The 82,240-nt window shown below is 71.5% G+C and carries 75 protein-coding genes and 1 riboswitch; of the genes, 49 read left to right on the top strand and 26 right to left on the bottom strand.

Annotated elements, in window-relative coordinates; genetic code table 11:
- The 6 genes from ABD205_RS14175 to rimI all read left to right on the top strand — a co-directional run.
- The coding region (locus tag ABD205_RS14175; protein WP_344045708.1) for a bifunctional ADP-dependent NAD(P)H-hydrate dehydratase/NAD(P)H-hydrate epimerase at positions 1-1,036 on the top strand (1,036 nt) is incomplete at its 5' end.
- Positions 1,033-2,187, top strand: a complete 1,155-nt coding sequence (gene alr / locus ABD205_RS14170) for an alanine racemase (protein WP_344045706.1) — start codon at positions 1,033-1,035, stop codon at positions 2,185-2,187. The genes ABD205_RS14175 and alr, both read left to right, overlap by 4 nt.
- Positions 2,188-2,190: 3 nt before the next feature.
- Positions 2,191-3,240 carry an alpha/beta fold hydrolase gene (locus ABD205_RS14165; protein ID WP_344045705.1) on the top strand — a complete coding sequence of 350 codons (1,050 nt, stop codon included), beginning with the start codon at positions 2,191-2,193 and terminating at the stop codon, positions 3,238-3,240.
- Complete coding sequence (gene tsaE / locus ABD205_RS14160; protein ID WP_344045703.1) at positions 3,237-4,232, top strand: tRNA (adenosine(37)-N6)-threonylcarbamoyltransferase complex ATPase subunit type 1 TsaE; 996 nt, start codon at positions 3,237-3,239, stop codon at positions 4,230-4,232. Before ABD205_RS14165 ends, tsaE begins: the two co-directional genes overlap by 4 nt.
- Complete coding sequence (gene tsaB / locus ABD205_RS14155; protein ID WP_344045701.1) at positions 4,232-4,858, top strand: tRNA (adenosine(37)-N6)-threonylcarbamoyltransferase complex dimerization subunit type 1 TsaB; 627 nt, start codon at positions 4,232-4,234, stop codon at positions 4,856-4,858. Before tsaE ends, tsaB begins: the two co-directional genes overlap by 1 nt.
- Positions 4,855-5,307, top strand: a complete 453-nt coding sequence (gene rimI / locus ABD205_RS14150; protein ID WP_344045700.1) for a ribosomal protein S18-alanine N-acetyltransferase — start codon at positions 4,855-4,857, stop codon at positions 5,305-5,307. The genes tsaB and rimI overlap by 4 nt, the downstream gene beginning before the upstream one ends.
- On the opposite strand, the gene ABD205_RS14145 is transcribed toward rimI, so the two are convergent.
- Complete coding sequence (locus ABD205_RS14145; RefSeq protein WP_344045699.1) at positions 5,295-7,223, bottom strand: HAD family acid phosphatase; 1,929 nt, start codon at positions 7,221-7,223, stop codon at positions 5,295-5,297. The genes rimI and ABD205_RS14145 overlap by 13 nt on opposite strands.
- 129 nt (positions 7,224-7,352) lie before the next feature.
- Between ABD205_RS14145 and tsaD the strand changes: the two genes are divergently transcribed.
- Positions 7,353-8,402, top strand: coding sequence for a tRNA (adenosine(37)-N6)-threonylcarbamoyltransferase complex transferase subunit TsaD (gene tsaD, locus ABD205_RS14140; RefSeq protein WP_344045697.1), 1,050 nt, complete (start codon positions 7,353-7,355; stop codon positions 8,400-8,402).
- 138 nt (positions 8,403-8,540) lie between these two features.
- On the opposite strand, the gene ABD205_RS14135 is transcribed toward tsaD, so the two are convergent.
- The 5 genes from ABD205_RS14135 to ABD205_RS14115 all read right to left on the bottom strand — a co-directional run bounded on the left by ABD205_RS14135 (position 8,541) and on the right by ABD205_RS14115 (position 14,820).
- On the bottom strand, positions 8,541-10,853 hold the full coding sequence (locus tag ABD205_RS14135; protein WP_344045695.1) for an MMPL family transporter: 2,313 nt from the start codon (positions 10,851-10,853) through the stop codon (positions 8,541-8,543).
- Between the two features lie 101 nt (positions 10,854-10,954).
- Entirely contained in the window at positions 10,955-12,145 is a 1,191-nt protein-coding gene (locus ABD205_RS14130; RefSeq protein ID WP_344045693.1) for a hypothetical protein, read from the bottom strand.
- A complete protein-coding gene (locus tag ABD205_RS14125) occupies positions 12,142-12,654 on the bottom strand; it encodes a SigE family RNA polymerase sigma factor (protein WP_344045692.1) in 513 nt (170 codons plus the stop codon). The genes ABD205_RS14130 and ABD205_RS14125 overlap by 4 nt, the downstream gene beginning before the upstream one ends.
- A gap of 95 nt (positions 12,655-12,749) precedes the next feature.
- Positions 12,750-13,631, bottom strand: a complete 882-nt coding sequence (locus ABD205_RS14120; protein WP_344045691.1) for a hypothetical protein — start codon at positions 13,629-13,631, stop codon at positions 12,750-12,752.
- 13 nt (positions 13,632-13,644) lie between these two features.
- Positions 13,645-14,820: a class I SAM-dependent methyltransferase gene (locus ABD205_RS14115; protein WP_344045690.1), complete on the bottom strand. Its 1,176-nt coding sequence runs from the start codon at positions 14,818-14,820 to the stop codon at positions 13,645-13,647.
- A 238-nt stretch (positions 14,821-15,058) separates the two neighbouring features.
- Here ABD205_RS14115 and groES point away from each other — a divergent pair, with 238 nt between their 5' ends.
- From groES to ABD205_RS14085, 6 genes are all read left to right on the top strand, one after another.
- A complete protein-coding gene (groES, locus tag ABD205_RS14110; protein ID WP_344045688.1) occupies positions 15,059-15,355 on the top strand; it encodes a co-chaperone GroES in 297 nt (98 codons plus the stop codon).
- 115 nt (positions 15,356-15,470) lie between these two features.
- The gene (gene groL / locus ABD205_RS14105) at positions 15,471-17,093 is read left to right on the top strand and encodes a chaperonin GroEL (RefSeq protein WP_344045686.1); all 1,623 of its coding nucleotides are present in this window, start codon (positions 15,471-15,473) and stop codon (positions 17,091-17,093) included.
- A gap of 191 nt (positions 17,094-17,284) precedes the next feature.
- Positions 17,285-18,190: a GNAT family N-acetyltransferase gene (locus ABD205_RS14100; protein ID WP_344045684.1), complete on the top strand. Its 906-nt coding sequence runs from the start codon at positions 17,285-17,287 to the stop codon at positions 18,188-18,190.
- A gap of 47 nt (positions 18,191-18,237) precedes the next feature.
- Complete coding sequence (gene guaB / locus ABD205_RS14095) at positions 18,238-19,737, top strand: IMP dehydrogenase (RefSeq protein ID WP_344045682.1); 1,500 nt, start codon at positions 18,238-18,240, stop codon at positions 19,735-19,737.
- The gene (locus ABD205_RS14090) at positions 19,737-20,105 is read left to right on the top strand and encodes an RNA-binding S4 domain-containing protein (RefSeq protein WP_344045680.1); all 369 of its coding nucleotides are present in this window, start codon (positions 19,737-19,739) and stop codon (positions 20,103-20,105) included. The genes guaB and ABD205_RS14090 overlap by 1 nt, the downstream gene beginning before the upstream one ends.
- 47 nt (positions 20,106-20,152) lie before the next feature.
- Entirely contained in the window at positions 20,153-21,259 is a 1,107-nt protein-coding gene (locus tag ABD205_RS14085) for a GuaB3 family IMP dehydrogenase-related protein (protein WP_344045678.1), read from the top strand.
- Positions 21,260-21,323: 64 nt separating this feature from the next.
- Here ABD205_RS14085 and ABD205_RS14080 read toward each other — a convergent pair whose 3' ends face one another.
- Positions 21,324-21,938, bottom strand: coding sequence for a TetR-type transcription factor C-terminal domain-containing protein (locus ABD205_RS14080; RefSeq protein ID WP_344045676.1), 615 nt, complete (start codon positions 21,936-21,938; stop codon positions 21,324-21,326).
- Between the two features lie 104 nt (positions 21,939-22,042).
- Between ABD205_RS14080 and ABD205_RS14075 the strand changes: the two genes are divergently transcribed.
- The 15 genes from ABD205_RS14075 (at position 22,043) to ABD205_RS14005 (ending at position 39,136) form a co-directional block, all read left to right on the top strand.
- The gene (locus tag ABD205_RS14075; protein ID WP_344045674.1) at positions 22,043-22,801 is read left to right on the top strand and encodes an SDR family oxidoreductase; all 759 of its coding nucleotides are present in this window, start codon (positions 22,043-22,045) and stop codon (positions 22,799-22,801) included.
- Positions 22,802-22,805: 4 nt separating this feature from the next.
- Positions 22,806-23,594, top strand: a complete 789-nt coding sequence (locus ABD205_RS14070) for an SDR family NAD(P)-dependent oxidoreductase (protein ID WP_344045672.1) — start codon at positions 22,806-22,808, stop codon at positions 23,592-23,594.
- On the top strand, positions 23,591-24,598 hold the full coding sequence (locus ABD205_RS14065; RefSeq protein WP_344045670.1) for an NADPH:quinone oxidoreductase family protein: 1,008 nt from the start codon (positions 23,591-23,593) through the stop codon (positions 24,596-24,598). The genes ABD205_RS14070 and ABD205_RS14065 overlap by 4 nt, the downstream gene beginning before the upstream one ends.
- Positions 24,595-25,254 (top strand): HAD family hydrolase, encoded by a 660-nt coding sequence (locus tag ABD205_RS14060; RefSeq protein ID WP_344045668.1) that lies wholly within the window; start codon positions 24,595-24,597, stop codon positions 25,252-25,254. Before ABD205_RS14065 ends, ABD205_RS14060 begins: the two co-directional genes overlap by 4 nt.
- Positions 25,247-26,272, top strand: coding sequence for a phosphotransferase family protein (locus ABD205_RS14055; RefSeq protein ID WP_344045666.1), 1,026 nt, complete (start codon positions 25,247-25,249; stop codon positions 26,270-26,272). Before ABD205_RS14060 ends, ABD205_RS14055 begins: the two co-directional genes overlap by 8 nt.
- A gap of 1 nt (position 26,273) precedes the next feature.
- Complete coding sequence (locus ABD205_RS14050) at positions 26,274-27,527, top strand: acyl-CoA dehydrogenase family protein (protein WP_344045664.1); 1,254 nt, start codon at positions 26,274-26,276, stop codon at positions 27,525-27,527.
- 106 nt (positions 27,528-27,633) lie between these two features.
- Positions 27,634-29,385: a glycerol-3-phosphate dehydrogenase/oxidase gene (locus ABD205_RS14045; RefSeq protein ID WP_344045662.1), complete on the top strand. Its 1,752-nt coding sequence runs from the start codon at positions 27,634-27,636 to the stop codon at positions 29,383-29,385.
- A gap of 257 nt (positions 29,386-29,642) precedes the next feature.
- Positions 29,643-31,259, top strand: coding sequence for a succinic semialdehyde dehydrogenase (locus ABD205_RS14040; RefSeq protein WP_344045660.1), 1,617 nt, complete (start codon positions 29,643-29,645; stop codon positions 31,257-31,259).
- Entirely contained in the window at positions 31,256-33,037 is a 1,782-nt protein-coding gene (locus tag ABD205_RS14035; RefSeq protein WP_344045658.1) for a GMC oxidoreductase, read from the top strand. Before ABD205_RS14040 ends, ABD205_RS14035 begins: the two co-directional genes overlap by 4 nt.
- Positions 33,038-33,279: 242 nt before the next feature.
- Positions 33,280-34,323: a S66 family peptidase gene (locus ABD205_RS14030; RefSeq protein ID WP_344045656.1), complete on the top strand. Its 1,044-nt coding sequence runs from the start codon at positions 33,280-33,282 to the stop codon at positions 34,321-34,323.
- 192 nt (positions 34,324-34,515) lie between these two features.
- Positions 34,516-35,316: a hypothetical protein gene (locus tag ABD205_RS14025; protein WP_344045655.1), complete on the top strand. Its 801-nt coding sequence runs from the start codon at positions 34,516-34,518 to the stop codon at positions 35,314-35,316.
- A gap of 130 nt (positions 35,317-35,446) precedes the next feature.
- On the top strand, positions 35,447-37,051 hold the full coding sequence (locus tag ABD205_RS14020; RefSeq protein WP_344045653.1) for an APC family permease: 1,605 nt from the start codon (positions 35,447-35,449) through the stop codon (positions 37,049-37,051).
- Between the two features lie 216 nt (positions 37,052-37,267).
- Positions 37,268-37,756 carry a zinc metalloprotease gene (locus tag ABD205_RS14015; protein WP_344045651.1) on the top strand — a complete coding sequence of 163 codons (489 nt, stop codon included), beginning with the start codon at positions 37,268-37,270 and terminating at the stop codon, positions 37,754-37,756.
- 59 nt (positions 37,757-37,815) lie between these two features.
- Positions 37,816-38,280: a phage tail protein gene (locus ABD205_RS14010; protein ID WP_344045897.1), complete on the top strand. Its 465-nt coding sequence runs from the start codon at positions 37,816-37,818 to the stop codon at positions 38,278-38,280.
- Between the two features lie 13 nt (positions 38,281-38,293).
- The gene (locus ABD205_RS14005) at positions 38,294-39,136 is read left to right on the top strand and encodes a hypothetical protein (protein ID WP_344045649.1); all 843 of its coding nucleotides are present in this window, start codon (positions 38,294-38,296) and stop codon (positions 39,134-39,136) included.
- 25 nt (positions 39,137-39,161) lie between these two features.
- Here the strand turns inward: ABD205_RS14005 and ABD205_RS14000 are convergent, their stop codons facing one another.
- Entirely contained in the window at positions 39,162-39,902 is a 741-nt protein-coding gene (locus ABD205_RS14000; protein WP_344045647.1) for a DUF5995 family protein, read from the bottom strand.
- A gap of 65 nt (positions 39,903-39,967) precedes the next feature.
- Here ABD205_RS14000 and ABD205_RS13995 point away from each other — a divergent pair, with 65 nt between their 5' ends.
- The 3 genes from ABD205_RS13995 to ABD205_RS13985 all read left to right on the top strand — a co-directional run bounded on the left by ABD205_RS13995 (position 39,968) and on the right by ABD205_RS13985 (position 44,164).
- On the top strand, positions 39,968-41,416 hold the full coding sequence (locus tag ABD205_RS13995) for a pyridoxal phosphate-dependent decarboxylase family protein (protein WP_344045645.1): 1,449 nt from the start codon (positions 39,968-39,970) through the stop codon (positions 41,414-41,416).
- 57 nt (positions 41,417-41,473) lie between these two features.
- Positions 41,474-43,060 (top strand): glutamine-hydrolyzing GMP synthase, encoded by a 1,587-nt coding sequence (gene guaA / locus ABD205_RS13990; RefSeq protein WP_344045643.1) that lies wholly within the window; start codon positions 41,474-41,476, stop codon positions 43,058-43,060.
- Positions 43,061-43,180: 120 nt separating this feature from the next.
- Entirely contained in the window at positions 43,181-44,164 is a 984-nt protein-coding gene (locus tag ABD205_RS13985; RefSeq protein WP_344045641.1) for a TauD/TfdA dioxygenase family protein, read from the top strand.
- 2 nt (positions 44,165-44,166) lie between these two features.
- Here the strand turns inward: ABD205_RS13985 and ABD205_RS13980 are convergent, their stop codons facing one another.
- The 3 genes from ABD205_RS13980 to ABD205_RS13970 form a co-directional block, all read right to left on the bottom strand.
- Positions 44,167-44,793: an FMN-binding negative transcriptional regulator gene (locus ABD205_RS13980; RefSeq protein WP_344045639.1), complete on the bottom strand. Its 627-nt coding sequence runs from the start codon at positions 44,791-44,793 to the stop codon at positions 44,167-44,169.
- Positions 44,794-44,862: 69 nt separating this feature from the next.
- Positions 44,863-45,006: a GPGG-motif small membrane protein gene (locus ABD205_RS13975; RefSeq protein ID WP_344045637.1), complete on the bottom strand. Its 144-nt coding sequence runs from the start codon at positions 45,004-45,006 to the stop codon at positions 44,863-44,865.
- A 93-nt stretch (positions 45,007-45,099) separates the two neighbouring features.
- A complete protein-coding gene (locus ABD205_RS13970) occupies positions 45,100-45,549 on the bottom strand; it encodes a DUF5709 domain-containing protein (protein WP_344045635.1) in 450 nt (149 codons plus the stop codon).
- Positions 45,550-45,680: 131 nt separating this feature from the next.
- Here ABD205_RS13970 and xylB point away from each other — a divergent pair, with 131 nt between their 5' ends.
- The 3 genes from xylB to ABD205_RS13955 are packed head-to-tail and all read left to right on the top strand — an operon-like array spanning position 45,681 to position 49,475.
- Positions 45,681-47,045 (top strand): xylulokinase, encoded by a 1,365-nt coding sequence (gene xylB / locus ABD205_RS13965; protein ID WP_344045633.1) that lies wholly within the window; start codon positions 45,681-45,683, stop codon positions 47,043-47,045.
- A 48-nt stretch (positions 47,046-47,093) separates the two neighbouring features.
- Positions 47,094-48,260 (top strand): xylose isomerase, encoded by a 1,167-nt coding sequence (gene xylA / locus ABD205_RS13960; RefSeq protein ID WP_344045631.1) that lies wholly within the window; start codon positions 47,094-47,096, stop codon positions 48,258-48,260.
- 30 nt (positions 48,261-48,290) lie between these two features.
- Complete coding sequence (locus ABD205_RS13955; RefSeq protein ID WP_344045629.1) at positions 48,291-49,475, top strand: ROK family protein; 1,185 nt, start codon at positions 48,291-48,293, stop codon at positions 49,473-49,475.
- A gap of 316 nt (positions 49,476-49,791) precedes the next feature.
- On the opposite strand, the gene ABD205_RS13950 is transcribed toward ABD205_RS13955, so the two are convergent.
- From ABD205_RS13950 to ABD205_RS13920, 7 genes are all read right to left on the bottom strand, one after another.
- The gene (locus ABD205_RS13950) at positions 49,792-51,018 is read right to left on the bottom strand and encodes an ROK family protein (protein ID WP_344045627.1); all 1,227 of its coding nucleotides are present in this window, start codon (positions 51,016-51,018) and stop codon (positions 49,792-49,794) included.
- 40 nt (positions 51,019-51,058) lie between these two features.
- A complete protein-coding gene (locus ABD205_RS13945) occupies positions 51,059-52,345 on the bottom strand; it encodes a sugar ABC transporter permease (RefSeq protein WP_344045625.1) in 1,287 nt (428 codons plus the stop codon).
- A 38-nt stretch (positions 52,346-52,383) separates the two neighbouring features.
- The gene (locus ABD205_RS13940; RefSeq protein WP_344045623.1) at positions 52,384-53,154 is read right to left on the bottom strand and encodes an ATP-binding cassette domain-containing protein; all 771 of its coding nucleotides are present in this window, start codon (positions 53,152-53,154) and stop codon (positions 52,384-52,386) included.
- Positions 53,155-53,280: 126 nt separating this feature from the next.
- Positions 53,281-54,369 (bottom strand): sugar ABC transporter substrate-binding protein, encoded by a 1,089-nt coding sequence (locus tag ABD205_RS13935; RefSeq protein WP_344045896.1) that lies wholly within the window; start codon positions 54,367-54,369, stop codon positions 53,281-53,283.
- Positions 54,370-54,638: 269 nt separating this feature from the next.
- Positions 54,639-56,783 carry an MMPL family transporter gene (locus ABD205_RS13930; RefSeq protein WP_344045621.1) on the bottom strand — a complete coding sequence of 715 codons (2,145 nt, stop codon included), beginning with the start codon at positions 56,781-56,783 and terminating at the stop codon, positions 54,639-54,641.
- Positions 56,784-56,879: 96 nt separating this feature from the next.
- Complete coding sequence (locus tag ABD205_RS13925; protein WP_344045619.1) at positions 56,880-57,911, bottom strand: LLM class F420-dependent oxidoreductase; 1,032 nt, start codon at positions 57,909-57,911, stop codon at positions 56,880-56,882.
- 61 nt (positions 57,912-57,972) lie between these two features.
- The gene (locus ABD205_RS13920; RefSeq protein ID WP_344045617.1) at positions 57,973-58,464 is read right to left on the bottom strand and encodes a DUF6328 family protein; all 492 of its coding nucleotides are present in this window, start codon (positions 58,462-58,464) and stop codon (positions 57,973-57,975) included.
- 40 nt (positions 58,465-58,504) lie between these two features.
- Between ABD205_RS13920 and ABD205_RS13915 the strand changes: the two genes are divergently transcribed.
- Positions 58,505-59,242, top strand: a complete 738-nt coding sequence (locus tag ABD205_RS13915; RefSeq protein ID WP_344045615.1) for an acyltransferase — start codon at positions 58,505-58,507, stop codon at positions 59,240-59,242.
- Here the strand turns inward: ABD205_RS13915 and ABD205_RS13910 are convergent.
- Entirely contained in the window at positions 59,239-59,781 is a 543-nt protein-coding gene (locus ABD205_RS13910) for a YbaK/EbsC family protein (RefSeq protein WP_425573015.1), read from the bottom strand. The two genes, ABD205_RS13915 and ABD205_RS13910, sit on opposite strands and share 4 nt — an antisense overlap.
- 102 nt (positions 59,782-59,883) lie before the next feature.
- On the opposite strand from ABD205_RS13910, the gene ABD205_RS13905 reads away from it, so the two are divergent.
- Complete coding sequence (locus ABD205_RS13905) at positions 59,884-60,720, top strand: glycerophosphodiester phosphodiesterase family protein (protein ID WP_344045611.1); 837 nt, start codon at positions 59,884-59,886, stop codon at positions 60,718-60,720.
- On the opposite strand, the gene ABD205_RS13900 is transcribed toward ABD205_RS13905, so the two are convergent.
- Positions 60,717-60,974 (bottom strand): hypothetical protein, encoded by a 258-nt coding sequence (locus tag ABD205_RS13900; protein WP_344045610.1) that lies wholly within the window; start codon positions 60,972-60,974, stop codon positions 60,717-60,719. The genes ABD205_RS13905 and ABD205_RS13900 overlap by 4 nt on opposite strands.
- Positions 60,974-62,209: a PspC domain-containing protein gene (locus ABD205_RS13895; RefSeq protein ID WP_344045609.1), complete on the bottom strand. Its 1,236-nt coding sequence runs from the start codon at positions 62,207-62,209 to the stop codon at positions 60,974-60,976. Before ABD205_RS13895 ends, ABD205_RS13900 begins: the two co-directional genes overlap by 1 nt.
- Before the next feature lie 145 nt (positions 62,210-62,354).
- On the opposite strand from ABD205_RS13895, the gene ABD205_RS13890 reads away from it, so the two are divergent.
- The 4 genes from ABD205_RS13890 (at position 62,355) to ABD205_RS13875 (ending at position 65,380) form a co-directional block, all read left to right on the top strand.
- Positions 62,355-63,629 (top strand): ATP-binding protein, encoded by a 1,275-nt coding sequence (locus ABD205_RS13890; protein WP_344045608.1) that lies wholly within the window; start codon positions 62,355-62,357, stop codon positions 63,627-63,629.
- Positions 63,622-64,260: a LuxR C-terminal-related transcriptional regulator gene (locus ABD205_RS13885; RefSeq protein ID WP_344045606.1), complete on the top strand. Its 639-nt coding sequence runs from the start codon at positions 63,622-63,624 to the stop codon at positions 64,258-64,260. The genes ABD205_RS13890 and ABD205_RS13885 overlap by 8 nt, the downstream gene beginning before the upstream one ends.
- A gap of 136 nt (positions 64,261-64,396) precedes the next feature.
- A complete protein-coding gene (locus ABD205_RS13880; protein WP_344045605.1) occupies positions 64,397-64,987 on the top strand; it encodes a LysE/ArgO family amino acid transporter in 591 nt (196 codons plus the stop codon).
- A 24-nt stretch (positions 64,988-65,011) separates the two neighbouring features.
- Positions 65,012-65,380 (top strand): hypothetical protein, encoded by a 369-nt coding sequence (locus tag ABD205_RS13875; RefSeq protein WP_344045604.1) that lies wholly within the window; start codon positions 65,012-65,014, stop codon positions 65,378-65,380.
- Between the two features lie 57 nt (positions 65,381-65,437).
- Here the strand turns inward: ABD205_RS13875 and ABD205_RS13870 are convergent, their stop codons facing one another.
- Positions 65,438-66,073 (bottom strand): NAD(P)-dependent oxidoreductase, encoded by a 636-nt coding sequence (locus ABD205_RS13870; protein WP_344045603.1) that lies wholly within the window; start codon positions 66,071-66,073, stop codon positions 65,438-65,440.
- A gap of 35 nt (positions 66,074-66,108) precedes the next feature.
- On the bottom strand, positions 66,109-67,128 hold the full coding sequence (locus tag ABD205_RS13865) for an LLM class flavin-dependent oxidoreductase (RefSeq protein WP_344045601.1): 1,020 nt from the start codon (positions 67,126-67,128) through the stop codon (positions 66,109-66,111).
- A gap of 115 nt (positions 67,129-67,243) precedes the next feature.
- Between ABD205_RS13865 and pcrA the strand changes: the two genes are divergently transcribed.
- Positions 67,244-69,634 carry a DNA helicase PcrA gene (pcrA, locus tag ABD205_RS13860; protein ID WP_344045600.1) on the top strand — a complete coding sequence of 797 codons (2,391 nt, stop codon included), beginning with the start codon at positions 67,244-67,246 and terminating at the stop codon, positions 69,632-69,634.
- 160 nt (positions 69,635-69,794) lie between these two features.
- Here the strand turns inward: pcrA and ABD205_RS13855 are convergent, their stop codons facing one another.
- Positions 69,795-71,063, bottom strand: a complete 1,269-nt coding sequence (locus ABD205_RS13855) for a M23 family metallopeptidase (RefSeq protein WP_344045598.1) — start codon at positions 71,061-71,063, stop codon at positions 69,795-69,797.
- 332 nt (positions 71,064-71,395) lie between these two features.
- Here ABD205_RS13855 and sucC point away from each other — a divergent pair, with 332 nt between their 5' ends.
- Both sucC and sucD read left to right on the top strand, forming a co-directional pair.
- Positions 71,396-72,562 carry an ADP-forming succinate--CoA ligase subunit beta gene (gene sucC, locus ABD205_RS13850; RefSeq protein ID WP_344045596.1) on the top strand — a complete coding sequence of 389 codons (1,167 nt, stop codon included), beginning with the start codon at positions 71,396-71,398 and terminating at the stop codon, positions 72,560-72,562.
- A gap of 19 nt (positions 72,563-72,581) precedes the next feature.
- Positions 72,582-73,478 carry a succinate--CoA ligase subunit alpha gene (sucD, locus tag ABD205_RS13845; protein ID WP_344045594.1) on the top strand — a complete coding sequence of 299 codons (897 nt, stop codon included), beginning with the start codon at positions 72,582-72,584 and terminating at the stop codon, positions 73,476-73,478.
- 98 nt (positions 73,479-73,576) lie between these two features.
- Here sucD and ABD205_RS13840 read toward each other — a convergent pair whose 3' ends face one another.
- Positions 73,577-75,388, bottom strand: coding sequence for an RNA polymerase sigma factor (locus ABD205_RS13840; RefSeq protein ID WP_344045592.1), 1,812 nt, complete (start codon positions 75,386-75,388; stop codon positions 73,577-73,579).
- Positions 75,389-75,499: 111 nt separating this feature from the next.
- Here ABD205_RS13840 and ABD205_RS13835 point away from each other — a divergent pair, with 111 nt between their 5' ends.
- From ABD205_RS13835 to ABD205_RS13815, 5 genes are all read left to right on the top strand, one after another.
- Entirely contained in the window at positions 75,500-76,744 is a 1,245-nt protein-coding gene (locus ABD205_RS13835; protein WP_344045590.1) for a cell division protein PerM, read from the top strand.
- An 11-nt stretch (positions 76,745-76,755) separates the two neighbouring features.
- On the top strand, positions 76,756-77,361 hold the full coding sequence (purN, locus tag ABD205_RS13830; protein ID WP_344045588.1) for a phosphoribosylglycinamide formyltransferase: 606 nt from the start codon (positions 76,756-76,758) through the stop codon (positions 77,359-77,361).
- Between the two features lie 9 nt (positions 77,362-77,370).
- A riboswitch (ZMP/ZTP riboswitch) is annotated at positions 77,371-77,447 on the top strand.
- 33 nt (positions 77,448-77,480) lie between these two features.
- Positions 77,481-79,079, top strand: coding sequence for a bifunctional phosphoribosylaminoimidazolecarboxamide formyltransferase/IMP cyclohydrolase (gene purH / locus ABD205_RS13825; RefSeq protein WP_344045586.1), 1,599 nt, complete (start codon positions 77,481-77,483; stop codon positions 79,077-79,079).
- 135 nt (positions 79,080-79,214) lie between these two features.
- The gene (locus ABD205_RS13820) at positions 79,215-80,087 is read left to right on the top strand and encodes a bifunctional methylenetetrahydrofolate dehydrogenase/methenyltetrahydrofolate cyclohydrolase (RefSeq protein WP_344045584.1); all 873 of its coding nucleotides are present in this window, start codon (positions 79,215-79,217) and stop codon (positions 80,085-80,087) included.
- Positions 80,084-80,485, top strand: coding sequence for a DUF3017 domain-containing protein (locus ABD205_RS13815; protein ID WP_344045582.1), 402 nt, complete (start codon positions 80,084-80,086; stop codon positions 80,483-80,485). Before ABD205_RS13820 ends, ABD205_RS13815 begins: the two co-directional genes overlap by 4 nt.
- 21 nt (positions 80,486-80,506) lie before the next feature.
- On the opposite strand, the gene ABD205_RS13810 is transcribed toward ABD205_RS13815, so the two are convergent.
- Positions 80,507-81,487 carry a malate dehydrogenase gene (locus ABD205_RS13810; RefSeq protein ID WP_344045580.1) on the bottom strand — a complete coding sequence of 327 codons (981 nt, stop codon included), beginning with the start codon at positions 81,485-81,487 and terminating at the stop codon, positions 80,507-80,509.
- Between the two features lie 79 nt (positions 81,488-81,566).
- On the opposite strand from ABD205_RS13810, the gene ABD205_RS13805 reads away from it, so the two are divergent.
- Complete coding sequence (locus ABD205_RS13805) at positions 81,567-82,229, top strand: hypothetical protein (protein ID WP_344045578.1); 663 nt, start codon at positions 81,567-81,569, stop codon at positions 82,227-82,229.
- Positions 82,230-82,240: the final 11 nt, after the last annotated feature.

The raw sequence follows: 82,240 nt of genomic DNA, 5'->3' as shown, positions 1-82,240 counted from the left end.
CGTCGTGGGTATCGGTGGCCGGCCGGGTCTGTCGGCCGCGGTGGCGGAGGCGGTGATCCCGATCAACCAGGCGATCCCGTTGGTCGCCGTGGACGTCCCCAGCGGTCTCGGCGTCGACACCGGGGAGTGCACGGGGATGCACCTGCGCGCCGACCTCACCGTCACCTTCGGCACCCACAAGATCGCTCATCTGGCCGACCCGGCCGCGGCGGCCTGCGGCGCCGTCGAGCTCGTCGACATCGGGCTGGACCTGCCGGACGCTCCCGTCGAGGCGCTGGGCGAGGAGGACGTCGCCCGGCTCGTCCCGCGCCCGAGGCCGGACGCTCAGAAGTACACCCGCGGGGTCGTCGGCGTCCGCGCGGGCAGCACGACCTATCCCGGCGCCGCGTTGCTCGCGGTCGCCGGCGCCAACGCCGGCCTCGCGGGGATGGTCCGCTACGTGGGCAGCGCCGCCGACACGGTCAAGCAGCACCATCCGGAGGTGGTCGGCGCCGGACGGGTGCAGGCCTGGGTGGTCGGCCCCGGCGGGGGTGATGAAGCGGCACGGCACCTGGCCGAGGCGCTCGAGGACGACGTACCTCTCGTCGTCGACGCGGATGCGCTGCAGCACGTGTCCGGCCCGCTGCCACAGGCGGTGCTGACGCCACACGCGGGCGAGCTGGCCGCGATGCTCGGGCTCGAGCGCGCGGAGGTCGAGGCCGCGCCGTTGCGGCACGCGACGGCCGCCGCCGAGCGGTTCGGCTGCGTCGTGCTCCTCAAGGGGCGCCACACGGTGATCGCGGGCCCGCGCGTGCGTGTCACGACCGCCGGCACCGCCTGGCTGGCCACGGCCGGCGCGGGCGACGTCCTCTCCGGTCTCATCGGCTCGCTGCTGGCAACGGGGCTGTCGCCGTACGACGCCGCGAGCGTCGGCTCCTGGCTGCACGGAGCGGCCGCCACCCTCGCGTCCGGCGGCGGTCCGATCACCGCGACGGGCGTGGCGCGCGCGATCCCCGCGGTCGTCAGGAACCTCGCGGTGAGACACTGGGAGACATGAGCCGCGCGGAGATCGTCGTCGACGTCGCCGCGATCAGGCACAACGTCCGTCGCCTCGCGCAGGTCACGGGAACGCCGGTGATGGTGGTCGTCAAGGCCGACGGATACGGCCACGGGATGCTGCCCTCGGCCCGTGCCGCCCGGCAGGCGGGCGCCTCCTGGCTGGGGGTCGCCACGCTCGACGAGGCGCTCGCGTTGCGCGACGACGGCGACGCCGGGCACCTGCTGTGCTGGCTGACCGTCCCTGGCGACGACCTCATGCCCGCGGTGGCGCGCGGGATCGACGTCACCGCCTACACGGTCGCCGAGCTCGACGCCCTGGCCGAGGCGGCCGTGCGGGCGGGCCGCAAGGCACGGGTGCAGCTCAAGATCGACACCGGCCTGTCACGTGGCGGGTCGACGCCTGCCGACTGGCCCGACCTCGTCGCCAGGGCCCGCGCCGGCGAGGAGGCCGGCAGCTGGGTCGTGACCGGCGTCTGGTCGCACTTCGCGAGCAGCGAGGTGCCCGACGACCCCGCCAACGAGGCGCAGGAGAAGCTCTTCCGCGAGGCCCTCGACCTGGCCCACGAGGCGGGTCTGCGCCCGGAGGTCCGCCACCTCGCGAACAGCGCGGCGGCGCTGCTGCGGCCGAGCGCCCGGTTCGACCTCGTCAGGTGCGGCATCGCGGCGTACGGCCTCGACCCCGCGCCGGGGCTCACCCCCGCCGACCTCGGCCTGCGCCCGGCGATGACCGTGCGCGCCGACCTCGCGCTCGTGAAGCATGTCGAGGCGGGGGCGGCGGTGTCCTACAACGGCCGCTGGGTGGCCCCCGCGGCGACGACGCTGGGCCTGGTCCCCGTCGGGTACGCCGACGGCATCCTGCGCAGCGCCGGCAACCGTGCCGAGGTGCTGGTCGCCGGCCGGCGCCGGCCGGTCCGCGGCAGCGTGTGCATGGACCAGGTCGTCGTCGACCTGTCGGGCGACGAGCCCTCGCCGGGCGAGCCGGTGGTCCTCTTCGGGCCCGGCACCTCCGGGGAGCCGACGGCCCAGGACTGGGCCGAGGCGGCCGGGACGATCTCGTACGAGATCGTCACCCGGGTCGGTGGGCGCCTCACCCGACGGGTCATCGACAGCGGAAGCGACAACGAGCCCGACGACGGCAGGGAGAACTAAGGCATGGGCCTCACCGCACGCATCGCCGGCACCGTCGCCGGCGCGGCAGGCATCGCCGCGGCCGGCACGGCGCTGCGAGTGGCGCAGCGGCGCCGGGTCATCGGCCGGCGCGACGGCGACTCGACGCAGTTCGGCTCGCTGCACTCGCCGGCGCACACCGTGATCGCCGACGACGGCGTGCCGCTGCACGTCGAGATCGACGAGCCCGAGACATCCGGGTCGGCGCTGACGGTCGTGTTCGTGCACGGCTACGCGCTCAACCTGGACTGCTGGCACTTCCAGCGCGCGGCGTACCGCGGCCTCGTCCGCACCGTCTTCTACGACCAGCGCTCGCACGGCCGGTCCGGCCGCGGCAGCATCAGCGAGGGGACGATCGACCAGCTCGGCCGCGACCTGAAGAGCGTCATCGACGCGGTCGTCCCGGACGGGCCCGTGGTCCTCGTGGGCCACTCGATGGGCGGCATGACGGTCGTCGCGTTCGCCGAGCTCTACCCGGAGCTGTTCGGCGAGAAGGTCGCCGGCGTCGCGCTCATCTCGACGACGGCCGGAGGCCTCGACCCGTCGCGGCTGCTCTTCCCGATGGTGCCGAGCCGGTTCGGCGCAGGCCTCACCGGCGGGACGGTCCGCACCCTCGCCCGCGGGCACCGCGCGGTGGACGGCGTACGCCGGCTCGGCCGCTCGATCGCCACCGTGGTCACCGACGCCTACGCGTTCGGAGACGCGGTGCCGGCGGGCTATGTCGAGTTCGTCGACGACATGCTCTCCGCCACGCCGTTCCAGGTGGTCGCGGAGTTCTTCCCCGGCCTCAGGGAGTTCGACAAGTTCGAGCACGTCGGCGTGCTCGGCACGGTGCCGACGACGATCATCTGCGGGACCGCCGACAAGCTCACCTCGGTCGGGCACAGCCGCAAGCTGCACAGCCGAATCCCCGGCTCGACGCTCGTCGAGTGCGAGGGTGCCGGCCACATGGTCGTCCTCGAGCGTCACGGGCAGGTCAATGCCGCCCTCGACCAGCTGGTCGCAGCCGCCTCGGCCGCGGCGGGGGCCCGGTGAACGCCGTCGGCCTCGGGACCGACCTGGGGAACGTCACCGTCAGGCGGGTCGGTCCGGAGGAGGCCGCGACCGTCCTCGGGATCGTGCGCGAGGCCTTCGGGGCACGGCCCGCCCTGGACCCGCCGGCGGATGCCCTGCAGGAGACCGAGGAGACGATGGCCGCCCTCCTGGCGCCGTACGGCGGCCTGGTGGCGAGCGTCGCGGGACGCCCGGTCGGGGCCCTGGTCATGGACCCGGTCGGTCGCACCGTCTACCTGCGGCGTTTCGCGGTCCGCCCGGAGGTGCAGCAGCACGGGGTCGCCCACGCGATGGTCGCGGCAGCCGTCGAGCAGGCCGACGGGTTCGAGGACCTCACCGTCATCGCGCGTGAGGAGCTGCCGCGCAACGTCCGGTTCTGGGAGAAGCAGGGCTTCCACGAGATCGTCCGCCGCTCGCCGAACATCGAGCTGCGCCGCCCGCTGCGCACCCACGTCGTCGAGGTGCCCGAGCCCGAGGACATGCGCGGTCTCGGCACGCGTCTCGCCGGACAGCTGCGGGCCGGTGACCTGCTCGTGCTGACCGGTGAGCTGGGCGCCGGCAAGACGACCTTCACCCAGGGCCTCGGTGCCGGGCTGGGGGTGCGCGGCGCGATCACGTCGCCGACGTTCGTCATCGCCCGCGTGCACCCCTCGGAGGTCGGCGGGCCCGAGCTCGTGCACGTCGACGCCTATCGGCTGGGCGGCGGCGCCGACCCGCGTGCCGAGCTCGACGACCTCGACCTCGACGCCGACCTCGACCGCGCTGTCACGGTCGTCGAGTGGGGCGAGGGGCTCGCCGAGGGGCTCGCCGAGTCGCGCCTGGAGGTGCGGATCCTGCGCGCGCTGACCGTCGAGGAGCTCGCCGGCGACCTCGACCCCCGCCGGGTGGAGATCACCCCGGTCGGCCCGCGCTGGCACGACGTCGACTGGGCGGCCGTCGACGCCGGCCTGCACCACGAGGGAGCCACTCACTGATGCTGCTTGCCTTCGACACGGCCACCCCCCAGGTGAGCGTCGCCCTGTACGACGACACCGACGTCGTCGCCGAGCTCGTCTCCGAGCGCGCCATGAACCACGGCGAGCAGCTCGCGCCGCTCATCGACCGGGTGCTGCGGACGGTCTCCGCCGAGCGTCACGACCTCACGGCCGTGGCCGTCGGCGCCGGCCCGGGACCGTTCACCGGACTGCGGGTCGGCCTCGTCACCGCCCGCACCCTGGGCTACGCGCTCGAGATCCCGGTCTACGCCGTCTGCACCCTCGACGTGCTGGCCGTCGAGGCCGTCGAGACCGGCGCGGTGACGGGCCCGTTCACGGTCGCCACCGACGCGCGTCGCAAGGAGGTCTACCTCGCGACCTACTCGGACTCAGGCGAGCGGCTGACCGGGCCGGTCGTCGACAAGCCCGCGACGCTCGCCACCGACGGTCCGGTGGTCGGTGAGGGCGCCCTGCTCTACCCCGACGCGTTCCCCACCGCGGTCGGCCCGGGCCGGCCGAGCGCCGGCTGGCTCGCTCGGACCGTGGCCGAGGAGCGTGCGGAGCTGCTCGACGCCGAGCCGCTCTACCTGCGCCGGCCGGACGCGGTCGCCCGGCCTGCGCGGTGAGGGTCCGCCGGGCGCGCCCCGACGAGGTCGCGGCCGTCACGCAGCTCGAGCTGGACAGCTTCCCGGACGACGCGTGGACGGCCGACTACCTGGACATCGCCGCCGCGGGGGACATGCCGACGGTGCGCCTCCTGGTCGCCGAGGTCGACGGCGAGCTCGTCGGGCATGCGATCGTGAGCGTCGTCTTCGAGGTCGCCGAGCTGCAGCGGATCGCGATCGGGCCGGCGTACCGCCGCCGGGGGCATGCGCGCGAGCTGCTCGCAGAGGTCGTCGCCGCGGCCACGGCCGAGGGTGCCGAGCGGCTGCTGCTCGAGGTCCGGGAGACGAACGAGCCCGCGCTCGCCTTCTACGCGAGCGCGGGCTTCGTCGAGATCGACCGGCGGCCCCGCTACTACCGTGACGGGACCGCCGGCGTCGTGCTGGAGCTACCCCTGGATCAGGGCAGGTAGTACGTCGGGTTCGGCAGCTTGTACGTCTTGTCCGCGTACCCGCCGTGCAGGTCGGAGAACTGGTCGCCGAGGTTGGCCACGATGTCGAGGCCCTTCGTCGTCTCCAGGTACTCACGCGTGCCGGACTTGTACTCGATGGTCGAGCAGACCTTGTCGTCGCCGCAGTCGATGTACGCCGGCGGAGTCGCCCCGCTCACCCACTTCGTGTAGTAGTTCGCGGACGTGAACAGCGGCGTGCCCGCCGCGTCGACGTACCCCACCTTGGTCAGGTTGTCGATGGTCGCGTCCTGCTGGGCCGTGTTCCGGCCGGTGAGGCCGACGATCGTGCAGCCGGCCGCCTTGACGGCCCTGGCCAGCGCAGGCATGCCCGGCGTGGCCGCGAACCACTCGTTCTGGACCCAGGTGTTCTGCAGCGTGGGGTTGAAGTTGAACTGCATGCCCGCGTGCGCCGCAGCGGGAGAGCCGTCCTCCATGTCGTAGGTCCACAACGTCGTGTCGTCGGCGTCGAGGACCACCGCGGGGCTCTTCGGGATGGTGATCCCGGCGAGCGTCCGCTGGTCCTGGGCGAGCATGAGTCGAGCCTGGGCGAGCACTCGCTCCACCGCCCGGAGCCTCCTCTGGGCGACACGCTTCGCCTTGCCGTGGGAGCGCTTGACCACCTTCTGCGCGTGGCGCACGACCCTGGAGAGCGCGCTCACGATCTGGGTGTCCTCGGCCACGGCGGCACGGACGTTGGAGAGGGCCGTGCGGGCCGCAGCCACCTTCGCCGCGCCGTTCTGGCAGGCGGTCGCGATCTGCGGGGTCCAGCTGTTCTCCAGAGACGTCAGCTGGCTGATGTAGGGAGAGTCGGTCTTGTTGGCCACACCGCCCGTGGCGCCGTAGTACGCCCGGATCAGGGCGACGACGTTGCCCTCGTTCGGGATCTTGTCGCCGTCCGTGGTGGTGGCGCCGGTCGAGCCGTCAGGAGCCATCGTGTAGGTGCTCGGCGGCACCATGGCCGGCTCGCTCACGCCCGGCAGGTCCGGAGATCCGAGGAAGTACGTCGGGTTCGGGACCTTGGTGTATGCGTCGGCGAAGCCACCCTCCAGGTCGCTCCACTGATCGCCGACGTTCATGACGATATCGGCGCCGCCGTCCTCGAGGCTCTTGCGCGTCTGGGCCTTGTACTGCACCGTCGTGCACTTCGGCAGGGTCGCGGTGGCGACGATCGCGCAGCCGGTGATGTAGCTCGGCTGCGAGGCGTTGTCCGCCGGCTTGGTGAACAGGTTGGCATTGTCGAACAGGGGGCCGCCGGCGCCGGTGAACCCGACGTTGGTCAGGTTGGCGATCGTGGCGTCCTCCTGACCCGCCGGGCGGCCCGTGATCCCGTAGATCGCGTAGCCCTCCGCGGCCAGGGTCTTGACCGCGTTCACCATGCCGGGCACGGCCGGCATGAGCCCGTTGTTGACCCAGTTGGCGTTCAACGCGGGGGAGTAGTTGTAGTTCATCTCCTCCTCGTTGGCGTAGTCGGAGAGCAGGGTGGAGTCGATGTCGAAGACGACCGCCTTGCCGGTGCCGTCGGCCGGGAGTCCGCTCGTGATGTTCGCTGCGACGGCCATCGTGTTCTTGGCATAGGCCGAGTTCGTCAGGTTCGGCAGGTAGATCGTGGCTGCCGTCGTCGGGTCGACCGCGTGAGCGGGGTTGTCACCCTTGACCGCCCCGTAGTAGGCGCGGATCGTCGACTTCACCGAGTCGATGTTCGGGATCGCACTGCCGTCGGTCGGCGCCACCACGGTGCCGTCCTGGTTGACCGTGTAGGCGAAGCTGGACGCCGGGTTGAGCTGGCCGGCGGCGTGGGCTGCCGGCGCGAGGCCTGTGGCCAGCAAGGCTGCCGAGGCGGCGACGGTGGTCGCGCCCCAGCGGGAGATGTGTCTCATGCTTTCTCCGAAGGTAAAAGGGGTGGTGGTCGGAAACTAGTCGACGGATCCCCTGTTGGGGAGGGTGAAAAGGTCATTCGGGACCCATGGCCCGATCGGCGCGGGTGCGAGCACGGCACAATGGGGACCATGACGGCCGACGCACCCCTCGTCCTCGGCATCGAGACCTCGTGCGACGAGACGGGCGTCGGCATCGTCCGCGGCCACACGTTGCTGGCGGACGCGGTGGCCAGCAGCGTCGACGAGCACGCACGGTTCGGCGGTGTCGTGCCCGAGGTCGCCTCTCGCGCGCATCTCGAGGCGATGGTCCCGACCATCGAGCGCGCGTGCGCGACGGCGGGCATCCGGCCGTACGACGTCGACGCGATCGCGGTCACCAGCGGCCCCGGCCTCGCCGGCGCCCTCCTGGTCGGCGTCGCGGCGGCCAAGGCGCTCGCGTTCGCGCTGGGCAAGCCGATCTACGGCGTGAACCACCTGGCGGCGCACGTGGCGGTCGACCAGCTCGAGCACGGTCCTCTGCCGGAGCCGGCGATCGCCATGCTCGTCAGCGGCGGCCACTCGTCGCTGCTGCGCATCACCGACGTGACCACCGGCGTGGAGCCGATGGGCGCGACGATCGACGACGCGGCGGGGGAGGCGTTCGACAAGGTCGCCCGGCTGCTCGGCCTCGGCTTCCCGGGAGGCCCCGTCATCGACCGCGAGGCGCGGTCGGGCTCCTCGGTCGCGATCGACTTCCCGCGCGGTCTGACCGCACGCCACGATCTCGAGCGGCACCGCTTCGACTTCTCGTTCTCCGGCCTCAAGACGGCTGTCGCGCGCTGGGTCGAGGCGCGCGAGCGGTCGGGGGAGCCGGTGCCCGTCGCGGATGTCGCCGCGTCGTTCCAGGAGGCTGTCTGCGACGTCCTCGTGCGCAAGGCGCTCGACGCCGCCTCATCGGAGGGCATCGAGGACATCGTCATCGGGGGAGGCGTCGCGGCCAACTCGCGGCTGCGGGTGCTCGCCGAGGACCGCGCCGCGTCCCTCGGCATCCGGGTCCGGGTGCCGCGGCCCGGACTGTGCACAGACAACGGCGCGATGGTCGCCGCCCTCGGCTCCGAGATGGTCGCGCGCGGCCGCACCCCGTCGGCCCTCGACCTGCCGGCCGACTCGTCGCAGCCGATCACCAGCGTCCTCGTCTGACGGCTCCCCGGACGTCATACGAGCTGGTCGCTCTGGCAACCACCCCGTATGACGTCCTGGTCCGCGGGCTCTCCGGACGTCATACGGGGTGGTTGCTCTGGCGACCACCCCGTATGACGTCCGGCGAACGGGGTCCGCTCAGACGCCGGTCAGCTGGTGCGGCGCCTCCGGCTCGCGGGTCTTCTCGTCCCCGTGGCCGGGCCACCAGGCGGCGTGGCCGATGAGCGCGGTCAGGGAGGGCGTGAACACCATCGCCATCACGAACGCCGCGATGCAGATGCCGAACGCGACCGAGAAGCCCATGGTGAGCATGAAGCTGTTGCCCGCCAGCATCAGCGAGGCGAACGTGCCGGCGAGGATCACGCCCGCGGCGGCGACGGTGGGGCCGGCGTGCCGGATCGCCCACGCAGCGGCCTCTCGCGGGTCCCGTCCCTCGCGGGCCTCCTCGCGCAACCGGGTCACCATCAAGATGTTGTAGTCGGTGCCGAGCGCGACGACGAACAGGTAGATGAGGATCGGCAGCATGAACAGCAGCCCCTCGTCGCCCTTGATGTTCTGGAAGAGCAGCGTCGTCGCGCCGAGCGTGGCGGTGAAGCCCAGGCCGACGGAGATCATCAGGTACCACGGCGCGACCAGTGATCGGAGCACCAGCATCAGGATGACGAGGGTGATCAGGGCGGCGACGGGGAAGACGACGGTGTAGTCGCGGTTCATCGCCGCCTTGAAGTCGACGAACACCGACGTCAGGCCGCCGACGTACGCCTCCGTGCCCTCGGGGGCCGCGGCGTGCACGGCAGGCCGGATCTGGTCCTTGACCGCGGCGATCGCCGCGTCGGAGGACGGGTCCTTGTCGAGCAGCAGCTGCGCGATCGCCGTGCTCGGGTCGCCGGGCGAAGGTACGACGGCCGGAACGGACGGGTCGCTCGAGGCGAGCGTCGCGCCGCGGATCGAGCCGAGCTTCGCGCCGAAGGTGGCGAGCTGGTCCTGGGTGAGCGGGCCGGAGTCGGAGTGCAGCAGCACCAGGGTCGGCTGGGTCGCGCCGGCGCTGAAGCCCTTGTCCTCCATCCGCTGCTGCGTCTCGACCGACTCGACCTTCTGCGACGAGCTGGACTGGTCGATGTTGAAGAGCGGCTGGAAGTTGAGCGCGAAGATCGAGAACAGCACCAGGACCGCGCCGGAGACGGCCGCGTAGCGGGCCGGCCTCGCGGCCACCGCGTCGGCGAGGCGACCGAGTCCGGCCCCCTGACGCTTGACGGGCGCCGTGCCGCGGTTGCGGCGGGCCCGACCGGGCCATCCGAACAGCCAGATGACGGCGCCGATGACGAGGCTGAGCACGACGTACGGCACGAAGAGCACGACGAAGACGACGTTGGACACGACGCGCTTGCGGCCGCCGGCCGAGTGCGGGACGTCGCGCCAGCCGAGCGCCGGCCAGAAGACCTGCGGGCCGATGAGCGCGACGAACGCCGGCACCAGCGTGAGCGAGCCGACGAGGGTCACCGCGACGCCGATCGCCAGGGTCGGGCCGATCGAGCGGAACATGCCGAGCGAGGACAACACCAGCGTCATGAACGCCACGAAGACGGCGCCACCGGCCGAGGCGATGGCCTCACCGGCGCGCTCGACGGCGTACGCCACGGCCTCGCGGTGCTCGACCCCCTCCCGCACCCGCTCGCGGTAGCGGAAGAGGAAGAACAGGATGTAGTCGGTGCCGATGCCGAAGAGCACCACGATCATGATGACGCTGGTGCTGTCGTCGGACTGGAGGCCGAACCACTTGGTCGCGAAGTCGACCAGCCCGGTCGCCACCTGGGAGAAGAACAGGCCGATCACGAAGATCGGCAGGGCCGTGATCGGCCCGCTGCGGAAGATCAGCGACAGCAGGACGACGATCAGCAGCACCGTCGAGAGCCCGACGATCGCCTCGGCCGCGCTGCCGGACTGGGACTGGTCGTAGCTCTGGGCGAGGGAGCCGGTGACACCGGTACGCAGGCCGGTGCCCTGGGCCGCGGAGGTGATCTGGTCGCGTAGGCCCTTGACCTGGTCGAGGTCGGACTGCTTCTGGCCCGTGACGCCGTCGGCGAGGTCGATGTTGACGATCGCCGCCTCGTTGCCCTTGCCGACGATCGGGTCCTCGATCGTGCTGAACGCCGAGCCGACCGTGAGGCCCTTCGCGATCTCGCGGATCTTGGCGACGTCGGCCGCCGAGAGGGCGGAGCCGTCCTCGTGGTCGAACACGACCGTGGCGCCGACCTCCTGCTTCGACGGGAAGGCGTGTGACGTGAGCGTCGCTGCCTTGATCGACTCGTAGTGGGAGGGCAGGAAGTCTGCCTGGTCGGTCACCGACTTGACCTTGGGGTGGAAGGCGACGACGAGGACCGTCAACACGATCCAGGCGGCGATGACGTACCACGGACGACGAGAGGCCAGGCGGCCCAGCGCAGCGAACATGGGCACGAACGTATCGGCCGCGCGGGGTCGCTCAGGACGCTCTCGGCGAGGTCCGGACGAACATCACGCCGCACCCCTGACGGATGTCACGGACGCGGGGGTCAGTGGGCCCCGAAGACGTACGCCGGCGCCTCACCGCCACCCGGCTGAGCCGTGGCGCGCCCGACCGTGAAGCCGTCGGGCGACAGCCGCACCAAGCTCCACTGACCCTTCAGGAACACCGTCGCGAGCAGGTCGTCACCGTCCCACGTCCAGCTCCAGAAGTAGCCGCCGTCGGGTGCGACGAAGGCAGCGACCGGCAGCAGGTCGGCGGCGGTCCTGACCCAGATCGTGCTCGTGGCGTGCTCGGAGTCCCAGTCGGCGCTGCCCGCGATCCGGTGCTGCGGGTCGCCGACCAGGGCGACGTAGCGGCCGTCGGGGCTGAAGGAGTTCACCCCGGCCCAGTCGAGGCCCCACTGCGTCGTGCCGTCCTCGCGCTGTGCGACCCACGTGCCGTCCTCGCGCCCGATCGCGGTCAGGGGGTAGGCGGACGACGGGACGGCTGTGGCCGCCCCCGGGAGGTCGGTGACGATCCCGTTGTAGGCGTCCGCCAGGCGGGCGGCGCCGTCGATGTCGAGCACGACCTCGCGCTTGGGTGTGAAGCCCTTGATGGCCGCCCACTCGATCGTCCGGCCGAGGGACACCTGGTCCTGGCCGACGGTCAGCGTCCAGTGGCCCTGCGCCTGGGTGAGCGTGGTGAGCTGCCCGTCGGGGCCGACGGCCAGGCCGTGCTCGAAGGTCGGGACCGGCTTGCCGATGAGGGCGCCCTTCGCGTCGATCCGGACCATCTCCGCGTGGGCCTCACCCACGCGGACCACGACCCAGCCGCCCGAGACCGGGTCCTTGGCGAACGTGAACGGCCGGTCCGGGAGCGGTGTGGCGGTGCCGTCGGTGTCGATGATCTGCCCCTGCGACCAGTAGGGCACCTGCGGGTCGCTGCCGAAGGTCTGCTCGGCCGGCACGTCGAGCTTGACGTGGTGGACCGGCCCGACCGCGTTCGCGTCGCCGGCCGTGGTGGGCGACGGCGACACGCTCTGGGTCGCGGGGGGCACGGCGCCGCGGTGCGAGCTCGAGGGCATCACGGCAACGCCGAGACCGGCGATGACGGCCACCGTGGCGGCGGAGCCGATGATCGCGGTCGCCGTACGACGGCGGCGGATCTGGCGGGCGCGGCCCTGCACGTGCTCGAGGGAGAGCCGGTCGGGCGCGGAACCGTCGGCGATCCTGGTCAGTGCGTCCTTGATGTCGTTCATCGCTCCTCCAGCCCTGAGGCGAGGGTCGGGTGGTTCGTGCGGAGGGTGGCCAGCGCCCGGCTGGCCTGGGACTTGACCGTCCCGGGCGAGATGCCGAGCACGTCGGCGATCTCCGCCTCGCTCAGCTCCTCGTAGTAGCGCAGCACCACGACGGCGCGTTGCCGCGGCGGCAGCGACGAGACCGCCTCCCAGACGGCGGCGGCCCGCCCGTCGTCGTACGCGTCCTCGCGGCCGTGCTCGGGCAGCACCTCGGCGGCGATCTCGCGCCGGCGCCAGGGGCGCCGCCACAGCGACGTCGTCTCGTTGGCGATGATCCGCCGGACGTAGCCGTCGATCGACTCGCGGTCACGGACCTTGTCCCACGCGAGGTAGAGCTTCGCGAGCGCGGTCGCCACGACGTCCTCGGCCGTGTGCACGTTGCCCGTCAGCAGGAAGGCGGTGCGGAGCAGGGCGCGCTGCCGTGCATGCATGTACGCCGCGAACTCGGCGTCCCTGGTGTCGGCGGTCACGCCCCTCCCACCTCCTCGGTCGACCCCGTGGACGAGTGCTGTGCGGTACATCCTGTCCTCCTCGTGCTGTTGAGAGGAGGACGCGATCGGGCGCGTCAGGGTTGCATGGCCGTCGCCGGCAGCACCAGCACCGGTCGGGTGCGGTCGTTCGCGCCGCGGACCGGGGCGATCAGGTCCTCGGTGTCGCCGATCACCCCGACCCGCATCAGACGGGCCTCGTCGGCCGCGACGACCACGACGAGCAGGTGCCCGTCGTCCTCCCAGACCGCGTCGAGGACGACGCCCAGGAAGGCCGTGGAGACGCCGGCCGTGATGTCGGCACGCGGCGCCAGCGTCACCGACACGGAGCCGACCGAGGCGAAGTAGGTCCCGTCTGGGCTGAGCAGGCCACCGTCGCGGTCACAGGTCTGCCAGCCGGGCTCCGGCCGCCCGTCGATGCGGATCCCTCGACAGGCCGGCGAGAGCTGCCGGCCGCCGGGCACGACGACCGGCTCGGCGCTGCCGGTGTCGAGCCGGCGCACGCGGCCGTCGGTCCCCGTCCAGGCGACGGCTGCTCCGTCGGGGCGACTCGTGATGGCGCCGTCGAGACCGTAGCTGCGGCGCTGTCGACCGACCACGGTGAGGCTCTTCTGCTGCACCAGCACCAGCCGGCCGTCGGCGAGCTCGGTGAAGTCGGTCCAGGAGCCGTCGGGGATGCCCACGGCCCGTCCGTCGGGACTGATCAGCGTGCCGGAGCGGAGGTAGGGGACCGCCGGCGGATCGTGGGCGATGAAGCCCGTCTCCGTGCTGCCCGGGACGGGGGGAGTCGCCGGGTGCCGCGGCGTCGCGCCGGGCTTGTCCGCCACGCCGTGCCACACCGCCCAACCGACGAGTCCGGCCAGCGCGGCCGCGACCGCGATCCTCGGGCCGCGCCCGGCCCAGCGCCCTCGCCGTGGCGGTCGCGGGGGGCGACCCAGGACGAGGAACTCCTCAGTCATCTCGGTCCGGTCATCAGAACGGCTTCACCAGAAGGCAGGTCCCCTCGCCGGCGACCCGCGTCATCACGATTGTGGCCTCGTTCGGCCCGTGGAGCGAGAGCGCGCGTCGCAGCTGCTCCGGAACGACCGAGACTCCGCGCTTCTTGATGGTCAGCCGCCCCACGCCGCGCTCGCGCAGCGCGGCTCGCAGAGCGCGCTCCCGGTAGGGGAGCTCCTCGAGCACCTGGTAGCCCGTCGCGAAGGGCGTGTGGAACGACTCGTCGGAGGTCACGTAGGCGATGTGCTCGTCGACCAGCCCGCCGTCGACGCCTGCGGCGACCGTCGTGACGAGGCCGGCGCGGATCACGGCCCCGTCCGGCTCGTAGAGGAACGAGCCGACCGGCCGGGTCGCGGCAGGGCCCGATCCCGGCGGCGGGACGTCCTCGTCGGTCAGCGTCGCGAGGCCGCCGTCGCCGATCACGGTCGCCCGTCGGCGTACCGTCGCGAGGCCGCCGGCCCACAGCGCCGCCTCCTTGACCTCGCCGTGGTCACTGACCCACTCGGCCTCGACGTCGGACGGGACCAGCTCGTGCGGGATGCCCGGCGCGGCCTTCACGCAGGCGTCGCGGGTCAGCAGCGACTCGACGAACGACCAGGGCGGCGTCCATCCCTCGGCGCTGAACACCCGGCCGCGGGCGCCGCGCCGGGCCGGGTCGGCGAAGGCCACCTCGAACGCCGCGTGGTCGACGTCCGTCGCGTCGGCGACCTGGACGGCGCCGGGGAGCTCGAGCGCGTCCAGGTTGGCCTGCGCGACGGCGACCCGCTCGGGGTCGAGGTCGACGCCGGCCACGATCAGGCCGGCCCGCGAGGCCGCGATCAGGTCGCCGCCGATGCCGCAGCCGAGGTCGACGACGGTGCGTGCGCCGTACGCCGCCAGCCGCGCCGCGCGGTGCTCGGCGACCCGGAGCCGGGTCGCCTGCTCGAGGCCGTCCGGGGTGAAGTACATCCGCTCCGCGAGCGCCCCGAACTTCGCGACCGCCTTCGCCCGGAGCTCGGCCTGGCTGAGTGCCACGGCGACGTAGGACGCCTCGGCGTCCTTCCTCAGCAGGGTGTGTGCGCGCAAGGGGTCCTCGCCGCGCAGCTCGCACGCTCGCGCAAGCAGCCGCTGGCCCGGCTCGGTCAACAGCCAGGAGAACGCGTCGAGCTCCATCCGGCGATTCTTTCAGGTGCTCTCCGCTGACAGCGAACGCCACCGCCCTGGCACTCATTCGGGGCGAGTGCTAACGTCTCGGTTGGCACTCTCGACCCGAGTGTGCCAACTGCCTGCAGGCCACGGCGACCCCCGCGACGGCGCTGGAGCCACGCAGGCGAAGACGTCAATTACAGATCGCCCATCGACGAGTGCTCTGTCGATTTGGCTCTGCTGATTTGGAAGGGGAGGTCGACACGTGTCGATCAACATCAAGCCTCTCGAGGACCGCATCGTCATCAAGCAGGTCGAGGCTGAGCAGACCACCGCCTCCGGCCTGGTGATCCCGGACACGGCCAAGGAGAAGCCCCAGGAGGGCGAGGTCCTGTCCGTCGGCCCCGGTCGCATCGACGACAACGGCAACCGCGTTCCGCTCGACGTCAAGGTCGGCGACAAGGTCATCTACAGCAAGTACGGCGGCACCGAGGTCAAGTACGGCGGCGAGGAGTTCCTGATCCTCTCCGCCCGCGACATCCTCGCAGTTGTGGAGTCCTGATCCACCGACGCCACTGAGCTGACGCGGGACGTCATACGCCTCGGTCGCCCTAGGGCGCATCGCGTATGACGTCCCGCGCTGCCTGTCCGTCCCAACCTGATCTCAAAGGAGAGTCATGCCGAAGATCCTGGAGTTCGACGAGGGTGCTCGCCGCGCGCTCGAGCGTGGCGTCGACGCCCTCGCCAACGCCGTCAAGGTGACCCTCGGCCCCAAGGGCCGCTACGTCGTCCTCGACAAGAAGTGGGGCGCCCCGACCATCACCAACGACGGTGTGACCGTCGCTCGTGAGATCGAGCTGGACGACCCGTTCGAGAACCTGGGCGCCCAGCTGACGAAGGAGGTCGCCACCAAGACCAACGACGTCGCCGGTGACGGCACCACCACCGCGACCGTGCTCGCCCAGGCGATGGTCCACGAGGGCCTCCGCGCGGTTGCCGCCGGCGCCAACCCGATGGGCCTCAAGCGCGGCATGGACGCCGCCGCGAGCGCCGTCAGCGACGCGCTGCACGCCGCCGCTCGCGACGTGGACAGCAAGGAGGACATGGCCGCGGTCGCGACCATCTCCAGCCGCGACAGCCACATCGGCGAGCTCCTCGCCGACGCGTTCGACAAGGTCGGCAAGGACGGTGTCATCACCGTCGAGGAGTCCAACACCACGGGCACCGAGCTCGAGTTCACCGAGGGCATGCAGTTCGACAAGGGCTACATCTCGGCGTACTTCGTGACGGACCCGGAGCGCATGGAGGCCGTCCTCGACGACCCGTACATCCTGCTGCACCAGGGCAAGATCTCCGCGGTCCAGGACCTGCTCCCGCTGCTCGAGAAGGTCATCCAGTCCGGCAAGCCGCTCTTCATCCTCGCTGAGGACGTCGACGGTGAGGCGCTCTCGACCCTGGTCGTCAACAAGATCCGCGGCACGTTCAACGCCGTCGCGGTGAAGAGCCCGGCCTTCGGCGACCGCCGCAAGGCGATGATGCAGGACATCGCGACCCTGACCGGCGGTCAGGTCATCGCCCCCGAGGTCGGTCTCAAGCTCGACCAGGTCGGCCTCGAGGTGCTCGGCCAGGCGCGTCGCGTCGTCATCACCAAGGACAACACGACCATCGTCGACGGCGCGGGCGACCCCGCCGAGGTCGAGGGCCGCGTCAACCAGGTCAAGGCCGAGATCGAGAACACCGACTCCGACTGGGACCGCGAGAAGCTCCAGGAGCGCCTCGCCAAGCTCGCCGGCGGGGTCTGCGTCATCAAGGTCGGCGCCCACACCGAGGTGGAGCTCAAGGAGAAGAAGCACCGCATCGAGGACGCTGTCTCCGCGACCCGCGCGGCCATCGAGGAGGGCATCGTCCCCGGTGGTGGCTCCGCGCTCATCCACGCCGTCTCGGTGCTGGAGAAGGACCTCGGTCTGACCGGCGACGAGGCGGCGGGCGTGCGCATCGTGCGCAAGGCCGCCGACGAGCCGCTGCGCTGGATCGCCGAGAACGGTGGCGACAACGGCTACGTCATCACCACCAAGGTGCGCGAGCTCGGTGTCGGCAAGGGCTACAACGCCGCCACGGGTGAGTACGGCGACCTGGTCGCCCAGGGCGTCATCGACCCGGTCAAGGTCACCCGCTCGGCGCTCGTCAACGCCACCTCGATCGCGGGCATGCTGCTCACGACCGAGACGCTGGTTGTCGAGAAGCCCGCGGAGGAGGACCCCGCTCCCGCGGCCGGTCACGGCCACGGACACGGTCACTGACAGCCCGAGTCGGCGCGTCCTGACGCGCTGAGAGGCTCGAGTCGGCGCATCTTCGCAGTCAACGCTGCGAGGATGCGCCGACTCGGCGTTTCAACGCTGCGAGGATGCGCCGACTCGGCGTTTCTGGGGTGCGAGGATGCGCCGACTCGGCGGAAACACGGGCGCAACGTGGATTCCGGCAGACTGTGGCCATGCTGTGGAGAGTGCGCGCGACCCTGCCCGACAAGCCCGGCACCCTGGCCATGCTCGCGCAGCGGTGCGGCGAGGCGGGGGTCAACATCCTCGGTCTCCAGATCTTCCCGGGGCTCGACGATGTCACCGACGAGATGGTGCTGAGCACCGACGACGCCTGGACGGCCGAGCAGGTCACCGCGCTCGTCGCGGACGCCGGCGGCACCGACGTCGTCACGCAGGCGAGCACCGAGGCAGCCCTCGACGACCAGCCCACGCGCTACGTCACGGCCGCGCGCGCCATCCTCGAACGGCCGATGTCGTTCCCGGAGGTCGTCGCCCGGCTGTTCGACGCCGAGGCCGAGCCGACCGACCCCGACGTCGTCCACGACACCATGGAGATGGAGGTCGGCGACGTCCAGGTGCAAGTGCACCGCACGGCGCCGTTCACCGAGACCGAGCGCGCCCGCGGCACCGCGATGGCGGCGCTCGTCAACGACGTGCTCAGCCGCACGCAGGCCGCGCCGCCCGCGACGACGGGCGGTGGCAGGCGGCTCGGGACGGGCGCGACACCGGAGTACGTCGTGGAGCCCGACGCCGTCTCGGCGTACGTCGACGGCGTGGTCGTCGGCACCGCGACCGTCGGGGAGGCCGTGACCCATGACGACGGCGCTACGCTGCGCCCGGTCGACCTCGCCGTCGACCCGGCCTGGCAGCGGCGCGGCATCGGGACCCGACTGCTCCTGGACGCGGCCCGGATCGCCCAGTCGCTCGACGCCGACGAGATCCTGCTGACCACCGGCTCCGACAACCAGGCCGTGCTGCCCATGGTGCTCGGCGCGGGGCTGCGCGGCCGGATCCGGATGGCCGCCGACGAGCTCACCGTGCGTGTGCCGGTGGGCGGGCTCAGGCCGCTGGCGCGCTGAGATCCGCCGATTCGGGGAGTCGGGCGCAACGGCCGTAACATTTCGTCATGGAGATCCCCGAGAAGTTCGCGACCCTGGGCCTCACCTACGACGACGTCCTGCTGTTGCCGGGCTACTCCGATCTCGCGCCCACCGACATCGACACCACGAGTCGGCTGACCCGCGAGCTCTCCCTCAAGACCCCGCTGATCTCGGCGGCGATGGACACGGTCACCGAGGCGCGCATGGCGATCGCGATGGCGCGCCAAGGTGGCATCGGTGTGCTCCACCGCAACCTCTCGATCGGGGACCAGGCCTACCAGGTCGACCTCGTCAAGCGCACCCAGACCGGGATCATCTCCAACCCGGTCACGATCGGCCCCGACGCGACGCTCGAGCAGCTCGACCGGCTCGCCGGTGAGTACCGCATCTCCGGCTTCCCGGTCGTCGACCTCGACAACCGCCTCATCGGCATGATCACCAACCGCGACCTGAGGTTCACCCCCGTCGCGGAGTGGGCGACCACCAAGGTCGACGAGGTGATGACGCCGATGCCGCTGATCACCGGCCCCTCCGACATCTCCCGCGAGGACGCCACCTCGCTCCTGCGCCGCCACAAGCGCGAGCGTCTTCCGCTGGTCGACGCCGACGGCAGGCTCACCGGACTCATCACGGTCAAGGACTTCGTCAAGGGGGAGCAGTTCCCCGACGCGTCGTACGACGCCCAGGGCCGTCTCCTCGTCGGTGCGGCGATCGGCTACTTCGGCGACGCGTGGGAGCGCGCCACGACCCTCATCGACGCCGGTGTCGACGTCCTCGTCGCCGACACCGCGCACGGCAACGTGCGGATGCTCATCGACATGGTCAAGCGGCTCAAGACCGACCCGGCGACCAGGCACGTCCAGGTGATCGGCGGCAACGTCGCGACCCGCGACGGCGCGCAGAGCTTCGTCGACGCCGGCGCGGACGCGGTCAAGGTCGGCGTGGGTCCGGGCTCGATCTGCACGACGCGGGTCGTCACCGGCGTCGGCGTGCCGCAGGTGTCGGCGGTCTACGAGGCCAGCCTCGCGTGCAAGCCGGCCGGCGTGCCGGTCATCGCCGACGGCGGACTGCGCTACTCCGGCGAGATCGGCAAGGCGATCGTCGCCGGTGCCGACACCGTGATGCTCGGCTCGATGCTGGCCGGCACCGAGGAGACGCCGGGCGACCTCATCCTGCTCAACGGCAAGCAGTACAAGGCCTACCGCGGCATGGGCTCGATGGGCGCCATGTCGAGCCGCGGCAAGAAGTCCTACTCCAAGGACCGCTACTTCCAGGCCGAGGTCACCAGCGACGACATGATCGTGCCGGAGGGCATCGAGGGCCAGGTGCCCTACAAGGGCTCGCTCGCGACCGTCGCCCACCAGCTCGTCGGCGGCCTGCACCAGACCATGTTCTACGTCGGCGCGCGCACCATCCCCGAGCTCCAGGAGAAGGGCCGCTTCATGCGGATCACCTCCGCGAGCCTCAAGGAGAGCCACCCGCACGACGTGCAGATGACCGCGGAAGCGCCCAACTACCGCAGCTGATGGACGCCGTCCGGGTCGACGTCTGGGTGTGGTCGGTCCGGCTCTACAAGAGCCGGTCCCAGGCCACCAACGGCGCGAAGGCGGGGCACGTCCGCATCAACGGGGTGCGCGCGAAGCCGTCGCAACCGGTCAAGGTCGGCGACGAGGTCCGCGTGTTCACCGACCGCGAGCACGTCGTGGTCGTCCGGCAGCTGCTCGCGAAGCGGGTGGGCGCCCCGGTGGCCCAGACGGCGTACGACGACCTCACGCCCGCCCTGCCTCCCAAGGAGGAGCGCGCCGCGCCGGTGTTCGCACGTGAGCGCGGGGCGGGTCGGCCGACCAAGCGCGACCGGCGCGTGCTCGACCGGCTGCGCGAGCTCGGCCGCTGACGCGGGCAGATTCCCCGCCCGCCCGCAGGCAATGACAGAATCGCCGGGTGACTGACATCGAGATCGGCCGGGCCAAGCGGGCGCGTCGCGCCTACGCGTTCGACGACGTCGCGATCGTCCCGAGCCGGAGGACGCGCGACCCCGAGGAGGTCAGCGTCGACTGGCAGATCGACGCCTACCGCTTCGAGCTGCCGGTGCTCGCCGCGCCGATGGACTCGGTGATGTCGCCTGCCACCGCCATCAAGCTCGGCAAGCTCGGCGGCCTCGGCGTGCTCAACCTCGAGGGCATCTGGACGCGGTACGCCGACCCGGAGCCGCTCCTCGACGAGGTCGCCGGCCTTCGCGGCGCCGACGCGACCCGCCGCCTGCAGGAGATCTACACCGAGCCGGTCAAGGCCGAGCTGATCACCGAGCGTCTGCGCGAGATCCGCGACGCGGGCGTCACGGTCGCCGGCGCGCTCAGCCCGCAGCGCACCAAGGAGTTCGCCAAGACCGTCACCGACGCGGGGGTCGACCTGTTCGTCATCCGCGGCACGACCGTCTCGGCCGAGCACGTGAGCAGCCAGGCCGAGCCGCTCAACCTCAAGGAGTTCATCTACGAGCTCGACGTCCCGGTCATCGTCGGCGGCTGCGCGACCCACCAGGCCGCGCTCCACCTGATGCGCACCGGCGCGGCCGGCGTGCTCGTGGGCTTCGGCGGCGGTGCCGCCCACACGACCCGCACGGTCCTCGGCGTGGCCGTCCCGATGGCCAGCGCCGTCGCTGACGTCGCGGCCGCTCGCCGCGACTACCTCGACGAGTCCGGCGGCCGCTACGTCCACGTCATCGCCGACGGGTCGATCGGCAAGTCCGGCGACATCTCCAAGGCCATCGCCTGCGGGGCCGACGCGGTCATGGTCGGCAGCCCGTTCGCTCGGGCCACGGACGCGCCCGGCCGCGGCTTCCACTGGGGCGCCGAGGCGCACCACGAGGTGCTGCCGCGCGGCCAGCGGGTCCAGTTCGAGGCGGTCGGCTCGTTCGAGGAGATCCTGATGGGTCCCAGTCACGTCGCCGACGGCACGATGAACCTCATCGGCGCTCTCAAGCGCAGCATGGCGACGACGGGCTACACCGACGTCAAGGAGTTCCAGCGGGTCGAGGTCGTCGTCGGCTGACGTCGACCGCTTCCGGGTGGCCTCGGCCGATCCGGTCGTTCCGGGTGGACGTCCACATCGGTCGTCACTGCCCGGAGGTCGGCCGCGCGCCCACGATGCGCAGGGCCAGGTCGGCCATGTGGTCGCCGACGTCGGCGGGGCTCCAGCGGCCGTCCTCGCGATACCAGCGGGCGATGTCGATGCCCAGCGACAGGACGGCCGTCGTCGCCATGCCGGGGTCGGGCACGTCGAACTCGCCTGAGGCGATGCCCGCCTCGATAGTCCCGCGGACGGCCTGCTCGATCCCGATCCGCAGGCCCCGGATCTCCTCCAGGTGGTCGGGGGAGAGGGCCGTCAGCTCGTAGTTCACGATCCGCGCCCAGGTGTGTCCTTCCGCGTGGTAGCGCCCGAACGAGCGGGCGACGGCGGCCAGCCGCTCCGACGGCGTGCCCGGAGCCGACGCGGCCGCCTCGACCAGCTCCAGGGTGCGCTGGTGGCCGTCACGGGAGACGGTGTAGAGGAGCTCCTCCTTGGAGCGGTGGTGCACGTAGACCGCCGCCGGGCTCATCCCGGCCGCAGCGGCGATGTCGCGGGTCGTCGTGCCGTGGAAGCCCTTGGCGCCGAACGCCTCCACCGCGGCCTCGAGCAGACGCGCACGGGCAAGGTCGCCTCGGGCGGCGCCCTCCGGGATGACGCTCATGAGCTCCTCCTCCTGCGGCCGCGGGCGGGTTGACCCGGCGTACGGCGTACGGCATCGTGACCATCCTAAGCAAGCGCTTGGTCAGGTGACTACCGAAGGAGGCCGTGTTGGCCGGACGGTTCGAGGGCAGGACGGCGATCGTGACGGGGGCGAGCCGCGGCATCGGCCTCGCGATCGCGCGGCGGCTCGTGGAGGACGGTGCGCGCGTCGTCATCACCGCCCGCAAGCCCGACGCGCTCGAGGAGGCGGCCGCCTCGCTCGGCGGCCCCGAGCACGCCGCCTTCGTAGCCGGGCACGCGGACGACGTCGACCACCAGGCGCAGACCGTCGCGACGGCCGTCGAGACCTTCGGCAGCCTCGACCTGCTGGTCAACAACACCGGCATCAACCCGACGTACGGACCGCTCATGGGGCTGGACCTGACGACCGCCAGGAAGATGGTCGACGTCAACTGCCTCTCGCCGATCTCCTGGATCCAGCACGCCCACCGGGCCTGGATGGGCGAGCACGGCGGTGCGATCGTCAACGTCGCGTCGGTCGCCGGGCTGCGTCCGGCGCCCGGCATCGCGATGTACGGCGGGACGAAGGCGATGCTCGTCCACCTCACCGAGGAGCTCGCCGTCGAGCTCGGCCCCGGCATCCGCGTCAACGCGGTCGCGCCGGCCGTCGTGAAGACCCAGTTCGCCACCGCGCTCTACGAGGGGCGTGAGGAGCAGGTCGCGGCGACGTACCCGTTGAAGCGGCTCGGCGTCCCCGACGACATCGGCTCGGTGGTGGCCTTCCTGCTGTCCGACGACGCCGGGTGGATGACGGGGCAGGCGATCGTGGTCGACGGCGGCCTGTTGCTGGCGGGGGGCGTCTGAGCCGATGCCGGACCAGCACGGGAAGGGCGTCGTCGTCACCGGGGCGGGCAACGGCATCGGCCGGGCGCTGGCGCACCGGATGGCCGCCGCGGGGGCTCGGGTCGTCGTCAACGACCTCGACGCCGAGGCCGCGCGGGCCGTGGCCGCCGAGATCGGTGCGCACGCCGTCGCCGGCGACGCCGCCTCGCCCGACGGTGTCGCACACCTGGTCGAGCGGGCGCGCGTGGAGCTGGAGGCGATCGACGTGTGGTTCGGCAACGCCGGGATCGAGCGTGGGCACGGACTGGACGCGCCCGAGGAGGACTGGGCCGCCGCACTCGACGTCAACGTGATGGCTCACGTCCGGGCCGCCCGGCTGCTCGTGCCTGGCTGGGTCGCGCGCGGCGCCGGCCGGTTCGTCGTGACGGCCTCGGCGGCGGGGCTACTCACCATGCTGGGCAGCCCGACGTACTCGGTCTCCAAGCACGGAGCCGTCGCCTTCGCCGAGTGGCTCTCCGCCACCTACCGCCACCGAGGCGTCGTCGTGCAGGCGATCTGCCCGCAGGGTGTGCGCACCAGGATGTACGAGGAGGCCGGCGCGCTCAAGGAGGTGCTGGCCCACGATGCGGTGCTGACGCCTGAGCAGGTGGCTGAGGCCGCGTGGCAGGCTCTCGACGGGGACCGGTTCCTGGTGCTCCCGCACCCCGAGGTCGGCGCCTACTACGCCGCTCGTGCCAGCGACACCGACCGCTGGCTGGGCGGGATGAATCGGGTGCAGCAGCACCTCGACGGACAGGCAGGGGGCATGCGATGAGGGCATGGCGGGTCGGCGAGCTCGGAGAGCCGGCGGCGGTGATGCGGCTCGGGGACGTCGACGAGCCCCGACCCGGGCCGCGACAGCTCGTGGTGAAGGTGCTCGCCGCTCCGGCGAACTTCCCCGACGCGCTGATGTGCCGCGGGCTCTACCAGGTGCGGCCCGAGCTGCCGTTCACTCCCGGCGTCGAGCTGTGCGGCGAGGTCGTCGAGCTGGGCGCCGAGCTGGCCGACGGGGCGGGTAGGTTCGCCGTCGGCGATCGTGTCCTGGGCGCTGCGGTGCTGCCGTACGGCGGCTTCGCGGAGCTGGCCCTCATGGACGTCGCGACGACCTTCCCCGCGCCGGCCTCCCTCGACGACGCCGAGGCCGCCGCGCTCTACATCGGCTACCAGACGGGCTGGTTCGGGCTCCACCGCCGGGCCGCGCTGCGCAGCGGCGAGACCCTGCTCGTCCACGCCGCCGCGGGAGGCGTCGGAAGTGCCGCCGTCCAGCTCGGCAAGGCCGCCGGCGCCACCGTGATCGGGGTCGTCGGCGGGCCGCAGAAGGCCGAGGTCGCCCGGGCGCTGGGCGCCGACGTGGTCGTCGACCGACACGCGGTGGGGGCTGCGGGGGACTGGGTGGCGGTCGTCAAGGAGCACACCGGCGGCCGGGGGGCCGACGTGATCTACGACCCCGTCGGCGGCGAGACCTACCAGCGCTCGACGAAGTGCGTGGCGTTCGAGGGCCGGATCCTCGTGGTCGGCTTCGCGGGCGGGGAGATCCAGTCGGCGGCCCTCAACCATGCGCTGGTCAAGAACTACTCGATCCTCGGCCTGCACTGGGGTCTCTACAACGCGATGGACCCCGCCGCCGTCGCCGAGTGCCACCGCGCGCTGACCGAGGCGGCCGACCAGGGCCTGGTGCGACCGCTGGTGAGCGAGCGCCTCCCGCTCGAGGAGGCGGCGGACGCCGTGCAACGGCTCGCGGACGGCGCCACCGTCGGCCGAGTGGTGGTCACGCCGTGACCGGGGCCGGTGTCGAGGCGGTCGTCTTCGACTACGGGGGTGTGCTGACGACGCCGGTCGCGGACTCGATCGCGGGCTGGCTGGAGTCCGACGGTATCGACCCGGACTCGTTCAGCCGCACGCTCAAAGCGTGGCTGTCCTCGGACGCTCCGCCCGGCACGCCGGTCCACCGTCTCGAGACCGGGGAGCTCGCCCCGGAGGAGTTCGGTGCGCTGCTCGCCGCCGAGCTCGTACGCCACGACGGCGACCCCGTGGTGGCGGACGGCATCGTCGGCCGCCTCTTCGCCGGCATGCGCGTCGAGCCGGCGATGTTCGACCTTGTCGACGACCTGCACGCGCTGCGGGTGCGCACCGGGCTGCTCTCGAACAGCTGGGGCAACACCTACCCGCGAGCGCGGATCGCCGAGGCCTTCGACGGGATCGTCATCTCCGGAGAGGTGGGCCTGCGCAAGCCGCAGCCGGAGATCTACCGCCTGGCCCTCCAGCGCCTGGGCGTCGCCCCGGAGCAGGCCGTCTTCGTCGACGACGCCGAGCCGAACCTGGTCGGCGCCCGAGCGGTCGGGCTGCGGACCGTGCTGCACACCGACCCCGCCGGCACGCGGGCGGCGCTCGCCCCGCTCGTCCCCGGCCTCGCCGAGGAGACCATCGATGGGTGACGTCCCCGGCCTCGACCTGCCCCGGCTGAGCGACTGGTTCGCCGACCACGTCCCGGGCGTCGCGCCCGGCGAGATCGCACTGAGCGCTCGGCGCATCAGCGGCGGCAAGTCCAACCTGACCTACGAGGTCTCGGACGGCTCGAGCGTGTGGATCGTACGCCGACCGCCGCTCGGCCATGTCCTGGCGACCGCACACGACATGGTCCGCGAGCACCGTGTCATGACCGCCCTGCGCGACACCGTCGTGCCCGTCCCGACGACGTACGCACTGTGCGAGGACACCGCGGTCGTCGGTGCGCCGTTCTACGTGATGGAGAAGGTCGACGGTGTGCCGTACCGCGGTCGTGCCGAGCTGGAGGCGCTCGGGCGCGAGCGCACCCGCGCTGTCTCCGAGCGGCTGGTGGACACGCTCGTCGCACTCCACGCCGTCGACCCGGCGGCTGTCGGGTTGGGCGACTTCGGCCGGCCGGAGGGCTTCCTCGCGCGCCAGGTCGCCCGCTGGAAGAAGCAGATGGACGCGTCCCACCACCGCGACCTCCCGGCGGCCGACGAGCTGCACGAGCGGCTCGCGGCCTCGATCCCGCCTGAGGGTGCCGCTGGGATCGTGCACGGCGACTTCCGGCTCGACAACGCCCTGGTCGACACCGGGACCGATCGCATCAACGCGGTGGTCGACTGGGAGATGGCGACGCTCGGCGACCCGCTCACCGACCTTGCCTTGACGCTCGTCTACCAGCGGCTGGCCGGATTCGACGGCGGCACGGTGAGCGACGTCAGCAACGCGCCCGGCTACCTGACCGAGTCGGAGATCCTCGCCCGCTACGACGCGGCCAGCCACCGCGACCTGAGCCGGTTCGGCTTCTACCTCGGGCTGGCCGCGTTCAAGCTCGCCGCGATCCTCGAGGGCATCCACTACCGCTACCTGGCCGGCCAGACGGTCGGGGAGGGGTTCGACACCATCGGCGACGCGATCAACCCCCTGCTCGACGCGGGCCTGTCCGCACTGAAGGAAGATTGAGATGGACTTCTCGTTCGACGCACGCACCGAGGAGCTGCGGGCCACGCTGCTCGACTTCATGCACGCTCACGTCGAGCCTGCCGAGCCGGTCTTCCACGACCAGCTGGAGTCCTCCGGCGATCCGTGGGCGTGGGACGCCGCGCCCGTGCTGGGCGAGCTCCGGACCGAGGCGCGCCGCCGCGGGCTGTGGAACCTCTTCCTCCCCGGCGACGGAGGCGCGGGTCTGACGAACCTGCAGTACGCACCGCTCGCCGAGATCAGCGGTCGGAGCTTCCTGGCTCCGGCGACGATGAACTGCGCCGCGCCCGACACCGGGAACATGGAGGTGCTGCACTCCTTCGGCACCGACGCGCAGAAGGACGAGTGGCTCGCACCGCTGCTCTCCGGTGAGATCCGGTCGGCGTTCGCGATGACCGAGCCCGACGTGGCCTCCTCCGACGCCACCAACATCGAGCTGAGCATCGTCCGCGACGGCGACCACTACGTCCTCAACGGCCGCAAGTGGTGGATCACGGGCGCGATGAACCCCAACTGCCGGATCTTCATCGTGATGGGGAAGACCGACCCCTCTGCCGACCGGCACCGCCAGCAGTCGATGATCCTCGCCCCGCGCGACGCTCCCGGCCTCGAGGTGAAGCGCGCGATGCACGTCTTCGGCTACGACGACCACGACCACGGCGGCCACGCCGAGCTGTCCTTCACCGACGTCCGGGTGCCGGTCGGCAACCTGATCGGCGAGGAGGGTGCCGGCTTCGCGATCGCGCAGGCGCGGCTCGGGCCCGGCCGCATCCACCACTGCATGCGGTCGATCGGCGTGGCCGAGCGGGCCATCGAGCTGATGTGCGCCCGGGCGTCCGGCCGTGTCGCGTTCGGGCGGCCGATCGCCGACCAGGGCGTCGTACGTGACTGGATCGCGGAGTCCCGCGTCCGCATCGAGCAGCTCCGGCTGCTGGTGCTCAAGACGGCCTGGCTGATGGACACCGTCGGCAACCGCGGGGCTCACACCGAGATCCAGGCGATCAAGATCGCCACCCCCGCGACGGTGCAGTGGATCCTCGACAAGGCCATCCAGGTGCACGGCGCGGGCGGTCTGTCCCAGGACTTCCCGTTGGCGGCGGCGTACGCCGGCATCCGCACGCTCCGCTTCGCCGACGGCCCCGACGAGGTGCACAAGAACGCGCTCGCCAAGTCCGAGCTGGCCCGCCGAGCCGCGGACGTCATACGCCCTGGTCGCTCGGGCAGCCACCCCGTATGACGTCCCGACGGTTCAGAGCCGCGGACGTCATGCGCCCTGGTCGTCGGGACAGCCACCCCGTACGACGTCAGCCGGCGCGACTCCGAGCGCCTGACACACTGGCGGCATGAGCCAACCCTCGCTGCCGCCCGGTGCCCTGGGACCGCTCGCTCGGGATGCCGCGATCGCGGCGATGACCGGCGCCGCCGGGGAGGCCGAGCTCGACGTGCTCGTCGTCGGCGGTGGCGTGGTCGGCACCGGCGTCGCCCTCGACGCCGTCACCCGTGGCCTCTCCACCGGTCTGCTCGAGCAGCGCGACCTCGCGTCCGGCACCAGCAGCCGCAGCAGCAAGCTGATCCACGGCGGTCTGCGCTACCTCGAGATGCTGGACTTCGCGCTGGTCCGCGAGGCGCTCACCGAGCGCGGCCTACTCCTCAACCGGCTCGCGCCGCACCTGGTCAAGCCGGTGCCGTTCCTCTACCCGCTGACCCACAAGGGCTGGGAGCGGCCGTACGTCGCCGCCGGCCTGACCCTGTACGACGGCATGGCCGCCCTCGGCGGCCTCGCCCAGGGCGGCGGGATGGGTCTGCCCCGTCACCGCCACCTGACCCGTCGCGGCGTCGCGCGGATCGCCCCGGACTTCAGGGCCGAGACGGTGACCGGTGCGATCAAGTACTACGACTGCCAGGTCGACGACGCCCGCCTCGTCACCACGATCGCCCGCACGGCCGCCCGCCACGGGGCCCAGGTCGCCACCCGGGTGCGCGTCACCGGCTTCCTGCGCGAGGGCGAGCGCGTCGTCGGCGTCACCGCCCGCGACCTCGAGCACGGCCAGGACCTCGAGGTCCGCGCGCGTGTCGTGGTCAACGCCGCCGGGGTGTGGACCGACGAGATCCAGGAGATGGTCGGCGGCCGTGGTGCGCTGCACGTGCAGGCGTCGAAGGGCGTCCACCTCGTCGTGCCGCGCGACCGGATCCGCAGCGAGTCCGGCTTCATCGTGCGGACCGAGACCTCGGTGCTGTTCGTCATCCCGTGGGGGCGGCACTGGATCATCGGCACCACCGACACCGACTGGAACCTCGACAAGGCCCACCCGGCCGCGTCCAAGGCCGACATCGACTACATCCTCACCCACGTCAACGCCATCCTGCGCGAGCCGCTGGACCACGACGACGTCGAGGGCGTGTACGCCGGCCTGCGCCCCCTGCTCGCCGGGGAGTCGGAGCCGACCAGCAAGATCAGCCGCGAGCACACCGTGGTCACCCCGGTGCCGGGCCTCGTCATGATCGCGGGCGGGAAGCTGACGACGTACCGCGTGATGGCGAAGGACGCCGTCGACGCGGCCGGACACAGCCTGCGCGCGACCACGAACGTCGGTCTGCGCGAGTCGATCACCGACAAGGTGCGGCTGCTCGGGGCGGACGGCTACGAGACCCGCGCAAACCAGCGGGTGCTGCTCGCCCGGCGCTCCGGGCTGCACGTCGCGCGGATCGACCACCTGCTCGGGCGGTACGGCGGCCTCATCGACGAGGTCCTCGACCTGGTCGCCTCGCGGCGGGTGCTGGGGGCTCCGCTCGAGGGAGCCGAGGACTACCTGGCCGCCGAGGTCGTGTACGCCGTCACGCACGAGGCCGCGCGCCACCTCGACGACGTGCTCACCCGCCGGACCCGGATCTCGATCGAGACCTTCGACCGTGGCGTCTCGGCTGCGCCCGCGGTGGCCAGGCTGATGGCGGACGAGCTGGGCTGGTCGGCCGAGACCCAGCGCGAGGAGGTCGAGCACTACCTGCGTCGCGTCGAGGCGGAGCGGCAGTCCCAGCTGAAGACGACCGACCAGGAGGCGGACGAGGCGCGGGTGCAGGTCACCGACATCGTCTGACCGAGTCGGCGCATCCTCGCGCTCCTGACGTGCCGAGTCGGCGCATCTTCGCGCTGGTGAGGTGCCGAGTCGGCGCATCTTCGCAACTGGCGTGCGAGGTTGCGCCGACTCGTGCCTTCTGGCGTGCGAGGTTGCGCCGACTCGTGCCTTCTGATGTGCGAGGTTGCGCCGACTCGGCGAATGTCTGCGACACGTGTGACAGAAAAGTTCCTACCAACGGGTAGCAACCTGAGACGCCGGTCACCTACGCTCGTGACATGTCCGATTCGAACCCCGGCAACCGCCCGCTCGTCGAGGGTCCGCGAGACCCCGAGCACGATGCGGGGGCGTCGTACGCCCTCGAGCCCAGCTACGTCTCCGCGCTGACCGACCGGCTGGCCGCGAGCTCGGGCGAGACCCACGAGGTCTGCTCGCCGATCGACGGGGCGCCGCTCGCGCACGTGCCGCAGTCGAGCGAGGAGGACGTCGTCGAGGCGTTCGCCCGGGCACGCCGGGCTCAGGAGCGTTGGGCGCGGACGCCGTACGCGCACCGCCAGCGGCTGCTGCTGCGCCTGCACGACCTCGTCCTCGACCGCCAGGACGAGATCATGGACCTGATCGTGCTGGAGTCGGGGAAGGCGCGGAAGCACGCGTTCGACGAGCCGCTGCACATCGCGCTGACCGCGCGCTACTACGGCCGGACCCTGTCCGACCACCTCTCCACCGAGCGCAAGCCGGGCGTGTTCCCAGCGCTCACCCGCATCGACATCAACCACGTCCCCAAGGGAGTCGTGGGCGTCATCTCGCCGTGGAACTACCCCTTCACGATGGCGCTGTGCGACGGCCTCGCCGCCATCGCCGCCGGCAACGCCGTGGTCTCCAAGCCCGACGCGCAGACGATGCTCAGCGCGCTGCTCGCCGCGCGGCTGCTGGACGAGGCCGGCTTCCCGTCGGACCTCTGGCAGGTCGTCGCGGGGCCCGGCCCCGAGGTCGGCCGCAGCCTGATCGAGAAGGCCGACTACATCTGCTTCACGGGCTCCACCGCGACCGGGAAGCTCGTCGCCCAGGGCTGCGCCGAGCGGCTCATCGGCTGCTCGCTCGAGCTCGGCGGCAAGAACCCGATGCTCATCCTGGCCGACGCCGACATCGAGCGCGCCGCCGAGGGCGCGGTGCGTGCGGTCTACTCCAACGGCGGCCAGCTGTGCGTCTCGATCGAGCGGATGTACGTCGCCGACGCGATCTACGACCGGTTCGTGGACCGCTTCGTCTCGCGCGTCCAGGCGCTGTCCCTCGGCGCGGGTCTGTCGTGGGACATCGACATGGGGCCGCTCATCAGCCAGGCCCAGGTCGACACCACCGAGGCGCACGTCGCGGACGCGGTCGCCAAGGGTGCCCGTGTGCTCACCGGCGGGAGGGCCAGGCCGGACCTGGCGCCGTACTTCTTCGAGCCGACGATCCTCGAGGGCGTGACGCCGGAGATGACCTGTTTCGGCAACGAGACCTTCGGCCCCGTGGTCAGCCTCTACCGCTTCCACGACGAGGCCGACGCGATCTCGCGCGCCAACGAGGGGGAGTACGGCCTCAACGCCTCGATCTACAGCCAGGACGGTCCGCGGGCCCGTGCGGTCGCGCGCCAGGTCAAGGCCGGCACCGTGAACATCAACGAGGCGTTCGGGGCGACGTTCGCCAGCCTCGCGGCGCCGATGGGTGGCATGCGCTCCTCCGGCACGGGGCGGCGCCAGGGCCGCGAGGGCATCCTGCGCTACACCGAGACCCAGTCCGTAGCGACCCAGCGGCTGGCCCGTATCGCCCCCATGTTCGGCATGTCCGACGAGGCCTACGCCAAGATGATGACCCGCACCCTGCGGGGTCTGAAGAAGCTCGGTCGAGCATGACGCACTACGACGTCCTCGTCATCGGCTCGGGCTTCGGGGGGTCGGTCAGCGCGCTGCGGCTCACCGAGAAGGGCTACCGGGTCGGCGTGCTCGAGGCGGGCGCGCGGATGGAGGACAGCGACTTCGCCGCGACCTCGTGGGACCTCAAGAGGTTCCTCTTCAACCCGGCGCTCGGCTGCTACGGCATCCAGCGGATCGACATGGTGAAGGACTGCATCATCATGGCGGGCGCCGGCGTCGGCGGGGGCTCGCTGGTCTACGCCAACACCCTCTACGAGCCGCTCGACCCGTTCTACGACGACCCGTCCTGGGGGCACATCACGGACTGGAAGGCCGAGCTCGCGCCCTACTACGACCAGGCGAAGCGGATGCTCGGCGTGGTCGAGAACCCTCACGTCACGCCCGCCGACAGACTGATGAAGCAGGTCGCCGAGGACCTGGGCGTCGCCGACACCTACCACCAGGCGCCGGTCGGCGTCTTCTTCGGCGCCGACGGCGTCGCGCCGGGCACGGAGGTGGCGGACCCGTACTTCGGTGGCGCAGGTCCCGCCCGCAACACCTGCCTCCAGTGCGGGGAGTGCATGGTCGGCTGCCGCCACAACGCGAAGAACACCCTCGTCAAGAACTACCTCCACCTCGCCGAGCAGAACGGCGCCGAGGTGCACCCGCTCACCACGGTGACGCGGGTCGTGCCGCGCCCCGACGGCGGCTACGAGGTGCACGCCCGCTGGACGAAGGCCAAGCTGAGCCGGCTCACCGGCCGGCCCGGCAGCCGGCACAGCGCGACCAAGGTCTTCACGGCCGACCAGGTCGTCTTCAGCGCGGCCGCCATCGGCACCCAGAAGCTGCTCCACAGGCTCAAGGCGACCGGTGACCTGCCGCGTATCTCCGATCGGCTCGGCGAGCGCACCCGCACCAACTCCGAGGCGATCCTCGGCGCGCTCGCGCCCGACCTCAGCGTCGACTACACCGAGGGTGTCGCGATCACCTCGTCGATCCACCCGGACGAGACGACCCACTTCGAGCCGGTCCGCTACGGCAAGGGCTCGAACTTCATGTCGCTCCTGCAGACCGTGCTGACCGATGGCGGCCCGAACCGCAAGCGGCGCTGGCTGAAGGAGATGTGGACGCAGCGGTCCAACATCGGTCGGCTCTACGACTTCAAGCACTGGTCGGAGCGGATGATCGTGCTGCTCGTGATGCAGGCGCTCGACAACTCGATCACGGTCTTCCCGAAGAGGACGCCGTTCGGATTCCGCCTGTCGTCGAAGCAGGGCCACGGCCAGCCGAACCCGACGTGGATCCCGGCGGCGAACGACGGCGCTCGGCTGATGGCCAAGGCGATGTCGAACGACGCGGGAGAGGGCTACGCCGGCGGCACGATCGGCGAGCCGTTCAACGTGCCGATGACGGCGCACTTCATCGGCGGCTGCGCGATCGGGGAGTCGTCCGAGACAGGCGTCGTCGACCCCTTCCAGCGCCTCTACGGGTACGACGGCCTGCACGTCGTCGACGGGTCGGCGATCTCGGCCAACCTGGGCGTCAACCCGTCGCTCACGATCACCGCGCAGGCCGAGCGGGCGATGGCGTTCTGGCCCAACAAGGGCGAGCCCGACCCGCGGCCGCGGCTGGGGTCGGCGTACGTCCCGGTGACCGCGGTCCGGCCGCGCCGCCCGGCGGTTCCGGAGGCCGCTCCCGGCGCGCTCAGGCTGCCCGTCGTCGACGTCTCCCGGAGCGCTCCGAGCGACGCCGGAAAAACTTCCGAGATTTCTTCGTAGCCGGCGTAACCGGGCCTGTTCGCCCTCGTTGAGGTGAGCAGACCCGGGACTTGCTCCCTCCCTTAGATGTCCGGGTCTCTCGGTCCGCACATATGCGGCCGATCAGGGCCCGGCCACCCTCCCTCCCCGGCCGGGCCCTGGTGCATTTCCCGGCTGTGCTTCCGGGGTGCACCGGCTGGGTGCATCGCCCGAGCGCGCATCCTCGGACGTCCCCGCCGGACACGCGTCGTAGCGTGAGACCCATGGAGCTCCTCCACCCTCGCAAGGCGCGGCCCGGCGAGAAGATCGCGGTGCTGTCCCCGTCCTTCGCCGCCCCGGCGGCCGGACCCCGGGTCCACGACCAGGCGATGGTGCGACTCCGGGAGGTGACCGGCCTCGAACCCGTCGAGTACCCCACCACTCGCAAGCTCGGCGCGTCGCCCCGGGAGCGGGCCGACGACCTCAACGCGGCCTTCGCCGACCCCGAGATCAGGGCCGTGATCGCGACGATCGGTGGCGACGACCAGATCACCGTCGTGCCGCTCCTCGACGCGGAAGCCGTCCGTGCCGACCCCAAGCCGTTCCTGGGCACGAGCGACAACACGAACCTCCTGAACTGGCTGTGGTGCAACGGCGTGGCGGGCTTCTACGGCGGTTCGACGCAGGTCCATCTGGGACCGGGCCCGGCCGTCGACGAGGTCCATGCCGCGTCCTTGCGCGCCGCGCTGGTCGACGGTGGACGGCTGGAGATCACCGAGCCCGGGGTCTCGGAGGACATCGGCCACGAGTGGAGCGATCCGCGTGCCCTCACCGAGTACGGCGCCCGCGAGCCGACCGAGCCGTGGACATGGGCGGGCCCGGCGACCGCGGTGAGCGGGCGGACGTGGGGTGGCTGCATCGACGTCCTGCAGTGGATCCTGACGGCGGGACGGTTCCCCTCCGACCCCACCGTGCTGCACGGAGGGGTGCTGATGCTGGAGACCTCCGAGGACCTGATCCCCGCCCGCGAGTTCGGCTGGATCCTGCGCTCGCTCGGAGAGCGCGGTCTGCTCTCCGAGGTGGCCGCCGTGGTCGTGGCACGGCCTCCGACGATGAGCTTCGAGTGCCAGCCGTCGCCCTCGGAGCGACGGGAACGGCGCCATGCCCAGCGCGACACGGCGGTCGAGATCGTGCAGCGCTACAACCCGGAGGCCGTCATCGTCGTCGGGCCGCCCTTCGGCCACACGCGACCGCAGTGGATCCTGCCCTACGGAGCAGCCCTGGAGCTGGACCCGTCGCGCCGCACGATCCACGCGGACTTCGACTGACGCTCGCCGCCCGGTCCAGCGCCTCCGGACCAGCGGGCCGATCCAGCGCCTCCGATCTTGCGCCCCAATCTTGCGCCCCCAATCTTGGGGAGGGCCGTCGCACTCCGCCGTAACCCCCGGGTCGACGACCTCGTTGCCCTGTCACGCTGCGGAGGTTCCGCAGTGGGTGTGCATCCGTGGAGGGAGCTCGCCATGGCTCGAGCATCAGCTGGGGTCTTCAAGGCACTGGCGGTCGGCGGGGTGTTCGCGGTGCTGTCGGTCCTCTGGGGGGCGACCGGGCCGGCGCAGGCGGACGGCGGAGGGGTCGTCGGGGCGGTGACCGGCGCCGGGAGCGACGCGGTCGGTGGAGTGGTCGGCCCCATCACCGACCCCGTCACCCACGTCACCGACCCGGTCACTCATGCCGTCACCCACGCCGTGCCCGGCCCGGTCGCCAGCGCGGTGCCCAGCCCCGTCGCCAGCGCGGTGGCCGACCCCGTCCCGACCGTCAAGAAGGCGGCCGGGTCGGCTGCGGGCCAGCCCCGCCAACCGGGCGCGGGGCCGCAGCACACGGCGCCGCTCGTCGGTGGCGCGCAACCGGGGGAGAAGGCGAGGACGGGGAGCGCCACGCGCGCTGCCGGCACCTCGACGACCGCGAGGCCGTCGCGGCACAAGGCCGGCAGCAGGCGAGCCGTTCGGGAGCGGCCGCCGAGCGCGCGGCCCCTGCTCCTCGCCGCGGTGCGCCGAGACGCTGAGCTCCTCACGACGGGCCCGACACTCGGCCGACGACAGGTCGTCGACGCGTCCGAGACCAGTGCTGAGCAGGCCTGCCGGACGTCGAGCCTCGCCGCCAGCGATCTCCTGCGCTGTGCGCGCGTCGACGTGCTCCTTCCCAACCTCGGCGGGCCGGGGATGGTCCTGCTGCCGATCAGCCTCGCGTTGATCGGCGCCGGCCTCGTCATGGCCGTGCACGGCCGGCGGCGGCGCGGTCCGGCCGTCGGTCGAGCCAGCTGACGCGTCCGTCCTCGTCAGCGACACGCGACAGCGAAAGCCGTCGTTGCTGGCGGACCGGGTCTGCATGGTGCAGCCTGTGACCATCTCGGGCCGGACATGGCTGACCAGCCGCGAGATAGGAGAGCAGGCCATGAGCGAACAAGGTGCGCACGCGGGCATCGGGGACGACACAGACGATGCCCGCCTGGCGAGCCTGGGTTACCAGCCGCAGCTGCGACGGGTCCTCGGACTCTTCGCCAACTTCTCGGTCGCCTTCACCTACCTCTCCCCGATGGTGGGCATCTACTCGCTGTTCGTGCTCGGCCTCGGCACCGGCGGGCCGGCGTACATCTGGCTGAACTTCATCCCGATCATCGGGATGCTGCTGGTCGCGCTGGTCTTCGGCGAGCTCGCCAGCCACTACCCGGTCGCGGGCGCGCTGTACCAGTACTCGAAGTTCTCCGTCGGCCCCGGTTACGGCTGGTTCGTCGGCTGGTTCTACGGCCTCGCGCTCCTGATCACTGTCGCCGCGGTCGACACCGGCGTGGTCGCCTACTTCGCCGCCCTGACCCACAACTGGTTCGGTTGGAGCCTCGACCCCGCCGACCACTTCACCATCCTCTGGATCACCGTGGGTCTGCTGCTGATCCAGACCGTCCTGAACATCACCGGCGCCCAGGTGATGGGCCGCGTCGCGCAGTTCGGGGTGTACGTCGAGATCGTCGGCACCTTCGGCATCGCGATCATCCTGGGGATCCACGGCTTCCACCACGGCCTCGGCTACCTGTTCTCGACGCAGGGCCAGACGCACGCCGCGACGAACGCGCTCGGCCTCGACTTCCACGGCAGCTGGCTGGCAGCGGGCCTGATCGCCGTGCTCGCGCCGGTCTACATCTACTACGGCTTCGAGTCCGCGGGCGACATCTCCGAGGAGACGAAGGACGCCGGTCGCCAGGTGCCGCGCGCCATGCGGCTGGCCGTGATCTGGGGTGGCATCGGGTCGATCGTCCTCACCGCCGCGCTGCTGTTGGCCATCCCCGGCGACGGCGCCAAGGGCGTCGGCGACGCGGTCTCGGGCGGCGTACCGTCCATCCTCGCCCAGCTGCCGTCCGGGGTGCAGGACTTCCTGCTGCTCATGATCATCTTCGCGTTCTTCTCGTGCGGCACCTCGATCCAGGGCGCGGGCAGCCGCCTCGCGTTCTCCTACGCCCGCGACGACGCGCTGCCCGGCTCCGCGTGGATCCGGCACGTGCACCCGCGCTTCCGTACGCCGATCAACGCCCTGATCGCCGGCGCGGTGGTCAGCGCACTGTTCGTGCTGCTCGTGTTCGCCTCGCCCGCCCACGACAAGCACATCTGGTTCATCACCTACCCCGGCGGCGTCAACGCGCTGGTGGCTCTGGTCTCCTTCGGCGTCAGCGGCATCTACCTGTCGTTCCTGCTGACGGTGGTCGCGGCCGCCGTCGCCCGCTCCCGCGGGTGGGTGCCGGAGGGACGGTTCACGCTCGGTCGCTGGGGCACGCTCGTGACCTGGGCGGCGCTGATCTACCTCGGTCTGATGCTGGTCAACGTGGTCCTCCCCACCGGACTGACGTCGCCACGGGCCTACTTCAACCTCGACTGGATCACCTTGCTGGTGATGTTCGTGATCACCGTCGTCGGGGCGATCTACTTCTTCCTGGCCCGCCCCGATCGCGGCCTGCGCCGCCACATCCACGACGAGGCCGAGCCCAGCGGCGCCGAACGACACCACTGACGGCCGCGTCGGATCGACCTCGGCGACCCAGCCGCCGAGGTCGATCCGGCACCCGCACGGATCACACCGTGACGATGGATACCCAAAACGGGCGGGTTGCCATCTCCCGATCCGGGGCACATTTCTTCTATGGGTCGTGGTGCTGATCGACGCTCAGCCAATCTCGGGGCCACGGTGCAGCTCGGGCGATTCCAGATAGAGATCCGGTGGTCGTGGATGACGCTGCTCGCGGCGTACGCCGTCGCGGGCACCGTCGCGGCCGTCGCGGGCGGCCATGTCGACCTCGGCGGCATCGCCGTGAACGCCGCTGCCTTCACCGCGCTCGCGCTCGCGGCCGCGCTGTTCCACGAGCTCGGACACGCCCTCGCAGGCCTGGCGTTCCACCGCCGCCCGCTCCGCCTCGTGCTCAAGGCCGGCGCAGCGATGCAGATCGAGGGGGCCCGCCCGGGGTCGCTGGGTGACAAGGCGGCCGCCGAGAGCCTGGTCGCGTTGAGCGGCCCGATCGCCAGCGGACTGATCGGGCTGGCCTACTTCAACGTGAGCACGTCCTTCGGCACGCCGTTCGCCTGGGCCGGCCTGCTCGCTGTCGTCGACGCCCTGGTCAACCTCGTCCCCGGCGTCGCGCGCAGCGATGGCGACCGCGTCCTGCACGCGTTCACCGATCCGCCCTCGCCGGCGCAGCCGACCGGCCCCGCAGGGGGCTGACGCCGGCGGTGGGCGGGCCGCTACGGTGGCGTCGTCAGACCGTGACCCGGGAGGTAGCTGTGTCGTACGCCGTCGACTTCGAGGACGTGTCCACGATCGGGCTGGAGTCCTCGCCCGTCGCGGACGCCCTGGCCGGGCTGCGGGCCAACGAGGCTCGCTACTTCAAGAACAAGTACGACCACGTCTTCACGGTCGAGCCCGCCGCCGAGGCGACGGAGGTCGTCGACCGGGTGCATCGCATCCTCGCCGAGGAGCGCGACCTCGTGATCGAGTCGAAGCCGCTCGAGGCGACGGCGTTCGAGGTCGACGGGATCCGGATGGCGTACGTCTTCTACGAGTCGGGCCTGTCGATCAACGTGATGTACACCATCGCGGACGGCGGCAAGCGTGCGGTCGGGTTCAAGCTCTCCGACGGGATGGACGTCCCCGAGGAGCTCGCGACGCGCTTCAAGTTCGCGCGGCAGAAGTCGAAGCTGGCCGGCACGATCCGCGGCTCGTTCTTCGTGATCAAGGGCGAGTACTGAGCCGAGGGCTGTGATGGATGCGCGCCGTACGTTCCCTCGGGACGACCGCGTGCTGCCGTTCACGCGTGGCCTGGCGCTGTTCATCACGCCCTTCCTGCTCGTCGCGTTCGTGATCCTCTACCTGTTCCCGACCCACACCGGGCGGCTCTGGGCCTGGCAGATCCCCGCGACGATGACGTCGATGGTGCTGGCGTCGGCCTACGTCGGCGGCGCCTACTTCTTCCTGCTCGTCGCCGGCGAGCGTCAGTGGCACCGTGTCGGCGCGGGATTCCTCGCCGTCACCACCTTCGCCGGGTTGCTCGGTGTCGCGACCGTGCTGCACTGGGACCGGTTCCTGCATCACCACGTCTCCTTCTGGCTGTGGGCCGGGCTCTACTTCACCGCACCGTTCGCCGTGATCGGGGCGTGGCTCGCCAACCGGCGGTACGCCGCCCCGGCGGCCCCCGGCGACGTCATGCTGAGCCCTGCCGAGCGGACCGCTGTGGGCCTCGTCGGCCTGCTCGCCCTGGTGCAGGGCGTGCTCATGTTCCTGGTGCCGTCGGCGGTGATCGGCCACTGGCCGTGGCCGTTGACCCCGTTGACGTGCCGGGTGGTCGGCGCCGTCTTCTGCCTCGGTTGCGCCGGGCTCGGTGCGTGGCGGGACGCGCGCTGGACCTCGATCAGGGTGATGCTCCAGGTCGAGGTGCTGATGCTCGTGCTGATGCTGCTCGCAGCCTTCCGGGCGCGCGACGAGATGATCGCGGGGCGCGCGTTCACGTGGCCTCTGCTCGTCGGCGTCCCGCTGACGTTGGCGGGCTCCGGCTATCTCTGGATGAGCCACGAGCGTCGGGGACGCGTCAGGGCGCCCGCGCTCTGAGCCATCCGCCGCGTCACGCTTCTCGTCATCGGGCCGGTGGCAGGGTGACCCCGAAGCCAGCGACCGCCAGCCGGAGCAGGACCTGGCCCGGGGCGAGCAGGTCGGCGACGCGCGCGGCGCTGAGGACCTCGAGCTCGCCCAGCCGCTCGTCGTACGCCGTGGGGCCGGCGGCCCGAGCACGCTGGAGCTCCTCGGTGTTGTGCCACACCTTGAGCCGGGCCTCGCGCAGGAAGCGCCGCGAAGCGACCCGGTTGAGCGGCTGGAGCACGCGGTCGAGCAGCGAGCGGGCCGACCGCGCGGCCAGCTCGTCGTCCTCGGCGGCCACCCGGTTCGCGAGCACGCCGTCGATCCGCTCGTGGTCGCGGCGGCGCCGTGCCATCAGCGCCGGATCGCCGAAGTCGTGGTCGGAGATGACCGCGAGGAGCGCCTGGGGCAGGTCGTAGTTGACGTGTGCGTTGATCCCGAGCAGCACCCGCCGGAGTGCGGGCAGGGCTGCCGGCGCGTCGAACGCGAGACGCCAGGGTCGTGACGGCGTACCCCCCGACAGGTGCGCGTCCAACGCGTCGACGTAGAGCTCGGCGAACGCCACGTCCCAGCGCGCCACCCACTCCGCGTCCTCGAAGAGCCCGCCGTCGACCGCCTTCCCGACCGCCAGCGTCGTGCGCAGGTAGGTCCCGAGGAAGTCGCCGAGCTGCTCCTGGTCGGCGGGCAGCGCGTCGAGGCGCCTCTGCATCTCGGCGACGACCGCGACGACTGCATCGGCCATGTGGTCAGTGTGCTCCCACGTGACGTTCCCCACCAACCGCCTTCGCCGGCTGCGAGGATGCCGAGGTGACCCAGACCCCGTCCCCGGCCCCGTCCCCGGCCCCTTCCCCGGCCCGGCCCCCGCTCGACATCGCCACCGACGAGTTCGCCGCGCTGCTCCGCGTCGTCGGCGCCGAGGCCGTCCGTCACCTCGAGCGGCTGGACTCGGCGCCGATCCGCCCCGCCACGACGGGGGAGGAGAGCCTGCGCCGGTTCGCCGGCCCCGCTCCCGAGCAGGGGCTCGGGGCCTCCGCGCTGGACGGGCTGAGGCAGGTGGCCGAGCACAGCCGGGTCGGCAACGGCCGCTTCTTCGGCTACGTGATGGGCTCAGGGGAGCCGGTGGCCGCCCTGGGCGACTTCTTCGCGTCGGTCCTCAACCAGAACGCGACCGCGTGGCGCTCGGGACCGGCCACCGCGGTGATCGAGCGCACCGTGATCGGCTGGCTGGCCGAGGCACTCGGCTGCTCGGGCTTCTCGGGGACCTTGACCAGCGGCGGCTCACTGGCGAACCTCATGGGGCTGGCCATGGCCCGTGAGGCGAAGGCGCCGGCCAACGAGTCCGGATCGGCGGGCGGAGTCGTCTACGCCTCGACCGAGACCCACATGTCGATGGGGAAGGCGGTCGCGCTGCTGGGTCTGGGCCGGCACAACCTGCGCCTCATCCCGGCCGACGCCGACCTGCGCCTCGACCCGGCGGCCCTGCGGGCCGCCATCGCCGCCGACCGAGCAGCGGGGCGTACGCCGATCGCGGTCGTCGCCAACGGCGGCACCATCGTCTCCGGGGCGGTGGACCCGATCGCGGCGATCGTCGAGGTCGCCCGGGCCGAGGACCTGTGGGTCCACGTCGACGGTGCGTACGGCGTCGCCGCAGCCCTCGTCGAGCCCGAGCTGTTCGAGGGGCTGGCGGACGTGGACTCGCTGTCCTTGGACGCTCACAAGTGGCTCTACCAGCCGCTGGACTGCAGCGTGCTGCTCTACCGCGACCCGGCCGCGGCGCGGCGGGCGTTCTCGCTCACGGACGACTACGCCGCGTCGCTCAGCGCCGACCCGGTGGAGGGGCAGGTGTTCTTCGAGGAGACGATCGAGCTCTCCCGGCGGGTGCGGGCCCTCAAGCTGTGGCTCTCGCTGCGCTACCACGGCTTCGCGGCCTTCCGGGAGTCCATCGCCGGCAACATCGGGCACGCCCGCCTGCTGGCCCGGCTGGTCGAGGCGGAGCCGACCCTCGAGCGGGTCGCACCCGGTCCGCTGTCCGCGGTCTGCTTCCGCTGGGTCGGAGGCGACCCGTCCGAGGCGGACGAGGTGAACGCCGCGATCCTGGAACGGGTCAACGCGCGGGGCCGGGTCTACCTGTCCAACGCGACAGTGCACGGGCGGTTCGTGCTGCGCGCCTGCGTCACCAACCACCGCACCACCGACGCCGACGTACGCGCCGTGGTCGAGGAGGTCCTGGCCGCGGCCCCGCAGGCATCGGCCTGAGCCGATCCGGGCTGTGCCGGATCCGGGGGGAAGGCGCAGCGCCGATAGACTTCCGCCATGACTGACGCCGCCCCAGCAACGGCAGAGCATGACCTCGTCCTCGTCGTCGACTTCGGGGCGCAGTATGCGCAGCTGATCGCGCGCCGCGTGCGTGAGGCGCGCGTCTACTCCGAGATCGTGCCGCACTCGATGCCGGTCGAGGAGATGCTGGAGAAGCAGCCGAAGGCGATCATCCTGTCCGGCGGGCCGTCCTCGGTCTACGAGCCCGGTGCGCCGACCATCGACGCCGCGATCTTCCGAGCCGGGACGCCTGTCTTCGGCATGTGCTACGGCTTCCAGCTGATGGCGCAGGGCCTCGGCGGCACCGTCGCCGCGACCGGCGCGCGCGAGTACGGTCGCACGCCGGTCACCGTCGGCCACGCGGGCACGCTGCTCGGCGGCATCCCGAGCCAGCACAACGTGTGGATGTCGCACGGCGACTCCGTCACCGCCGCCCCGGAGGGCTTCGAGGTCCTGGCGACCACCGAGTCGACCCCGGTCGCGGCCTTCGAGAACGTCCCCGCCGGGATGGCGGGCGTCCAGTGGCACCCCGAGGTGCTGCACTCCGAGCACGGTCAGCGCGTCCTGGAGCACTTCCTCTGGGACATCGCCGGGTGCCGTCAGACCTGGACGATCGGCAACATCGCCGAGGAGCAGATCGACCGCATCCGCGAGCAGATCGGCACCGACGGGCGAGCGATCTGCGGCCTCTCGGGCGGCGTCGACTCCGCGGTCGCCGCGGCGATCGTGCAGAAGGCGATCGGCGACCGGCTCACCTGCGTGTACGTCGACCACGGGCTCATGCGCAAGGACGAGACCGAGCAGATCGAGCGCGACTTCGTGGCTGCGACGGGGACGCGCCTGGTCGTGGTCGACGCCGAGAAGCAGTTCCTCGACGCGCTCGCCGGCGTCACCGACCCGGAGACGAAGCGCAAGATCATCGGCCGCGAGTTCATCCGGACCTTCGAGGCCGCCGAGGCCGACATCATGAAGTCCGCCCCCGCGGGCACCACGGTGAAGTTCCTCGTCCAGGGGACGCTCTACCCCGACGTGGTCGAGTCCGGCGGCGGAGCGGGCACCTCCAACATCAAGTCGCACCACAACGTCGGTGGCCTCCCCGAGGACCTCGAGTTCGAGCTGGTCGAGCCGCTGCGCACGCTGTTCAAGGACGAGGTGCGGCTGGTCGGAGAGCAGCTCGGCCTGCCGCCCGAGATCGTCTGGCGGCACCCGTTCCCCGGTCCCGGCCTCGGCATCCGGATCATCGGCGAGGTCACCCGCGAGCGGCTCGACATCCTCCGCGAGGCCGACGCGATCGCCCGCGAGGAGCTCACGCGGGCCGGTCTCGACCGCGACATCTGGCAGTTCCCGGTCGTCCTGCTGGCCGACGTACGGTCCGTGGGCGTGCAGGGCGACGGACGGACGTACGGCCACCCGGTCGTGCTGCGGCCGGTCACGTCCGAGGACGCGATGACCGCCGACTGGGCCCGCCTTCCGTACGACGTGCTCGAGCGGATGTCCACGCGGATCACCAACGAGGTGCGCGAGGTCAACCGCGTCACGGTCGACATCACCAGCAAGCCGCCGGGCACCATCGAGTGGGAGTGACCCGCGCGTCATACGGGGTGGTTGCGACAGCGACCACCCCGTATGACGTCGCTGAGCACGACCATGTAGTTGTAAAACCACTGAAATACTAGACATTAACGATCCTTTCAGGTCTGATGGGTGGGCAGTCGTCGCCCTCTCCCTCCCCGAAAGGATCCCCATGACCATCACCGAGACCCGGCCCGCGACCACGCAGGACGGTCGGATCGTCGTCGCGAAGGCCGGCGAAAGGATCGGCGCCCGGATCGACGGCGTCCGCCTGGGCGGAGAGCTCGCGCCAGACGTCGTCTCCGCGATCCGCCGAGCGCTGCTGGAGCACAAGGTCGTCTTCTTCTCCGGTCAGGACACCTCGACGACGGCGGGCAGCACGCCTTCGCGCGCCTGCTCGGCACGCCGACGGCGCCGCATCCGACGGTGCGGGGTGACGAGCACGCGGTCCTGCCGATCGACTCCGACCACGGCAAGGCCAACAGCTGGCACTCCGACGTGACCTTCGTCGACCGCATCCCGGCCATCAGCGTCCTGCGGGCGGTCACGCTGCCGCCGTACGGCGGAACGACGGTGTGGGCCAACACGGCCGCGGCGTACGCCGACCTGCACCCTGCTCTGCAGGCCCTGGTCGAGCGACTCTGGGCGGTGCACAGCAACGTCTACGACTACGTCGCCGAGCGCGACGAGCAGCGCATCGGCGGGATCGACGTGAAGGAGCAGGGCTACCGCGACGAGTTCCGCTCGCAGCTCTTCGAGACCGAGCATCCCGTCGTGCGGGTGCATCCGGAGACGGGGGAGCGCGTGCTCGTGCTCGGCCACTTCGTGAAGCGACTGGTCGGCCTGAGCAGCCGGGAGTCGGACGCGCTCTTCCAGCTGCTGCAGCACCACGTCACCAAGCTCGAGAACACGGTCCGCTGGAACTGGTCGCCCGGCGACGTCGCGATCTGGGACAACCGCGCCACCCAGCACTACGGCGTCGCGGACTACGGCGACCACAAGCGGCTGCTGCACCGCATCACCGTGGCCGGCGACGTGCCGGTGAGCATCGACGGCGTGCCCTCGACCCCCCGAACGGGCGACGCGACGGCGTACTCGACGACCTCGGCGGCGTGAGGTCAGTCGCCGGGCAGGCGCTCCATCGCCTCGGCGACGTCCGCGTCGCGACGCAGGCCGGTGGCGCGCAGGCCGGCGACGACGCCGGCACGGTCCTCCTCGGAGCGGTTCTGGCTGAGCTTGACCTTGCCCTCCACCCGTTCGACGGCCAGCTCGAGGCCGACGATCGCCTTCAGCTGCTGGTCGACGTACGCCGCGGGGGCGTCGTCGACCGACCAGGGGTGCGGTCTCCCGGACTCCATGGTGTCGGTCAGGTGCCCGACCTGCGCCCGCAGCCAGTCGTGGTCGGTCCGCACCGTCAGCCGGCCGGTGAGGTGGACCGCGCTGTAGTTCCAGGTCGGCACCACGCGGCCGTGCTCGGCCTTCGAGGTGTAGTAGCCGGGCGAGACGTAGGCCTCCGGGCCCGTCACGACCAGGAGCGCCGGTGTCGACGCGGCGACCGAGCGCCAGTGCGGGTTGGCCCAGGCCATGTGCAGCAGCACGCGGTCGCCGTCCCACACCAGGGGGAGTCGGGTGGCCAGCGGGTAGCCGTCCGGGCCGGCGGTGATCAGCTCACCGGCGCCGACGGTGGCCACCAGGCGGCGTACCTCGACCTCGTCGGTGAGGGAGTTGAAGCGGGGGACGTACACGCCCCGATCCTGCCATGACGCGACGAGGGGCCCCGCCCGAAGGCGGAGCCCCTCGACGGGGAACGGGTGCTACTTGAAGATGCTGTAGCCACCCGGCCCAACGGCCAGGCCGACGATGATCAGCACGATGCCCCACAGGATCGACCCGCGAACCAGGCTGACGATGCCCGCGATGACCAGGATGACCGCGAGGATCCACAAAAGAAACGCCATCGTTCCCTCCACTCTCTCGCCCCGGCAGGACGCGGGGCTTCGTAGCGCCTCGGTAACCGAGCGCTACCGCGGATATGCGCGGTCGGGACCTACTTACTGGTCCCAGTCGTCGTCCGGCACGACGTGCATCGCGGCCTCCTCGGCCGACGCCGCGCCTCCGTCGATGCCGACGTCCTCGCCGACCAGGTCCTTCTCGATGTCCTCGCCGAAGCCCTGGTCGGGGTCGACCAGGCGGCCGGCGCGTCGGTCGCCGACCTCGCCGTCGTCGAGGTACTCGTCGTCCTCGGTGGCATCGCCGGCTCCGGGCGCCGACTCGGCGTACGGGTCGGGCTCCGGGACCTCCTGCCGCATCCGCTGGTCGATCGACTCGCGGTGCTCCTCCTCCCACGGCGTGTTGCCGTAGTCGGTGGAGTAGCGCTCCGGAGGTGAGTAGCCGCGGTCGAGCTCGTCCTCGACGTCCCCAGGCACACCGTCGTCCTCGGCGCCGGGCTGGTCCTCGTCGTCGACGCTGTAGTCGCCGTACGTCTCACGTTCCTCGGTCATGACGTGTCCTCTCGCGCTCGGGTACGTCGGACTCTTCTGCGGTCTCCATCATGGCGCGCGGCATGCGCGTTGTCGCCATGTGGGGCCTGGACCGGTTGACTTTCGTTCGAGACTCGTACTTAATAGTCGATGTGACGTACGTCCTGGGCGTGGACTCCTCCACGCAGTCCACCAAGGCCCTGCTCGTCGACGCCGCGGACGGCACCGTCGTCGAGCAGCGGACCGCTCCCCATCCGGCCGGCACCGAGGTCGACCCGCGCGCGTGGCTGGCCGCCTTCGACGAGGCCGCCGGGCCGCTCCTCGCGCGTGCCGAGGCGGTCTCCGTGGGCGGTCAGCAGCACGGCATGGTCGCCCTCGACACGGCCGGCGAGCCGGTGCGCGACGCCCTGCTGTGGAACGACACCCGCTCCGCGCAGGAGGCCCGCGACCTGATCGAGGAGCTCGGCGGACCGCAGGCCTGCGCCGACGTCATCGGCAGCGTCATGGTCGCGTCGTTCACCGCGAGCAAGCTGCGCTGGGTCCGCGACCACGAGCCCGAGCACGCCGCGCGCGTCTCCGAGGTGCTCCTGCCGCACGACTACGTCTTGCGCCACGTCGCCGCGCCGGGGACGGCCGCCTTCACCGACCGCGGCGACGCGTCGGGCACCGGCTACTTCGCCACGTCGAAGGGGGAGTGGCGCCCCGACCTGGCGGCCGCCGCCATCGGTCACGAGGTCGCGCTCCCGCGCCTCGTCGAGCCGGGCGCCTTCGGCGGCGAGACCTCCGCGGGCGTGCCGATCGCCGGCGGCACGGGCGACAACGCCGCCGCCGCCCTGGGCATGGGCCTCGAGCCCGGCGACGTGCTCGTCTCGATCGGCACCTCCGGCGTCGCCTCGACGGTCAGCGCCGTGCCCGTCGCCGACGGCAGCGGTGCGGTCACCGGCTTCGCGGACGCCGCCGGCGGCTACCTGCCGATGGCGACCACCATCAACGCCGCCCAGATCCTCGATCTCCAAGGGAGGTGGCTCGGCGTCGACCACGACGAGCTCGCTCGGCTCGCCCTGGCCGCACCCGCCGGCGCCAACGGCGTCACCTTCCTTCCCTACTACGGCGGCGAGCGGACCCCGAACCGCCCGGACGCCACCGGCACCTGGACCGGCCTCACCCCGCGCACGACGCGTGAGGACCTGGCCCGGGCCGCCTTCGAGGCGCTGCTCTGCTCGCTCGCGGACGCGGTCGACCTCGTGGTCGGCTCGACCGGACAGGAGCCGCGACGCATCCTCATGGTCGGCGGTGCGACCAGGTCGGCCGCCGTACGCGCCCTGGCTCCGGCCATCCTCGGCCGACCGGTCGTGCTCCCGCCGTCGGGCGAGTACGTCGCCCGCGGGGCCGCCCGCCAGGCGGCGTGGGCGCTCTCCGGGGCACTGCCGCAGTGGCCGCTGACGGGCGCCGAGACGCTCGAGGCCGAGCCGACCCCCGGCGTACGCGAGGCCTATGCGGCCGTGCGTGACGCCTGACCATTCCGACGAACTGAGCACGACCCACCACGAGAGAGGCACCCAACGATGAGCATCGAGATCCCCGCCCCCAAGCCCGAGGACAAGTTCTCCTTCGGTCTGTGGACCGTCGGCTGGCAGGGTGTCGACCCGTTCGGCACCGCGACCCGCCCGCCGATGGACACCGTCCACGCGCTGGAGAAGCTGGCCGAGATCGGCGCGTACGGCGTGAACTTCCACGACGACGACGTCATCCCGTTCGGCAGCGACGACGCGACGCGCGACAAGATCATCGAGCGTTTCAAGAAGGGCCTGGCCGACACCGGCCTGGTGGTCACCACCGCGACCACCAACCTCTTCTCGCAGCCGATCTTCAAGGCGGGCGCCTTCAGCAACAACAACCGCGACATCCGTCGCTACGCGCTGCGCAAGGTCATGCGCAACGTCGACCTGGCCGCCGAGCTCGGCGCCAAGATCTACGTGGCGTGGGGCGGTCGCGAGGGTGCCGAGTTCGGCGCGTCGCAGGACACCCGCGTCGCGCTCGACCGGATGAAGGAGGCCTTCGACATCCTGGGCCAGTACGTGGTCGACCAGGGCTACGACATCCGGTTCGCCATCGAGCCCAAGCCCAACGAGCCCCGCGGCGACATCCTCCTGCCCACCATCGGTCACGCGCTGGCGTTCATCAACGAGCTGGAGCGTCCCGAGCTGGTCGGCGTGAACCCGGAGATCGGCCACGAGGAGATGGCCGGGCTCAACGCCGCGGCCGGCTACGCCCAGGCGCTGTGGTCGGGCAAGCTCTACCACATCGACCTCAACGGCCAGAACGGCCCGAAGTACGACCAGGACCTGCGCTTCGGCGCCGGCAACGTCCGCGGCGCGTTCTGGGTGGTCGACACCCTCCTCGCCGGTGGCTACGACGGCCCGGTCCACTTCGACTACAAGCCCTCGCGCATCGAGGACGAGGACGGCGTCTGGGCCACGGCCGAGGCGAACATCCGCAACTACCTCATCCTGCGCGAGAAGGTGAAGGCGTTCCGCGCCGACCCGGAGGTGAAGGCCGCACTCGAGGTCGCGAAGCTGCCCGAGCTCGCCCGGCCGACGCTCGGGGAGGGCGAGGGCTGGCAGCAGCTGCTCGAGTGGCAGCTGCCCGACCCGGAGGTCCTGGGCGCCCAGGGTGCAGCGGTCGAGAAGCTCGACCAGCTCGCGCTCGAGCACCTGTACGGCGTCCGCTGACCTGCCCGACCAGGACTAGTCTCCACGCCCATGACGACGACCGCTGACCGGCCGGCCTCCACCGAGGGGCTCCGGCGGCGGAACACGTCGATCGTGCTGCGCAGCCTGCGCCAGCTCGGCCCGGCCACCCGGGCCGAGCTGGCCAAGCGCACCGGCCTCGCCAAGGCCACCGTCGGGGTGATCGTGGCCGGTCTCGACGCGGCGGGCGCCGTCACCGAGACCGAGCGCGCGGGGCCGGTCGTCACCGGCCGCGGCCGCCCCGGCACCCCCGTCGCCCTCTCGGGCCGCCGGTTCCTCGGGCTGGGACTCGAGCTCAACGTCGACTACGTCGCCGTCGCGGTGCTCGACCTGGCCGGCGACGTACGACTCAGCGCGACCCGGCCGGTGACGTCGGCGGGTGACGTCGACGCCCTGCTCGCGCTCGCCGCCTGGGCCCGCGACGAGGTCACCGGCGGCGGCGAGACGCTCGTCTCCGGCACCGTCGCGGTGCCGGCGCTGGTGCGCGGGGACAACCGCACCATCGACTGGGCGCCCAACATGGACCTGTCCGGCGACGACCTCGCCGCGCACGTCGAGCGGGTGCTCGGCTGCCCGGTGCGCATCCTCAACGACGCCAACTGCGCGGCGTACGCCGAGGCGCACCACGGCGCCGCCACCGACACCGAGCACGCGCTCTATCTCACCGGCACCGTCGGCATCGGTGCCGGGATCGTGGACCGCGGCGAGCTGATGCGCGGTGCCGTGGGCTTCGCGGGCGAGGTCGGCCACATGCCCATCGGCGACTCGACCGCCCTGTGCGGCTGCGGCCGCCGCGGCTGCTGGGAGGCGTCGATCGGCCTCCATGCCGTGCTCGCCAAGGTCGGTCTGCCCGAGCTCGAGACGCCGCTGTCGACGGCGGCCGCGGTCGCGGCTGCCGCAGTCACGGACGCGCAGGTCGCCGCCGCGCTCGAGGCCGTCGGTCGCGATGTCGGCCTCGGCCTGGCGATGCTCACCTCCGTGCTCGATCCGGCCGTGATCGTGCTCGGCGGCTACTTCGTGCCGCTCGGCGAGCTCGTCCTCGCGCCGGCCCGCGCCGCGCTCGACGCGCGTCTGGCGTCGTCCGCGCAGCACCGCCCCGAGCTGCGGCTGTCCACGCTCGGCATCGAGGCTGCCGCGATCGGCGCGGCCGAGCAGTCGTTCACCGACGTGTTCGCGGGGGAGCTGGAACTCGCCTGACGCCGAGACGTCAATCCCCACGGTCCGAAACGTCAATCCCCGCGGTCCGAAACGTCGATCCCCACGGTCCGAAACGTCGATCCCCACGGTCCGAGACGTCAATCCCCACGGTCCGAGACGTCAATCCCCAACGGTCCGAGACGTCAATCCCCACGGTCCGAGAGGTCGATCCGCTGAGAACCGAGAGGTCGATCCGCTGAGGACCGAGAGTCGGATTGGCGTCTCGAGCCGTAGGGATTGACTTCTCGAGCCTCAGGGATTGACGTCTCGGCCCCTACGGATTGACGTCTCGAGCCGTGGGGATTGACGTCTCGGGTCAGCCGGCGAGCCGCGCAGGTACGTCGAGCAGAGCCGCCCCGATGGACCCGACCGGGTCGACGAGGAGGGGTTCGAGCGCGGCCTCGGCCGCGCCGAGAAGAACGGCGTCGTCGCCCAGCGCGGGGACCGAGAGCGTGACCGAGTCGACCGCGGCGCTCAGAGCGGCGCCGGAGAGCCCGCTCAGGATCTCGTCGCGCACGAGCGGGTAGAGCGACCCGAAGTAGCCGCCGAGCACGACCAGCTGCGGGTTGAACGCGTTGACGATCGAGGCGAGCCCGCGGCCGATGTCGCTGCCGATCCCGCGCAGCTCGCGCGACGCGGACGTGAGCGACTCGAGATGCTCGGGCAGCTGGGAGACCTTCTCGGGCGACCAGCCGATGGCGCTCGCGATCGCGTGGCCGCCGACCGCCGTCTCCCAGCAGCCCACGCTGCCGCAGTGGCAGGGGAGGCCGTTCGGGTCGAAGCGGAGGTGGCCGACCTCGCCGGCGTACCCCCCGACGCCCTCGAGCGGGTGTCCGCCGGCGATGATGCCCGCGCCGACGCCGACCTGCCCGGAGATGTAGACGAGGTCGTCGATCCCGACGCCGGCACCCCGCTCGTGCTCGGCGAGAGCGCCGAGGTCGGCGTCGTTGGCGACCACGATCGGGATCTCGACGCCGAGGGCGGCGAGCACGACCGAGCTGAACGACACGTCGTGCCACTCGAGGTTGGGCGCGAGCCGGATGAGCCCGTCGCCGCGGCGTACGAGGCCGGGCACCGCGATCCCGATCCCGACGAGCGGGGCCGACGGTGGGGCGTCCGCGACGACCCGGCGGATGAGCGTGGCGACGGCCGCACCCACCTGCCACGCCTCGCCGAGCCCAGTCGTGGCGGCGTGCGCTCGCTGCTGGATGCGTCCGCCCAGCCCGACGCGCGCCACGGTGGCGCGGTCGACGGTGAGGTCGACCGCGATGACGTACGGCCCCGAGGCCGCGAGCCGCACGCCGGTCGAGGGCCGTCCGGCCCCCTGGCGCTCCTCCGACGGGCCCGAGTGCTCGGTGATGCCGAGCGTCTCGAGCTCGCTGGCGAGCGCCGCGATGGTGGATCGGTTGAGGCCCATCCGGCGGGTCAGCTCGGCTCGTGAGAGCTGACCCGCCCGGTGCACGTGCCGCAGCACAGTCCCGAGGTTGTGACGGCGGACGGCCTCCTGATTGGTGCCGGTCCCGACCCGCCGCGGCGCGCGCATGATGGCCTTCCTGTCGTCTTCCTGTGCCTTCTCCGGTGCCTCAGACGCCGGCGGCGGAACGCCGGCGGCGGGAGATCGCGTCGACGCTCGCGGCCAGCAGCAAGACGGCTCCGGTCACGACGAAGTTGATCCAGGACGCCTGGTTGAGCAGGCCGAGGCCGTTCGGGATCGTCGCGATCACGACGCCACCGAGAACGCCGTCCAGGGCACGGCCACGGCCGCCGAAGAGGCTGGTGCCGCCGATGACGGCGGCCGCGACGCCGTACAGCAGGGTGTTGCCCGCGCCGGAGCCGGGGGAGACCTTGCCGGCGTAGGACGCCGCGAGGATGCCGCTGACGCCGGCCATCGTGGAGCAGATGATGAACGCGGAGACCCGGAGGCCGCGCACGTTGATGCCCGCTCGTCGTGCGGCCTCGGCGTTGCCGCCGACCGCGTAGAGGTGGCGGCCGTAGCCGGTCTTGCTGAGGACGAAGGTCCACAGGAGCAGGAAGAACGCGACGACCGGGAGGGCCCACGGGATGCCCTTGATCGGGAAGACCGGGTTGGCGCTGTGGTTGGAGTTCAGCAGCGCCGTGACGCCCAGGATGATGACGGCGAAGCCGACGATGCGGATCACGACGAGGGCGAACGGCGGGTGCGCCAGGTTCTTGGCGACCTGGGTGCGGTACGTCATCAGGCTGATGGCGGCGAAGGCGATCACGAACACGATCGCGGCGGTCCAACCGAGCCAGACCGGCACGTTGTGGATGCTCAGCCCGCGGATCACGTTGTCGTCGATGCGGATGGAGCCGCCGTCGCCGATCAGCTTGAGTTGGACGCCTTGCAGGCCGAGGAAGAAGGCGAGCGTCACGACGAACGACGGGATGCCGAGCCAGGCGACCAGCAGGCCGATGACGAAGCCGATGACGGCGCCGACCGCGAGGCCGACGATGACGGCGATCCACCAGCTCTGGCCGTGGTCGACCATCAGCAAGCCGGTGCAGCCCGCGGACACGCCGCCGGCGACACCGGCCGACAGGTCGATCTCGCCGAGCAGCAGGACGAAGATGAGGCCCATCGCGAGGACGCAGATCGACGCGGACTGCGTCATCAGGTTCGCGAGGTTGTTGGTGGTCAGGAACTTGTCGTTCGCGAGAGTGAAGATGACGAACAGGACGAGGAGGCCGAGGATGGCGGGCAGGGAGCCCATGTCGCCGCCCCGGACGCGGTTGACGTAGTCGCGGAAGGCGTCGCCGAGGGTGGCCGCCGAGCGGTTGTCCCCTGCGAAGTCGCTGTCGGCCACCTGCGGCGAGCCGCCGGAGGGAGCCTGCTCAGATCCGATGCTCATGGGAGTAAGTCCTTCTTGTTGTGACGGCTCGGCCGAGGTCAGGCGGTCGCGGTGCTCTCGGCGATGCCGAGGCTCCCGGACCGACCGGCCGTGATGAGCTCGACGACCTGCTGGTGGTTCACGTCCTTGGCCGGGACGTCGGCGGCGACACGGCCGAGGTAGAGCGGCACGATGCGGTCGGCCACCTCGAACACGTCGGTCATGTTGTGCGAGATGAAGACGACGCCGAGGCCGCGGTCGGCGAGCCGGCGGACGAGGTCGAGGACCTGGCGCGTCTGGGCGACGCCGAGCGCGGCGGTCGGCTCGTCGAGGAGGACGACCTTCGAGTTCCAGAGGACGGCCTTGGCGATGGCGACGGTCTGGCGCTGGCCGCCGGAGAGGCTGGCGACGCTCTGGCGCACCGACTTCACGGTGCGCACCGACAGGGAGGCGAGCGTCTCGCGGGCGCGGGACTCCATGTCCACCTCGTCCAGCGCGATGCCCTTCTTCTCCTCGCGGCCGAGGAACATGTTCTGGACGATGTCGAGGTTGTCGCACAGCGCGAGGTCCTGGTAGACGACCTCGACACCGAGTGCGGCGACGTCACGAGGGCTGTGCACGTTGACGGGCTGGCCGTCGAACAGGAACTCGCCAGAGTCGCGGCCGTAGATGCCGGCGATGATCTTGACGAGGGTGGACTTGCCGGCGCCGTTGTCGCCGACCAATGCGGTGACCTGACCGGGATACACGGCGAAGTCGACGTCATGAAGGACGTGGACCACACCGAAGCTCTTGTTGACACCGCGGAGCTCGAGCAGCGGCTGCGTCATGGGAGACCTCTTCGGGTAGTGATGTGAAACGTTTAGTTGTTCGGAACAACGAATGCTGCGGGGTGCCACCCGGGCCGCCGTCGCCGACGGCCCGGGTGTCAGTCCCTGATGAAGCTGGTTGCTGGATCAGGAGATGCCAGCGGCGGTGCACATCTGGGCGTACTTGCCCGCGCAGACGTCGGCCTTCGTCTGGCCACCGTCGGCGATGACGTCGTTGACGTTCGCCTTGGTGATGGCCTTCGGGGTGAGCAGGATCGACGGGACGTCGCGGTTGCCCGTGGAGTCCTTGGTCGTGCCCGTGGTCTGGGCCTTCTCGCCCTTGCTCAGTGCGATCGCGGCGTCGGCCAGCGCGCCGGCCTCTTCCTTGGCGGACTTGTAGACCGTCATGCACTGCGTGCCGGCGAGGATGTTCTGCAGACCCTCGACGGTGGCGTCCTGGCCGGTGACCGGGACCTTGCCCGCGACGTGGTTCTTCTCGAGGATCGAGATGGCCGAGCCACCCAGACCGTCGTTGGCGGCGAGGACGCCGTCGACCTTGCCGCCTGCGGCGGTGTAGAGCTGCTCGAAGATCGTGACGGCCTTGTCGTTGTCCCAGTCCGGGACGGCCTGCTCGCCGACGACCTTGTAGTTGCTCATCTTGTCGAGGACGCTGTGCGCGCCCGCGGCGAAGAGGGTGGCGTTGTTGTCGGTCGGCGAACCGTTGAGGTAGATGATGTTCGCCGGCTTGCTACCCAGGCAGGTGGCCAGGCCCTGGCCCTGCAGCTCGCCGACCTTGGTGTTGTCGAACGAGACGTAGTAGTCGGCCGAGCCGCCCAGCGTGAGGCGGTCGTAGTCGATGGTCTTGACGCCCTGCGACTTCGCCTTCTGCTCGATGGCAGCGCCCGAGTCCGAGTCGAGGTTGACGATCGCGAGGACCGTGACGCCCGACGTCATCATGCTGTCGGCGATCTGGGTCATCTTGTCCGCGTCGCCCTCGGCGTTCTGGATGTCATAGCTGACACCCGCGGCCTTGAACGCGGCTTCGAGAGCCGGCCGGTCAGCCGTCTCCCAGCGGACCGACGACTTCGTGTCGGGCAGGATGACGCCGATCTTGCCGGCCTTCGACGACGACGAGCTGCCGCCGCCGCTGGCCGAGTTGCCGCCGCTGTCGCTGGAGCCACAGGCGCTCAGCGAAAGAGCGGCGCCAATGGCGCCGACGAGTACCAAGCTGTGCATTCGCTTCACGCGAACCGCCTCCTTGCGGGTGGGGCCCAGCCGTGTCGGCTCAGTCAGCCCGCCTTGCTGGTGGGCTGAAGACACGGTGGGGTCCGTTTGTTGTCCGCGGCAACATATCGAGTGACAGCGGTCACGTCCAGTACCCCTCGGGGGTGGTTTCCGAATTGTTAACAAGGAGCAACGCAAGGGCCCGGGATCCGTGGATCCCGGGCCCTTGGGTGCGCGGCCTCGTCGCAGGTCGTCCGCCGGTGGTGGCGGCGGACGTGTCGCTACACGCTCTCGCGCTCGGCCTCCGGGGTCTCCGCGACCACGGGCGCCCGGTCGAGCCGGCTCGGCCACCAGATCGTCCCGCCCAGGTCGAGGTTGATCGCGGTGACCAGCACCGATCGGACGATCATCGTGTCGATGATGACGCCCAGCGCGACGGCCGTGGCGAGCTCGGCCAGGAACACCACGGGCAACGTGCCGAGCACGGCGAACGTCGCCGCCAGCACCAGGCCCGCAGAGGTGATCACGCCACCCGTCGATGCGAGGGCGACCAGCGAGCCACGGCGGGTGCCCTTCGTCGCAGTCTCCTCACGGACACGGGTCATCAGGAAGATGTTGTAGTCGATGCCCAGCGCGACCAGGAACACGAACACGAACAGCGGGAACGACGAGTCCGCCATGTCGAAGCCGTAGATGTACTTGAAGATCAGCGCCGAGATCCCCAGGGCCGCTCCGTAGGAGAGCACGACGGTGGCGATCAGGATCACCGGCGACAGCACGGCCCGCAGCAACAGCAGCAGGATGAGCAGCACGACCAACAGGATCAGCGGGACGATGACGACGTTGTCCCGGTGGGACGCAGTGGCGGTGTCGAGGAAGATCGCGGCCGTCCCTCCGACCAGGGCGTTGGCGCTCGGGACCGGGTGCACGGCCGCGCGGACCGCCTTGACCTGGGCCGCTGCCTGGTCGCTGGCGGGCTCGACGCCCTGCGTGATCTCGATGTACTTCACCCCGTTGACCGACGGGATGTCGGAGTTGACGTCGCCGATCCCCGGAACGGTCTTGATCGCCGCCACGACGGCGTCGGTGGAGGAGTCGTTCGTGACCACCTGGATCGGTGTCGCGCTGTTCGTCAGACCGTGGTCCTCGAGCAGCTGCTGGCCGACCGTCGAGTCGGTGGTCTTGGTGAACTGGTCGGAGGTGGGGATGTTGCCGGTGTCCAGCGCGAACAGGCCGAGGCACGCCACGGCGAGGACGACCGCGGTGATCGTCCAGACCTTGCGGGGCCGGGGTGCGATCCGGTTGCCGATCTTGGCCCAGAAGCCCGTGGAGGTCGGCTCCGCCGAGCCGTACGACGGGCGAGCCGGCCAGAAGACCCAGCGCCCGACGATCACCAGCAGGGCGGGCAGGAGCGTCAGCATGACGATCAGCGTGACGACGACGCCGATCGCCGCGACTGGTCCGAGGCCGGCCGTCGAGTTCATCTCGGCGACCAGCAGCACGAGCATGCCGATGGCGACGGTCGACGCGCTCGCGATGATCGCCGGCGCGGCACGGTGCAGAGCGAACGCCATCGCTTCGTGGCGATCCTTGTGCCGTCTGAGCTCCTCGCGATAACGGGCGACGAGCAGCAGGGCGTAGTCCGTGCCCGCACCGATGACGAGCACGCTGAGGATGGCCTGGCTCTGGGCGTTCACCGTGAGGCCCGCATTCTTGGCCAGCACGTAGATGATCGCCTCGGCGATCCCCAGTGCCATCACGGCCGAGATGATGGGCAGCAGCCACAGGATCGGGCTGCGGTAGGTGAACAGCAGGATGACGATCACGATGCCGAGCGCGGCGAAGAGCAGCGTCCCGTCGATGCCGGCGAACGCCTCGGCCGAGTCTGCGGCCTGGCCTCCGGGCCCGGCGAGGTGGACGTCGACGCCGCTGATCGCGGCGATCTCACGGATCTTGTCGGCCACCGGCGGGAGCTTGTTCCAGCCGTCCGAGCCGAGGTTGAAGGTGACCACGGACATGGCGACGGTGCCGTCGGAGGAGACGAGGCCCTGTTGCTGACCGGACGCCGGGTCGGTGGGGAAGGCGACCGTGGGCGCGCCGTTCTTGCCCGGGACGACGCCGTCGATGGAGGCGATCTCGGTCGCCTGGTCGGAGATCGCCGAGAAGTCCGCGGCGGTCAGGCCGCCGTCACGGTGGTAGACGACGATGGTGGGGATGTCGTTCTGGCTTTGGAAGGGCGCGAGCTTGTTGAGCGCCTTCGTCGACTCGGCAGTGTTCGGGAGCCACGACGAGGCCTCGTTGTTCTGGACGTCTGACAGCTTGGACGCGAACAGGATCCAGGCGCCGAGACCGATGATGATCACGGCGGCGGCGACGAACCACTTGGTGACGGGTCCGGTGAGCTTTCCGGCAACGGCGAGATGCATGTCTCCACTCCAGCACTTTTTACGTTGATAAGGCATCGGGGTTTTCCCCGATCTCCTTATCGACACCGCCGGAGAGTGGTTTGTGACAGAACCTGCTCAGGAGATCCATTCCTTGACCTGCTCGACGATCGCCGCCGGGTTCTCGCCGACCGGAATGATCTGCAGCGAGGTGACGCCGGCCTCCTTGAACGCCTGGATCCGCTCCTTGACGTACGACGCGGGTCCCACGAGGTTGCCCTTGTCGAGCCACTCCAGCGGCACCTTCGTCTCGGCGTCGCGCTTGTTGCCGCCGAGGTAGAGATCCTGGATCTCCTCGGCCTCGGCCTCGAAGCCGTAGTCGCGGGCGAGCTGGTTGTAGAAGTTCTTCCCGCGGGCGCCCATGCCCCCGACGTAGAGGGCGTACATCGGGCGGGCGAAGTCCAGCAGCCCCTTGACGTCCTCCCCGATGGCGACCATGCCGCCGGCGCTGATCTGCAGGGGTCCCAGGTCGGCGCTCCGCTTCGCCGCGCCGCGGGCCAGCGCGGAGCCCCAGACGTCCTGTGCCTTCTCGGGCAGGAAGAGGAACGGCAGCCACCCGTCGGCGATCTCGGCGGTCATCGCGACGTTGTTGTCGCCGAGCGCCGCGACGTAGAGCGGCAGGTCGGCGCGCTCCGGCTTGTTGAGCAGCTTCAGCGGCTTGCCGAGTCCGAGCCCCTGGTCGGCCGGCAGCGGCAGGGTGAAGATCTTGCCGTCGTAGGACAGCGTCTCGCGGCGCAGGCCCTTCCGGAGGATCTCGATCAGCTCGCGGGTGCGCGCGAGCGGCTTGTCGTACGGCATGCCGTGGAACCCCTCGATGACCTGCGGCCCGCTCGCGCCCAGACCGAGGATCGCGCGGCCCCCGGAGACGTTGTCGAGCCCCGCGGCCGTCTGCAGCATGGCACCCGGCGTGCGGCTGTAGATGTTGAGGATGCCCGCGCCGATCTCGACGGTCTCGGTCTTGGCGGCGAGGTAGCCCATCAGGCTGACGGCGTCGAAGCCGTACGGCTCGGCGACCCAGACCTGGTCGAGCCCAGCCTTCTCGAGGGCGGCGACCTGGTCGGCGGTCTCGCGCGGGTTGCCGGCGTACTGCAGGGGCATCGAGAGCAACATGTGCCGAACCTACCGACTCGTGGGCCGGCTCCGCTTCGGCACGGCCGGTCTGCCGTGGTGTCTAGCGCACCCGCCTGAGGAGCTCCGGGACGACCAGGAGCAGCGTCGCCAGCACGACCGCCGCGACGCCCCCGGCGACGAGGGCGGCGGTCCGGTTCACGACGACGTCGAAGACGAACACCGAGATGCCGACGAGGATCAGCGCGAGCATGACGACCACGGCGCGCACCACGCCGCGGCCGACCGCGACCACGCGGTCCTTCACGTGCTCGCCGGTGAGGCGCTGGTGGGTCGCCACGGCGGTCATCACGAGCGCGGTGGTGATGACCGCGAGCGAGACCATGCCCAGGTAGAGCGCCGTGCCGAAGTCGTCGAGCTCGCTGAACGAGCTCTGGAACGGCAGCGTCAGCAGGAAGCCGGCGAAGAGCTGCGCGCCGGTCTGCATCACCCGCAGCTCCTGCAGGATGTCGTCCCAGAGGCGGTCCATCCTCTCCGCTGCCGTCTCGTCGCGGCCGTCGCCGTGGCCCGAGCTCGGTGCCTCATCAGGCGTCATGCCCGGATCTGTATCCAGCCCGGACTGGTAGAAACTCCCCATGTCCGCGCAGCCCTGGTCCCTCGGTGCACCGCTCGCCGAGGAGCACCGCGTCCGGCTGCGTTCGCTCGGCGTCCCGGCCGAGATCCTCGACCGTCACGACCTACGCCTGGTCGGCGGTGGCCCGCTGCCGGCGTGGTGGGACCTGAACGGCAACGCCCTCTACGCCCGACCCGGCTTCCCGATCCCTGAGAAGCTCTTCGAGACGATGGTGTTCTACCCGTTCTCCGGGGCCCTCATCGTCCTGGGCACCGACATCACCTCGGCCGCCTCGCTCCTGGTCGGGGGCGACGACGCGACGGTCTTCATCGGCCCGGACACCTTCATGTCGTGCGCGGAGCTCTACTGCGGCGGCGGCTCCTCGATCGTCCTCGTCGGCAAGGTCGTGGCCACCTCGCGTGCGGTCGTGGACGCGCGCAACGGCGGCTCGGTGTTCGCCGAGTGGGACCAGCTCTGGGCGGCCGGCGTCTACATCGCGACCGACGACATGCACCGCCTCGAGGACCGGGAGACGGGGGAGCGGCTCAACCCCTTCGGCGCCCACATCCGCCTCGGCGAGCACGTCTGGCTCTGCCGCGAGGCGGTGGTGTCCGGGCACGCGGAGATCGGCGACGGCTGCGTCGTCGGGCTCCGGTCGGTGGTCCGTGGCCAGAAGGTCCCCGCGCACACGGCGGTCGCCGGCACCCCGGCCAGGGTCATCCGTGAGGGCGTCACCTGGCGGGGCGAGGACACCCCCTAGGTCGCGAGCCCGGCGACCACCTCGGCCCCCGGCAGCTCGGCGAGCAGGCGGCCGGGGAGCAGCAGCTTCGAGCGGCGTACGCCGGACCCGATGACCGCGACCTCGATGTCGACCACTCGCTCGTCGATCAGCAGGCGCCACTCGGCGGGCAGGCCGACAGGCGTGATGCCGCCGTACTCCATCTCGGACTCGGCCGTCGCCCGGTCCATCGCGAGGAAGGACGCCTTGCGCACGTCGAGCCGTCGCTTCACGGCGTTGTTCACGTCGAGCCTCGTGTCGGCGCGCACCATGCAGGCGGCGATCCGCTCGATGCCGTCGCGGCGGCCGGCGACCACGATGCAGTTGGCGCCGGTCTCCAGCGAGAGTCCGTAGGCCTCGCTCATCGCTGCCGTGTCGGCGATCGCCGGATCGATCTCCACCACGGCGACCTCGTCGGCGTGCGGCCAGGCCGCCAGCACCGCGGCCACCGAGGGCGCCAGCAGGTCGGGGCGCTCGGCCGGTGCGAGTGACGAGAGGGCGGGGAGGGACGGGAGGGTCACGCTGCGCATTCTCGCCGATCCGTGCCCAAGGCTCGCCCAAGCGTCACCCGGGGTTCAGGTCGCGGCGGCCGGCTGGTCATCCCGGGTGCGGACCGTGTGAGCATGAGCCCCCTCGTCATCGGACACCGCGGCGCCCCCGGCCATCTGCCCGAGAACACGCTCGCGTCCTACCGCCTGGCGGTCCGGCTCGGTGCCGACGCGCTCGAGGCAGACCTCGTCATGAGTCGTGACGGTGTGCTCGTCGTGAGCCACGACCCGGAGCTGAGCCGGACGACCGACGTGCCCTTTCGGCCCGAGTTCGCCCGCAGACGCACGCGCAAGGTGATCGACGGGCGGCTGATGGAGGGCTGGTTCGTCGACGACTTCACGCTCGCCGAGCTGCGGACGCTGAACGCGCCGATGCCGAGCGACCGGATCCCGACCTTCGACGAGCTGCTCCTCCTCGTCGCGGACGAGTCGGCGCGGGCCGGCCGCCGGATCGGCCTGCACGTCGAGGTCAAGCACCCGTCGTACTTCGCCTCGGTCGGGCTCCCCATGGCCGGCGCCGTGCTCGCGACCCTGCGCGACCACGGGCTCGACCGGCCCGGCCACCGGCTCTGGCTGCAGTCGTTCGACGACACGTTCCTGCGGGCGGTCTCGGCGATGACACAGCTGCCGCTGGTGCAGCTCGTGGACGTCGGGCAGCGGTTCAGCCTCCACGGCGTCGCGGCGTACGCCGACGCGATCGGCCCGGCCCGCCGGCTGGTGCTGGACGGCGAGACGACCGAGACCGGCCTGGTCGCCGAGGCGCACCGGGCCGGTCTGCGGGTCTTCGTCTGGACGTTGCGCGGAGGCGTCGAGCAGGCCCGCGCGTTCCTCGACGCCGGCGTCGACGGCATCTTCACCGACGACGCCTCCGTCGCGGTCGAGGCGCGGGCGATGCTCGCGACGATCGCCTAGGGGCGATCGCGACGTACGCCGTGGCGACGGGCGCCGGAGATCGCCACCGCTCCCAGGCCGACCGCGCCGGCGACCAGCCACGGGATCGGCAGCAGCCACCGGATGTCGTCGCCGGTGACGACGTCGGTCTGCACCAGCGCCCAGGCGCCCACGAAGCCCAGGAACGCCAGTCCCATCACCAGGTGCCCGATGCTGACCGGGTGCCAGCCGGACTCGATCCTCTGCTCGAGGGTCTGCTCGGTCTGCTCGCTCATCAGTTCCTCCACGGCTGGTAGTCGGTCTCGTCGAGGACCTCGACGGCGCCTATGCCCACGTGGGCGTTGACCTCGATGTCCGGCGCTCCTGCGCTGCCCGTGTGGTGGGCCGAGTAGTCGATGCCGAAGCCGCCGTTCTCCCCGGTGTCCAGCACCTTCACGTTGCCGACGCCGGCGCGAGCGGTCACGCCGACGCCCCAGTCATCGGGCACGACGAGCGTCACCTTGCCCACGCCACCCTTCAGGACGATGGTGCGGCCGTCCATGGCGGCCGGGTCGCTCACCTCGGTCAGGTCGACGACGAGCTCCCCGGCGTCGAGGTGGTAGCTGTCCTGGACGTCGGCAGCGGTGTGGGGCGTGGCATGGATGCGGTGGTCGTTGCCGTCGTACTCCTGCGCCGCCACGCTGCCTGCCAGTGCCGTCGTCGCGATCAGGCCGATGAGGATCAGCCCGCCGGCGCGGCCCCAGAAGGCGCCCAGGACGAGCATCGCGCCCGTGATCCCGACCGCCAGTGCCGGATAGGCCGGGTCGGCCACCGACGCGCCGGCGGCGTCGATGATGGCGAGCGTGCCCTCGGCCAGGACGATCAGCGCCAGGGTGAACCAGAACAGGATCGGGCCGCGCCGGCGCGGGTTGGGCACGGGGACGTACGCCGGAACGGTGGCCGGCGGTGGCCCGACCGGAGCGGTCGCGGCGTCGTACGGGAGCGGGCCGATCGGCGCGTCGTACGTGACGGTGCCGTCGGCACCGACCGGAGGCTGGGCCGGCCCCTGCTCAGGCGGACGCTGGGCGAGCCGGAACCGGTCCCGCTTGCTCAGCACCACCAGGACGATCAGCGCGATGATGGCTACCGGCCACGGGAAGTCGAAGCGGCCGATGGTGTCGCCGAGCAGCGCCAGCGCGGCGAGGGCGGCCGCGACGTAGAGCGCGAGGGACCGGTTGCGGTCGTCGAGCTGCACCGTGGCGTGGTCCGACCCCTCCTCGGGGACGAACAGCCAGCCGGCGCCGTACAGCAGCAGACCGGCGCCGCCGAAGAAGACGAGCACCACGAGCGCGACACGCACGATGACAGGGTCGACGTCGAAGTGGCGGGCCAGGCCGCCGCCGACTCCGGCGATGTGGCGGCCCTCCGGGCTGGCCTTGGTGGTGCGGCGCAGGCGGCCGAGATCGCGGGCCTCGTCGCCGGAGATGCGCGGGCCGCTGTCGGTCGGCGGCGGGGTGTCGGTGGTGCTCATGGCGCCAACTCTGCTGGTGCGCTGGCTCCACCACCATCGGGGACAGCCCTGATCTCTCGCCCGAGCCCCGGGGTGTCGGTCAGGGTCGGGCCGGGGTCGAACCTCATGGTCGGCGCGTCCCGCGCGTGTGACGATTGACCCTGTCATGACAAGCATCGCTCCTCAGCCGTCGCCCCGGATCCGCAAAGCGGTCCGAGACACCGAGAACCCGGTCCTCGGTGGGGTTGCCGCCGGCATCGCCCGCCACCTCGGGTGGCCAGTGCTGTGGGTCCGCGCGGGATTCGTGCTCGCCGCCTGCCTGCACGGCCTCGGCGTCTTCCTGTACGCCGCCCTGTGGCTCGTCCTGCCCGCCGACTCGGCCTTCGAGACCTCCACGCCCGGTGGCGAGAGTGCCACGCGCGGCGGCCGTCGCCCGCGCCGGATCAGGCGCCTGGCCGACGCCGGGCCGGCCATCGCCCTGGCCGCGCTGGGCTTCGGGGCGCTGCTGGTCGTCGAGGCCATCTTCGGGCAGGGTCTCGTGCTCGTCCCGATCGCGCTCGGGGTCGCCGGTGTGACCCTGCTGTGGCGGCAGGCGGACGAGGCGCAGCGCGAGCGCTGGCTGGACACGACCGGACGGATCGACCCGCGTCGGGTCGTCTTCGGCAGCGGCGGCTGGGCGTCGTACGCCCGCGTGGCCGCCGGTGTCGTGCTGGTGGTCGTCTCCTTCGGCTTCTTCGCCCTGCGGGGCGGGTCGCTCAGCATGGCGCGCGACCTCACGCTCGCAGGCCTGCTCGGCGTGGTCGGCCTCGTCGTCGTCATCGGCCCGTGGATCCACCGGCTCGGGTCCGACCTGTCCGCCGAGCGCGCCGAGCGGGTGCGGACCCAGGAGCGCGCCGACGTCGCCGCTCACCTGCACGACTCGGTGCTTCAGACCCTCGCGCTGATCCAGAAGAACTCCTCCGACGGGCCGGCGGTCGCGCGCCTGGCACGTGCCCAGGAGCGCGACCTGCGCGCATGGCTCTACGCGGGGGAGTCGACGACCGCCGACACCGTCGCGGCCGCCCTCCGCGGCGCTGCCGCCGAGGTGGAGGACAGCCACGGGGTCGCGGTCGACGTCGTGGTCGTCGGTGACCGTCCCTTCTCGGAGGCGGCGCGGCCGGTCGTGGCGGCGGCACGGGAGGCGATCGTCAACGCCGCCAAGCACGCGGGCGTCGACCGGGTCGACGTGTACGCCGAGATCACGCCGCCGCTCGTCGAGGTGTTCGTCCGCGACCGCGGTGTCGGTTTCGACCCGGGCGCGGTCCCGGAGGACCGGCACGGACTCGCCGACTCGATCGTCGACCGCATGACGCGACACGGCGGCTCGGCCGACGTACGCTCCACCCCCGGCGAGGGCACCGAGGTGCACCTCTCCCTTCCCCTGGAGGAGTCCCATGACTGACGTCGTCAAGGTGCTGGTCGTCGACGACCACGCCATGTTCCGCCGCGGCGTGCGTGCCGAGCTCGACGCGGACCCCACCGTCAGCGTGGTCGCGGAGGCGGAGGACGTGGAGACCGCTGTCGCCGCGATCTCGTCGCAGCGACCCGACGTGGTGCTGCTCGACGTGCACCTGCCCGGCGGCGGGGGCGTCGAGGTCATGCGTCGCGCGCCGGGGCCGCTCTTCCTCGCGCTGTCGGTCTCCGACGCCGCCGAGGACGTCATCGGGACGATCCGCGGCGGCGCGCGCGGCTACGTCACCAAGACGATCACCGGGCCCGAGCTCGTCGCCGCGATCCACCGGGTGGCGACGGGGGACGCGGTCTTCAGCCCGCGGCTGGCCGGGTTCGTGCTGGACGCGTTCGCCGGGGCCATCGACGTGGCCAGCGTCGACGAGGACCTCGACCGGCTGACCGAGCGGGAGCGGGAGGTCATGCGGCTGATCGCACGCGGCTACTCCTACAAGGAGGTCGCGCGCGAGCTGTTCATCTCGATCAAGACCGTCGAGACCCACATGTCAAGCGTGCTGCGCAAGCTGCAGCTCTCCTCGCGCCACGAGCTGACGCGCTGGGCGAACGACCGCCGGCTGCTCTGATCCTCCCCCCGGACGTCAGACGCGTCGGTTGCTCGGGCGACCACCTCGTACGACGTCCGGCTTCATGTGCCACGGAAGCGACCTCGAGGCCACCCGCAGGTCGACGACGCCGCCACGACGTCTACCGTCGGGCGGCGTGAGTGCCGTCGTACCCGGCCTGCTGACCGGGCTCTCCCTGATCGTCGCGATCGGAGCGCAGAACGCGTTCGTGCTGCGTCAGGGGCTGCGACGCGACAGGGTGGGCACCGTCGTCCTGGTCTGCGCGCTGTCCGACGTCGTCCTCATCGTGGCCGGCGTCGCGGGGATCGGCGTGATCGTCGACCGCGCCGGCTTCGTCCTCGACGTGGTGCGCTGGGTCGGCGTCGCCTTCCTGGTCTGGTACGGCGTCAGCTCTCTGCGCCGCGCTGCGCACCCCGGTGGCCTGGCGGCCGACGAGCGTGCCTCGGGGCGGGTCCTCCTCACGGCGTTGCTGCTCACGTGGCTCAACCCGCACGTCTACCTCGACACGGTCCTGCTGCTGGGCTCGATCGCCAACACCCACGGGCCGGACGGCCGCTGGTGGTTCGCCCTCGGCGCCGCGACGGCCAGCGTCCTGTGGTTCTCAGGCCTCGGCTACGGCGCCCGACTCGCCGCGCCGCTCCTCGGCCGGCCCGCCGCCTGGCGGGTGCTCGACGTGCTCATCGGCCTGACGATGCTCGCGATCGCCGCCCGGCTCGCGCTCGGCTGAACCCGCCCCACTAGGGTGCGGCTCATGGAGATCGTCCGCCTCGTCCTGCTGCTGCTCCACCTGCTCGGCTTCGCCGCGCTCTTCGGCGGCCTGGTCATCCAGGCCCGCGAGCCCGTCAAGCGGGTCAACTCGCTGATGCGCGACGGCGCGGGCACCGCCGTGGTCGCCGGCCTGCTGCTGGTCGGCGTCATCGAGGGTCAGACCGACCCGGACGCCAGCTGGCACTGGAAGGTCGCCGTCAAGCTCGTCGTCGGCCTGGTGATCCTCGCGCTGGTCATGATGAACATGCGCAAGGAGCGCATCTCCCAGGCACTGTGGGCGACGCTGCTGGGCCTGACGGTGCTGAACGTCGCCGTCGCCATCTTCTGGCACCCGGTCCACGGCTCCTACTGACGGACCAGGACGTCATACGGGGTGGTTGCCTGGGCGACCACCTCGTATGACGTCCGCTCAGTACGCGACCGAGATGTGCGCCCGGTGGTGCTCTGCGCGGTCGATCTCGTTGACGATCGCGTCGGCGAGGTCGGGGCCGGAGATCTCTGACTTGCCCTCGTCGTCGAAGAGCGCGATCTCGCCGCCGACGCGATAGACGCCGGTCTTCTCGCCGGGTGCCCAGGCCCCGTACGCGCCGGCGGGGCTCACGAACACCCAGTCCAGCTCCGCGGGGGCCGACGTGGCGAGCCACTGCCGGGTCGCGTCGCCCTCGAGCGCCTCCTCGCGGAACTGCTCCGGGATCTCGCCCTCGGCGAATCGCGGCTCGCCGGGCGCGGGCCGCAGCGAGGAGAAGCCGCCGACCATGATCAGTCGGGCCCCGGCCTCGGCGGCAGCGGCGGCGTACGTCGGGTAGAGCTCGATCAGGCGGCCGGCCGTCTCGCCGCGCGGCGACAGCGTCAGCACGACGACGTCGGCACCCGGGATGATGGCGACGGCGTCGGCCGCGTCGCCCGTCTCGTAACGCACCCCGTCGACCGGCGTGGCCGGGACGGAGCGGCTCCACGAGATGACCTCGTGGCCGCGCGAGACGGCTTCGCGGGCGATGTTCGTGCCGGTGTAGCCGGTGCCTCCGATGACAGCGATGGTGGACACGCGTGGCTCCTTCTGCTGGGGGGGGTGGGGGACCGTCAGCGCCAGCCGAGGCCGGGCGCGACGTGCTTGACGATGTTCTCGAGCAGCTGGGCGTTGTAGTCGACGCCGAGCTGGTTGGGGACGGTGAGCAGCACCGTGTCGGCGGCCGCGATGGCCTCGTCGTCACGCAGCTGCTCGACGAGCTTGTCGGGCTCGGCGGCGTACGTCCGTCCGAAGATCGCGCGGAAGTCGTCGATGACGCCGACCTGGTCGTGGGACTCGCCCTCGCCGCCGAAGTACATCGCGTCGAGGTCGGTGACGATCGGCATGATCGACCGGCTCACCGAGACCCGCGGCTCGCGCTCGTGGCCGGCCTCCTTCCACGCATCGCGGAAGACGTCGATCTGCTTGCGCTGCTGGACGTGGAACGGCTCGCCCGACTCGTCCTCCTTGAGGGTGGAGCTCATCAGGTTCATCCCGAGCTCCGCGGCCCAGCGGGCGGTGGAGTCCGAGCCGGCGCCCCACCAGATCCGCTCGCGCAGCCCCTCGGAGTGCGGCTCGAGCCGCAGCAGGCCGGGCGGGTTGGCGAACATCGGCCGCGGGTTCGGCCGTGCGAAGCCCTCGCCCTTGAGCACCTCGAGCAGCACCTCGGTGTGGCGACGGCCCATGTCGGCGTCGCTCTCGCCCTCGGCGGGGGAGTAGCCGAAGTAGCGCCAGCCCTCGATGACCTGCTCCGGGCTGCCCCGGCTCACGCCGAGCTGCAGCCTGCCGTCGGCGATGAGGTCGGCGGCGCCGGCGTCCTCGGCCATGTACATCGGGTTCTCGTAGCGCATGTCGATAACGCCCGTCCCGATCTCGATGCGCGACGTGCGCGCGCCGACGGCCGCGAGCAGCGGGAAGGGGCTGGCGAGCTGGCGGGCGTAGTGGTGCACCCGGAAGTACGCGCCGTCCGCGCCCACCTCCTCGGCGGCGACAGCGAGGTCGATCGACTGGTGGAGCACGTCGGCCGCCGACCGCGTCTGCGACTGCGGCGACGGCGTCCAGTGACCGAAGGACAGGAACCCGATCTTCTTCACGGCTGTTGAACCTTCAATCTCTCGCGGTCATTCCCCGAGCCGACTCCGGACGCCTCGCCCGGACCGGTCGCCGAGGCCGGCGATGTCCGTCCCGGCAACTAGGCTGGAGCCCAGCATGAGCATCATTCCCGGCCTCGAGTCCTTCGCCGTCCAGCGCCCGGAGCGGCCTGCCCGCACGGGCCCCTCGCCCGAGGAGCTGCTCGAGGGCCTCAACGAGCCTCAGCGAGCAGCGGTCGTCCACGAGGGCGCGCCGCTGCTCGTCGTCGCCGGTGCAGGCTCCGGCAAGACGCGGGTCCTCACCCGCCGCATCGCCTGGCTGATCAGCCAGCGCAAGGCTCATCCCGGCAGCATCCTCGCGATCACCTTCACCAACAAGGCCGCCGCGGAGATGAAGGAGCGCGTGGAGCACCTGGTCGGCGGTCGTGCGCGGATCATGTGGGTCTCCACGTTCCACTCCGCCTGCGTGCGCATCCTCCGCAAGGAGGTGGAGCGGATCGGTTACAAGTCGAGCTTCACGATCTACGACGCGGCCGACTCCAAGCGCCTCATGACGCTGGTGTGCAACGACCTCGACCTCGACGCGAAGCGCTACCAGCCGGCCCAGCTGCTGAACTGGGTCTCGGACCAGAAGAACGAGCTGCGCGACCCCGACGACGCGGCGAAGGACGCACGCAACGGCCTCGAGGAGACCTACGCGGCGGCGTACAAGCTGTATCAGCGTCGGCTGCGCGAGGCGAACGCCTTCGACTTCGATGACCTGATCATGACGACGGTGCACCTGATGCGGGAGTTCCCGGAGGTGCGCGAGACCTACCGGCGGCGGTTCCGCCACGTGCTGGTCGACGAGTACCAGGACACCAACCACGCGCAGTACGCGCTGGTCCACGAGCTGTGCGCCGACAACCCCGAGGAGCTGGACGGGGAGAGGGTCGAGCCCGCCGAGCTGATGGTCGTCGGCGACGCCGACCAGTCCATCTACGCCTTCCGCGGTGCCAACATCCGCAACATCCTCGACTTCGAGCAGGACTTCCCCAACGCGACGACGATCCTGCTGGAGCAGAACTACCGCTCCACCCAGACCATCCTCACCGCCGCCAACGCCGTGATCGACCACAACAAGGGCCGGCCGCCGAAGCGGCTGTGGAGCGACGCGGGGCAGGGCGACCGCGTCGTGGGCTACGTCGCCGACGACGAGCACGACGAGGCGCGGTTCGTCTCCGACGAGATCGACAAGCTCGTCGACGGCGGCCGGGTCGCGTCCGACGTCGCGGTCTTCTACCGGACCAACGCGCAGTCGCGCGTCTTCGAGGAGGTGTTCATCCGGACCGGCCAGCCCTACAAGGTGGTCGGTGGGGTGCGCTTCTACGAGCGGCGCGAGGTCCGCGACGCGCTCGCCTACCTCCGAACGCTGGCGAACCCGGCCGACCAGGTCTCACTGCGCCGCATCGTCAACACGCCCAAGCGCGGCATCGGCGACCGCGCCGTGGCCTGCGTCAACGCGCTCGCCGAGCGCGACGGCCTGACCTTCTGGGAGGCGCTGCGTCGCGCCGACGACGCCCCCGGCCTGGCGACCCGCTCGCTCACCAACATCCGCGCGTTCGTCGCGGTGATGGAGGAGCTCATGTCGATGGTCGACGCCGGCGAGCGGGCCGACGTGGTGCTCGAGTCGGTGCTCGCGCGCTCGGGCTACCTCGACGAGCTCGAGGCCTCCGACGACCCGCAGGACGCCACCCGCGTGGAGAACCTCGCCGAGCTCGTCGCGGTGGCCCGCGAGTTCTCCGACGACCCGGTCGCGGGCCCGTCCGCCGACCCCGCCGACGTCGATGCGGGCATCGTCGCGCCGGGTCTCGTCGACTTCCTGGAGCGGGTCGCGCTCGTGGCGGACTCCGACCAGATCCCCGAGGACGGCGAAGGCGTCGTCACCCTGATGACGCTGCACACGGCGAAGGGGCTCGAGTTCCCCGTCGTCTTCCTCACCGGCCTGGAGGACGGTGTCTTCCCGCACTCGCGCGCACTGGGGGACGGGACGGAGCTCGAGGAGGAGCGCCGCCTGGCGTACGTCGGCATCACCCGCGCCCGTGAGCGGCTCTTCCTCTCGCACGCGCTCGTCCGATCCGCGTGGGGCGCCCCGATGCACAACCCGCCCAGCCGCTTCCTCAACGAGCTCCCCGTCGACCTCGTCGACTGGAAGCGGACGGTGGCCGACCAGACGCGCTGGTCGCGGCAGGAGTCGACCTCCTGGTCGTCCGGCATCGGCACCCCGACGGACCGCGGCCGCCGCAACTTCTCCTCGGCCGCTCTTCGCGCCGACGCGGCGAGCAAGTCGAAGCCGGCGCGGGACGTGCCGTCGCTGGAGCCCGGTGACAGGGTCACCCACAACTCGTTCGGCCTCGGCACCGTCGTCTCGGTCGAGGGCGCGGCCGACAAGGCGGTCGCCTCGATCGACTTCGGCTCCTCGGGCGTCAAGCGGCTGCTGCTCCGCTACGCCCCGGTCGAGAAACTCTGACGCCGAGACGTCAATCCGTAGGGTCCGAAACGTCAATCGCTCACGCGGTTGAGCCGCTCTCGCCAGCCTCGCGTTGAGCGATTGACGTTTCGGACCCTACGGATTGACGTCTCGGCGCGGTCGTCGAGCGCCGGCAACACAGCCAGCGCCCGACAGAACGTCAGGGCTGGAGGCCGTGCGCGACGAGGGCGGGGTAGGGGTCCACCGGGTCGCCGCCGCCGGGGCGGACCTCGATGTGGACGTGGGGGCCGGTGACGTGACCGGTCGATCCGACGAACCCGATGACGTCGCCGGCGTGGACCTTCTGGCCGGGGGTCACGCCGAACTGGACCTGGTGGCAGTACCAGAGCTCGGTGCCGTCCTCGAGCGTCTCGACGGTCTTGTTGCCGTACGCGCCGTCGAACTGAGCCGAGGAGATGACGCCGTTGGAGATCGCGTGGATCGGGGTGCCGGTCGGCGCCGCGAAGTCGAGCCCGGTGTGGAGGTGGGCCCAGAGGCCGTAGTCGCCGAAGCCGGCGGTGAGGTGGTAGGCGCCCGGCGTGATCGGCAGCTGCCACTGGTTCTTCTTGAGCACGACCGCCCAGCCGGAGGCCTTCTTGTTGATGGCCTCGAGAGCGCTCTCGTGGGCCCGTGCGGCCGAGTTGGCGTCGGTGCGGCCGGCGCCGCGGCTCACCGCGACGGCGCGGTCGCCGACGGTGGCGACGGCGCTGGTGCCGGTCAGGGCGCCCGCCTGGCGCAGCGGCCCGGCCTCGGCACGGACCAGGTCCGTCTTGCCGGCGGTGAGCGCACCGAAGCCTGCGACAGCCAGGGCGGCGACGCCGACGAGGGCGGGCAGCGACGGGAGGAGCCGCAGGTGCGAGCGGCGTGAGGCGGCCCGGACCCGCTTGCCGGCCTTGACGGCAGGCATCGAGGTGGTCGTGTCGAAGCTGAAGTCGGTGCCGGGCAGGGCGTCGATCCGCGGCAGCGTGCCGGTGAACGCCTCGGTCAGCGCGAACGGCAGCTGGCCGGTGTCCTCGGGGGACTCGGTGGCGAACAGGTTCCAGTCGGCCGCGCGGGCCGCCGGCACCTCCAGGAGCGCGACGGGCGCGACGGGCTTGACGAAGGCGACCTCCGGTCGGGCCGCCGGGGCCACGACCGGCTCAGCGACGGGCTCGACGACCGGCGGGGCGGCGATCTCGACGGGGGCCGGCGTCGCAGCGACGGGGGAGGCCATCCGCCGGCCGACGTACGGCGTGGCAGGAACCGGGGCCGGGACCGGTGCGGCGTCAGCAGCGGGGCGGGAGGCGCGGCGACCGACGTACGGCTGAACGGGCTGGGCCGGCTGCTCGTCCACGAGGACGTCGCGGCGGGCGCGCTTGCCGACGTACGGGGTCACCGGCTCCGAGGGAAGTCGGTCATGACCGACCATGTCCACTCGGGCGTCACTCACGTTTCAACACTCCGCTGCTCGGGGTTCAGACGGCGAGCACCGACCTTAGCGGACGTCCCAGGACCGCTGAAATCGGGACCAGTGCCCGATTCTGGGAGACAGCAGTCCCTGTCGGGAACCGCTTCGGCAGTAATCGGGACCTTGTGCCCAGGCCGTTGATGGGAGCGCATCCACTATGGCGTGCATCACCTCGAGGCCCCCTGCACTCGTCCTACGGGGCGGTCACGTCTAGTGTGCCTCGAGGACATCCCACCGCCAGAGCCACCTGCTGCCGGGCGCGACCCGGCTTCGCGGCTCCGACGACAACGAACCCTAGAAGCATTGGTGGATCAGTGGATCTGATGGAGTACCAGGCGAAGCAGCTCTTCGCCAAGCATGGTGTTGCGACCACCCTCGGAGTGGTCGTCGAGACCGCTGACGCGGCGAAGGCCGCGGCCGAGCAGATGGGCGGCGTGACCGTCATCAAGGCCCAGGTCAAGGCCGGCGGCCGTGGCAAGGCCGGTGGCGTCAAGATCGCCAAGACCGCTGACGACGCCTACCTGCATGCCAGCAACATCCTCGGCATGGAGATCAAGGGGCTCACGGTCAACCGGGTCCTGGTGACCCCCGCGACCCCGCCGGAGGAGGAGTACTACTTCTCCTTCCTGCTGGACCGCTCGAACCGCCAGTACCTCTGCATCGCGTCGGTCGAGGGTGGTGTCGAGATCGAGGAGGTCGCGAAGACCAACCCCGACGCCGTGAAGCAGATCGGCATCGACCCGGGCAAGGGCGTCGACGAGGCCAAGGCCCGCGAGATCGCCGCCGAGGCGAAGTTCCCCGAGCCGGTCTTCGAGCAGGCCGTCGAGCTGATCCAGGCGCTCTACAAGGTCTTCGTCGAGGAGGACGCCACCCTCGTCGAGGTGAACCCGCTGGCCCGCCTGGCCGGTGACAAGCTCGAGGCCCTCGACGGCAAGGTCTCGTTGGACGACAACGCCTCCGAGGTCCGCCACCCGGACCACGAGGAGTTCGAGATCCGCGAGGAGGCCGACCCGCTCGAGGCGAAGGCCAAGGACCTCGGTCTCAACTACGTCAAGCTCGACGGCCAGGTCGGCATCATCGGCAACGGCGCGGGCCTCGTGATGAGCACCCTCGACGTCGTCGCGTACGCCGGTGAGAAGCACGGCGGGGTGAAGCCTGCCAACTTCCTCGACATCGGCGGCGGCGCCAACGCGCAGGTCATGGCCAACGGTCTCGACGTCATCCTCCACGACACCCAGGTGAAGGCGGTGTTCGTCAACGTCTTCGGCGGCATCACCGCCTGCGACGAGGTCGCCAAGGGCATCGTCGGTGCGCTCGACATCCTCGGCGACGAGGCGACCAAGCCGCTCGTCGTCCGGCTCGACGGCAACAACGTCGCGCTCGGCCGCCAGATCCTCAACGAGCGCAACCACCCGCTCGTGACCGTTGTCGAGACCATGGACGGCGGCGCCGACAAGGCTGCCGAGCTGGCCAACGCCTGAGGCCGGGGAGAAGAAACAGATGAGCATCTACCTCAACAAGGACAGCAAGATCATCGTCCAGGGCATCACGGGCGGCATGGGTGCCAAGCACACCGCGCTGATGCTCGACTCGGGCGCCCAGATCGTCGGTGGCGTCAACGCGCGCAAGGCCGGCACGACGGTGACCCACGCCGACCACGAGGGCAACGACGTGACCCTGCCGGTGTTCGGCACGGTCAAGGAGGCGATGGCCGAGACCGGTGCCGACGTCTCGGTCGTCTTCGTGCCGCCGGCGTTCACCAAGGACGCCTGCATCGAGGCCATCGACGCCGGCATCGGCCTGCTCGTGGTCATCACCGAGGGCGTCCCGGTGCAGGACACCGCCGAGGTGTGGTCCTACCTCGACGGCAAGTCGACCCGCATGATCGGCCCGAACTGCCCCGGCATCATCACGCCGGGCGAGTCGCTGGCCGGCATCACGCCGCACACCATCACGGACAAGGGCCCGATCGGCCTGGTGTCGAAGTCGGGCACGCTGACGTACCAGATGATGTACGAGCTGCGTGACCTCGGCTTCTCCACGGCCATCGGCATCGGTGGCGACCCGATCGTCGGCACCACGCACATCGACGCGCTGCAGGCCTTCCAGGACGACCCGGAGACCAAGGCGATCGTGATGATCGGCGAGATCGGCGGCGACGCGGAGGAGCGTGCGGCCGCCTACATCAAGGAGAACATCACCAAGCCCGTCGTCGGGTACGTCGCGGGCTTCACCGCTCCCGAGGGCAAGACGATGGGCCACGCCGGCGCCATCGTGTCCGGCTCCGCCGGCACCGCCCAGGCGAAGAAGGACGCGCTCGAGGCCGTCGGCGTGAAGGTCGGCAAGACGCCGTCCGAGACCGCCGCGCTCATGCGGGAGATCCTGCAGAGCATCTGACACCCGTCGAGTCGCGCTTGTGCGCCGCGAGACACGAACGGCCCGCTCGACGAGCGGGCCGTTCTATCGTCTGTGGGTGCAGTAGCGCCGGGTCGGGGTCAGCCGAGCTGGCGAAGCCGGTCCGCGGCACGGTGGGTCAGCGCGGCGAACTCGGCGTCGGTGATCGTGGCCGCGCCGGACTGCACGAAGCCGACCTGTGCGACGTTGTCGCCCTCGCGCATGATCGCCATCAGGAAGATGACCGACGACTTGTCGGAGATCTCGACGCTCAGGCGCCAGCTGGTGAGGTCGCGGGCCGGAGAGGCGACGTTCTCGACGACGCTCACCTTCGTGCCGATGTCCTTCTTCGGGCACGCGGCGAGGGCCGCCCGAGTGCCGTCGACGAACTTGGTCGCCGCCTTGGCGGTGCCGAAGGAGCCGACCGTCTGGGTCAGCCCGAACTGCGGTGGCAGCTTGGCGGTGGGGATGACGAAGGAGCGGGTGAGGTCGCCCGTGACGCCCTTGCGGTGGAAGACCGACTGGTCGCAGCGGGTCGCGGCGAGGTTGGTGGTGGCTGACTTCGGCGCCGTCGCCATCCAGGGCTGGGCCACGGTCCTGACCGGCGGCAGGTCGACCTCGTCGAGCATGGCCGGGTGGTCGCCGGTCGGGATCGGGTCGATCTCGCGGAGCTTCGGGGTGCCCGCGCAGGTGCCGCCGTCGGGCAGTCCGCACAGCTGCCCGACCGCCTGGGCGAGCAGACCCGTGTTGGTGCGGACCGACTGCTTGCCGGGTGCGGGCTGCTCGCTGACGATCGTCGTGGTGAGCACGCCGGTGCGGGCGACGCTCGCCACGATCGACCGCCCGGGCGTGTTCCAGTCGCGGAGCTCGACGAGGGTGGCCTCGTCCCCGAGACCGGCGACCTGCCGGGTGGACAGCAGCTGCAGGCGCGGCTCGCGGCAGGCGGCGTACCACTTCAGGGACGCGGCGTACGCCGCGTGCGCCGTGGCCGGCGTCGCCGAGACCTCCGTCGACTGGCCGACCGACAGCTTGTCGCCGGAGACGAGGGTGCGCATCAGCGCGGCACGCGGCGACCGGTCGGCGAACCGCTGCTGCTGGCAGGGGAGGACCAGCCCGTCGCCGTCGGTGTTGTCCGACGTCATCTCGGTGGTCCAGGACCCGCCGAGGACGGCGCCGACCTGCGCGCCGCTGATCAGGTCGTCGGTCGTGAGGGGGTACGCCTTGGCCGGAGCGGCCGACGGCGGGGTGTGCAGGCTGAGTGCGTCGAGCCTGGGTCGTACGCCGTTCGCGTCCGTCACCAGCACGCCGGAGCCGAGGAACGCGACCAGGGCGATCGCGCCGCCGACCGCCGTGTGCAACCGGCGCCGGCCGGTGCCGGCGCGCGTGAGGATGGTCGGACGCGGCCAGCGCAGGTCGCGCAGCTCGGCCGCCATCGGCTCGAAGAGGCCGAGGATGCTCGTCGTGGGCACGTTGCGCGCCAGCGCGAACGCGGCGGTCGCCGCCTGCAGCTCGCGCTCGGCCCGCGCCTGGGTGATCCCCGCCTCGCGGGCGAGCTGGTCCAGCGGCAGCGTGGTGAGGTGGGCGAGAAGCAGCACCTTGCGCTGCAGCAGCGGGAGCTTCGCGAGCGCCGCCAGCGTGGCGCGGATGCCCTCGTCGAAGCCGCGCTCGCGGTGGAACGGACGGGCGGTGTGCCGACGCAGGGCGCGCGACCAGGCCTGGGGCCGCACGAAGCTCTCGGGGTCCTCCAGGCGGCTGATCTTGCGCCAGTGGTGCCACCCGATGACGAGGGCGTCGCGCACGGCCTTCTGCGCGGCAGGCAGGTCGCCGGTCAGCGCCCAGGTCTGGAGGAGGAGTCGACCTCGGACGTCCTTGTAGAACGTCTCGAACGCGTCGGGGTCTGTCTTGTTCCTCATGAGCAACCGACAGGCTACCCGGGAGTTCCAGCCCGGGACGGATCGTCGCGATCCACCCCCTCCCGGCGTGCCGCGCCGTCCCGGCCTGTTCCGGCGGCGATCATGGTCGGGATGACTTCTCTGCTCCCGCCCCCGGCCCGCACCTCGGACCAGGTCAGCGCCGATCTGCGCCACCGGCGACCGCTGGTCGTGGTGGCGACGCTCGGCGGCATCGCGGCGGCGGCGGCGACCCTCGTGGTCTGCCTCGCGGTCGGCGTCATCGGCTGGTTCCTCACCGACGCGGGCGCGCACGGAGCCCCGCGCGACGCCCTCCGCGCCGGCGCCGTCGCGTGGCTGATGGCGCACGGTTCCGGTGTGCACGTGCAGGGCTCGGCCATCACCCTCGTCCCGCTGGGGCTGACGCTGGTCGTCGGCTGGGCGCTGTGGAGGGTCGGCAACCGGGTCGGCGACTCGATCTCCGGCCACGGGCCGGACGCCGACCGGATCGCCGACGGTGAGCGCGACTGGACGGTGCCGCTGGCGACGCTCCTCTTCACGCTCGGGTACGTCGTCACGACGCTCGTCACCGCCTCGGTGGCCGGCTCCGCGGCGACGGCGCTCGACGTGCCGCGGGCGACGTTCTGGGCGATCCTGCTGTCGGCCCTGGTCGGCGGCACCGGCATCGCCGTCGGGTCGGGCCGTGCCTCCATCGCGCTGGCGTGGCTGCCCCCGACGATCCGCGCGGCCGCGGCCGGCGCGCGGGCCACCCTGCTCGCCTGGCTGACGGTGAGCCTCCTGGTGCTCCTGATCAGCCTCGCGGTCGACTGGAGCACGGCGGCCAACGTCATGTCGCAGCTCCACACCGATGCGGGCGCGAGCACCCTCTACACGCTGCTGACCGCGACCGTCCTGCCCAACGCCACGCTCTTCTCCGGCTCCTACCTCCTCGGCCCCGGCTTCACCGTCGGCGTCGGCACCCTCGTCAGCCCCGGGGCCGTCGTCCTCGGACCGATGCCGATGTTCCCGCTGCTCGCCGCGCTGCCCGATGCGGGCAGCACTCCCGCCTGGACCTCGTGGCTGGTGCTGCTGGCGCCGCTCACGGGAGCGGTCGGCGCGATCCGCGCTCAGCGACGGCACCCGACGACCCGCTGGGACGAGGGTGCGATCCGCGGCCTGGCGGGCGGCGTCTGCGCCGGTGTCGCGTTCGGCATCCTGGCCGGGCTCGCCGGCGGGGCGGTCGGTCCCGGTCGGATGGCCGACGTGGCGCCGTACGCCCTCGACGCGTGCGTCCGCGCCGTCCTCGCGTTCGGGGTGGGCGGGCTCCTGGCCGGCCTCGCGACGACCTGGTGGCAGCGCCGGTCGCTCCAACGCGACTAGGATCGAACGCCGTGCGGCTCGTCGTCCTCGTCTCCGGTTCCGGCAGCAACCTCCAGGCCCTGCTCGACGCGTGCCGCGACCCGGCGTACGGCGCCGAGGTGGTCGCCGTCGGCGCCGACCGCGACGAGATCCTGGCGCTCGAGCGCGCGGAGAAGGCGGGCGTCCCGACCTTCGTACGCCGCCTCAAGGACCACGCGACCCGCCCCGAGTGGGACGCCGTGCTGACGGAGGCGGTGGCCGAGCACGAGCCCGACCTCGTCGTGCTGGCCGGCTTCATGAAGCTGGTCGGGCCGGTCTTCCTCGCCCGCTTCGGCGGTCGCACGCTCAACACCCACCCCGCGCTGTCCCCGTCGTTCCCCGGCACGCAGGGCCCCGCCGACGCGCTGGCCTACGGCGTGAAGGTCACCGGCTGCACGCTCTTCGTGGTCGACGCGGGTGTCGACACCGGTGCCATCGTCGCCCAGCGTGCGGTGCCGGTCGAGGACGACGACACCGCGGAGACGCTGCACGAGCGGATCAAGGTCGCCGAGCGGCACATGCTCGTCGACAGCATCGGCCGCATCGCCCGCGAGGGCCTGAGGGTCGAGGGCCGGCGGGTTCGCTTCGGGCGGCCCTGAATCCCTACGATGGGCGCACACGACTGGCGCGGGTGGGCGACCACCGGGGAGTGTGTGAGAAGGCATCGTCCGCCTGGGTGCCCCTCGTCGACCGACGACCGATGAGGAGTGAGTCGCTGATGGCTGGTCAGCAGGACAGGATCGCAATCAGGCGGGCCCTGGTGTCCGTCTACGACAAGACGGGGCTGGAGGAGCTCGTCCGTGGCCTGCACGAGGCCGGCGTGGAGCTGGTCTCGACCGGCGGCTCGGCCGCCCTCATCGACGGGCTAGGTCTCCCCGTCACCAAGGTCGAGGACCTGACCGGATTCCCCGAGTGCCTCGACGGGCGCGTGAAGACGCTGCACCCGCGGGTGCATGCCGGCATCCTCGCCGACCGCCGCCTGGACTCCCACGTCGCGCAGCTCGAGGAGCTCGGCGTCGAGCCGTTCGACATGGTGGTCGTCAACCTCTACCCGTTCGTCGCGACGGTCGCCGGCGGCGGCACCGCCGAGGAGATCATCGAGAAGATCGACATCGGCGGGCCCTCGATGGTCCGGGCCGCGGCCAAGAACCACCCGAGCGTCGCGATCATCACCGACGGCGCGGACTACGGCCGCGCCCTCGAGGCCGCGCGCGCCGGAGGCTTCACCTACGACGAGCGCAAGGCGCTCGCTGCCAAGGCGTTCGTGCACACGGCGACGTACGACGTCCACGTGGCGTCCTGGATGGGGTCGGTCCTGACCGACACCAGCGACGGGACCGGCTTCCCGGCCTGGATCGGCGGCACCTACGACAAGGCCGCCGTGCTGCGCTACGGCGAGAACCCGCACCAGAAGGCCGCGCTCTACCTCAACGGCTTCGGTCCGGCGGGTCTGGCGCAGGCCGAGCAGCTGCACGGCAAGGAGATGTCGTACAACAACTACGTCGACACCGACGCCGCCCGCCGCGCCGCCAACGACTTCGCGGAGCCCGCCGTCGCGATCATCAAGCACGCGAACCCCTGCGGCATCGCCGTCGGCGCCGACATCGCCGAGGCGCACCGCCGCGCCCACGAGTGCGACCCGGTCAGCGCCTTCGGCGGCGTGATCGCCGCGAACCGTCCGGTGAGCGTCGAGATGGCCCGCCAGGTCGCCGAGGTGTTCACCGAGGTCATCGTCGCCCCGGCGTACGACGAGGGCGCTGTCGAGATCCTGGCGCAGAAGAAGAACATCCGGATCCTGGTCGCTCCGACGGGCGGTGGCTCGCCCGTCGAGACCCGCCCGATCTCCGGTGGACTCCTCATGCAGACCGTCGACCACGTCGACGCACCGGGCGACGACCCGACCACCTGGACGCTGGCGACGGGCGAGGCTGCCGACGAGCAGACCCTCGCCGACCTCGCCTTCGCGTGGAAGGCCTGCCGCGCGGCCAAGTCGAACGCCATCCTGCTCGCCAAGGACGGCGCGTCGGTCGGCATCGGCATGGGGCAGGTCAACCGGGTCGACTCCTGCCGGCTCGCGGTCGAGCGTGCGAACACCCTGGCCAGCTCGACACAGGGCGACGCGGAGCGGGCGCGGGGCGCGGTCGCGGCCTCGGACGCGTTCTTCCCGTTCGAGGACGGCCCGCAGATCCTGCTCGACGCGGGCGTGAGGGCGATCGTCCAGCCGGGCGGCTCCGTGCGCGACGAGCTCACCATCGAGGCATGCAAGGCGGCCGGCGTCACGATGTACTTCACCGGCACCCGCCACTTCTTCCACTGAGCGAAGCGAAGTGGAACCGCGCCGAGTCGGCGGAGACGGACCGGAGCGAAGCGAGGACCGTACTGCGCCGACTCGGCACGCCAGGCAGACCGCAACCCGCCCGCTAACGTCGCTCCCAGGGAACGAGAGGAAATCATGACCGCGCAGAGGCTCGACGGCACGGCAACGGCCGCCGCCATCAAGGGGGAGCTCGCTGCCCGCGTGGCGGCGCTCCACGCGCAGGGTGTCCGGCCCGGCCTGGGCACGATCCTGGTCGGCGACGACCCGGGCTCGACGTGGTACGTGAACGGCAAGCACAAGGACTGCGCCGAGGTCGGCATCGAGTCCCTGCGCATCGACCTCCCGGCCACCGCGACCCAGGACGAGATCGAGGACGCGGTCCGGACCCTCAACGAGGACCCGGCGTGCACCGGCTACATCGTGCAGCTGCCGCTGCCGAAGGGGATCGACGAGAACCGCGTCCTCGGCCTGATCGACCCGGCGAAGGACGCCGACGGGCTGCACCCGACGAACCTCGGCTGGCTCGTCCTGGGCGAGGAGGCGCCGCTGCCGTGCACGCCGTACGGCATCGTCGAGCTGCTCCGCCGCCACGGTGTCGAGCTGGACGGCGCCGAGGTCGTCGTCGTCGGACGCGGTGTCACGGTCGGGCGTCCGCTCGGGCTGCTGCTCACCAGGCGCTCGGAGAACTCCACCGTGACGCTGTGCCACACCGGCACCCGCGACCTCGCCGCGCACACCCGCCGTGCCGACATTGTCGTGGCCGCCGCGGGCGTCCCGGGGATCATCACGGCCGACATGGTGAAGCCGGGTGCGGCGCTGCTCGACGTGGGCGTGAGCCGTGTCGACGGCAAGATCGCCGGCGACCTCGCACCCGACGTGTGGGACGTCGCGGGCTGGGTGTCGCCCAACCCCGGCGGCGTCGGGCCCATGACACGTGCCATGCTGCTCTCCAACATCGTGATCAACGCCGAGAAGGGCTTGGCGGAGACGGCGAAGGGTCCCGCGTGACGATCGTGCACGACAGCGAGGAGTCCCCGGCGGAGCCGGGTGGCGTTCCCTCCCCTGAGGAGGTCGAGGCCGAGCTCGTCGCTGCCGGCGTCCAGGAGCCGACGCGCATCGACGGCCACGAGCGTCGCTACCCGTCCACGATCGGCGGCGCGCTCTACCTCGGTGTCCTCGCAGCCGTCGTCGTCGGGCTCGCCGTCACGGCCACGGGCCACTGGCGCGGGGGAGTGCACGTGATCTCCGGCGCGCTGGTGGCCGCGGCAGGGCTGCGGCTGGTGCTGCCGGCGCGAGACGCCGGCATGCTCGCCGTACGCGGCCGGGCCCTGGACTGCTCGCTGCTCGCCGTGATGGGCGTGGCCCTCTGGATCCTCGCGAGCACCATCCCTGACCAGCCCTCCTGACGCGGAGGGCCGGGGCCGGGCTCAGACCAGGCCGAGCGCTCGGACGGCGTCCGCCTCCTCCTGCAGCTCGGCGACCGAGGCGTCGATCCTCGACCGCGAGAACTCGCCGATCTCGAGTCCCTCGACGATGTGCCAGCGCCCGCTTTCGGTGGTGACGGGGAACGAGGACACGAGGCCCTCGGGCACGCCGTAGGAGCCGTCGGAGACGACCGCCATCGACTGCCAGTCGTCGGCGGGCGTGCCGAAGAGCCAGCTGCGTGCGGCGTCGATCGTCGCCGACGCCGCGGAGGCCGCCGACGACAGCCCACGCGCCTCGATGATGGCGGAGCCGCGCTTGGCGACGGTCGGGATGAAGTCGTTCTCGATCCAGTCCTGCTCGACGAGCTCGGTCGCGGGGCGACCGCCGACGAGCGTCTGGAAGAGGTCGGGATACTGCGTCGCGGAGTGGTTGCCCCAGATCGTCATCCGGGTGATGTCGTGGGCCGGCACACCGGTCTTGCGGGCGAGCTGCGCGAGAGCGCGGTTGTGGTCGAGACGGGTCAGGGCCGAGAAGCGGTCGCGCGGGATGTCAGGGGCGTTGGCCGCGGTGATGAGCGCGTTGGTGTTGGCGGGGTTGCCGGTCACCTGGATCCGCACGTTGTCGGCCGCCGACTCGTTGAGCGCGCGGCCCTGGGCGGTGAAGATCGCGCCGTTGGCCTCCAGCAGGTCCTTGCGCTCCATGCCCGCGCTGCGCGGTCGGGCTCCGACGAGGAGCGCGAGCTCCACGCCGTCGAAGACCTGCTTGGGGTCGTCGCCGATCTCGATGCCGGCCAGATGCGGGAAGGCGCAGTCGTCGAGCTCCATGACGACGCCCTCGAGGGCCTTGAGCGCCGGGGTGATCTCGAGGAGCCGGAGCTCCACCTCGCGATCACCGCCGAGCGCGCCGGACGCGATGCGGAAGAGCAGGCTGTAACCGATCTGACCGGCGGCACCGGTGACCGCCACCTTGAGGGGATTGCTCACGTCCAGCACCGTAGCGGAGCCGTGACCCCCGCAACAGGGCGTCCACGCACGGAGCGCGCTCCGCCCAGGGCATGCTTGCGTGGTGCTCGTACGCCGGACGCTCGCCGCCCTCCTCGTGTCGACCGGCCTGGGCCTGGTCTCGGGAGGCTGCGGGACGTTCGCCCGGTCCTACGACCCCGCGGGCGTGGACGAGCTGACGATCCCGACGCCCAGCCCCGCGCCGGCCGACTTCACCGCCACCGTGGACAACCCGTGGCTTCCGCTCAGATCCGGCACGACGCTGACCTACAAGGTCACGCGCCCGACGCTGCCCGATGCCACCCGGACCGTCGCGGTGCTGCCCGGCCGTGTCGACGTGGCCGGTGTGGCGACGACGGCGGTGCGCGAGACCTTGGGGAGCGAGGTGACGACCGACTACTACGCGCAGGACACCCACGGGAACGTCTGGTGGTTCGGCCACGAGGGGGCGGCCGGGGGCTGGCGGGCCGGCCAGGGAGGCGCGCAGGCCGGGCTGGCCATGGCCGCGACTCCGCGGACGGGCGACGGCTACCGGACGGCGTACCTCCCGGGCGTGGTGGAGGATGTCGCGACCGTCGTCGAGGTCGACGGGGACCAGGTCCAGATCGATGTGACCTCGGCGCTGACACCGGGCGGCGTCAGCCGCGAGACCTACCGGCGCGGGACCGGCCTCATCTCGCGCATCGTCGCCACGACGGGCGAGTACGACGAGCTACGACCCTGACGCCGAGTCGG

The organism is Nocardioides panacihumi (assembly GCF_039530925.1).
In the GTDB taxonomy this organism is placed as follows: Bacteria; Actinomycetota; Actinomycetes; order Propionibacteriales; family Nocardioidaceae; genus Nocardioides; species Nocardioides panacihumi.
Note: the sequence above shows the minus strand (reverse complement) of the source record. Positions and strands in the feature narration are given on the sequence as shown.

Excerpts from the sequence above, each read along its gene's own strand:
- alr (WP_344045706.1), top strand. The coding sequence starts at position 1,033 with ATGAGCCGCGCGGAGATCGTCGTCGACGTCGCCGCGATCAGGCACAAC.
- ABD205_RS14165 (WP_344045705.1), top strand. The coding sequence starts at position 2,191 with ATGGGCCTCACCGCACGCATCGCCGGCACCGTCGCCGGCGCGGCAGGC.
- tsaB (WP_344045701.1), top strand. The coding sequence starts at position 4,232 with ATGCTGCTTGCCTTCGACACGGCCACCCCCCAGGTGAGCGTCGCCCTG.
- ABD205_RS14145 (WP_344045699.1), bottom strand. The coding sequence starts at position 7,223 with ATGAGACACATCTCCCGCTGGGGCGCGACCACCGTCGCCGCCTCGGCA.
- tsaD (WP_344045697.1), top strand. The coding sequence starts at position 7,353 with ATGACGGCCGACGCACCCCTCGTCCTCGGCATCGAGACCTCGTGCGAC.
- ABD205_RS14135 (WP_344045695.1), bottom strand. The coding sequence starts at position 10,853 with ATGTTCGCTGCGCTGGGCCGCCTGGCCTCTCGTCGTCCGTGGTACGTC.
- ABD205_RS14130 (WP_344045693.1), bottom strand. The coding sequence starts at position 12,145 with ATGAACGACATCAAGGACGCACTGACCAGGATCGCCGACGGTTCCGCG.
- ABD205_RS14120 (WP_344045691.1), bottom strand. The coding sequence starts at position 13,631 with ATGACTGAGGAGTTCCTCGTCCTGGGTCGCCCCCCGCGACCGCCACGG.
- ABD205_RS14115 (WP_344045690.1), bottom strand. The coding sequence starts at position 14,820 with ATGGAGCTCGACGCGTTCTCCTGGCTGTTGACCGAGCCGGGCCAGCGG.
- groL (WP_344045686.1), top strand. The coding sequence starts at position 15,471 with ATGCCGAAGATCCTGGAGTTCGACGAGGGTGCTCGCCGCGCGCTCGAG.
- ABD205_RS14100 (WP_344045684.1), top strand. The coding sequence starts at position 17,285 with ATGCTGTGGAGAGTGCGCGCGACCCTGCCCGACAAGCCCGGCACCCTG.
- guaB (WP_344045682.1), top strand. The coding sequence starts at position 18,238 with ATGGAGATCCCCGAGAAGTTCGCGACCCTGGGCCTCACCTACGACGAC.
- ABD205_RS14090 (WP_344045680.1), top strand. The coding sequence starts at position 19,737 with ATGGACGCCGTCCGGGTCGACGTCTGGGTGTGGTCGGTCCGGCTCTAC.
- ABD205_RS14080 (WP_344045676.1), bottom strand. The coding sequence starts at position 21,938 with ATGAGCGTCATCCCGGAGGGCGCCGCCCGAGGCGACCTTGCCCGTGCG.
- ABD205_RS14070 (WP_344045672.1), top strand. The coding sequence starts at position 22,806 with ATGCCGGACCAGCACGGGAAGGGCGTCGTCGTCACCGGGGCGGGCAAC.
- ABD205_RS14065 (WP_344045670.1), top strand. The coding sequence starts at position 23,591 with ATGAGGGCATGGCGGGTCGGCGAGCTCGGAGAGCCGGCGGCGGTGATG.
- ABD205_RS14055 (WP_344045666.1), top strand. The coding sequence starts at position 25,247 with ATGGGTGACGTCCCCGGCCTCGACCTGCCCCGGCTGAGCGACTGGTTC.
- ABD205_RS14050 (WP_344045664.1), top strand. The coding sequence starts at position 26,274 with ATGGACTTCTCGTTCGACGCACGCACCGAGGAGCTGCGGGCCACGCTG.
- ABD205_RS14045 (WP_344045662.1), top strand. The coding sequence starts at position 27,634 with ATGAGCCAACCCTCGCTGCCGCCCGGTGCCCTGGGACCGCTCGCTCGG.
- ABD205_RS14040 (WP_344045660.1), top strand. The coding sequence starts at position 29,643 with ATGTCCGATTCGAACCCCGGCAACCGCCCGCTCGTCGAGGGTCCGCGA.
- ABD205_RS14035 (WP_344045658.1), top strand. The coding sequence starts at position 31,256 with ATGACGCACTACGACGTCCTCGTCATCGGCTCGGGCTTCGGGGGGTCG.
- ABD205_RS14030 (WP_344045656.1), top strand. The coding sequence starts at position 33,280 with ATGGAGCTCCTCCACCCTCGCAAGGCGCGGCCCGGCGAGAAGATCGCG.
- ABD205_RS14025 (WP_344045655.1), top strand. The coding sequence starts at position 34,516 with ATGGCTCGAGCATCAGCTGGGGTCTTCAAGGCACTGGCGGTCGGCGGG.
- ABD205_RS14020 (WP_344045653.1), top strand. The coding sequence starts at position 35,447 with ATGAGCGAACAAGGTGCGCACGCGGGCATCGGGGACGACACAGACGAT.
- ABD205_RS14015 (WP_344045651.1), top strand. The coding sequence starts at position 37,268 with ATGACGCTGCTCGCGGCGTACGCCGTCGCGGGCACCGTCGCGGCCGTC.
- ABD205_RS14005 (WP_344045649.1), top strand. The coding sequence starts at position 38,294 with ATGGATGCGCGCCGTACGTTCCCTCGGGACGACCGCGTGCTGCCGTTC.
- ABD205_RS14000 (WP_344045647.1), bottom strand. The coding sequence starts at position 39,902 with ATGGCCGATGCAGTCGTCGCGGTCGTCGCCGAGATGCAGAGGCGCCTC.
- guaA (WP_344045643.1), top strand. The coding sequence starts at position 41,474 with ATGACTGACGCCGCCCCAGCAACGGCAGAGCATGACCTCGTCCTCGTC.
- ABD205_RS13975 (WP_344045637.1), bottom strand. The coding sequence starts at position 45,006 with ATGGCGTTTCTTTTGTGGATCCTCGCGGTCATCCTGGTCATCGCGGGC.
- ABD205_RS13970 (WP_344045635.1), bottom strand. The coding sequence starts at position 45,549 with ATGACCGAGGAACGTGAGACGTACGGCGACTACAGCGTCGACGACGAG.
- xylA (WP_344045631.1), top strand. The coding sequence starts at position 47,094 with ATGAGCATCGAGATCCCCGCCCCCAAGCCCGAGGACAAGTTCTCCTTC.
- ABD205_RS13955 (WP_344045629.1), top strand. The coding sequence starts at position 48,291 with ATGACGACGACCGCTGACCGGCCGGCCTCCACCGAGGGGCTCCGGCGG.
- ABD205_RS13950 (WP_344045627.1), bottom strand. The coding sequence starts at position 51,018 with ATGCGCGCGCCGCGGCGGGTCGGGACCGGCACCAATCAGGAGGCCGTC.
- ABD205_RS13945 (WP_344045625.1), bottom strand. The coding sequence starts at position 52,345 with ATGAGCATCGGATCTGAGCAGGCTCCCTCCGGCGGCTCGCCGCAGGTG.
- ABD205_RS13940 (WP_344045623.1), bottom strand. The coding sequence starts at position 53,154 with ATGACGCAGCCGCTGCTCGAGCTCCGCGGTGTCAACAAGAGCTTCGGT.
- ABD205_RS13935 (WP_344045896.1), bottom strand. The coding sequence starts at position 54,369 with ATGCACAGCTTGGTACTCGTCGGCGCCATTGGCGCCGCTCTTTCGCTG.
- ABD205_RS13930 (WP_344045621.1), bottom strand. The coding sequence starts at position 56,783 with ATGCATCTCGCCGTTGCCGGAAAGCTCACCGGACCCGTCACCAAGTGG.
- ABD205_RS13925 (WP_344045619.1), bottom strand. The coding sequence starts at position 57,911 with ATGTTGCTCTCGATGCCCCTGCAGTACGCCGGCAACCCGCGCGAGACC.
- ABD205_RS13920 (WP_344045617.1), bottom strand. The coding sequence starts at position 58,464 with ATGACGCCTGATGAGGCACCGAGCTCGGGCCACGGCGACGGCCGCGAC.
- ABD205_RS13915 (WP_344045615.1), top strand. The coding sequence starts at position 58,505 with ATGTCCGCGCAGCCCTGGTCCCTCGGTGCACCGCTCGCCGAGGAGCAC.
- ABD205_RS13905 (WP_344045611.1), top strand. The coding sequence starts at position 59,884 with ATGAGCCCCCTCGTCATCGGACACCGCGGCGCCCCCGGCCATCTGCCC.
- ABD205_RS13900 (WP_344045610.1), bottom strand. The coding sequence starts at position 60,974 with ATGAGCGAGCAGACCGAGCAGACCCTCGAGCAGAGGATCGAGTCCGGC.
- ABD205_RS13895 (WP_344045609.1), bottom strand. The coding sequence starts at position 62,209 with ATGAGCACCACCGACACCCCGCCGCCGACCGACAGCGGCCCGCGCATC.
- ABD205_RS13890 (WP_344045608.1), top strand. The coding sequence starts at position 62,355 with ATGACAAGCATCGCTCCTCAGCCGTCGCCCCGGATCCGCAAAGCGGTC.
- ABD205_RS13885 (WP_344045606.1), top strand. The coding sequence starts at position 63,622 with ATGACTGACGTCGTCAAGGTGCTGGTCGTCGACGACCACGCCATGTTC.
- ABD205_RS13875 (WP_344045604.1), top strand. The coding sequence starts at position 65,012 with ATGGAGATCGTCCGCCTCGTCCTGCTGCTGCTCCACCTGCTCGGCTTC.
- pcrA (WP_344045600.1), top strand. The coding sequence starts at position 67,244 with ATGAGCATCATTCCCGGCCTCGAGTCCTTCGCCGTCCAGCGCCCGGAG.
- sucD (WP_344045594.1), top strand. The coding sequence starts at position 72,582 with ATGAGCATCTACCTCAACAAGGACAGCAAGATCATCGTCCAGGGCATC.
- ABD205_RS13840 (WP_344045592.1), bottom strand. The coding sequence starts at position 75,388 with ATGAGGAACAAGACAGACCCCGACGCGTTCGAGACGTTCTACAAGGAC.
- ABD205_RS13835 (WP_344045590.1), top strand. The coding sequence starts at position 75,500 with ATGACTTCTCTGCTCCCGCCCCCGGCCCGCACCTCGGACCAGGTCAGC.
- purH (WP_344045586.1), top strand. The coding sequence starts at position 77,481 with ATGGCTGGTCAGCAGGACAGGATCGCAATCAGGCGGGCCCTGGTGTCC.
- ABD205_RS13820 (WP_344045584.1), top strand. The coding sequence starts at position 79,215 with ATGACCGCGCAGAGGCTCGACGGCACGGCAACGGCCGCCGCCATCAAG.